This is a genomic window from Paracoccus salipaludis (genome assembly GCF_002287065.1).
Lineage (GTDB): Bacteria > Pseudomonadota > Alphaproteobacteria > Rhodobacterales > Rhodobacteraceae > Paracoccus > Paracoccus salipaludis.
On the sequence record NZ_NSJZ01000004.1, the window covers coordinates 1 to 112,772 of the forward strand.

At 69.1% G+C, this 112,772-nt stretch carries 100 protein-coding genes, 1 tRNA gene and 1 pseudogene (1 of these 102 running past the window's edge); 50 read left to right on the forward strand and 52 right to left on the reverse strand.

Annotated elements, in window-relative coordinates:
- The 3 genes and pseudogenes from CK240_RS06410 to CK240_RS06420 all read left to right on the forward strand — a co-directional run.
- Positions 1-823, forward strand: a pseudogene (locus CK240_RS06410) (chromosome segregation protein SMC); the annotation flags it as partial.
- A gap of 126 nt (positions 824-949) precedes the next feature.
- Positions 950-1,408, forward strand: coding sequence for a RidA family protein (locus tag CK240_RS06415; RefSeq protein WP_095639524.1), 459 nt, complete (start codon positions 950-952; stop codon positions 1,406-1,408).
- Positions 1,409-1,560: 152 nt separating this feature from the next.
- Positions 1,561-2,322, forward strand: a complete 762-nt coding sequence (locus tag CK240_RS06420) for a glycerophosphodiester phosphodiesterase family protein (protein WP_095639525.1) — start codon at positions 1,561-1,563, stop codon at positions 2,320-2,322.
- Between the two features lie 9 nt (positions 2,323-2,331).
- On the opposite strand, the gene CK240_RS06425 is transcribed toward CK240_RS06420, so the two are convergent.
- From CK240_RS06425 to CK240_RS06500, 16 genes are all read right to left on the reverse strand, one after another.
- On the reverse strand, positions 2,332-2,796 hold the full coding sequence (locus CK240_RS06425; RefSeq protein WP_095639526.1) for a PTS sugar transporter subunit IIA: 465 nt from the start codon (positions 2,794-2,796) through the stop codon (positions 2,332-2,334).
- 85 nt (positions 2,797-2,881) lie between these two features.
- Positions 2,882-3,463, reverse strand: coding sequence for a ribosome hibernation-promoting factor, HPF/YfiA family (gene hpf / locus CK240_RS06430; RefSeq protein WP_095639527.1), 582 nt, complete (start codon positions 3,461-3,463; stop codon positions 2,882-2,884).
- Between the two features lie 133 nt (positions 3,464-3,596).
- Entirely contained in the window at positions 3,597-4,364 is a 768-nt protein-coding gene (gene lptB, locus CK240_RS06435) for an LPS export ABC transporter ATP-binding protein (RefSeq protein WP_095639528.1), read from the reverse strand.
- Entirely contained in the window at positions 4,364-4,849 is a 486-nt protein-coding gene (gene lptA, locus CK240_RS06440; protein WP_095639529.1) for a lipopolysaccharide transport periplasmic protein LptA, read from the reverse strand. Before lptA ends, lptB begins: the two co-directional genes overlap by 1 nt.
- 35 nt (positions 4,850-4,884) lie before the next feature.
- Positions 4,885-5,454, reverse strand: a complete 570-nt coding sequence (locus tag CK240_RS06445; RefSeq protein WP_095639530.1) for a hypothetical protein — start codon at positions 5,452-5,454, stop codon at positions 4,885-4,887.
- A 1-nt stretch (position 5,455) separates the two neighbouring features.
- The gene (locus tag CK240_RS06450; protein ID WP_095639531.1) at positions 5,456-6,412 is read right to left on the reverse strand and encodes a KpsF/GutQ family sugar-phosphate isomerase; all 957 of its coding nucleotides are present in this window, start codon (positions 6,410-6,412) and stop codon (positions 5,456-5,458) included.
- Positions 6,413-6,421: 9 nt separating this feature from the next.
- Entirely contained in the window at positions 6,422-7,036 is a 615-nt protein-coding gene (locus CK240_RS06455) for a ribonuclease D (RefSeq protein WP_095639532.1), read from the reverse strand.
- A gap of 103 nt (positions 7,037-7,139) precedes the next feature.
- Positions 7,140-7,871: an aquaporin Z gene (gene aqpZ / locus CK240_RS06460; protein WP_095639533.1), complete on the reverse strand. Its 732-nt coding sequence runs from the start codon at positions 7,869-7,871 to the stop codon at positions 7,140-7,142.
- Between the two features lie 89 nt (positions 7,872-7,960).
- A complete protein-coding gene (locus CK240_RS06465; protein ID WP_095639534.1) occupies positions 7,961-8,884 on the reverse strand; it encodes an SDR family oxidoreductase in 924 nt (307 codons plus the stop codon).
- A gap of 117 nt (positions 8,885-9,001) precedes the next feature.
- Positions 9,002-10,078, reverse strand: a complete 1,077-nt coding sequence (locus tag CK240_RS06470; RefSeq protein WP_095639535.1) for an AI-2E family transporter — start codon at positions 10,076-10,078, stop codon at positions 9,002-9,004.
- 187 nt (positions 10,079-10,265) lie between these two features.
- The gene (gene gltB / locus CK240_RS06475) at positions 10,266-14,804 is read right to left on the reverse strand and encodes a glutamate synthase large subunit (RefSeq protein ID WP_095639536.1); all 4,539 of its coding nucleotides are present in this window, start codon (positions 14,802-14,804) and stop codon (positions 10,266-10,268) included.
- Complete coding sequence (locus CK240_RS06480; protein ID WP_095639537.1) at positions 14,801-15,214, reverse strand: GFA family protein; 414 nt, start codon at positions 15,212-15,214, stop codon at positions 14,801-14,803. The genes gltB and CK240_RS06480 overlap by 4 nt, the downstream gene beginning before the upstream one ends.
- Positions 15,211-15,942: a hypothetical protein gene (locus tag CK240_RS06485; protein ID WP_240517318.1), complete on the reverse strand. Its 732-nt coding sequence runs from the start codon at positions 15,940-15,942 to the stop codon at positions 15,211-15,213. The genes CK240_RS06480 and CK240_RS06485 overlap by 4 nt, the downstream gene beginning before the upstream one ends.
- A gap of 38 nt (positions 15,943-15,980) precedes the next feature.
- Positions 15,981-17,555, reverse strand: coding sequence for an NAD(P)-dependent oxidoreductase (locus CK240_RS06490; RefSeq protein ID WP_095639538.1), 1,575 nt, complete (start codon positions 17,553-17,555; stop codon positions 15,981-15,983).
- A gap of 145 nt (positions 17,556-17,700) precedes the next feature.
- On the reverse strand, positions 17,701-18,504 hold the full coding sequence (locus CK240_RS06495) for an undecaprenyl-diphosphate phosphatase (RefSeq protein WP_095639539.1): 804 nt from the start codon (positions 18,502-18,504) through the stop codon (positions 17,701-17,703).
- On the reverse strand, positions 18,504-19,490 hold the full coding sequence (locus tag CK240_RS06500) for a complex I NDUFA9 subunit family protein (RefSeq protein WP_095639540.1): 987 nt from the start codon (positions 19,488-19,490) through the stop codon (positions 18,504-18,506). Before CK240_RS06500 ends, CK240_RS06495 begins: the two co-directional genes overlap by 1 nt.
- Before the next feature lie 177 nt (positions 19,491-19,667).
- On the opposite strand from CK240_RS06500, the gene CK240_RS06505 reads away from it, so the two are divergent.
- From CK240_RS06505 to CK240_RS06530, 6 genes are all read left to right on the forward strand, one after another.
- Positions 19,668-19,752: transfer RNA gene (locus tag CK240_RS06505), tRNA-Leu, on the forward strand.
- 496 nt (positions 19,753-20,248) lie between these two features.
- On the forward strand, positions 20,249-20,824 hold the full coding sequence (locus tag CK240_RS06510) for a DUF1269 domain-containing protein (protein WP_095639541.1): 576 nt from the start codon (positions 20,249-20,251) through the stop codon (positions 20,822-20,824).
- Positions 20,825-20,857: 33 nt separating this feature from the next.
- Positions 20,858-21,595 (forward strand): monofunctional biosynthetic peptidoglycan transglycosylase, encoded by a 738-nt coding sequence (gene mtgA / locus CK240_RS06515; RefSeq protein WP_420818612.1) that lies wholly within the window; start codon positions 20,858-20,860, stop codon positions 21,593-21,595.
- Between the two features lie 83 nt (positions 21,596-21,678).
- Positions 21,679-22,359, forward strand: a complete 681-nt coding sequence (gene fzlA / locus CK240_RS06520) for an FtsZ-binding protein FzlA (protein ID WP_095639738.1) — start codon at positions 21,679-21,681, stop codon at positions 22,357-22,359.
- A gap of 49 nt (positions 22,360-22,408) precedes the next feature.
- Positions 22,409-23,431 (forward strand): tRNA epoxyqueuosine(34) reductase QueG, encoded by a 1,023-nt coding sequence (gene queG / locus CK240_RS06525; RefSeq protein ID WP_240517331.1) that lies wholly within the window; start codon positions 22,409-22,411, stop codon positions 23,429-23,431.
- Positions 23,428-24,342, forward strand: a complete 915-nt coding sequence (locus CK240_RS06530; protein ID WP_276303977.1) for a DMT family transporter — start codon at positions 23,428-23,430, stop codon at positions 24,340-24,342. Before queG ends, CK240_RS06530 begins: the two co-directional genes overlap by 4 nt.
- On the opposite strand, the gene CK240_RS06535 is transcribed toward CK240_RS06530, so the two are convergent.
- The 8 genes from CK240_RS06535 to cysQ form a co-directional block, all read right to left on the reverse strand.
- On the reverse strand, positions 24,339-25,724 hold the full coding sequence (locus CK240_RS06535; protein WP_095639544.1) for a hypothetical protein: 1,386 nt from the start codon (positions 25,722-25,724) through the stop codon (positions 24,339-24,341). The two genes, CK240_RS06530 and CK240_RS06535, sit on opposite strands and share 4 nt — an antisense overlap.
- A gap of 78 nt (positions 25,725-25,802) precedes the next feature.
- Positions 25,803-27,584, reverse strand: a complete 1,782-nt coding sequence (locus tag CK240_RS06540; protein ID WP_095639545.1) for a DUF5927 domain-containing protein — start codon at positions 27,582-27,584, stop codon at positions 25,803-25,805.
- Positions 27,581-28,576, reverse strand: coding sequence for a glycosyltransferase family 2 protein (locus CK240_RS06545; RefSeq protein WP_095639740.1), 996 nt, complete (start codon positions 28,574-28,576; stop codon positions 27,581-27,583). Before CK240_RS06545 ends, CK240_RS06540 begins: the two co-directional genes overlap by 4 nt.
- A 175-nt stretch (positions 28,577-28,751) precedes the next feature.
- On the reverse strand, positions 28,752-29,789 hold the full coding sequence (locus CK240_RS06550; protein ID WP_240517320.1) for a glycosyltransferase family 2 protein: 1,038 nt from the start codon (positions 29,787-29,789) through the stop codon (positions 28,752-28,754).
- A 2-nt stretch (positions 29,790-29,791) separates the two neighbouring features.
- Positions 29,792-30,793: a UDP-glucose 4-epimerase GalE gene (gene galE, locus CK240_RS06555; RefSeq protein ID WP_095639546.1), complete on the reverse strand. Its 1,002-nt coding sequence runs from the start codon at positions 30,791-30,793 to the stop codon at positions 29,792-29,794.
- Positions 30,794-30,795: 2 nt separating this feature from the next.
- Positions 30,796-31,686, reverse strand: coding sequence for a UTP--glucose-1-phosphate uridylyltransferase (locus CK240_RS06560; protein ID WP_095639547.1), 891 nt, complete (start codon positions 31,684-31,686; stop codon positions 30,796-30,798).
- A 145-nt stretch (positions 31,687-31,831) separates the two neighbouring features.
- Positions 31,832-32,632, reverse strand: coding sequence for a 3-deoxy-manno-octulosonate cytidylyltransferase (locus CK240_RS06565; RefSeq protein WP_095639548.1), 801 nt, complete (start codon positions 32,630-32,632; stop codon positions 31,832-31,834).
- Positions 32,633-32,635: 3 nt separating this feature from the next.
- Positions 32,636-33,436 (reverse strand): 3'(2'),5'-bisphosphate nucleotidase CysQ, encoded by an 801-nt coding sequence (gene cysQ / locus CK240_RS06570; RefSeq protein WP_095639549.1) that lies wholly within the window; start codon positions 33,434-33,436, stop codon positions 32,636-32,638.
- 147 nt (positions 33,437-33,583) lie between these two features.
- Between cysQ and CK240_RS06575 the strand changes: the two genes are divergently transcribed.
- The 5 genes from CK240_RS06575 (at position 33,584) to CK240_RS06595 (ending at position 40,459) form a co-directional block, all read left to right on the forward strand.
- Positions 33,584-34,405 carry an ABC transporter permease gene (locus CK240_RS06575; RefSeq protein WP_095639550.1) on the forward strand — a complete coding sequence of 274 codons (822 nt, stop codon included), beginning with the start codon at positions 33,584-33,586 and terminating at the stop codon, positions 34,403-34,405.
- Positions 34,406-35,190: 785 nt separating this feature from the next.
- Positions 35,191-37,104: a molecular chaperone DnaK gene (gene dnaK, locus CK240_RS06580; RefSeq protein WP_095639551.1), complete on the forward strand. Its 1,914-nt coding sequence runs from the start codon at positions 35,191-35,193 to the stop codon at positions 37,102-37,104.
- A 97-nt stretch (positions 37,105-37,201) separates the two neighbouring features.
- Complete coding sequence (gene dnaJ, locus CK240_RS06585; protein WP_095639552.1) at positions 37,202-38,347, forward strand: molecular chaperone DnaJ; 1,146 nt, start codon at positions 37,202-37,204, stop codon at positions 38,345-38,347.
- Positions 38,348-38,401: 54 nt separating this feature from the next.
- Entirely contained in the window at positions 38,402-39,193 is a 792-nt protein-coding gene (radC, locus tag CK240_RS06590; protein ID WP_095639553.1) for a RadC family protein, read from the forward strand.
- A gap of 252 nt (positions 39,194-39,445) precedes the next feature.
- The gene (locus CK240_RS06595; protein WP_095639554.1) at positions 39,446-40,459 is read left to right on the forward strand and encodes an NAD(P)H-dependent flavin oxidoreductase; all 1,014 of its coding nucleotides are present in this window, start codon (positions 39,446-39,448) and stop codon (positions 40,457-40,459) included.
- Between the two features lie 105 nt (positions 40,460-40,564).
- Here CK240_RS06595 and serB read toward each other — a convergent pair whose 3' ends face one another.
- A complete protein-coding gene (serB, locus tag CK240_RS06600) occupies positions 40,565-41,455 on the reverse strand; it encodes a phosphoserine phosphatase SerB (RefSeq protein WP_095639555.1) in 891 nt (296 codons plus the stop codon).
- Positions 41,456-41,603: 148 nt separating this feature from the next.
- On the opposite strand from serB, the gene CK240_RS06605 reads away from it, so the two are divergent.
- The 5 genes from CK240_RS06605 (at position 41,604) to CK240_RS06625 (ending at position 46,491) form a co-directional block, all read left to right on the forward strand.
- Entirely contained in the window at positions 41,604-42,752 is a 1,149-nt protein-coding gene (locus CK240_RS06605) for a phosphoserine transaminase (protein WP_095639556.1), read from the forward strand.
- 165 nt (positions 42,753-42,917) lie between these two features.
- A complete protein-coding gene (gene serA, locus CK240_RS06610) occupies positions 42,918-44,510 on the forward strand; it encodes a phosphoglycerate dehydrogenase (RefSeq protein WP_095639557.1) in 1,593 nt (530 codons plus the stop codon).
- A gap of 53 nt (positions 44,511-44,563) precedes the next feature.
- Positions 44,564-45,313, forward strand: coding sequence for a metallophosphoesterase family protein (locus CK240_RS06615; protein ID WP_095639558.1), 750 nt, complete (start codon positions 44,564-44,566; stop codon positions 45,311-45,313).
- A 100-nt stretch (positions 45,314-45,413) separates the two neighbouring features.
- The gene (gene hspQ, locus CK240_RS06620; RefSeq protein WP_095639559.1) at positions 45,414-45,734 is read left to right on the forward strand and encodes a heat shock protein HspQ; all 321 of its coding nucleotides are present in this window, start codon (positions 45,414-45,416) and stop codon (positions 45,732-45,734) included.
- A 7-nt stretch (positions 45,735-45,741) separates the two neighbouring features.
- On the forward strand, positions 45,742-46,491 hold the full coding sequence (locus CK240_RS06625) for a TSUP family transporter (protein ID WP_095639560.1): 750 nt from the start codon (positions 45,742-45,744) through the stop codon (positions 46,489-46,491).
- A 12-nt stretch (positions 46,492-46,503) separates the two neighbouring features.
- Here CK240_RS06625 and CK240_RS06630 read toward each other — a convergent pair whose 3' ends face one another.
- The gene (locus CK240_RS06630; RefSeq protein ID WP_167649991.1) at positions 46,504-47,496 is read right to left on the reverse strand and encodes an asparaginase; all 993 of its coding nucleotides are present in this window, start codon (positions 47,494-47,496) and stop codon (positions 46,504-46,506) included.
- A 140-nt stretch (positions 47,497-47,636) separates the two neighbouring features.
- On the opposite strand from CK240_RS06630, the gene CK240_RS06635 reads away from it, so the two are divergent.
- A complete protein-coding gene (locus CK240_RS06635) occupies positions 47,637-48,158 on the forward strand; it encodes an invasion associated locus B family protein (RefSeq protein ID WP_095639561.1) in 522 nt (173 codons plus the stop codon).
- Between the two features lie 94 nt (positions 48,159-48,252).
- Positions 48,253-49,470, forward strand: coding sequence for a dual-specificity RNA methyltransferase RlmN (gene rlmN / locus CK240_RS06640; protein WP_095639562.1), 1,218 nt, complete (start codon positions 48,253-48,255; stop codon positions 49,468-49,470).
- On the opposite strand, the gene CK240_RS06645 is transcribed toward rlmN, so the two are convergent.
- Positions 49,440-50,567: an NAD(P)/FAD-dependent oxidoreductase gene (locus tag CK240_RS06645; RefSeq protein ID WP_095639563.1), complete on the reverse strand. Its 1,128-nt coding sequence runs from the start codon at positions 50,565-50,567 to the stop codon at positions 49,440-49,442. The genes rlmN and CK240_RS06645 overlap by 31 nt on opposite strands.
- Positions 50,568-50,635: 68 nt before the next feature.
- On the reverse strand, positions 50,636-51,211 hold the full coding sequence (gene infC, locus CK240_RS06650) for a translation initiation factor IF-3 (protein ID WP_240517321.1): 576 nt from the start codon (positions 51,209-51,211) through the stop codon (positions 50,636-50,638).
- A gap of 161 nt (positions 51,212-51,372) precedes the next feature.
- Here infC and CK240_RS06655 point away from each other — a divergent pair, with 161 nt between their 5' ends.
- Together CK240_RS06655 and CK240_RS06660 are read left to right on the forward strand one after the other, a co-directional pair.
- On the forward strand, positions 51,373-52,032 hold the full coding sequence (locus CK240_RS06655) for a hypothetical protein (protein ID WP_135058800.1): 660 nt from the start codon (positions 51,373-51,375) through the stop codon (positions 52,030-52,032).
- A 143-nt stretch (positions 52,033-52,175) separates the two neighbouring features.
- On the forward strand, positions 52,176-53,024 hold the full coding sequence (locus tag CK240_RS06660) for a glycosyltransferase family 2 protein (protein ID WP_205957780.1): 849 nt from the start codon (positions 52,176-52,178) through the stop codon (positions 53,022-53,024).
- Positions 53,025-53,115: 91 nt separating this feature from the next.
- Here CK240_RS06660 and gdhA read toward each other — a convergent pair whose 3' ends face one another.
- Positions 53,116-54,471: an NADP-specific glutamate dehydrogenase gene (gene gdhA / locus CK240_RS06665; protein WP_095639565.1), complete on the reverse strand. Its 1,356-nt coding sequence runs from the start codon at positions 54,469-54,471 to the stop codon at positions 53,116-53,118.
- Positions 54,472-54,720: 249 nt separating this feature from the next.
- On the opposite strand from gdhA, the gene fabA reads away from it, so the two are divergent.
- From fabA to CK240_RS06680, 3 genes are read left to right on the forward strand one after another with little or no spacing between them, the layout of a single operon-like run.
- Positions 54,721-55,230, forward strand: a complete 510-nt coding sequence (fabA, locus tag CK240_RS06670) for a bifunctional 3-hydroxydecanoyl-ACP dehydratase/trans-2-decenoyl-ACP isomerase (RefSeq protein ID WP_090751533.1) — start codon at positions 54,721-54,723, stop codon at positions 55,228-55,230.
- 17 nt (positions 55,231-55,247) lie between these two features.
- On the forward strand, positions 55,248-56,477 hold the full coding sequence (gene fabB, locus CK240_RS06675) for a beta-ketoacyl-ACP synthase I (RefSeq protein ID WP_095639566.1): 1,230 nt from the start codon (positions 55,248-55,250) through the stop codon (positions 56,475-56,477).
- A gap of 23 nt (positions 56,478-56,500) precedes the next feature.
- The gene (locus CK240_RS06680) at positions 56,501-57,289 is read left to right on the forward strand and encodes an enoyl-ACP reductase FabI (RefSeq protein ID WP_095639567.1); all 789 of its coding nucleotides are present in this window, start codon (positions 56,501-56,503) and stop codon (positions 57,287-57,289) included.
- A 19-nt stretch (positions 57,290-57,308) separates the two neighbouring features.
- Here CK240_RS06680 and CK240_RS06685 read toward each other — a convergent pair whose 3' ends face one another.
- Complete coding sequence (locus CK240_RS06685; RefSeq protein ID WP_095639568.1) at positions 57,309-58,448, reverse strand: alpha-D-ribose 1-methylphosphonate 5-triphosphate diphosphatase; 1,140 nt, start codon at positions 58,446-58,448, stop codon at positions 57,309-57,311.
- A gap of 77 nt (positions 58,449-58,525) precedes the next feature.
- Here CK240_RS06685 and CK240_RS06690 point away from each other — a divergent pair, with 77 nt between their 5' ends.
- A complete protein-coding gene (locus tag CK240_RS06690) occupies positions 58,526-59,206 on the forward strand; it encodes a DUF1045 domain-containing protein (protein WP_095639569.1) in 681 nt (226 codons plus the stop codon).
- On the opposite strand, the gene phnN is transcribed toward CK240_RS06690, so the two are convergent.
- The gene (phnN, locus tag CK240_RS06695) at positions 59,182-59,709 is read right to left on the reverse strand and encodes a phosphonate metabolism protein/1,5-bisphosphokinase (PRPP-forming) PhnN (protein ID WP_095639570.1); all 528 of its coding nucleotides are present in this window, start codon (positions 59,707-59,709) and stop codon (positions 59,182-59,184) included. The genes CK240_RS06690 and phnN overlap by 25 nt on opposite strands.
- A 156-nt stretch (positions 59,710-59,865) precedes the next feature.
- On the opposite strand from phnN, the gene CK240_RS06700 reads away from it, so the two are divergent.
- The 4 genes from CK240_RS06700 to CK240_RS18920 all read left to right on the forward strand — a co-directional run bounded on the left by CK240_RS06700 (position 59,866) and on the right by CK240_RS18920 (position 61,943).
- Positions 59,866-60,717, forward strand: a complete 852-nt coding sequence (locus CK240_RS06700; protein ID WP_095639571.1) for an alpha/beta fold hydrolase — start codon at positions 59,866-59,868, stop codon at positions 60,715-60,717.
- Between the two features lie 160 nt (positions 60,718-60,877).
- Positions 60,878-61,252 carry a DUF6152 family protein gene (locus tag CK240_RS06705; protein ID WP_095639572.1) on the forward strand — a complete coding sequence of 125 codons (375 nt, stop codon included), beginning with the start codon at positions 60,878-60,880 and terminating at the stop codon, positions 61,250-61,252.
- Positions 61,253-61,255: 3 nt separating this feature from the next.
- Positions 61,256-61,729 carry a DUF2214 domain-containing protein gene (locus CK240_RS06710; protein ID WP_095639573.1) on the forward strand — a complete coding sequence of 158 codons (474 nt, stop codon included), beginning with the start codon at positions 61,256-61,258 and terminating at the stop codon, positions 61,727-61,729.
- 28 nt (positions 61,730-61,757) lie between these two features.
- Positions 61,758-61,943 (forward strand): hypothetical protein, encoded by a 186-nt coding sequence (locus tag CK240_RS18920; protein ID WP_205957774.1) that lies wholly within the window; start codon positions 61,758-61,760, stop codon positions 61,941-61,943.
- Between the two features lie 69 nt (positions 61,944-62,012).
- On the opposite strand, the gene CK240_RS18200 is transcribed toward CK240_RS18920, so the two are convergent.
- From CK240_RS18200 to thyX, 3 genes are read right to left on the reverse strand one after another with little or no spacing between them, the layout of a single operon-like run.
- Positions 62,013-62,219 carry a hypothetical protein gene (locus tag CK240_RS18200; protein ID WP_135058801.1) on the reverse strand — a complete coding sequence of 69 codons (207 nt, stop codon included), beginning with the start codon at positions 62,217-62,219 and terminating at the stop codon, positions 62,013-62,015.
- Positions 62,212-63,483, reverse strand: a complete 1,272-nt coding sequence (locus tag CK240_RS18205) for a hypothetical protein (protein ID WP_135058802.1) — start codon at positions 63,481-63,483, stop codon at positions 62,212-62,214. The genes CK240_RS18200 and CK240_RS18205 overlap by 8 nt, the downstream gene beginning before the upstream one ends.
- Positions 63,480-64,385, reverse strand: a complete 906-nt coding sequence (gene thyX / locus CK240_RS06720; RefSeq protein ID WP_095639575.1) for an FAD-dependent thymidylate synthase — start codon at positions 64,383-64,385, stop codon at positions 63,480-63,482. The genes CK240_RS18205 and thyX overlap by 4 nt, the downstream gene beginning before the upstream one ends.
- A gap of 102 nt (positions 64,386-64,487) precedes the next feature.
- Here thyX and CK240_RS06725 point away from each other — a divergent pair, with 102 nt between their 5' ends.
- Entirely contained in the window at positions 64,488-64,910 is a 423-nt protein-coding gene (locus CK240_RS06725) for a VOC family protein (RefSeq protein ID WP_095639576.1), read from the forward strand.
- Between the two features lie 3 nt (positions 64,911-64,913).
- Here the strand turns inward: CK240_RS06725 and CK240_RS06730 are convergent, their stop codons facing one another.
- On the reverse strand, positions 64,914-65,435 hold the full coding sequence (locus tag CK240_RS06730; RefSeq protein WP_095639745.1) for a MarR family winged helix-turn-helix transcriptional regulator: 522 nt from the start codon (positions 65,433-65,435) through the stop codon (positions 64,914-64,916).
- 57 nt (positions 65,436-65,492) lie between these two features.
- Entirely contained in the window at positions 65,493-65,783 is a 291-nt protein-coding gene (locus tag CK240_RS06735) for an FAD assembly factor SdhE (RefSeq protein ID WP_095639577.1), read from the reverse strand.
- 78 nt (positions 65,784-65,861) lie between these two features.
- Here CK240_RS06735 and CK240_RS06740 point away from each other — a divergent pair, with 78 nt between their 5' ends.
- Genes CK240_RS06740 through CK240_RS06750 form a run of 3 tightly spaced genes read left to right on the forward strand, consistent with a single transcriptional unit; the run spans position 65,862 to position 69,082 of the window.
- The gene (locus tag CK240_RS06740) at positions 65,862-67,064 is read left to right on the forward strand and encodes a pyridoxal phosphate-dependent aminotransferase (protein ID WP_095639578.1); all 1,203 of its coding nucleotides are present in this window, start codon (positions 65,862-65,864) and stop codon (positions 67,062-67,064) included.
- Between the two features lie 56 nt (positions 67,065-67,120).
- Complete coding sequence (locus CK240_RS06745; RefSeq protein ID WP_095639579.1) at positions 67,121-67,504, forward strand: baeRF12 domain-containing protein; 384 nt, start codon at positions 67,121-67,123, stop codon at positions 67,502-67,504.
- 45 nt (positions 67,505-67,549) lie between these two features.
- Complete coding sequence (locus CK240_RS06750; protein WP_095639580.1) at positions 67,550-69,082, forward strand: phospholipase D family protein; 1,533 nt, start codon at positions 67,550-67,552, stop codon at positions 69,080-69,082.
- Here CK240_RS06750 and CK240_RS06755 read toward each other — a convergent pair.
- Positions 69,079-71,205 carry a malate synthase G gene (locus CK240_RS06755; protein WP_095639581.1) on the reverse strand — a complete coding sequence of 709 codons (2,127 nt, stop codon included), beginning with the start codon at positions 71,203-71,205 and terminating at the stop codon, positions 69,079-69,081. The two genes, CK240_RS06750 and CK240_RS06755, sit on opposite strands and share 4 nt — an antisense overlap.
- A 103-nt stretch (positions 71,206-71,308) precedes the next feature.
- Here CK240_RS06755 and CK240_RS06760 point away from each other — a divergent pair, with 103 nt between their 5' ends.
- Positions 71,309-72,088 carry an IclR family transcriptional regulator gene (locus CK240_RS06760; protein ID WP_095639582.1) on the forward strand — a complete coding sequence of 260 codons (780 nt, stop codon included), beginning with the start codon at positions 71,309-71,311 and terminating at the stop codon, positions 72,086-72,088.
- A gap of 13 nt (positions 72,089-72,101) precedes the next feature.
- On the opposite strand, the gene CK240_RS06765 is transcribed toward CK240_RS06760, so the two are convergent.
- The 4 genes from CK240_RS06765 to CK240_RS06780 form a co-directional block, all read right to left on the reverse strand.
- On the reverse strand, positions 72,102-72,914 hold the full coding sequence (locus tag CK240_RS06765) for an NAD-dependent epimerase/dehydratase family protein (protein ID WP_095639583.1): 813 nt from the start codon (positions 72,912-72,914) through the stop codon (positions 72,102-72,104).
- Positions 72,911-73,738, reverse strand: a complete 828-nt coding sequence (locus CK240_RS06770) for a glycosyltransferase (protein ID WP_095639584.1) — start codon at positions 73,736-73,738, stop codon at positions 72,911-72,913. The genes CK240_RS06765 and CK240_RS06770 overlap by 4 nt, the downstream gene beginning before the upstream one ends.
- A 14-nt stretch (positions 73,739-73,752) precedes the next feature.
- Complete coding sequence (locus tag CK240_RS06775; RefSeq protein WP_095639585.1) at positions 73,753-74,967, reverse strand: NAD-dependent epimerase/dehydratase family protein; 1,215 nt, start codon at positions 74,965-74,967, stop codon at positions 73,753-73,755.
- A gap of 123 nt (positions 74,968-75,090) precedes the next feature.
- Positions 75,091-76,050 (reverse strand): GntR family transcriptional regulator, encoded by a 960-nt coding sequence (locus CK240_RS06780; RefSeq protein ID WP_167649982.1) that lies wholly within the window; start codon positions 76,048-76,050, stop codon positions 75,091-75,093.
- A 117-nt stretch (positions 76,051-76,167) separates the two neighbouring features.
- On the opposite strand from CK240_RS06780, the gene CK240_RS06785 reads away from it, so the two are divergent.
- From CK240_RS06785 to CK240_RS06820, 8 genes are all read left to right on the forward strand, one after another.
- On the forward strand, positions 76,168-77,244 hold the full coding sequence (locus CK240_RS06785) for an Ldh family oxidoreductase (RefSeq protein WP_095639587.1): 1,077 nt from the start codon (positions 76,168-76,170) through the stop codon (positions 77,242-77,244).
- Positions 77,245-77,368: 124 nt separating this feature from the next.
- Positions 77,369-78,055 (forward strand): FadR/GntR family transcriptional regulator, encoded by a 687-nt coding sequence (locus CK240_RS06790; RefSeq protein ID WP_095639588.1) that lies wholly within the window; start codon positions 77,369-77,371, stop codon positions 78,053-78,055.
- Between the two features lie 64 nt (positions 78,056-78,119).
- The gene (locus CK240_RS06795; protein WP_095639589.1) at positions 78,120-79,094 is read left to right on the forward strand and encodes a sialic acid TRAP transporter substrate-binding protein SiaP; all 975 of its coding nucleotides are present in this window, start codon (positions 78,120-78,122) and stop codon (positions 79,092-79,094) included.
- 67 nt (positions 79,095-79,161) lie between these two features.
- On the forward strand, positions 79,162-79,737 hold the full coding sequence (locus CK240_RS06800; RefSeq protein WP_095639590.1) for a TRAP transporter small permease: 576 nt from the start codon (positions 79,162-79,164) through the stop codon (positions 79,735-79,737).
- A 3-nt stretch (positions 79,738-79,740) separates the two neighbouring features.
- The gene (locus CK240_RS06805; protein ID WP_095639591.1) at positions 79,741-81,147 is read left to right on the forward strand and encodes a TRAP transporter large permease; all 1,407 of its coding nucleotides are present in this window, start codon (positions 79,741-79,743) and stop codon (positions 81,145-81,147) included.
- The gene (locus CK240_RS06810) at positions 81,144-82,202 is read left to right on the forward strand and encodes an L-idonate 5-dehydrogenase (RefSeq protein ID WP_420818613.1); all 1,059 of its coding nucleotides are present in this window, start codon (positions 81,144-81,146) and stop codon (positions 82,200-82,202) included. The genes CK240_RS06805 and CK240_RS06810 overlap by 4 nt, the downstream gene beginning before the upstream one ends.
- On the forward strand, positions 82,199-83,629 hold the full coding sequence (locus tag CK240_RS06815; RefSeq protein ID WP_095639593.1) for a mannitol dehydrogenase family protein: 1,431 nt from the start codon (positions 82,199-82,201) through the stop codon (positions 83,627-83,629). The genes CK240_RS06810 and CK240_RS06815 overlap by 4 nt, the downstream gene beginning before the upstream one ends.
- The gene (locus tag CK240_RS06820; protein WP_095639594.1) at positions 83,626-84,636 is read left to right on the forward strand and encodes a zinc-binding alcohol dehydrogenase family protein; all 1,011 of its coding nucleotides are present in this window, start codon (positions 83,626-83,628) and stop codon (positions 84,634-84,636) included. The genes CK240_RS06815 and CK240_RS06820 overlap by 4 nt, the downstream gene beginning before the upstream one ends.
- Before the next feature lie 18 nt (positions 84,637-84,654).
- Here the strand turns inward: CK240_RS06820 and CK240_RS06825 are convergent, their stop codons facing one another.
- Complete coding sequence (locus CK240_RS06825) at positions 84,655-86,322, reverse strand: alpha-D-glucose phosphate-specific phosphoglucomutase (protein ID WP_095639595.1); 1,668 nt, start codon at positions 86,320-86,322, stop codon at positions 84,655-84,657.
- Positions 86,323-86,487: 165 nt separating this feature from the next.
- Here CK240_RS06825 and CK240_RS06830 point away from each other — a divergent pair, with 165 nt between their 5' ends.
- Positions 86,488-95,028, forward strand: a complete 8,541-nt coding sequence (locus CK240_RS06830) for a GH36-type glycosyl hydrolase domain-containing protein (RefSeq protein WP_095639596.1) — start codon at positions 86,488-86,490, stop codon at positions 95,026-95,028.
- Positions 95,029-95,613: 585 nt separating this feature from the next.
- Here CK240_RS06830 and CK240_RS06840 read toward each other — a convergent pair.
- From CK240_RS06840 to CK240_RS06865, 6 genes are all read right to left on the reverse strand, one after another.
- On the reverse strand, positions 95,614-96,717 hold the full coding sequence (locus CK240_RS06840; protein ID WP_095639597.1) for a flagellar basal body P-ring protein FlgI: 1,104 nt from the start codon (positions 96,715-96,717) through the stop codon (positions 95,614-95,616).
- On the reverse strand, positions 96,717-97,730 hold the full coding sequence (locus CK240_RS06845; protein WP_095639598.1) for a flagellin: 1,014 nt from the start codon (positions 97,728-97,730) through the stop codon (positions 96,717-96,719). The genes CK240_RS06840 and CK240_RS06845 overlap by 1 nt, the downstream gene beginning before the upstream one ends.
- Positions 97,727-99,178 (reverse strand): flagellar hook-associated protein FlgK, encoded by a 1,452-nt coding sequence (gene flgK / locus CK240_RS06850; protein ID WP_095639599.1) that lies wholly within the window; start codon positions 99,176-99,178, stop codon positions 97,727-97,729. Before flgK ends, CK240_RS06845 begins: the two co-directional genes overlap by 4 nt.
- Positions 99,179-99,209: 31 nt before the next feature.
- Positions 99,210-100,526 carry a flagellar hook protein FlgE gene (locus tag CK240_RS06855; protein WP_095639600.1) on the reverse strand — a complete coding sequence of 439 codons (1,317 nt, stop codon included), beginning with the start codon at positions 100,524-100,526 and terminating at the stop codon, positions 99,210-99,212.
- An 87-nt stretch (positions 100,527-100,613) separates the two neighbouring features.
- A complete protein-coding gene (locus CK240_RS06860) occupies positions 100,614-101,378 on the reverse strand; it encodes a flagellar motor protein MotB (protein WP_095639601.1) in 765 nt (254 codons plus the stop codon).
- 62 nt (positions 101,379-101,440) lie between these two features.
- Entirely contained in the window at positions 101,441-103,030 is a 1,590-nt protein-coding gene (locus CK240_RS06865) for a GMC family oxidoreductase (protein ID WP_095639602.1), read from the reverse strand.
- A gap of 105 nt (positions 103,031-103,135) precedes the next feature.
- Between CK240_RS06865 and CK240_RS06870 the strand changes: the two genes are divergently transcribed.
- Genes CK240_RS06870 through CK240_RS06885 form a run of 4 tightly spaced genes read left to right on the forward strand, consistent with a single transcriptional unit; the run spans position 103,136 to position 107,663 of the window.
- Positions 103,136-103,873 carry a paraquat-inducible protein A gene (locus tag CK240_RS06870; RefSeq protein WP_095639746.1) on the forward strand — a complete coding sequence of 246 codons (738 nt, stop codon included), beginning with the start codon at positions 103,136-103,138 and terminating at the stop codon, positions 103,871-103,873.
- The gene (locus CK240_RS06875) at positions 103,870-104,544 is read left to right on the forward strand and encodes a paraquat-inducible protein A (protein WP_095639603.1); all 675 of its coding nucleotides are present in this window, start codon (positions 103,870-103,872) and stop codon (positions 104,542-104,544) included. Before CK240_RS06870 ends, CK240_RS06875 begins: the two co-directional genes overlap by 4 nt.
- Positions 104,541-106,934, forward strand: a complete 2,394-nt coding sequence (locus tag CK240_RS06880) for a PqiB family protein (RefSeq protein WP_095639604.1) — start codon at positions 104,541-104,543, stop codon at positions 106,932-106,934. Before CK240_RS06875 ends, CK240_RS06880 begins: the two co-directional genes overlap by 4 nt.
- Positions 106,935-106,937: 3 nt before the next feature.
- Positions 106,938-107,663 carry a PqiC family protein gene (locus tag CK240_RS06885; protein ID WP_095639605.1) on the forward strand — a complete coding sequence of 242 codons (726 nt, stop codon included), beginning with the start codon at positions 106,938-106,940 and terminating at the stop codon, positions 107,661-107,663.
- Between the two features lie 3 nt (positions 107,664-107,666).
- Here the strand turns inward: CK240_RS06885 and ferA are convergent, their stop codons facing one another.
- From ferA to CK240_RS06905, 4 genes are all read right to left on the reverse strand, one after another.
- Positions 107,667-108,212 (reverse strand): flavin reductase FerA, encoded by a 546-nt coding sequence (ferA, locus tag CK240_RS06890; protein WP_095639606.1) that lies wholly within the window; start codon positions 108,210-108,212, stop codon positions 107,667-107,669.
- On the reverse strand, positions 108,209-109,030 hold the full coding sequence (locus tag CK240_RS06895) for a 3'(2'),5'-bisphosphate nucleotidase CysQ (protein ID WP_095639607.1): 822 nt from the start codon (positions 109,028-109,030) through the stop codon (positions 108,209-108,211). Before CK240_RS06895 ends, ferA begins: the two co-directional genes overlap by 4 nt.
- The gene (locus tag CK240_RS06900) at positions 109,017-110,375 is read right to left on the reverse strand and encodes a TldD/PmbA family protein (protein WP_095639608.1); all 1,359 of its coding nucleotides are present in this window, start codon (positions 110,373-110,375) and stop codon (positions 109,017-109,019) included. Before CK240_RS06900 ends, CK240_RS06895 begins: the two co-directional genes overlap by 14 nt.
- Positions 110,376-110,451: 76 nt before the next feature.
- Positions 110,452-112,131, reverse strand: coding sequence for a DUF2125 domain-containing protein (locus CK240_RS06905; RefSeq protein WP_095639609.1), 1,680 nt, complete (start codon positions 112,129-112,131; stop codon positions 110,452-110,454).
- 86 nt (positions 112,132-112,217) lie between these two features.
- Here CK240_RS06905 and CK240_RS06910 point away from each other — a divergent pair, with 86 nt between their 5' ends.
- Positions 112,218-112,772, forward strand: the 5' portion of a protein-coding gene (locus tag CK240_RS06910) for an enoyl-CoA hydratase/isomerase family protein (RefSeq protein WP_095639610.1). The gene runs 69 nt beyond the window's last position; the window shows 555 of its 624 coding nt (coding positions 1-555); it begins with the start codon at positions 112,218-112,220; its stop codon lies off the right edge, out of view.

The window sequence follows — 112,772 nt, forward strand, 5'->3', positions numbered from 1 at the left end:
GGGCGCCCGCGAGGCCCGCGCCGTCCGCGAGGCCCGCGCCGACGCCGCGCGGGAGGCCGAGGCGCAGGCCCGCGCACGCATCGCCGAGGACACCGGCGGCGGTCCCGAGGCGCTGGCCGGAACCCTGGGCGACACCGGCGCCCTTCCTTCGGCCGCGCAGCTCGAATCCGGGATCGCGCGGCTGCGCGCCCAGCGCGACGCCCTCGGCCCCGTGAACCTGCGCGCCGAGGAGGACAAGCGCGCGCTGGAGAAGGAGCGCGCCGCGCTTGCCGCCGAAAAGGACGACCTGACCGAGGCCATCCGCAAGCTGCGGGCCGGGATCGGTAGCCTGAACCGCGAAGGGCGCGAGCGGCTGCTGGCCGCCTTTGACACGGTGAACGCCAGCTTCGGGACGCTCTTCGCCCATCTCTTCGGCGGGGGCGAGGCGCGGCTGGTGCTGGTCGAATCCGACGACCCGCTCGAGGCCGGGGTCGAGATCCTCGCCCAGCCGCCGGGCAAGAAGCTGTCCACGCTGAGCCTGCTGTCCGGGGGCGAGCAGACGCTGACGGCGCTGGCGCTGATCTTTGCCGTCTTCCTGGCGACACCCGCGCCCATCTGCGTGCTGGACGAGGTGGACGCGCCCCTGGACGACGCCAATGTCGCCCGCTTCTGCGACTTGCTGGACGAGATGACGCGCCGCACCGACACGCGCTTCCTGATCATCACCCACCACGCGGTGACGATGTCGCGCATGGACCGGCTGTTCGGGGTGACGATGGTGGAACAAGGCGTGAGCCAGCTGGTCAGCGTGGACCTCAAGCGCGCCGAGGCGATGGTGGCGTAAGGGGAAGGGGGCTCCGCCCCCGCCTTCGGCTCCCCCGGGATATTTGGGTCCGGCCCGAGGGGCGCGGGGTAGCCAAGCGGGTGGGCCGCGGCTAGCGTGGCGCGCGATCACATACCGGAGGAAGCCATGTCCCATGCCGCCCGCCTGCGCGAGCTGAACATCACCCTGCCCGACGCGCCGCTTCCGGCCGCGAACTATGTCCCGGTCGTTCAGGCAGGGGACATGCTGTTCGTTTCGGGCCAGATCTCGGCCGGGCCCGAGGGGCTGATCCGGGGCCGGCTGGGCGAGGACATGGACGTGGCCCAGGGCGCGGCCGCCGCGCGCCATTGCGGCCTGGCGCTGATCGCCCAGGCGCAGGCGGCGCTTGGCTCGCTGGACCGCGTGGTTCAGGTCGTCAAGCTGACCGGCTTCGTGAACTCGACCCCCGGCTTCACCGACCAGCCCGAGGTCATCAACGGCTGTTCGGACCTGATGGTCGAGGTCTTCGGCGAGGCCGGCCGCCATGCCCGCGCCGCCGTCAGCGCCCCCGCCCTGCCGCGCGGCGTCGCGGTCGAGATCGAGGCGATCTTCCAGGTGACCGGCTGAGGGCACCTGCCGGTCCTCTTCTTCGCACGAACAGCCCGGGCTGCCGAGCGCTCGGGAAACAGTCCGGTGGGCTGTTTCCGGCGAGGCAGGGGCCGGGAGGCCCGAGCGGGGCAACGCCCCGGTCCAGCGGTTCCACCATCCGGACAACTGTCATGCTGCATCCCGATTTCCTGACCCACCCCCTGGCGCATCGCGGCCTGCATGGGCCGGGGGTCCCCGAGAACTCGATGGCGGCATTCCGCGCCGCCGTCGCGCAGGGCTACGGGATCGAACTGGACGTCCAGCCCGCGGTCGACGGCACGCCGCTAGTATTCCACGACTATGGCCTTGGGCGGCTTGCGGGGCGGGACGGCGTGATCTCGGCCCTGTCGCCTGCCGAAGCGGGCGCAACCCGGCTGTTCGGCACGGATGAAGCGATCCCCACGCTGGAGGCCGTCCTCGACATGGTCGCGGGCCGGGCGCCGGTGCTGGTCGAGATCAAGTATCAGGACGGCAGTCTCGGGCCGCGCATGGGCGCGCTGCCGGGCCGGGTGGCCCAAGTCGTCGCGGCCTGCCACGCACGGGGCGAGCCGGTCGCCGTGATGTCCTTCAACCCCCATGCCGCCGCCGGAGTCCGCGCCGCTGCCCCCGAAGTGCCGGTCGGCCTGACCAGTTGCCGCTTCGACCGCGACGACTGGCCGGGCATTCCCGAAGCGCGCCGGGCCTCCCTGTCGAGGCTGGAGGATTTTCCGAGGGTCGGCGCGAGCTTCATCTCGCACCATCACCAGGATCTCGTGAACCCGGCGGTCGGACGGCTGGCGGCGCAGGGCGTGCCGGTCCTCTGCTGGACGATCCGCTCACCCGCCGAGGAAGCCGCTGCGCGCCGCGTCGCCCGCAACATCACCTTCGAGGGCTACCGACCTCAGGCCGGCTAGGGCCGTGCGTCAGACCGCCGCCGTGTCCTGCGCCGCCGCCAGCACGGCGTGCAGCGCGACGGGATCGTCGTTGGCGCGCAGCTTGGTGCGCATGTCGCCGTCCCGCAGGGTGCGGCTGACAAGGGCCAAGGCCTTCAGGTGCTCGACCCCGGGGCTGTCGGGGGCCAGCAGGGCGAAGACCAGGTCCACCGGCTGGCGGTCCACCGCGTCGAAATCCATCGGCCGTTCCAGCCGCAGGAACAGGCCCGCCACGCGTTCCAGGCCCGGGATGCGGGCATGGGGCAGAGCCACGCCATGGCCCACCCCGGTCGCCCCCAGGCTTTCGCGTTCCTGCAGCGCGTCCAGCGTCGCGGCCGCGTTCAGGCCATAGGCCTGGGCGGCCATCTCGGCCAGGTCGTGGAAAAGCCGCTTCTTGGAACTGACCTGGGCCTGCGAGCGGACCGCCGCAGGGGAAAGGATGTCGCTGATGCGCATGTTCTGCTGTCCTGCCGTCCTTGACACGCGGCGTGAAAACCGGACAGGCCGAAACCTGCCCGGCTATCGTGCTAACGCCGCGGCGTCAGCTCAGGTTGCGGGGGTCGATCCAGCCCACATTGCCGTCCTCGCGGCGGTGAACCACATTGACGCCCCCATGTTTCTCGTTGCGGAACACCAGCATCGGCGCGCCCGCAAGCTCCATCTGCATGACCGCGTCGCCCACCGACAGGGTCGGCACCCGGGTCTCCATCTCGGCGACGATGATCGGCTGCAGCCCGGCATCGTCCTGGGCTTCCCACTCATCCTCGTCGGCGGCCAGCACATAGCTGGCGGCGGCGGCGTATTCAACCGGCTCGCTGCGCTCCTTGTGGTGGTCCTTCAGGCGGCGCTTGTAGCGGCGCAACTGCTTGTCCATCTTCTCGCGGCAGTTCTCGAAGGCCGCGTAGATGTTGTCGGGGTCCCGCCCCTTGGCCTGCACCGTCAGCCCGGTGGACAGGTGCACCACCGCGTCGCAGATCAGGTTGTGGGCGTCACGCGAAAAGATCACCGTGGAGTCGGTCGGTCGCTGGGCGTATTTCTCGAAGGTCGCGTCCAGTTCGGTCTCGACATGCGTCGAGAGGGCCTCGCCCACGTCGATCTGCCTTCCACTGATCTGATAGCGCATGATTCTTTCCTTTCCGAAAGCCGCCCTGACCGCCACGCCCAGCCGGCGCAGGATCGGGCCGGGAAGAGAGCCTGAAGCAGCCCCCTGCCCTTCATTTGGGAACAGCCTGACCCCGGTGTCAATCAGGGGAGGCTCAGCCCATGCTGAAGCCTTCGCCCAGGTAGACCTCGCGCACGCGGGGGTCCCGGACGATCTCGGCGGTGGTGCCCGACATCAGCATGCCGCCGTCGTGCAGGATATAGGCGCGGTCCACGATCCCCAGGGTTTCGCGCACGTTGTGGTCGGTGATCAGCACCCCGATGCCGCGCGTCTTGAGATCATGGACGAGGCCCCGGATCTCGCCCACCGCGATGGGATCGACCCCGGCGAAGGGCTCGTCCAGCAGAAGAAAGGCGGGTTTCGAGGCGAGGCAGCGCGCGATTTCCACCCGCCGCCGCTCGCCCCCCGACAGGGCCAGTGCGGGCGCGTGGCGCAGGTGGCCGATGGAAAAGTCGCCCAGCAGTTCCTCCAGCCGCTCGCGGCTCTGGTGGCGCTCGCGCCCGGCGACCTCGAGGACGGCCATGATGTTCTGTTCCACCGTCAGCCCGCGGAAGATCGACATTTCCTGCGGCAGGTAGCCGATGCCCATCTGGGCGCGGCGGAACATCGGCAGGGCGCTGACGTCCTGCCCGTCGATGACGATGCGCCCCGCGTCGGGCATGACCAGCCCCGCGATGCAGTAGAAGCAGGTGGTCTTGCCCGAGCCGTTCGGCCCCAGCAGCGCCACGACCTCGCCCCGCGCCAGCCGCAGCGAGACGTCGCGGATAACGGGACGGTTGCGATAGGACTTGCGCAGGCCCTCGACCACCAGCCCTTCCCGCGCGGCCGCCCGGGGCCGCGCCGCCTCGCCCGCCTCGGCCATCAGTTGGCGCCCGGCTGCAGGACGGTGCGGACTCCGCCCTGGACCGAGGCGGTGCCGTCCTTCAGGCTGACCTCGATCCGGTCCCCCGCCAGCACGCTTTCGCCCCGCGTCACGATGGCATCGCCTGTCAGGACAACCGTGCCCTTCTCGACGTCATAGGCGGCCTCGGCGGCCTCGGCCGCGTCGGGGCCGCTGACCAGCGTGACGCCCCCGGTCGCGTTCAGGGACCGGATGCGGCTTTGCCCGCCTTCGGCATAGACAACGGTGACGCTCTCGGCCGACAGCCGCATCTCGCCCTGCCCGATCAGGACGTTGCCGGTGAAGACCGCCTCGCCCGTGTCCTGGTTCACCCGCAGCGATTCGGCCGTGACCTCGACCGGCGCCGTCGTGTCGGCCCGGATACCCCCGAAGGCCACGGTGTGGGCCGAGGCGGGCAGCGCCAGGCCCAGCGCGAGAAGGCCGGGCAGGATCGGAAATCGCGGCATGGTCAGGCTCCTCTTCCCTGCGGAAACGGCGGCGCTCAGGGGCGGTATAGCAGCCGCACGCCTCCGTTCAATTCAAGAACCTTCCCCTCGCCCTCGTCCGGCCCCAGGCGCATCGCGCCGGCCTGAAGCTCGCCGAAGGGGGCGGTCACGGCAACCGTGTCGGGCGCCGAGGCGACGCCGGACCTGATCCCGGCCTGCAGTTCGGGGGCGGTCATCTCCCAGCCCGAGGACAGGGTCATGTGCACGCCGCCGTCCAGGGTCAGGCCCTCGCCCTCCAGCTGTGCGCCGGGGGCCGTGACCAGCATCAGCAGGCCGTCGCGGAAGCGCCAGTCCAGCGTCACGTCGCGCGCGGTGCCGCTGTCGCCCTCGCCCGGGACCGCGCGGGCCGCCCGCAGCGTGACCTGCGCGCCGTCCTCGGTGACGGTGGTGAACTCGGGCGTGCCGATGCCGGGGCTGCGCGACAGCTCCTCGATCGCGCCGCGGGCATAGGGGATCGCGGCCTGCGGGTCGGGCTTGCGCGCCAGCAGGAACAGGACCGACAGCAGCGCCAGCGCCGCCAGCGGCAGGATCACCCGCAGCAGGCGGACGATGCTCGTGCGCAGCACCTCACACCATCCCGGCCCGCAGGCAGTCGTGGATATGCAGGATGCCGCGCGGGCGGTCGCCCTGGACCGCGAAAAGGCTGGTGATCTTGCTGTCCTGCATCTGCGCCAGTGCGGCCTCGGCCAGAGCGTCGGGGGCGATGGTGCGGGGGCTCCTCGTCATCACCTCGCCTGCCGTGTGGTCCAGCAGCCCCTGCATGTGACGCCGCAGGTCGCCGTCGGTGATGATGCCGACCAGCCTGCCGTCCCCGTCCGTGACCCCGGTCACGCCGAAGCCCTTGCGGCTGATGGTCAGCAGCGCCTCGGCCATGGGCGCGTCCTGGGCGACCAGCGGCATGTCCTCGTGCATCAGGTCGCCCACCCGGGCCAGCCGCGCGCCCAGCTTGCCGCCGGGGTGGAAGGTGCGGAAATGCTCGGGCGTGAAGCGGCGGTGTTCCATCAGCGCGACCGCCAGCGCGTCGCCCAGCGCCAGCGTCATGGTGGTCGAGGTCGTGGGCACGATTCCCGTCCCGCAGGCTTCCGCCGCCTTCGGCAGCAGCAGCGCCACGTCCGACTGGCGCAGCAGGGTCGAGCCCTCGCGCCCCGCCACCCCGATCAGCGGAATGGAAAAGCGCCGCGTGTGGGCCACGATATCCGCGATCTCGGGCGTCTCGCCGCTGTTGGACAGCACCAGCGCCACGTCGCCTTTCGTCACCATGCCAAGGTCGCCGTGGCTGGCTTCGGCCGGATGGACGAACTGCGCGGGCGTCCCGGTCGAGGCCAGCGTCGCCGCGATCTTGCGCCCTACATGGCCCGACTTGCCCATGCCGGACACGATGACGCGGCCCGTGGCTTCCAGGATCAGCCGCACCGCGGCCTCGAAGGGCCCGGCCAGGGGGCCGTCCAGCGCGGCCTCGATCTCGGACAGCCCCTGCGCCTCGCAGCGGATCACGCGGCGGGCGGTTTCGACATATTCGCTCATCTTCCCGACCTAGTGATGGAAGATGTCGTTGTCATCGCCCCAGCCCATCAGGTCGAGCGTTGCCCTGACCGGCAGGAAGTCGAAGCAGGCCTGCGCCAGCGCGGTCCGTCCTTCGCGCGCAAGCCGCCTTTCCAGTTCCGCCTTCAGCGCGTGCAGGTGCAGCACGTCGGATGCGGCATATTCCAGCTGCGCGGGGGTCAGCTCCTCGGCGCCCCAGTCGCTGGTCTGCTGCTGCTTGGAAATGTCCACGCCCACCAGATCGTTCAGCAGGTATTTCAGCCCGTGCCGGTCGGTGAAGGTCCGCACCATCTTGGACGCGACCTTGGTGCACCACACCGGCCGCGTGACGACGCCGAAGGCGTTTTCCAGCGCCGCGATGTCGAAGCGGCCGAAGTGGAACAGCTTCAGCGTGCCCTCGTCGGCCAGCATCCGGGTCAGGTTCGGGGCCTCGCGCTGGCCGCGGGCGATCTGCACCAGGTGCGCGTCGCCGTCGCCCGCGCTCAGCTGCACCAGGCACAGCCGGTCGCGGCGGGGGTCGAGGCCCATCGTCTCGGTGTCGATGGCCACGACCGGCCCCAGGTCCAGCCCGTCGGGCAGGTCGTGGCGGTGAAGATGGATCGTCATGCGCGGGTCCCCTCGGCTTTGGGGCGGATGTGCCCGCCCCGCAGGATCGCGTCAATGGAAAGGCGCCGTGCCTTGTGGCGGACACCCGCCCGGCCGGCCGCCTTCAGCCGGGACTGCGCACGCCGCCCACCACAGGCGCGTCCGGTTGCGGGCTCAGCCAGCGATAGACGATGCCGCCCAGCGCCCCCCCGATCAGCGGCGCCACCCAGAAGAGCCACAGTTGCCCCAGGGCCCAGCCGCCCACGAACAGCGCCGGCCCCGTCGAGCGCGCCGGATTGACCGAGGTGTTGGTGACGGGGATCGAGATCAGGTGGACCAGCGTCAGCGCCAGCCCGATGGCGATGGGGGCGAAGCCCACCGGCGCCCGCCCGTGCGTGGCCCCCATGATGATGAACAGGAACAGGGCCGTCAGCACCACCTCGGCCAGAAAGCCCGCGCCCATCGAATAGCCCCCCGGCGAATGCGCGCCGTAGCCGTTCGCCGCAAAGCCCGAGGCGGCCGCGTCGAAGCCGGGCGCGCCGCTTGCGATCAGGTAAAGCACCAGCGCTCCCAGGATCGCGCCAAGGACCTGCGCCACGACATAGGGAAGGATCTGCGAGGCCGGAAAGCGTCCGCCCGCCGCAAGGCCCACGGTCACCGCCGGGTTCAGATGGCACCCCGACACATGCCCGATGGCATAGGCCATGGTCAGCACTGTCAGGCCGAAGGCCAGCGACACGCCGAGAAGGCCGATGCCCACCTCGGGAAAGGCTGCGGCCAGCACCGCCGAGCCGCAGCCTCCGAAGGTCAGCCAGAATGTTCCGATTAATTCCGCCGCGTATTTCTGAGAATTCATCCTGTGCATCCTCGAAAGAACCGGCCTTTCGCCGGTGCCTTGAGGGTCTCACACAAGAGTGATCGCACAAAGCGGAATGACGGGGGCGATCAGCCGGTCCCCTGCCCGCCGGTCGCGCCATAAACCTCGCCGGTGATGTAGCTCGCCTCGTCGCTGGCCAGAAGGACGTAGATCGGCGCGATCTCGACGGGCTGGCCCGCGCGACCCAGCACGCTGTCGGCCCCGAACTTGGGCAGGTCTTCCTTGGGCTGGCCGCCCGAAACCTGCAGCGCGGTCCAGAAGGGCCCGGGCGCGACCGCGTTCACGCGGATTCCCTTCGGCGCCAGCTGCTTGGCCAGCACCTGCGCGAAGGTCTTGTCGGCCGCCTTTGTCATCGAATAGTCCAGCAGGTTCTTCGACGGCGAATAAGCGTTGATCGAGGAGGTCACGATGATCGAGGCCCCCTTCTTGAGATGCGGCAGCGCCTGCTGCGCCATCCAGAAGGGCGCGTAGATGTTGGTCTTCATCGTGGCGTCGAACTGTTCGGTCGTGATGTCGGCGATCGAGTCCTGCGACTGCTGCATCCCCGCGTTCAGCACCAGCACCTCGAGGCCCCCAAGCGCCTTGACCGCATCGTCCACGACCTGGCGCGCGGCCTTTTCCTCGCGGATGTCGGCGGGCAGGGCCACGGCCTTGCGGCCCTCGGCCTCGATCAGCCCGATGACGGTCTTTGCGTCGCTTTTCTCGCGCGGGTGATAGCAGATGGCCACGTCCGCGCCCTCGCGCGCATAGGCGATGGCGGTGGCGCGACCGAGGCCGCTGTCGCCGCCCGTGATCAGCGCGCGCTTGCCCGCGAGGCGCCCGTGGCCCTTGTAGCTGGTCTCGCCGTGGTCGGGCTGGGGGTCCATCTTCTCGGCCAGACCCGGCCAGGGCTGCTGGTCGTCGGAATAGGGGTTCAGCGGCAGGTCGGGGTTGTCGATCGAGCCCGCGCGATGGGGCGGGATGACGGGATCGGTTTCTTCCTTCGAGGACATGGGTTCGCCTTTCGCTTGTCGGAAGCTGCCCGGGGCAACGCCGCGCGCCCCTGCCCGTTCCACCGCCTTCCCGCGATATGGGTTAAAAATTGCACGCCAACGGGGGCGCGCCGCCGCTCAGTCCACGCGCGGCCGGTCCACCGCCCGCGTGCGGCGGCGCCGGATGCTGGCGCGGTACTCGGCGTCGAAATAGCGCACGACGACCCCGATCGCCGCCCCCACCGGCACCGCCAGCAGCAGGCCGGCGAAGCCGAACAGCGTGCCGCCCACGGCAAGCGCCAGCAAAAGGAAGACCGGGTGCAGCTTGACCGAATCCCCCACGATCCGGGGCGTGACGAAGTTCCCCTCGGCCACCTGCCCGAAGATGAAGACAAAGGCGACCAGCGCCACCATCCACCAGTCGCCCCAGAACTGGACCAGCGCCACCCCCGTCGCCAGGATGAAGCCCGAGAAGGACCCCAGATAGGGGATGAAGTTCAGCAGCCCCGAGGCGATGCCGATCAGCAGGCCATAGTTCAGCCCCAGGGCCATCAGCACCGTGGAATAGAAGGTCGCCAGCAGCGCCCCCACGATCACCTGGCCGCGCACGAAGCCCGTCATCACGTCGTCGATGTCGCGCGAAAGCCTGCGCACCAGCGGCGCCTGCTCGGGGGGCAGGCGCTTGTTCACGCCATAGACGATCCGGTCCCAGTCATACAGCATGTAGATCGAGACCGTCACCGTGGCGATGAAGATGAAGATCGTGCCCACCGCGCTGATGACGGTGCTGACCGTGCCGCCCAGCAGCAGCAGCAGGGTCAGTCGGATGCGCTCGAACAGGTCGGTGATGAACTGGCGCAGGAAGCCGCCGTCCTCCATCATTTCGGGGAAATGCAGCGTCAGGAAGTCGAAGCCCGAGCGGACCGCCCGCGGCAGCGCCTCGACCGCCTGCCGGACCTGCGCGATCAGCGTGGGCAGCACCCACAGCGCGACCGCGATCACGGCCGACAGGCCCACCAGCGCGATCACCGCCACCGCCCAGGCCCGGCTGATGCCCAGCCGTTCCAGCCGGTCGGCCAGGGGGTCCAGGAAATAGGCCAGCGCGGTTCCCAGCACGAAGGGAACCAGCACATGGCCGACCTCGCGCAGCAGCAGGACGAACAGCACCAGCCCCGCCAGCATCCAGATCGTCCGCGGCCGAAGCATCACCAGCATGTCGTGCTTACCGTCCCTGTTTTGACCGCGACTATTGGCGACAAAGGGCTTTTGCGCAACGGCGGCGTGCCGGCACCCCGCCCCTCCCCATGATGCGGAAAGGGGCGCCCGCGGCGCCCCCCCTGGTGTTTCTTCTTCGCCGAAATATCCCGGGGTCCGGGGCAGCGCCCCGGTCCGGCGGTCCCGCTCACTCGGCGGGAATCGCCGCAAGGTCCCCCGTCTCGGCCAGCGGATGCTTCAGGTGTGGCAGCATCTCGCGCGGGCAGAGCTGCAGGAAGTTCGCCCGCTCGCGGTCCCAGTTCGCCAGGATGTCACGGGCGCGGCGGCTTTCCGTCTCGGCGGCATGGCGCTCGATCAGCCCGCGCAGCTCGGTCTCCCAATGGGCGACCGTGACCGGGCAGGTCACCAGCGTTTCGGGGTTGATGTAGCGGTGCGCCACGCCCTGGGGATCGTACAGATAGGCCATGCCCCCCGTCATCCCGGCGCCGAAGTTCGCGCCGATGCGGCCCAGGATCACCGCGACGCCCCCGGTCATGTATTCGCAACCGTTGGTGCCGCAGCCCTCGATCACCACCCTGGCGCCCGAGTTCCGCACGGCGAAGCGCTCGCCCGCCCGCCCGGCGGCGAACAGATAGCCGTCGGTGGCGCCGTAAAGCACGGTGTTGCCGATGATGACGTTGTCGGCAGCCTCAAGCGGCGAGCCCATGGCAGGCTTGACCACGATGATGCCGCCCGACAGGCCCTTGCCCACATAGTCGTTGGCGTCGCCAGAAACCTCGATCTTCAGCCCCGGCGCGGCGAAGGCCCCCAGCGACTGCCCGGCCGAGCCCGTCAGGCGGATCGTCAGGTGGTCGGGCTGCAGCTTGTTGCGCATCCCGTAGCGCTGCACGATCAGCGACGAGGTGCGCGTGCCGACCGTCCGCTGGGTGTTCCGCACCGCATAGGACAGCTGCATCTTCTCGCCATCCTCGAAGAAGCGCGCCGCGTCGCGGGCGATCTCGGCGTCCAGCGTGTCCATCACCGCGTTGCGGGGCTTCGACCGGTCATAAACGATCTTCTCGGACCCATCGACGGTGATCAGCAGCGGGTTCAGGTCGAGGTCATCCAGGAAGGCCGAGCCGCGCGACACCTGCGTCAGCAGGTCTGCCCGCCCGATCACCTCGTCCAGCGACCGCGCGCCGATGGACGCGAGGATTTCCCGCACCTCCTGCGCGTAGAAGGTGATGAGGTTCACGACCTTGTCGGCGCTGCCGGTGAACATCGCCCGCAGGCGCTCGTCCTGCGTGCAGACGCCCACGGGGCAGGTGTTGGACTGGCACTGGCGCACCATGATGCAGCCCATGGCGATCAGGGCGGCGGTGCCGATGCCGTATTCCTCGGCCCCCATCATCGCCGCCATGACCACGTCGCGGCCCGTCCGCAGGCCCCCGTCGGTCCGCAGCGTCACCCGGTCGCGCAGGCGGTTCATCGCCAGCACCTGATGCGCCTCGGTCAGCCCCATCTCCCACGGCAGGCCCGCGAACTTGATGGACGTGGCCGGGGAAGCCCCCGTGCCGCCGTTGTGGCCCGAGATCAGGATGATGTCGGCTTTCGCCTTCGCCACCCCGGCCGCGATGGTGCCGACGCCACCGCCGGCGACCAGCTTGACCGTGATCTTGGCGCGCGGGTTGATCTGCTTGAGATCATAGATCAGCTGCGCCAGGTCCTCGATCGAGTAGATGTCGTGGTGCGGCGGCGGAGAGATCAGCGTCACGCCGGGGGTCGAGTGCCGCAGCCGCGCGATCAGCGCCGTGACCTTCATCCCCGGAAGCTGCCCGCCCTCGCCGGGCTTGGCGCCCTGGGCGACCTTGATCTCAAGCTCCTCGCAGGCGTTCAGGTATTCGGCGGTGACGCCGAAGCGGCCCGAGGCCACCTGCTTGATCTTGGCGCAGGGGTTGTCGCCGTTCGGCAGCGGATGGCTGTGCGCCGGGTCCTCGCCGCCCTCGCCGGAATCCGACTTGGCCCCGATCCGGTTCATGGCGATGTTCAGCGTCATGTGCGCCTCGGGGGACAGCGCCCCCAGGCTCATGCCCGGCGTCACGAAGCGCTTGCGGATCGAGGTGATCGACTCGACCTCCTCGATCGGCACCGGCTTGCCCAGCGGCCTGATGTCCAGCAGGTCGCGGATGTGGATCGGCGGGTTCGCCCGCATCTGGGCCGAGAACTGCTTCCAGATCTCGTAGGACGCCTTCTCGCAGGCCAGCTGCAGCAGCCGCATGGTGCTGGCTTCCCAGGCGTGCTTCTCGCCCGAGCGCCGCGCCTTGTAGAAGCCGCCGATGGGCAGCAGCTCGGCCGCGGGCGTGTGCCAGCCCTTGTGGTGGATGTCTTCCAGCTTCTGCTGCAACCCGTGCAGGCCGATGCCGGAAATCCGGCTCTGCATGCCGGGGAAGTATTCCGCGACCATGGCGCGCGACAGGCCCACGGCCTCGAAGTTCAGGCCGCCACGATAGGACGACAGGACCGAGATCCCCATCTTCGCCATGATCTTCAGCAGGCCCTGGTCGATAGCGTCGCGGTAGTTGCGCATGACCTGGATCAGGTCGCCCTTCAGCAGCCCGCGCTCGATCCGTTCCGCCATGGTGTCCTGCGCCAGATAGGGGTTCACCGTGGTCGCGCCGCAGCCGACCAGCACCGCGAAGTAATGCGGGTCGATGCATTCGGCCGAACGCACGTTCAGCGAGCAGAAGGTCCGCAGCCCCTTGCGCGTCAGCCAGGAATGCACCGCCGAGGTGGCAAGGATCATCGGCAGGCCGATGCGGTCCGGGCCCTGCTGCTCGTCCGTCAGCACGATCTGGCCCGCGCCGGAACGGACGGCATCCTCGGCCTCGGCGCGGATGCGCGCCAGCGCCTCGCCCATGGCATGGGGCCCCGCGCCATCGGCGAAGGTGCAGTCGATGGTGGTGACCGCGTCGCCGAACATGGCGATCACCTCGGCCAGTTCGCCATTCGCGAGGAAGGGCGTTTCCAGCAGCGTGATCTCGGTGTGCTTCGAGCTTTCGTCCAGCACGTTCTTGAGGTTGCCGAAGCGCGTCTTGAGGCTCATCACCCGCGTTTCGCGCAAGCTGTCGATGGGCGGGTTCGTCACCTGGCTGAAGTTCTGCCGGAAGAAATGCGACAACGGCCGGTATTGCGCCGACAGCACCGCGGGCGGCGTGTCGTCCCCCATGGACGCCAGCGCCTCCTTGCCGTCCTCGGCCATGGGCGCCAGCACCGCCTCGATCTCCTCGACGGTGTAGCCCGCGGCGATCTGGCGGCGGCGCAGTTCCTCGCCGGTGTAGGTCACGGGCTCGGGCAGGTCTTCCAGCATCTTGCCGGGCTGGACGACCTTTTCCACCCAGTCGCCGAAGGGCTGGCTGGCGGCCAGCTTATCCTTCAGTTCGACATCGTGATAAAGCCGCCCCTCGACGATATCGACGGCGATCATCTGCCCCGGCCCCAGCGCGCCCTTTTCGCGCACGCTGGCCTCGTCCACCGGAACCATGCCGACCTCGGAGCCCGCGATCAGCAGGTTGTCGCCGGTCACCACATAGCGCATCGGCCGCAGGCCGTTGCGGTCCAGGCCCCCGCAGACCCAGCGCCCGTCCGTCATGGCCAGCGCCGCCGGGCCGTCCCAGGGCTCCATGATGGAATTGCAATAGGCATACATGTCCGCCCAGGGCTTGGGCAGGTCGGTCGTGGCCTTGGACCAGGCCTCGGGCACCATGATCGTCTTGACCATGGGCGCGGACCGGCCCGAGCGCACCATCACCTCGAAGACGGCGTCCAGCGCGGCCGAGTCCGACGAGCCCCCCGGCACGATCGGCTTGATGTCCTCGGCCATGTCCCCGAAGGTGCCGGATGCCATCCGGATCTCGTGGCTTTTCAGCCAGTTGAGGTTGCCCTTCAGCGTGTTGATCTCGCCGTTGTGCGCGAGCATCCGGAAGGGCTGGGCCAGCCACCACTGCGGGAAGGTGTTGGTGGAATAGCGCTGGTGGTAGATGGCGAAGGCGGATTCGAAGCGCTCGTCCTGAAGGTCCGGGTAGAAGACGGCGACCTGCTCGGCCAGCATCATCCCCTTGTAGATGATCGACCGGCAGCTCAGCGTGCAGATGTACATCCCCGCGACCTGCGCCGCGACGGCCGCGCGCTCGATCCGGCGGCGGATGATGTAAAGCTCGCGCTCGAAGGCCTCCTCGTCGATGTCCTTGTCGCAGCGGATCATGATCTGCTCGATCTCGGGACGGGTCGCGTTGGCCTTGTCGCCCAGCACCGAGGTATCCACGGGCACGTGCCGCCAGCCGTATATGTAGTGGCCCATCCGCAGGACCTCGGTTTCCACGATGGTCCGGCAGCGTTCCTGCGCGCCGAAGTCCGTGCGCGGCAGGAAGACCTGCCCCACGGCGATCATCTTGGAGGCATCCGGCTCGTGCCCGGTGCTGCGCACCTGGTCGTGGAAGAAGGGGACCGGGATCTGGACGTGGATGCCCGCGCCGTCGCCGGTCTTGCCGTCGGCATCCACCGCGCCCCGGTGCCAGACCGCCTTCAGCGCGTCGATGCCGTTTGCCACGACCTTGCGGCTGGGCGTGCCGTCGATGGAAACGACCAGCCCCACCCCGCAGGAGGAATGCTCATCCTCGGCGCGATACAGCGAGTTTTCCGCCATCCACGCGCGGCGGGCTTCTTCCTTGGCTTGCCAAGCGTCGGTCATGCGTCTCCCTCCAGATGGGGGTGGTTCCGTTCATAATCGGCCCGCGTGATGCGCGGGTGGTCGCCCGAAAAGGCGGCGAAGCGGTGCGCCCGGTCGGCATAGACCTCCCGCACCAGCGGAAAATCGGCGGCGGCGTCGAAAAGCCCCGGCGACAGCTCGTAGTCGCGGCCGTGGTCGCGCATCCACAGGTTCGACCCGCAGCGCGGGCAGAAGGCCCGTTCCGAGAAGTCGGACGAGGCGTAGCGCCCCACCTCCCCCGTCACGGTCACGGCCTCGGGCGGCGCGTTGAAGCCCGCCATGATGCCCCCGCCCCAGCGGCGGCACATGGCGCAATGGCAGACGCTGACCTCGCCATCCGACCGGGCGACGGCGATGCGGACCGCGCCGCAGAGGCAGCGTCCCTCGATCATGCGCCGCCCCCGGCGGGCATCCCGACCATCTGCATGTTGCAGTCATAGTCGGGCGTGGTGGACCCGAAGCCCGGCTCGCCCGGCCGGATGAAGCGGACGGGCGAATCGTCGGTTTCCTGCGTCTCGCCCGTCCAGTCGGTCGAGGTCTCGACGCCGCCGAAGAAGCGGCCGAGGTCGCGGCTGACGAATTGCGTGCCGTTGCGCTCGATCAGCAGGTCGCCCGCCTCGCTGAAGGTCCGCAGGCTGAAGCGGGTGGAATCCAGCGGCTCGCCGTCGATCTCGACCGTGCCGGTCAGGTCGTCGCGGCCGATGTGGCGCAACCGCTCGCCCGTGTCGGACTGCGTCCAGAAATCGAAGTCGTCGCTGCCGGTCTTCAGCAGGGTGGACAGGCTTGCATGGTCGCGCGCCTCAAGGTCCAGCCGGTCGGTGATCCCGCTGACAAGGTCGGTGCTTTCCATCCAGCGCGTCTCGGCATCGATGCGCGCCTGGCTGACCAGCCCTTCCTGGGTGAAATAGGCGACCCACTGGTCGCCCGGCGCATCCGCCTGGCAGCGGTAATGCTGGGCCACGGTGCAGGACCGCTGCTGGACCGTCATCTCCAGCCGGCAGCCCTGCGGCGGCTTCCATTCGGCCGCTACGGCGGGCGCGGCGCCCAGCGCCAGAGCAAGGCAGAGCCCCCGACCCATGCGCCGCATGGTGGCATTTCCCGCCGCGCCTGCGCCATGCATTGCCCGTGCATCCTTCATGCATGGCCTGTGCATCGGCTTCACTCCGCCGCGACGCGGGTTTCGGCGCCCAGTTCGGCGGCGATCGAGTCGGCCGCCTCGCGCCCGTCGCGGATCGCCCAGACCACCAGCGAGGCGCCGCGCACGATGTCGCCCACGGCCCAGACGCCGGGCAGCGAGGTCCGGTGCGTCCGGTAATCGGCGCGGATCGTGCCCCAGCGCGTGACCTCCAGCCCCTCGACGCCCCAAAGGCGCGGGATGTCCTCGGGCTCGAAGCCCAGCGCCTTGATGACCAGGTCGGCCGGCTCGTCGTAGTCGGCGCCCTCGATGGCCTCGGGCGACTGGCGGCCGGTGACGTCCGGCGCGCCCAGCCGCATCTTCGTCACGCGCAGGCCGGTGACCCCGACCGGCCCGGTCGAGGTGTCGGTTTCCGTGACCACGTGCCGGGGCGACAGCTTGGGATTGTCGCCGATCCCGTCCCCGTCCACGTCGCCGCCGGCGTTGTCCACCAGCGCCTCGGACGCGGTCGCGGCCTCGCCCACGACATGGCCCGCGAAGGCCGCGGGGGTGGACAGCCAGACGAACTCGACGCCCTCCTCCTCGGCGTTCTGCACCTCGCGCTGCGACCCCGGCATGTTGGCCCGGTCGCGGCGATAAAGGCATTTCACCGAGGTCGCGCCCTGCCGGATCGCGGTGCGCACGCAGTCCATCGCTGTGTCGCCGCCGCCGATCACCACGACACGCTTGCCTTCGGCGTTCAGTTCGCCGTCCGCGAAGTCCGGCACCTCGTCGCCCAGATCGATGCGGTTCGAGGCGGTCAGGAAGTCCAGCGCCGCGACCACGCCGCGTTCGGGCGCGTTGTCGATATCCAGGTCGCGGGTCTTGTAGACGCCCGTGGCGATCAGCACCGCGTCATGCTTGCCCCGGATCGCGTCGAAGCTGATCGAGCGGCCCACGTCGGCGCTCAGCACGAACTCGACGCCTGCCTCCTCCAGCCAGCGGGTGCGGCGCTCGACCACGGGCTTTTCCAGCTTGAAGCCGGGGATGCCGTAGATCATCAGCCCGCCCGCCCGGTCGTGGCGGTCGTAGATCGTGACCTGGAAGCCCTGCCGCCGCAGCCGCTCGGCCGCCGACAGGCCCGCAGGCCCCGCACCGATGATGCCCACGCTTTCGGGGCGTTCGGCAACCGGGCGGATCGGCTCGACCCAGCCCTGCTCCCAGGCGGTGTCGTTGATGTATTTCTCGATGGCGCCGATGGTGACGGTGCCGTGGCCCGACTGCTCGATGACGCAGTTGCCCTCGCACAGGCGGTCCTGCGGGCAGATGCGGCCGCAGATCTCGGGCAGGGCGCTGGTCTCCTGGCTGCGCAGGTAGGCTTCGTGCAAGCGCCCCTCGGCGGTCAGGCGCAACCAGTCGGGAATGTTGTTATGAAGGGGGCAGTGCGACTGGCAATAGGGGACGCCGCACTGCGAACAGCGACTCGCCTGCTCCTTCGCCTTCGCGTCGGCGAACTCGCGGTAGATTTCGTGGAAGTCGGTGTTGCGTTCGTCCGCCGCACGCTTCTCGGGCATCTCCCGACCGACGGTCACGAATTTCAGCATCGTCTGCGTGGCCATGCGCTGCGCCCCTCGAATCAATCGAGAAACGCTGTAAAACACGGGCCGCGATGCGAAAAGTCAGCATAGCTGACCTATCTTTGATTTTGTTACGCAGGGTCTGATAAATCAGAAGATTTTCCGCGAAAATTTAGGTCAGCAAGCGTTACCTAAATATGCTAAGCCCTACTAGCGCCACGATTCCCACGATGATCCGCCACCAGGCAAACAGCCCGTAACCGCGACGCGAGACATAGTTCAGCAGCCACTTCACCACGAAGATCGCAGCCGCGAAGGCGCAGACGAAGCCCACCGCGACATTCGTCCAGGCCGCCGCGTCCAGCGCCGCGCGCGTCTTGTAAAGGTCATAGGCGAAGGCGCCTGCCATGGTCGGCATCGACAGGAAGAAGCTGAACTCGGCCGCCGCCCGCTTGCTGGCGCCCATCAGCAGCGCGCCAACGATGGTCGCCCCCGAACGCGAGACGCCCGGCACCATGGCAAGGCACTGGACCAGCCCGATCCCGGCGGCCACGCGCAGCGGCAGGTCCTCGGCCTCGGCATAGCGCGGAGCGGTTGCCAGCCGGTCCACGAACAGCAGGACGATCCCGCCCAGGATCAGCATGACGGCGATCAGCGCAGGCGTCTCGAACAGCACCGTCTTGATGAGGTCATGCGCCAGCACGCCCACTACCACGGCGGGCAGGAAGGCGAGCGCCACGGCGCCGATGAAGCGCCGGGCCTTCGGGTCATGCGGCGCGCTTAAGAAGATGCGCCACAGCCGCCCCGCATAGACACCCAGAATCGCCAAGATCGCGCCCAGCTGGATCAGCACCTCGAAGGCGCGGCCCGGGCTGTCGAAGCCAAGGAAATGCCCGGCCAGAAGGATGTGCCCGGTCGAGGACACCGGGATGAACTCGGTCAGTCCCTCGAGCAACCCGAGGAACGCGGCGACGAAGGTGTCCTGCTGCATCAGTCTGCGCGCAGGTTCTTGGCCGATTCCTTGATGGCGGTGTATTGCCCCGAGGGCCGGAAGCGCCACAGGTATTCCGGCACGACCGCGGCGGCGGCGGCGGGCTGGATGCCCAGGTCGGCGAAGGTCCTGACCCCCTGCCCCACCCGGTTCGGCCGCCGCAGCAGCCGCGCCTGGTCGCGGGTCATCACCCGGTTGACGACAAGCCCGCCGCTGACCGTCTGCAGCGCGTCGAAGGACACGCCGATCAGGCTGGCCAAGAAGCCGGGCAGCCCCATGATCCAGCGGCGGCGGCTGGTGACCCGGGCCACCAGCTGCGCGATCTCGCGCATGGTCATGACATCGGGGCCGCCGAGTTCGTAGATGCCGGGCTCGGCCGCGCCGGTCGCGCCCATCACGGCGGCGCGGGCCACGTCCTCGACAAAGACGGGCTGCAATTCGGCATTGGCGCCGGGCAGCGGGACGACCGGCCCCAGCCGCATCATGCCGCCGATCTTGTTGAAGAACTTGTCGTCCGGCCCGAAGATCACCGAAGGACGCAGGATCACCGCGTCGGGGCGGTGCTCGAGGATCGCCTGCTCGCCCAGGCCCTTGGTCCTGGCATACTGGCTGTTCGATTCGGGATCGGCCCCGATGGCCGACAGGTGGACCAGCCGCCCGACCCCCAGTTCGGCCGAGATCCGGGCGATGCGGCCCGCGGCCTCGTGGTGGACGGCCTCGAAGGTGTTCTTCTTCTCGCCGACCAGGATGCCGACGCAGTTGATGACCGCATCCGCGTCCATCATCGCCGCATGCACGGACAGGTCGTCGCGCACGTTGCAAAAGACCGGCTGGACCTGCCCCACCTTGCCGTAGATGCGCACCACGCCCGCCAGATGCGGACGGCGCACCGCCACGCGGACGCGCCAGCCCTCGGCCGCCATGATCCGCGCGATCTGCCGACCGACGAATCCCGAGCCGCCATAGATCGTGACCAGCCTTGCCATGCCTCGTCCTTTCCCGCAGCCGGGCGCCGCTTCCGCGCCTTGGCAACCTGATAGCGAAGGCCCCCTGCCGCATCAAGCGCGGGCGGAAAACGGGGATCGCGCGAGCGAGTGATTTTTCTTCGAAAGGGGCGTTGACACTCCCTGCGGCTCCCTCTACATCCCCGCCTCACGACACCGGCCCAGGTGGCGGAATTGGTAGACGCGCACGGTTCAGGTCCGTGTGCCGCAAGGCGTGGAAGTTCGAGTCTTCTCCTGGGCACCAACGTCTGGCTTGAAAGCCCTGGAACCTTCGGGATCCAGGGCTTTCTGCTTTTCCGCCCCTCGCTGTCCCCGGCCGGAAGCCCGACGCGCAGGGCGCGGTTCTGCCGCAGGCCCCTTTGCCATGGCGACCCGACCTGAAGAACAAGGCCATCGTCCCGGCGTCCTGCTGCAGGCCCATTCCACCGTGCAGCCTGTGTTCTACGACGCCGTGGCCTTCCCCGAAGATTACCGCGGCAGCGTCTTTGCCACCCTGCGCGTCCTGGAACCGCGAAAAACCGGACAGGCTGCAAGGCGTCCGTGCCCGGATCGAGGTCGAAGTCTGAGGCCAGCCCACGGGGATCGCCGTGGCGCCCGACGGATCGCTGCGGGTCAGCGAGGGCGCCAAGGGCACGATCTTCAGGGTGAGGGCGACCGCCCGGCAAGGCCTTCGTCCGTCCCGTGAACCCCGGCGCCGGAGACGGCGTTGTCCCGGCATTCCAATCCTCGGAGAAAAGCCCATGTCCCAACTGATCGTGATCGGCTTCGACGCCGAAGCCGATGCCTTCGCACTGCGGCAGGAACTTGGCGCCGCGCAGAAGGAATACCTGCTGAAACTGGAGGACGCGGTGGTCGTCACCCGGCCGACCGAGGGCGAATACCAGTTGCACCAGGCGCTGAACCTGACCGGGGCGGGCGCGCTGACGGGCACGTTCTGGGGCGGGCTGATCGGGCTCTTGTTCCTGAACCCGCTGGCGGGAGCGGCGATCGGCGCGGCCTCGGGGGCACTGGCGGGCAGCGCGACCGACTACGGCATCAACGACGACTTCATCCGCCAGATCGGCAAGACCGTGCCGGTCGGCAGCGGCGCAGTGTTCATCCTGGCGCAGGACTTCAACCTGGACAAGCTGATGCCCCGGCTGGAAAAATACGAGGGGCGCGCGCGCGTGATCCAGACCTCGCTGTCGGACGCCGACGAGGCGCGGCTGCGCGAGGCGCTTGCCGGCACCGGCGGGCGGATGCCGCAGCCTGCCGAGGGCGCGGCCCGCGGAACGTCGTCCGATGGCGCAACGACGGCCGTGTCCGAAGGGTCGTGAGGCCAGCGTTTCCTTGACGCAGGCGCGCCGGGCATGACAGGACGGGCCATGTCGCCCCCGGAAGCCCTTGCCGATCCACTTCCGGCCCTGCCTTCGCGGAAAGGGCCAAGGCGCGCGCGGCTGTGGCGGATGCTCAGGCCCCTGCGCTGGCTGGCCAAGCGCTTTCTGGCGCTGATGCTGGCGGCGGTGATCCTGTTCGGCTGGTTCCTCAATCCGCCCACCACCTGGACCATCGTCTCCGAGGGCGTGAGCACACCCCGCCAATGGACTCGGGCCGCCGACATCGCCCCGGTGATGCTGCGGTCGGTCGTGGCGGCCGAGGACGCCAATTTCTGCCGCCACTGGGGCTTCGACATGGCCGAGATCCGGCGCGTGATCGCGCGGGGCGAAGCTCGGGGCGCCTCGACGCTGACCCAGCAGACGGCCAAGAACGTCTATCTGTGGCAGGGGCGCAGCTGGGCGCGCAAGGCGCTGGAAACGATCTACACCCCGATGATCGAGGCGCTGTGGAGCAAGCGGCGCATCCTCGAGGTCTACCTGAACGTGGCCGAGTTCGGCCCCGGCGTCTTCGGCATCCACGCGGCCGCCGCCCATCACTTCGGCACCACGCCCGACAAGCTGAGCGCCCGGCAGGCGGCGGCGCTGGCGGCGGTCCTGCCCGCGCCCAAGACACGGGCGGCGCAGACCCGCTCGGCCCGCGCCCGCGCCATCGCGGACGGCGCGGCCACGATCCAGCGCGACGGGCGTGCGGCCTGCTTCCAGGACGGGTGACCAAAGGGCCCTGCGGTTGAACAACCGGCCCCGGGGGCGTATCACCCCTTGGTCCCACCCAACGGAACGCCGATATTCCCCCCATGAACACGCATTCGACCCCGCGTCTTTACCACGTCGCCCTTTCGCCCTTCTGCCGCAAGGTGCGGCTGGTGCTGGCCGAGAAACGCATCGACGTGGAACTGGTCGAGGAACGCTGGTGGGAGCCGGGGTCCGAGATCCTGCGCCGCAACCCGGCCGGCAAGATTCCGGTGCTGCGGCTGGACGGGCGGCTCTGGTCGGAAAGCCAAGCCATCGTGGAATACCTGGACGAAGCCTATCCGAACCCGCCGCTGATGCCCCTGATGCCGGCCGAGCGGCACGAGGTGCGCCGCCTTTGCGCGTGGTTCGACGACAAGTTCAACACCGAGGTGACGCGGCCGATCCTGTCGGAACGGGTCTGGAAGAAGGTGATGAACGCGGGCTACCCGGATTCGCGTCTGGTCAAGTCGGGGCTGCGGGCGGTCAAGGACCACATGGACTACCTCGGGCACCTGCTGGAACACCGCAAATGGCTGGGGGGGAACATGCTGACGCTGGCCGATTTCACGGCCGCCGCGCATCTGTCCTGCCTCGATTACATCTCGGACGTGGACTGGGACCGTTCGGCGGCGCTGCGGGACTGGTATGCGACGATCAAGTCGCGCCCCGCCTTCCGCAACCTGCTGGTGGACCAGGTGCCCGGCTTCGCACCGGCGCCGCATTATGCCCAGCTTGATTTCTGAAGAACGGGGGGCGTTGCCCCCCGCCGGCAGTGCCGGCTCCCCCCAGGATATTTGGGCGAAGAAGAAGGAACTGGTCGCGCGCGCGTCGGCCGAGGGGTTCTCGGCGGCACGGGTGACAAGGCCCGACGCGATCCCGCAGGCGGCCGGGCGGCTGGCCGAGTATGTCGCCCAGGGGCGGCACGGGCAGATGGACTGGATGGCCGAGCGCATGAACTGGCGTGGCGCGCCCGACGCGCTGTGGCCCGAGGCGCAATCCGTCATCATGCTGGCCGAGGCCTATACGCCGGGACACGACCCGCGCGAGGATCTGGCGCGGCCGGACCGGGGCGCGGTCAGCGTTTATGCGCAGGGCAAGGATTACCACGACATCGTCAAGGCCCGGCTGAAGCGGCTGGGGCGCTGGATGCTCGAGCGCTGGGGCGGCGAGATCAAGGTCTTCGTGGACACCGCCCCCCTGATGGAAAAACCGCTGGCGCAGGCGGCGGGCCTGGGCTGGCAGGGCAAGCACACCAACCTGCTGAGCCGGGACCTAGGCAACTGGTTCTTCCTGGGCGCGATCTTCACCACCCTGCCCCTGCCCCCCGATCCGCCCGAGGCCGAGCATTGCGGGTCCTGCCGCGCCTGCTTGGACGCCTGCCCCACGGGCGCCTTTCCCGCGCCCTTCCAGCTGGATGCGCGGCGCTGCATTTCCTACCTGACCATCGAGCACAAGGGCCCGGTGGACCCGGAACTGCGTCCGATGCTGGGCAACCGCATCTATGGCTGCGACGACTGCCTGGCCGCCTGTCCCTGGAACAAGTTCGCGGTCCAAGCCCAGGAGATGCGCTATCACGGCCCGCATCGCGCGCCTGCGCTGGACGAACTGGCGCGCCTGGACGACGCGGGCTTCCGGGCGCGGTTCTCGGGCAGCCCGATCAAGCGGATCGGGCGCGACCGGATGGTGCGGAACGCGCTTTACGCCATCGGCAACAGCGGACAGGCCCGGCTGCGCCCCGTGGCGCAGGGACTGGTGGACGACCCCGATCCGGCGGTCGCGGATGCGGCGCGCTGGGCGGCGGGGCGTCTGGCGTGAGAAATCCCACGACCGGCATCCTGCTGAAGCTGGGCAGCGTCTTCCTGTTCACCGTCATGGGCGCGATCCTCAAGGCCACTGCCCCGGTCGTGCCCACGGGCGAGCAGGTGTTCTTCCGCTCGTTCTTCGGCATCCCCGTGATCCTCGCCTGGCTCGCGCTCAAGGGCGAGCTTGCGAGCGGGCTGCGGGCAGCGAACCCGCTGGCCCATGCCTATCGCGGCATCGTCGGCACGATCTCGATGGGCTGCGGCTTCGCGGGGCTGGGTCTTCTGCCCTTCCCCGAGGCGACGGCGCTCAACTATGCCATGCCGCTGATGACGGTGATCTTCGCGGCCATGTTCCTGGACGAGCGCGTGGGACTGTTCCGCCTGAGCATGGTGGCGCTGGGCTTCGCGGGCGTGCTGGTCATCCTGTCGCAGCGGCTGTCTGTCGGCGTGGGCGAGGCCTCGCCCGAGGAAACGCTGGGCGCGATGCTGACCCTGAGCGGGGCGGCCTTCGGCGCGCTGACGCAGATCTTCATCAGCCGGATGGTGCTGACCGAGAAGACCTCGGCCGTGGTCTTCTGGTTCCTTGTCACCGCATCCCTGCTGTCGCTGGTGACGCTGCCCTTCGGCTGGGTCGTGCCGGACGCCGGCACGTCGGGGCTGCTGATCCTCGCGGGGCTGTTCGGGGGGCTGGCGCAGATCATGCTGACCTCGTCCTACCGCTTCGCCGACGCCTCGCTGGTGGCGCCCTTCGACTATGCCTCGATGCTGATGGCGATCGCGGTCGGCTGGTTCGTCTTCAATGAGCCGACCTCGACCCGGATGCTGGCAGGCGCTGCGGTCATCATCGCGGCGGGGGTGGCGATCATCCTGCGCGAGCGGCGGCTGGGCATCCGGCGCGGCCAGCGGGCCGGAACGCCCCGCTAGGGCCGGTCGGGAAAGCCGAAGGCCACATAGTCGCGCAGATAGGCGGCCTTGGCAGCCTTGCGCAGCGCGGGATCGTCCAGGACCTGGGGCAGCGGCTCGGGCACGGGGCCGTCGCAGTCGAGACCGACCGCGCGGGCGAGAAAGCCCAGGTCCCCGGCCATGCGGTCCTCGCGCGCGACAAGGTCGGGGGACGCGATGCGGGCGAATCCCGCCAGCACCTCGACCTGCGAGGCCCAGCCGGGATGCGTGGCAAGCCCGGTCTGGCCGTTGAGGTTGCGGCGCAGGAAGTCGAGGAAACCGGCGAACAGCGGCAGCATGTCCGCCTCGGTCAGCGCGTGCAGGTCCTCGTCGGGCGGCAGGCCGATGCGGTGGACCTCGCGCAGCACGCGCCGCAGGTCGGGGTTGCGGGCGGCCAGCATGACGTGGAAGGCCTCCCATGCGCGGGGCAGCGGGTGGCGCAGCACGGTAAAGGCGCGGTGCCCGGGATGGGCGCGCTTCCATTGGCGCAGGGCGTTCTGGGTCAGTTCGCCCTCGACGGGGCCCAGGGCGGAAAGCCAGGCCTCGATCCGGTCCGAGGGACCGCCGCGCACCGGCATGAAGAGCAGGCCCCGTCCTGCCCCGGCCGTCAGGAACGAGGGCACGGCGGGCCCGCGCTTGGGCTCGAAGCCGGGGATGCGGTGCAGCTGGAAGGGGTCGGTAGCGACCAGTTCGGCCTGCATGGCCTCGAAGTTCGTGACCTTCTCGGCCATCTCGCGCGGGTTCTGGGGCACCTGGTCCTGCGCGGGCTCGACGCGGTCCAGGTCGGTGCGGCCCAGCCAGTGCAGAAGGCCGGTCATCACGTCCGCGTCGCGCAGGTCATCGTAATTCAGCCAGAAGGCCGCCTGCCCCCGCGCCTGCAACCCGTGGTGGATGCGGTCCAGGAAGGCCTGCGTCGCGCCCAGGCTTTCGCGGAAGCTCGCCGCGTCGAACTCGACCGCGGCGGGGATCGCGGTCTCGGTCGCGTTCAGCTTCCACTGGTTGGTGGCATAGGCCAGTTGCGTCGAAACCCAGCTGTCGATCGGGTTCCGCGTCAGCACGATCTTGGCGCAGGACGGATCGTCCATGATCGCGTCGAAGATCCGGGGGTCGTGGTCGTGGAAATAGCGGAAGCCGGCCAGGTGGTCGGGCTTGCCGAACAGCGCGCGCAGCAGGCTGTGGGGGTCGGCCTCGCGCTCGGCCATGGTGATGCCGCGCAACTCGTCCTTGTCGGGCCAGCCCATCATGTAGGGATTGAACGCCTCGCCGAAGCAGGTGACGCGCCTGACCCCATTCAGCGTCGCTTCCAGCAGGTTCGACCCGGTGCGCATCCCGGCGAAGATCACGAAGCTGCGAAAGGCTGTCATCGGAAGTCCTGCATGTCGTAGCCCAAGGCGGCCGGGCGCAACCTTGGCGGTTGCGCGGGCGGCGTCAACCGGCGGCCGTCACCCCGTGCGCTGCCGCGGAGCCGCGATGTCCTTGGTGTCTGCCGGACCGTCCGCCGCTTCCTGGACCAGCGGGGATGCGGCCAGCGCCCGCAGCACGCGCGGATCGCCCATCTTGCGCGGCCTCAGCCCCGCGTTTCGCAGCGCGCGCACCAGCCGCAGGACGCCCGTGATGTCGCGCAGGGGCGGCGCGGGCAGGCTGGCGGCCCCTCCCTCCGGCAGCAGGGTCATGCAGATTTCCGACCAGACCTCGTCGGGCTGGGCCAGCGCCTCGGCCAGTGTCCAGCGGCGCACCCGCGCCTTGACCCAGACCGAATCAAGGATGTCGAGGAACCGGACCTCGGCGCGCTGCAGCTTGGCCGCAATGCGCCGCACGTCGTCGAAGGGCATGTCGGAATGGATCAGCGGCAGGATCCAGGCGCCCGTGACCACCAGAAACTGGGCGTTCGGGTCGGTCGCCATGAACCAGTTCAGGTACTGCCGGTCGCGCGGGGAATAGAGAAACGCCGGCATCGGGTCCGAGGACCGGATCAGCGAGGTCAGGAATCCCTGCGGGTCGAGGTTGCGCAGCCCGACATGGGCCGACAGCGCCCCCGGCCCGATGGAGGCGCCGCCCGCGAACTCGACCTCCTGCCGGCCGAAGACCTGGCCGTGGACCGTCCGTCCCGTTGCCTGGGTCGCAGCCTCGCGCAGGCCCAGGAACAGGTCGCCCGCGCCGTAAAGCACGGCATAGGGCTGGGCGGTCTTGCCGTTCTCGGCGTCCTTCCGGGGAAAGCGGCTTTGCATGTAAAGCCCCGGCCGGCCCAGCCTGCGGCGCGCCGCGGCGCGGTCCAGCAGCGCCTCGATCCGCTCGGTGTCGGGTTCCTCGTCGGCATCCAGAAGATCGGTGCGGCGCGGGAAGGCGTCGTAAAGCCCCGAGGCCCCCGGCCAGATCTTGCGCGCCACGAAGATGCGCGAGTTGCCCAGAAGCGCCAGGTGATCGTCGTAGAAGACGTAAGGCTTGCCCTGGGCGTCGAACTTGGCCAGCGTCAGCGACCGGCTTTCGACATGGACGGAGTGGCGGCGCACCAGGGTCTGGAAGTAGCTTTCATCCGGGATCCAAACGCGGCGGAAATAGCGGTCGAACTCGGCCCGGCGGGGATCGTTCAGGACGCCTTCCAGCGTCGCGCGCGTCAGGCACCACCATTGCGACCCGATATGCGGCTTGACGCCCTGGGGAATGGGGCGCGCCACGCCCAGCCGCCGCTGCAGCCGCACATAGCGGTCGAAGAGCTTGCGGTGGCGGCGGAACGAGAAGGGGAAATGCAGCGTGAAGCGTTCCTCGTTCAGCCCCCCCACGGTCCAGCCCACGTCCCGCACGCTGACGCTTTCGATGAAATCGGCCTCGGGATAGCTGGCGAGGAAGCGCCGCAACTCGTCCACCGGCCGCAGGGGCAGACAGGCGCCGGAGGCCAGAAAGACATGGGTGACGTCGGGATGGGCCTCGAGCAGTTGCGCCGCCGCGTCCAGCGTGGCCGCGACCAGGCTGAAGGTGCCCCAGGTGCAGGACCGGCGCGGGGCGTAAAGCGTGCCCGTCCCGTCCAGCGCCTTCTTCACCCCTTCGACCGCATCGTCGGACGCCTTGGCATCGACATGCATGATGACCTGCGCGCCGCCGTCCGACCAGATGCGGGCCATCCGCGCAGCCAGCCCGAGGTTCTCGTGGCACAGCATGATGACGCCCAGCCGGACTCCGGACTCTTCCTTGCCGCCGCGGGTGAAGGGGATCGGTGCAGGGTTCATGCCCAGTTGCCCCGCGAGATCAGGCCCAGGTCCTCGAGCTGGCGCCAGTCGCGGTAATCCCGGGACTGCTCGCACCAGAAATCGGCCTGGCTCTGCAGCCCCTGCTGATAGGCGTGATATTCGCGGCTGTTGGCGTAATGCTGGCGGCGGTCCAGTTCCTCGGCAGACTTGGCCGCGAAGGTGGACAGGAACTTGGCATGCAGCAGCGCGCCCGAGGCGATCTCTCCCCCGTCCTCGTCATAGACGACGTTCAGCGAGCGCGGCAGCAGCATGTGGGTGGAACTCACATAGGCATAGCCGCGCTTCCAGCGGACCAGCGGGATCTTGTTCAACGCCGGCGCATTCTCGGGATCCTCGGCGAACAGGGTGCGGGCGCGCGGGCCGCCCTGGATCCAGAGGTTGCGGTAAAGCCCATTCTTGCGGATCGCATAATTGGCCGGATCGAACCACGAGGCGATCTCGAAGGGGTCCTGCCCTTCGGCATAGGGCTGCGCCGTGACCGGCCCCTTGGGATACATGTCCAGCAGCATCGCCGAGAAGGACCGCGTGCCCGAGGATGCCAGCCAGTCCGTCAGCGCCCGCAGCGGGCGGGTGTTGGCATGGGGATAGACCAGGAACTCGTCGGGATCGACCGTCAGGCACCAGTGGCCGTCGCCATGCCGGCGCAGCAGCGCGTTGATCCAGTCCATGCCGAAGCGCGAGGCCTTGTAGCTGGCGGTCGTGGTCCACAGCGACACGTCAGGCTGGTCGGTCAGGTATTCGCGGCTGCCGTCGTCGCTGCCGTTGTCCACGATCAGGAAATGGCCGACCCCGATCCGGCGGTAATATTCGAGGAAATAGGGCAGCCGGACACGTTCGTTCCGCAGCGTGACAAAGGCCAGGATGTCGCCCGGCGCGATCTGCTCCGTGCGGTCCCTGACCGGGTCAAGCTGGCGCCCGCGACGGATCGCCCGGGCAAGAAGATACTGGCGACGTGCCCTCAGTCGGAACATCGTCACCAGACGCTGTTTTAACTTGCGCACACCAAACGCTCTTGAAAGTCACGCGAAACACATGGCCGCGACGCGGATCGGCACGAAAAGGGCCAAGGAAACCTGCAGACCAGCTTAAGGCAGGCAGGTGGCCGCGTCACGCGATGCTTTCGTTACATCTTTCAACAAGGAGATGCTAGCGCGGACCATTCCATCCGCCTGCGGACATCAGCCCCGCCTCGGCAAGACTTTGCCAGCCCGCCAGCCGCCGCGCCTGCCGGGCCCACAGATCGGGGTTGTCGATCAGGGCGGCATAATAGTCCTGAAAGGCCGAAGGGTCGTTGAAGTGCTGGCGCCGCTCGCGCTCGATCCGCGACTTCTCGACGATCGAGGGCAGGAACTTGGTGTGCAGCAGCGCGCCTGACAGGCGGAGATCCCCCGGGCCGTCCCAGGCATCGTTCAGCCGCGCCGGCAGCGCCGAATGGGTCGAGTTCACGTAAGCGAAGCCCCGCCGCCAGCGGACCAGCGGCAGCTTGTTCAGCGTGGGTGCACGGCGCGGATTGTCGCGGAAGAAGACGCGGTCGCGCACGCCGCCCTGCACCCAGCGATTCCGCAGCGGCGTCTGGATCGCCGTGCGATAGTTGTCCGCGTCGAACCATTCGAGCCGTGCAAGGGCCGCCTCGTCGTCCAGCGGCTCGGGCGGGCGCAGCGGCCCCCGGGGGTAAAGCTCGACCATCAGCGCGCCCAAGGCCGGGACGCGGCGGCGGTCGAGTTCGGCCACCAGGTCCCGCAGCGTGGCGTGGTCGTCGTGGGGAAAGACGAACAGCTCGTCGGCGTCCAGCGTCAGGCACCAGTGCCCCGCGCCATGGCGGTTCAGCAGCCAGTTCGTCCAGTCGCGGCCGAAGCGCGAGCCACGATAGCTGGCGCGCGTCGTCCACAGCGTCACGTCGGGCTGGTCGGCCAGCATCTCGGCGCTGCCGTCGTCGCTGCCGTTGTCCACCACCAGGAAGCGGGACACGCCAAGGCGGCGGTGGTGGTCCAGCCAGTGCCGCAGACGCTCGGCTTCGTTGCGCAGGACGGCGAAGGCGAGGATCGCGTCGCGCGCGATCCTGCCCCTGCCCGTCACGAAAGTCAGGTCATTGCGGCTGCGAAAGGCGCGCCACAGCAGGCGGCGGCGCTTCCAGTCCAGCGTCAGGCGCTGTCGCAGGGTCGGACCGGGCGGTCTGTCGGCCACCGTCAGCCGGCGTAATGCCCGGTCTGGTGCCAGCGCCAGGCGTCCGAGATCATGGACGGCAGGGTGGACCGGCGCGGTTCCCAGCCCAGCACCCGGCCCGCCTTCTCGCTGCCCGAAACCAGCTTGACCGCGTCTCCCCCGCGCCGCGGCCCCTCGACGACCGGAACGGGGCGATTGGTGACATGGCGGGAATGATCCAGCACCTCGCGGACGGAGAAGCCGTTGCCGGTGCCGAGGCAGAAGACCTCGGTTCCGCCTTCGGGCAGCTCACCTGCGGTCCGCAGCCAGTTCAGCCCCAGCACATGGGCGTCCACCAGGTCCATCACGTGGACATAATCACGGATGCAGGTGCCATCCGCGGTCGGGTAATCGGTGCCGTGGATCGTCAGCGCGTCGCGCTTGCCGTCGATGGCGTCCAGGATCAGCGGGATCAGGTGGGTTTCAGGCTGGTGGAACTCGCCCACCTGCGCCTCGGGGTCCGCGCCCGCGACGTTGAAATAGCGGAAGATGACCGAGCGCAGCCCATGCGCGTCGCCGAAGTCGCGCAGCATGTCCTCGATCGCGCGCTTGGACGCGCCATAGGAGTTCAGAGGGGCCTGCGGGCTGGATTCGTCCAGCACCACGCCGTCCTGGTCGCCATAGGTCGCGCAGGTCGAGCTGAAGACGAAGTCGCGGACGCCCGCGGCCATCGTCGCCTCGATCAGGTTCAGCGAGGCGCAGACATTGCCGCGCCAGTACTTGCCCGGCTCGCGCATCGCCTCGCCCACCTGGCTGAGGGCGGCGAAGTGCATCACGGCGACGGGCCGATGGATGGCGAAGATCTCGTCCAGCCGGGCGCGGTCCATCAGGTCGCCCTGTTCGAAGGGGCCGAACTTCACCGCCTCGCGCCAGCCGGTGCAGAGATTGTCATAGGTCACGGGCACATAGCCCGCAGCCGCCAGCGCCTTGCAGGCGTGCGAGCCGATGTAGCCCGCGCCGCCCGTCACCAGAACCTTGTCGGCCATGCTTATTCCGCGGCTTTCCGCATTGCCATGACGTCGTGCAGGTATTCCGCGAACTCGTCCTTGAGGTCGTCGCGCGCCAGGCCGAAGGCCACCGTCGCCTGCAGGAAGCCCGCCTTGGAGCCGCAGTCGTAGCGCTGCCCGCGGAAGCGCAGGCCGTAAACGTCGCGGCCTTCATGGATCTCGTCGGCGATGGCGTCGGTCAGCTGGATCTCGCCGCCCGCACCCTGCTTGAGCTTGTTGAGGTTCTCCATCACCGTGGGCGCCAGGATGTAGCGGCCGATCACGGCGAGGTTCGAGGGCGGGTTCTCCTTGGGCTTTTCGACCATGCCGCGGGCGCGGACGATGGCGCCCATGTCCTCGGCCACGTCGAGGACGCCGTAGGACTTGGTCTTCTCCATGGGCACTTCCATGGTGGCGACCATGCTGCCGCCGGTCTCGGCATGGGCCTCGATCATCTGCTGCAGGCAGGGCGGCTCGCCCATGACCACGTCGTCGGTCAGCACGACCGCGAAGGGCTCATTGTGGATCAGGCGGCGCGCGCACCAGACGGCATGGCCGAGGCCCATGGCCTTGTGCTGGCGGATATAGGCGATCGCGCCGGATTCCATGTTGGTCTGGCGCACCAGTTCCAGCAGGTCGTCCTTGCCGGCCTTGCGCAGGGTGTTCTCCAGCTCGTGCGCGTGGTCGAAGTAATCCTCGAGCGCGCCCTTGCCGCGCGAGGTCACGAAGATGAATTCCTTGATGCCGGCGGCCCGCGCCTCGTCGATCGCGTACTGGATCAGGGGGCGGTCCACCAGGGTCATGATTTCCTTCGGGATCGACTTGGTGGCCGGAAGGAAGCGCGTGCCCAGGCCCGCGACAGGGAAAATGGCCTTTGTAACCTTGCGATTCATCCTGCGCTCCGTCCTGCGAACCGGTTTGTTCAATTTATCCTACGCCTGCCGCACTGCGGCAAGACACCTTGCGTTCAGAAACTGCCAAACTTGGGCAGATGCTGCGGATTTTTGCCGAAAAAGACAGCATCCAGCCTGAAGACTATCAGGTCATGCCCATTCGCAGCATCATCGCCTCAATGCGCACAACGTCCTCGGGGTTGTTGAGTTCCCAGAACTCGCGCCCCTGCGCCTGAACTTCGACGCAAAGAACCGGGCGGCCGTTCTCGAGAAAGCGCAGCTGCTCCAGTCCCTCCAGCCGCTCCAGCCGGCCTTCGGGCCATCCGGCATAGGCGGCCAGCGCCTCGGGCCGGTAGGCATAGACGCCGACGTGGTGGAACACGGGGCTCGCCGCGTCGGGGGCAACCTCGTGGGGCACGAAGGGGATGACCTCCTTCGAGAAGTAGAGCGCGTGACGGTCCACCCCGAAGACGGCCGTGGTGCCGCCCACCCGCCCGGCCGCGCGGTCGGCCAGCAGGTCGGCGCGCATCGCGCCCGAGCAGTTCAGCACCGGCGTCGCCACCTGCGCCTCGGGCGCGGCGCGCAGGCCCGCGACCAGGTCCTCGACGAACCAGGCCGGCGTCAGCGGCGCGTCGCCCTGAAGGTTCACGACCATCTCGGGGGGCTCGGACAGGCCGGCCAGCACCTCGGCGCAGCGCTCGGTCCCGTTGCGGCAGTCGGCCGACGTCATGGCGACCTCGGCCCCGAAGCCCGCGGCATGGTCGGCGATGCGCGTGTCGTCGGTGGCGACGATCACGCGGGCCGCCCCCCGCACCGCCACCGCGGCTTCCCAGCTGCGGCGAATCAGGGTTTTCGGCTGCCCGTCGGCGCCCCGCAGTTCGACCAGCGGCTTGCCGGGATAGCGGGTCGAGGCGAATCGGGCGGGAATGACGATGACGACGGACAAGGCTCAGCCCCGGGGATGCAGCAGCACGCCCGGCGCGTAGGCGATGAAGAAGGGGTTCTCGAAGCCCGGCTTGCCATAGGTCAGCGGCGTGTGATCGTCGAAGCGCACGACCTCTCCGCCCGCCCCGCGCAGCACCGCGTCGCCCGCCGCCGTGTCCCATTCCATCGTGCGGCCGAGGCGCGGGTAAAGATCGGCCTCGCCCGTCGCCACGAGGCAGAACTTGAGCGAGGAGCCCGCCGAGGTCATGTCCCGCACGCCGTATTGCGCGATGTAGTCGTCGGTCGCCTGGTCGCGGTGGGATTTCGAGGCAACCACCATCAGCGCCCGGTTGTCGGGGGTGGCGTTGACGCCGATGGGGCGCACCGCGCCCGGCTCGGGCCCGAAGGGGCCGGTCTCCTCGACCGAGCCGCCGTCGGCCGCCGTGTAGAACAGCCGCCCCTTGGCCGGGGCATAGACCACGCCGCGCACGGGCACCCCGTCCTGCACATAGGCGATGTTGACGGTGAAGTCGCCGCGGCGCTGCACGAACTCCTTTGTGCCGTCCAGGGGATCGACGATCAGGAAGCTGGTCAGGCTCTGGCCGTGGGTGTCGGCCTGTTCCTCGGTGACCAGCGGGATCTCGGGGAAGGCCGCGCGCAGGCCCTCGGCGATCAGGGCGTCGGCGGCCTCGTCGGCCGCAGTCACGGGCGATGCGTCGGTCTTGGAGCGGACCTCGAAATCGGGGCCCTCGTAGATTTCCATGATCCGGGCGCCGGCCGCCAGCGCAAGGCGGCGCATCTCGAACGTCAATCGGTCGAATTGCATGGATGTTTCCTCGTCGGACGGCCGGGATCGGCGGGCTTGCACATTGAACGATGCCTTTGGGCGACTTATGATCGGCTCTCGGACGATGAGCAAGCGACCCGCGCCCGGGTCCAGCGACGGGCCCGCAGGCCAAGGGGGGGCTTTCCCATGTTCACGCAGCGCAGAACCCGCAGCATGGGCGGGGCCATCTTCACCACGGCCGCGCTGATCTATCACCAGACGGTCCAGAACCTGCGCAAGACCCACCGGAACGCGGTCCTGGGGCTGGTGCTGACGATGCTGCAGGCCTCGATCATGATCGGGGCCTTCTTCCTGATGTATGTCATCCTCGGCGTCCGCGCCGCGCCCCTGCGCGGCGACTTCATGCTGTTCATCATGAGCGGGATCTTCCTGTTCATGGCCTTCAACCAGTGCCTCGGCGCCGTGTCGTCGGCCGGAAAGGCGACCAGCGCCATGCTGAAGCACGGGCCGATGAACACCGCCATCTCGATGTGCGGGGCGGCCCTGGCCGCGCTGTACAACAACATGCTGACGGCCCTGGTGCTGGTCGGGCTTTATCACACGCTGTGGCAGCCCATCCAGATCGAGGACTGGAAGGCCTCGCTGGGGATGCTGGTCTTCGCCTGGTTCGCGGGGGGCACGGTCGGGCTGCTGCTGCTGTCGATCACCAGCTGGCTGCCCGAGATCGGGCCGATGCTGTCGCGCATCATCCGGCGGGTGAACATGATCGCCTCGGGCAAGATGTTCGTGGCCAACATGATGCCGACCTACATGCTGAACCTGTTCGACTGGAACCCGCTGTTCCACCTGATCGACCAGAACCGGGGCTTCGTCTTCATCAACTACACGCCCCACAACTCGAACCTGGCCTATCCATTCTACTTCACGCTGACGATGCTCATGATCGGGCTGATGGCCGAGTTCGTAACTCGCAACGCCCTTTCGCTCAGCTGGAACGCCGCGCGCTGAGGCTGGCCCGGCGACCCGCAGCGTCAGGTTGACGCATCGCGGCCGGCACCAGAGCCGACGCGCCCGGCCGGATGCGGTCGATGCTGTGGTGCGTCAGCCGTGCCGCCCCCCCCCGCCCCGCAGGTCGCCCGAGCCCGGCCACAGGCTTTCGGTCGTTCCGCCGCGCTCGATGCTGCCGATGCGGAACAAGCCCCTCGTTGCCGAGGCCGACCGGGACCGCGGGCCAGCGCAGGCCGGCTTCGTCCCGGTCCTGGTGCAGCCCCCTGCGCGCGCCGTCGCGGCAACGGTTCAACTGTCGCGCAGGACGGGAGCGTAGGTCACCCGACGCCACAGGCCGAGCCGCATCGCCGGGATCGGCGGCCAAGCCGACCGCCGGGCTGCGCGGGCTCATGGCAGCAACCGCGCCGGTCAGCGGTCCGGCCGAGGTCATGGCAAGGGACTGGGCTTGCCCGGCGGGTGACCGGCCGGACCGGCGGGGCGACGTCCCAGGTCCGCCGGACCTCGGCCCGCAGGGGATGCTGGGCCGGGCCGTCCAGAAAGCCCCGGTGGATGGCGAAGGGGCGGATGATCAGGGGCGCGGGCCTCCGCCGCCCCGGGGGCCGCAAACTCCGGTCAATGGTCACAAAATCCTCGGGCAGCGCCGCTTGCACGCCTCCGACGCCGCCTTATATAGCCATCGAACGACCGGGGGCACAGCCTCGGGAAGAATTCCACCACGGGATAGGGACGCGGGGGCCGCGTACGGACCCGCTTCCCGCACCATCGCCGCAAGAAAGGTTTAACGTATGGCCAAAGTCATCGGGATCGACCTCGGGACCACCAACAGCTGCGTCGCCATCATGGACGGCAGCCAGCCGCGCGTGATCGAGAACGCGGAAGGGGCGCGCACGACTCCCTCGATCGTCGCCTTCACCGAAAGCGAACGGCTTGTCGGCCAGCCCGCCAAGCGCCAGGCCGTCACCAACCCCGAAAACACCGTCTTCGCCGTCAAGCGCCTGATCGGCCGCCGCGTCACCGACCCGGAAGTCGAGAAGGACCGCAAGCTCGTCCCCTACAAGATCGTGGACGGCGGCAACGGCGACGCCTGGGTCGAGGTTCGGGGCGAGAAATATTCCCCTTCGCAGATCAGCGCGATGATCCTTCAGAAGATGAAGGAAACCGCCGAATCCTATCTGGGCGAGAAGGTCGAGCAGGCGGTCATCACCGTCCCGGCCTATTTCAACGACGCCCAGCGCCAGGCGACCAAGGACGCGGGCAAGATCGCGGGCCTCGACGTGCTGCGCATCATCAACGAGCCGACCGCGGCCGCGCTGGCCTATGGCCTGGACAAGAAGGACAGCAAGACGATCGCGGTGTATGACCTCGGCGGCGGCACCTTCGACATCACCATCCTGGAAATCGACGACGGGCTGTTCGAGGTGAAATCGACCAACGGGGACACGTTCCTCGGCGGCGAGGACTTCGACATGCGGATCGTCAACTTCCTGGCCGACGAGTTCAAGAAGGAACACGGCGTCGACCTGACCAAGGACAAGATGGCCCTTCAGCGCCTGAAGGAAGCCGCCGAAAAGGCCAAGATCGAGCTGTCGTCGTCCAGCCAGACCGAGATCAACCAGCCGTTCATCTCGATGGACAAGAACTCGGGCACGCCGCTGCACATGGTCGTCAAGCTGACCCGCGCCAAGCTGGAAAGCCTGGTCGGCGACCTGATCAAGGCTACGCTGAAGCCCTGCCAGGCCGCCCTGAAGGACGCGGGCCTGTCCAAGGGCGACATCGACGAGGTCGTCCTGGTCGGCGGCATGACCCGCATGCCCAAGGTCATCGAGGAAGTGACCTCGTTCTTCGGCAAGGAACCCCACAAGGGCGTGAACCCCGACGAGGTGGTGGCGCTGGGCGCGGCCATCCAGGCCGGCGTTCTGCAGGGTGACGTCAAGGATGTCGTGCTGCTGGACGTGACGCCGCTGTCGCTGGGCATCGAGACGCTGGGCGGCGTCTTCACCCGCCTGATCGACCGCAACACCACGATCCCGACCAAGAAGTCGCAGACCTTCTCGACCGCCGAGGACAACCAGAACGCCGTGACGATCCGGGTCTTCCAGGGCGAACGCGAGATGGCCGCGGACAACAAGCTTCTGGGCCAGTTCAACCTCGAGGACATTCCGCCGGCCCCGCGCGGGATGCCGCAGATCGAGGTGACCTTCGACATCGACGCCAACGGCATCGTGTCGGTCAGCGCCAAGGACAAGGGCACCGGCAAGTCGCAGAACATCACGATTCAGGCTTCGGGCGGCCTGTCCGACGCCGACATCGAGAAGATGGTCAAGGACGCCGAGGCCAACGCCGAGGCCGACAAGTCCCGCCGCGAACTGGTCGAGACGAAGAACCAGGCCGAAAGCCTGCTGCACTCGACCCGCAAGTCGCTGGACGAGCATGGCGACAAGGTGGACAGCTCGACCGTCGAGGCGATCGAACTGGCTGTGGGCGCTCTGGAAGACGCGCTCAAGTCCGAGGACGCCGGCAAGATCAAGGGCGGCATCCAGAACCTGATGGACGCCTCGATGAAGCTGGGCGAGGCCATCTACAAGGCCGGCCAGTCCTCGGACGAGGCTCAGGGCCGGGACGCCGACGCGCCGCGCGACATCGACGACGACATTGTTGACGCCGACTTCGAGGATCTCGGCGAAGACAAGCGCAAGTAAGCGCGGTGAAGCAAGCGACCGGCCCGCGCCACCCCGCGGGCCGGTCTTTTCGTGAAGGGCCGGCGCTCGCCACGGCCCAGGGGCGGTACGGACAGGCATGGCAAAGCGCGACTTTTACGAGATTCTGGGCATCACTCGCGGCGCATCCGGCGAGGAGATCAAGCGGGCCTATCGCAACAAGGCCAAGTCGCTGCATCCCGATCTCAATCCCGACTGCAAGGTTTCCGAGGCCGAGTTCAAGGAAGTCAACGAGGCCTACGACTGCCTCAAGGACCCGCAGCGCAAGGCGGCCTATGACCGCTTCGGCCACGCGGCCTTCGAGGGCGGCGGCTTCGGGGGCGGGCGTGCGCCGCAGGGCGATTTCGGCGCGGCCTTCGCCGATGTCTTCGAGGACCTGTTCGGCGAGTTCGTGGGTGCCCGCACAGGCGGCCGGCCCCGCGCCACGCGGGGGCAGGACCTGCGCTATGACCTGCGCGTGACGCTGGAGGAAGCCTATCGCGGCATCGAGAAGACCATCACGGTCCCAGGCGCCGTGGCCTGTTCCTCCTGCAACGGCACGGGCGCCGAGGGCGCGGCCGAGCCGACCCCCTGCCCCACCTGTTCCGGCATGGGCAAGGTCCGCGCGAGCCAGGGCTTCTTCACCGTGGAACGCACCTGCCCGACCTGCAACGGCAACGGCCAGATCGTGAAGAACCCCTGCAAGTCCTGCGCGGGCGCGGGCCGCGTGGCGCAGGACCGCAGCCTGTCGGTCGTGATCCCGGCGGGGGTCGAATCCGGCACCCGCATCCGCCTGGCCGGCGAGGGTGAAGCGGGCGTGCGCGGCGGGCCCGCGGGCGACCTGTACATCTTTGTCGAGGTGCGCGAGCACCCGATCTTCATCCGCGACGGCCGGACGCTGGCCTGCCAGGTGCCGGTGGGCATGGCGACCGCCGCCCTGGGGGGTGAGGTCGAGGTGCCGACGATCGACGGCGGCCGCTCGCGCGTCAAGGTTCCGGCCGGCAGCCAGACGGGCCGGCAGATGCGCCTGCGCGGCAAGGGGATGCCGCCCCTGCGCCACGGCGCGGGGCTGAACGGCGATCCGGGCGACATGGTGATCGAGCTGGTCGTGGAAACGCCGGTGAACCTGACCGTGCGGCAAAAGGAACTGCTGCGCGAGTTCGAGGCCATCGCCGCCGACAACCACCCCCAGACCGCCAGCTTCTTTTCCAAGATCAAGAACTTCTGGGAAGGCCTGGGGGCCTGACGCAGCCCCGACAGCATTAACCCCGTGTTAACCGCGGTGGGGCAGGCTGGGGGCATGACCGCGAATCGTGCCTTTCAGGAAGCCTCGCCCTTGCTGTTCGGGTTCGTCCCGGCCGAGGACGACTGCCTTTCCGCCCCCCCGCAGGCCGCGCCCGACGGCAAGGCCGCGCGCCTGCCCAGCTATATCGCCGACCACCGCGCCCGGCTGCGCGACCGCTTCATGCAGGGCGGCGCGGGCGCGATGCCGGATTACGAGCTGCTGGAACTGATCCTGTTCCGCGCGGTCCCGCGCCAGGACATGAAGCCCGTCGCCCGGCGGCTGCTGGACCGCTTCGGCGACTTCAACCGCGTGCTCTCGGCCGACCCCACGCAGTTGACGCAGATCGAGGGCGTCGGCCCGGCCATCGTGGCCGAACTGAAGATCGTCGAGGCCGCGGCCCAGCGGCTCGCCCGGTCCAGGGTGATCAACCGCCCCGTGCTGACCAGCTGGGACGCGCTGCTGGATTACTGCCACACCACCATGGCCCATGGCGCGATCGAGCAGTTCCGCGTCCTTTATCTCGACCGCAAGAACGTGCTGATCGCCGATGACGAGCAGGCGCGCGGCACGGTGGACCACGTGCCCGTTTATCCCCGAGAGATCGTGCGCCGCGCGCTGGACCTGAACGCCAGCGCCATGATCCTGGTCCACAACCACCCCTCGGGCGACCCGACCCCCAGTGCCGCCGACATCGACATGACGCGCCAGATCGTGGCGGCGGCGGGAACGATGGGGATCACCGTCCACGACCACCTGATCATCGGCAAAAGCCGCGAACTGAGCTTCCGCAGCACCGGGCTGCTTTAGTTTCCGCCGGGCGGGGACGCCCGTGTCACCCCTTGGCGCGCAAGCGAAACGGTGTGGGAAGCCTGCACGACTGCGCCCCGGGATGCAGCGGGTTCCCGGCGGCCGTCGCCCTTCCCGGAAACCGAGGTCCGCAGCTTCAGGCGGCTGGGGTCCGCCGGCATCCGCCACGCGGGCGACTGCACCATCACGCAGGGCTGGACAGCCCCTGTGCCGCCCGCATCATGCGGCGCGACGGGCTTTGCGGGAAAAGACATGGACATCTTGGCACGACTGGGAATGCGGGTGCCGGTGGTGCAGGCACCGATGGCGGGCATCTCGACTCCGGCGCTGGCGGCAGCGGTCAGCAATGCGGGCGGTCTGGGCAGCCTCGGCCTTGCTGCCATGACCGGACCCGAGGCGGCGCAGGCCATTGCCGAAACACACCGGATGACCGGGCGGCCCTTTGGCGTGAACCTGTTCTGTCACCAGCCCCGGCCCCGCGATCCCGCAGCCGAGGCACGGTGGCTTGACCGCCTCGCCTCCCATTTTGCCAGAATGGGGGCAGAGCCGCCCAGGTCCCTGACGCCGGGCTATCCGAGCGTTCTCGAAAGCGACGAGCTTCTGGGCGCCGTCCTTGCCGCGCCTCCGGCGCTTGTCACCTTCCACTTCGGCCTGCCGCGCCCCGACCAGATCGCTGCCCTGCGCGAACGGGGATGCCTGCTGGGCGCGACGGCCACAAGCGAAGCAGAGGCCACCCGCATCCGCGACGCAGGCTTCGACCTGATCGTGGCGCAGGGCTGGCAGGCGGGAGGGCACCGCGGGATCTTCGACCCCGACGGGCCGGACGAGCGGCTGGAAACGCTGCAGCTCGTCCGGCGCCTCACGCCCCTTGGGCTGCCTGTCCTGGCGGCGGGCGAGATCATGGACCGCATCGACAGCCGCCGCGCGCTGGAGGCCGGGGCCGTGGCGGTGCAATGTGGCACGGCCTTCCTGCAGGCGCCCGAGGCCGCGACGTCGCCCGCCCACCGGGAGGCGCTGGGCCGGGGCGAGACGCGGATGACCCGGGCAATCTCGGGCCGCCCGGCGCGCTGCTGCACCAATGACTTCACCGCCATCCCGGATGACGAGGCGCCGGGCTATCCCGTCACCTATGCGGCCGGCAAGGCACTGGACGCCGCCGCGCGGTCGCGGGGCGTCACCGGCTATGGCGCGCAGTGGGCCGGCACCGGCTGCGCCCGCGCCGTCGCGCGACCGGCGGCGGAAACCGTCCGGGCGCTGGCGCCCTGACCGGCCTGCCCTGCCCCGGACGCCCTGCAATCGGCGCCATCCCCGTCTTCGCAGGCAGTTTCGGCGGAAGGCAGGGGTTCAGGCGCGCTGGGGTGCGAAAGCGCCTCAGGCGCCCTGCCCGGCCACGAACTCGTCGCGGCCATAGCCCTGCAGATACAGCAGAGCCGTCAGGTCGCCGTGATTGATGCGGACGGGCGCCTGCGCGGCGACAACCGGCTTTGCGTGCAGCGCCACGCCCGTTCCCGCCAGTTGCAGCATCCCGAGGTCGTTTGCCCCGTCGCCCACCGCGATCGCATCGGCAGGGGTCAGGCCGCGCGCGGCGGTGATCTCGTGCAGGGCCTCGACCTTGGCCTCGCGTCCGAGGATCGGCAGGCCGACCCGGCCGCTGAGCCGGCCCCGCTCGTCCGACAGCAGCACGTTGGCGCGCTGTTCGTCGAAGCCCAGACGGTCGGCGACGGGTCCGGTGAAGTCCGTGAAGCCGCCCGACACCAGCGCCGTCCAGGCGCCGTTGGCCTTCATCGTGGCAACCAGCGTCGGTCCTCCGGCAGCAAGGGTGATGCGGCTGTCCAGCACCTGCGCGATCACCGTCTCGGGCAGGCCTTCCAGCAGGGCGACGCGCGCCACCAGCGCCTCGTGGAAGTCCAGTTCTCCGTTCATGGCGCGGGCCGTGATCGCGGCCACGCGCTGCCCGACGCCCGCCATGTCGGCCAGCTCGTCGATGCATTCCTGCCCGATCATGGTCGAATCCATGTCCGCCAGCAGCACCGCCTTGCGCCGCCCGGCCGTGGGCTGCACGGCAAGGTCGAAGCCCTGTGCGTCCAGCTGCGCCCAGGCCTCATCGAAATCCGTCGGGCGCGCTTCGATGGCAAATTCGGCCGCCGTGCCCCGGTCGAGCCAGATCGCCCGCCCTCCGTCCCACCGGCGTTGCAGCGAGGAGATCGTGTCGTCGTCGAGATCGGCGCGCGCGGGCGAAGCGAGGATGCTGACGGTATACATGGGGGCCTTTCCGTTGTCGGCTTCGCAATAAGCAGTATTTCCGCCGCCTGCCAGCATCTCGGCCCTTGCGCCGGCAGGGGGCAGGGGCGTATGTCCACGAGTGGGACACCCCTCCCCAACGAGGGGCCTTTTAGCTGGAAGGCTAACCATGCTCGATACCACGACCCCGGCTGCGCGGCCGGACAATCCGCGCTTTTCGTCCGGCCCCTGCGCCAAGATCCCCGGCTTTTCCCTGGACCTGCTGAGCGACGCGCCCCTGGGCCGCTCGCACCGCGCCGCCGTGGGCAAGAACAAGCTCGCGCAGGCGATCGACCTGACCCGCGAGGTGCTGGAGGTTCCGGCCGGCTACCGCATCGGCATCGTCCCCGGTTCCGACACCGGCGCAGTCGAGATGGCGATGTGGACCATGCTGGGCGCCCGCCCGGTCGAGATGCTGGCCTGGGAAAGCTTCGGCGAGGGCTGGGTCACGGACGCGGTCAAGCAGCTGAAGCTGGACGCCACGGTCCGCAAGGCCGACTATGGCAAGATCGTCGATTTCACGCAGGTCGATTTCGACAAGGATGTCGTCTTCACGTGGAACGGCACGACCTCGGGCGTGCGCGTGCCGAACGGCGATGCGATCCCCGCCGACCGGCAGGGATTGACCATCTGCGACGCGACCAGCGCGGCCTTTGCGATGGACCTGCCCTGGGACAAGCTGGATGTGGTGACCTTCTCCTGGCAGAAGGTGCTGGGCGGGGAAGGCGCGCATGGCGTCCTGATCCTGTCGCCCCGCGCCGTCGAGCGGCTGGAAAGCTATACCCCCAACCGCCCGCTGCCCAAGATCTTCCGCCTGACCAAGGGCGGCAAGCTGATCGAGGGCATCTTCAAGGGCGAGACGATCAACACGCCGTCCATGCTGTGCGTCGAGGACTACATCGTCGCGCTGAACTGGGCGAAGTCCGTGGGCGGCCTTCGGGGCCTGATCGCGCGGGCGGAGGCCAATGCGCAGGTCGTGGCCGATTTCGTGGCCGCGCGCGACTGGATCGCCAACCTGGCCGAGGACCCGGCGACGGCATCGACCACCTCGGTCTGCCTGCGCTTCACCGATCCGCGCATCAAGGACGCGGCGGCTTTCGCCAAGGCCGTGGCCAAGCGGCTTGAAAAGGAAGGCGTGGGGCTGGACCTCGGCGCCTACCGCGACGCGCCGGCGGGGCTGCGGATCTGGTGCGGCTCGACCGTCGAGACGGCGGATGTTGCCGCGCTGATGCCCTGGATTGAATGGGCGTTCCAGGCGGAGCTGTCCGCACAGGCGTGATCTGTCGGAGCGGGGGCCAGCCCCCGCACGGGCCTGCCGGCCCCTGCCTCGCTGAAAACGGCCCACCGGACCGTTTTCCGGGCGCTCGTCAGCCCCGAGGATATTTCCACGAAGAAGAACAAGGCAGGAGAGCGCCGCTGCGCCCTGCCGTTCAGGAGCAAGCACATGGCACCCAAGGTTCTGGTTTCCGACAAGCTTTCCGAAACCGCCGTTCAGATCTTCCGCGACCGCGGGGTCGAGGTCGACTATCTGCCCGAGGTCGGCAAGGACAAGGAAAAGCTGGCCGAGATCATCGGCAACTATGACGGGCTGGCGATCCGCTCGGCCACAAAGGTTACCGAGAAGCTGCTGGAGAAGGCGACGAAGCTGAAGGTCATCGGCCGCGCCGGCATCGGCGTGGACAACGTGGACATCCCGGCCGCCTCGAAGAAGGGCGTGATCGTGATGAACACGCCCTTCGGCAACAGCGTCACCACCGCCGAGCACGCCATCGCGCTGATGTTCGCGGTCGCGCGGCAACTGCCCGAGGCGAGCGTCTCGACCCACGCCGGCAAGTGGGAAAAGAACCGCTTCATGGGCGTCGAGCTGTTCAACAAGACGCTGGGCGTGATCGGCGCGGGCAACATCGGCGGCATCGTGATCGACCGCGCCCGGGGCCTGCACATGAAGGTGCTGGCCTATGACCCCTTCCTGTCGGAAGAGCGCGCGACCGAGCTTGGGGCGACCAAGGTCGAACTGGATGAGCTGCTGGCCAAGGCCGACTTCATCACCCTGCACGTCCCGCTGACCGAGAAGACCCGCAACATCCTGTCGGCGGAAAACCTTGCGAAGACCAAGAAGGGCGTGCGCATCATCAACGCCGCGCGCGGCGGGCTGATCGACGAGGCGGCGCTGGCCGAGCTGCTGAAGTCGGGCCATGTCGCGGGCGCGGCGCTGGACGTCTTCGCCACCGAGCCCGCCACGGAAAGCCCGCTGTTCGGCTTGCCGAACGTGGTGGTGACGCCGCATCTGGGCGCATCCACCACCGAGGCGCAGGAGAACGTGGCCCTGCAGGTGGCCGAGCAGATGGCCGACTACCTGCTGACCGGCGCCGTGCAGAACGCGCTGAACATGCCCTCGGTCACGGCCGAGGAAGCGGCGGTCATGGGGCCCTGGATCAAGCTGGCCGGGCACCTGGGCGCCTTCGTGGGCCAGATGACGGACGAGCCGATCACGGCGGTCAACATCCTTTACGACGGCGTGGCCTCGGGGATGAACCTGAACGCGCTGAACGCCGCCGTCATCGCCGGCGTCATGAAGGCCGCGAACCCGGACGTGAACATGGTCTCGGCCCCTGTCATGGCCAAGGAACGCGGCATCCACATCGCCACCACGACCCAGGACAAGTCGGGCGTTTATGACGGCTACATCAAGGTCACGATGGTGTCGGGCAACCGCGAGCGGTCCATCGCGGGCACCGTCTTCAGCGATGGCAAGCCGCGCTTCATCCAGATCCGCGGCATCAACGTCGATGCCGAGATCGGCGAGCACATGATGTACACCCGCAACAAGGACGTGCCGGGCGTGATCGGGACGCTGGGGATGACGCTGGGCGGCCTTGGGGTCAACATGGCGAACTTCTCGCTGGGCCGGGCCGCGAACGGCGGCGACGCCATCGCCATCACCTACCTGGACGAGCCGCTGCGCTCCGACGTGCGCGAGGCGCTGATGGCGACCGGCAAGTTCATCCAGGTCCGCCCGCTGCGCTTCGAGGTCTGACGGAACCCCCTCCCCGGCCGGTCCGTTGGCCGGGGAACCTCAAGGGGCGGCTCATGCGCATCTACGCCATCGGCGACATCCACGGCCAGCTCGAGCGGCTGCGCGAGGCGCATGACCGCATCCTCCGCGACGGCGGCGAGGAGGCGAAGATCGTCCATGTCGGCGACCTGATCGACCGCGGGCCGGACTCGCGCGGGGTCGTCGAACTGCTGATGGAAGGGCAGGCGCGCGGCCGGGACTGGATCGTACTCAAGGGCAACCACGACCGCGCGCTGCCGAACTTCCTGCGCGATCCCCGCTGGATCGACCCGCGCGCGGCCGAGCGCAAGGACTGGATCGCCCGCGATGTCGGAGCCGAGGAGGCGCTTGCGTCCTACGGCATCCCCGACGCCGCCCGCCGCCCGCTGGAGGAGGTGCATGCCGAGGCCGTGGCGAAGGTGCCGGCCGATCACGCGCGCTGGCTTTCGGGCCTGCCCGCCTGGCACCTGACCCCGCTTGCCCTGTTCGTCCATGCCGGCATCCGCCCCGGCGTGGACCTTGGCGCGCAGATCGAGGACGACCTGCTGTGGATCCGCAAGCCCTTCCACGAGGACAGCCGCGACCATGGCGCGCTGGTGGTCCACGGCCATACCCCGGTGAGGCATCCGACCCACTACGGCAACCGCGTCAACATCGACAGCGGCGCGGGCCATGGCGGTCCTCTGACCGCGATCCGCCTGGACGCGGAAGGCGTCTGGGTGCTCGGCGAGGGTCCGCCCCGGCCGTTGCGGCCGAAAGCCGCATCCGGGCGGCCTGCTACGTGAGGTTTCCGGGACATTTGATGCATCCGTGACCGGGGGTCGATTTACTCGGGCCGCTCAATGCGTTAAGAGTTGTTCGGGATACCCACAGTCGGAAGACCCGATGCGCACGGCGAAATACAACATCGGCCAGGTGGTCCGCCACCGCGACCACCCGTTCCGCGGGGTGGTGTTCGACGTCGACCCGCAATTCTCGAACACCGAGGAATGGTACCAGTCCATCCCCGAGGATTGCCGTCCGTCCAAGGACCAGCCCTATTACCACCTGTATGCCGAAACCGAGGCGACCTATTACGTCGCCTATGTGTCGGAACAGAACCTCGTGCCCGACGCCTCGGGCGAGCCGCTGGAGCATCCCGACCTGGGCATCCGCTTCGGCGAGTTCCAGAACGGCCGCTATCCGCTGCAATACGGACTGAACTGAGCCGCGGATGGAGCCTTCGCTGATCGCGGCCCTGGTGGCGGCGGCCGCCGCGGCCGGGTTCGTCGATGCCATCGCGGGCGGCGGCGGGCTGATCACCGTGCCGGTGCTGATGCTGGCGGGACTGTCGCCGGAACAGGCGCTGGCCACCAACAAGGTACAGGGCAGCTTCGGCGCGGCCACGGCGGCCTTCAGCTACGGCCGCAGCGGCCTGGTCGATCTGCGCCGGCAGGTGCCGACGGCGGCTTTGGCCTTTGCGGCGGGCGGCGCGGGCGCGGCCCTGGTCACGGCCCTGCCGACCGACCTGCTGCGCGTCGCCCTGCCCGTCCTTCTGATCGGCATCGCGCTGTTCTTCGCGCTCAAGCCCGGGCTGAACGATCTCGACCGCACGGCGCGGCTGCGGCCGGCGCTGTTCGCCCTGACGGCCGTGCCCCTCATCGGCTTCTACGACGGGCTGATCGGGCCGGGCGCGGGGGCCTTCTACATGCTGGCCTTCGTGACGCTGGGGGGCTTCGGCATCCTGAAGGCGACGGCGCACACCAAGCTTCTGAACTTCGCCTCGAACATCGGCGGGCTGACGGTCTTCGCGCTGACCGGGCATCCGCTGTGGATCGCGGGGCTGGCGATGGGCGCGGGCCAGATCCTGGGTGCAGCCTTGGGATCGCGGCTGGCGATGCGGGTCGGCGCGCGGGTCATCAAGCCGCTGCTGGTCGTCACCTCGACGGCGCTGGCGCTGCGCCTCCTGTGGCAGATGCTCTGAAGGCCGGGGCGCTCAGAGCCGCAGGAAGCCTTCTGCAAGCCGCCGCTCGGCCACCTCGATCCCGCGCCAGTTCCGCAGGGGGCCGGTCAGGTACTTGTCCACCACGGGATGGTTCGCCTCAAGAAAGCCGTGATGGACAAGCAGCGCCGTGATCGCGGCCTCTGACGCGCGGGTGGCGCCATCCGCGACCTTCAGCGCGATGCCCATGCCCCGGTCCGGCGCAATGGCGATGAAGACCGCCTCGGCCCCGGTCTTGACGGCGACGCGGCCCTTCATGGCGCGCATGAGGTCCGTGCAGGCGCGCCCCTCGCCCGCGACCAGTTCGGGGTGCAGCGCCATGGCCTGCACCAGCCGCCGCATGGCCTGGCCCCGTGCGTCCTCTCCGCCGCAGGCGAAGGCCGACATCGCGCGGGCAAGACCCGCGACCGAGGTGGCGAAGTTCGGGGCCGAGCAGCCGTCGATTCCCATGCCCGCGATCGGCTCGCCCGTGACGTCCTCGGTCGCGGCGCGGATCGCCTGCTGCAACGGATGGTCGGGCAGGTGATAGTCGGGGCCCGCGCCATGATGCCGGGTCCAGGTCAGGAAGCCCGCGTGCTTGCCGGAACAGTTGTTGTGGATCTGGCAGGGCGCCTCGTCCGAGCAGGTCAGCCGCCGGTTCTCGGCCGGGTCCCAAGGCATGTGCGCGCCGCAGCGCAGATCGGGATCACCCAGGCCCAGAGCGTCCAGCCAGGCGCCGACGCGCTCGACATGAATGCGCGCCCCGCTGTGCGAGGCGCAGGACAGCGCCAGCTGTTCGGTCCCCAGCCGCGCCGCGTCGGCGGCCCCGCTTTCCAGCAGCGGCAGCGCCTGGATCATCTTGCAGGAGGAGCGCGGGAAGATCACCGCATCCGGGTCGCCCCAGGCCTCCACCATGCCGCCCCGGTCCCAGACCACCGCGTGGCCCCGATGGATGCTTTCCGGCAGGCCGCCCCGCCACAATTCGATCAGATCGGCCGCCGCCATCATCCAGCCCTTTGACAAATGCGCGATTTCCTGCCCGCAGGGGTTTTGCGGGCCGATGGTTTGCGGTTATTAGTCGCCATCAGGTCGCCAGACCACCGATTTGTGACAACCCGGCTCAACCGGGGCAGCAAGAGGGCACGAGCATGACGAAATCCATCTTCAACCTCGGCCTTGTGGCCGCGGCGCTGACGGCCCTTGCCGCGCCCGCGTTTGCCGCCGAGCCGAAGGTCCTGGGCAGCCAGGGCGACTGGACCGCCTTTGGGGGCGACGACCCCAAGGAATGCTGGGCCGTGTCCCCGCCCAAGTCCACCCGCAACACCGACGCCGAGGGCAACCCGCGCGAGGTGACGCGCAGCGACATCCGCCTGTACATCGCCTATCGTCCCGGCCAGAACGGCGAAGTGTCGTTCCAGGGCGGCTACCCCTTCGCCCCCGATTCCACCGTGGACGTGACCATCGGCAGCCAGACCTTCAAGCTGTTCACCGAAGGCGAGAACGCCTGGACCGGCTCTCCCGACGAGGATGCCAAGCTGATCAGCGCCCTGCGCGCGGGCTCCGAGGCGGTCGTGAAGGGCCGCTCGACCCGCGGCACCCGGACGACCGACACCTTCTCGCTGTCGGGCATCACCGCCATGACCAACGCGGCGCGCGACACCTGCCGCTGATCGCGGCTGCGGCGTTCCGCCACTTGCGTCCAAGCCGGGGCCGCCCCATCTGGGTGCGGCCCCCTTCCTTTTCCCCGCCGCTGGATTCCCGCCGATGACGACGCATGCCGCCCCGACCCTTGAGACGCAGCCCGCGCCGGCCGCGCCGATCGTGCAGGATGTGCGGACAATCCCGCGCAGGCTGGACGCGGGTGCCCGCACCAACATCGTCGGGCTGACGCGCGAGCAGTTGCGTGACGCCCTGATCGCCGCCGGCACGCCCGAGCGGCAGGCCAGGATGCGCGTGGGCCAGATCTGGCAATGGGTCTATCACTGGGGCCTGCGCGACTTCGCGCAGATGACGAACCTCGCCAAGGATTATCGCGCCTTCCTGGCCGAGCGCTTCGAGATCGCCCTGCCCGAGGTCGTCACGCGCCAGATCAGCGACGACGGCACCCGGAAGTACCTGCTGCGCATCGCGGGCGGGCATGAGGTCGAAACGGTCTATATCCCCGAGGAAGGCCGCGGGACGCTTTGCGTGTCCTCGCAGGTCGGCTGCACCCTGACCTGCACCTTCTGCCACACCGGGACGCAGAAGCTGGTGCGCAACCTGACGGCGGGCGAGATCGTGGGCCAGCTGATGGTCGTGCGCGACGACCTAGGCGAATGGCCCGAGCCGGGCGCGCCCAAGGACGAGACGCGGCTGGTGTCGAACCTCGTGCTGATGGGCATGGGCGAGCCGCTTTACAACTTCGACAACGTGCGCGACGCCATGAAGGTCGTGATGGATGGCGAGGGGCTGAGCCTGTCGCGCCGCCGCATCACGCTGTCCACCTCGGGCGTCGTGCCCGAGATCGCGCGCACCGCCGAGGAGATCGGCTGCCAGCTTGCCGTCAGCTTCCACGCCACCACCAACGAGGTGCGCGACAAGCTGGTGCCCATCAACAAGCGCTGGAACATCGACGAGCTGCTGGGCGCGCTGCGCGAATATCCCCGCCTGTCGAACAGCGAGCGGATCACCTTTGAATACGTGATGCTGGACGGCGTGAACGACACGGATGATGACGCGCGCCGCCTGATCCGGCTGATCCGCGGCATTCCGGCCAAGATCAACCTGATCCCCTTCAACGAATGGCCGGGCGCGCCCTACCGGCGGTCGTCCTGGGACCGGATCGAGGCCTTCGCCGACATCATCTACAAGGCGGGCTACGCCAGCCCCATCCGCACACCGCGCGGCGAGGACATCATGGCCGCCTGCGGGCAGCTGAAGTCGGCCACCGAGCGCGGCCGCAAGTCGGCGGCTCAGGTCGCGGCCGAGGCCGGGATCGCCTGATCCAGCCGGACCGCGACCTCCTCGGCGATCGCCAGGGATGAGGTCAGGCCCGGGCTTTCGATGCCGAACAGGTTGACGAGGCCGGGGATGCCATGCGTTTCCGGCCCGTCGATGCGGAAGTCGGCGGCGGGCTCGCCCGGCCCGCTGATCTTGGGGCGGATGCCGCAATAGGTGGGCGCCAGCGCGCCTTCGGGCAGGCCGGGCCAGTAGCGGCGGATCTCGGCTTCGAAATGCGCCTGCCGGTCGGGGTTCACGCGATAGTCGATGCCGTCGATCCACTCGACATCGGGGCCGAAGCGCATGGAGCCGCCGAGGTCCAGCGTCAGGTGGACGCCGAGGCCGCCCGGCTCGGGCACCGGATAGATCAGGCGCGAAAAGGCAGGCCTGCCGGGCGCGGCATAATAGCTGCCGCGCGCATAGCGGGTGACGGGGACATGCGCCGGGTCGAGCCCCTGCACCGCCTGCGCCACCTGCGAGGCCCAGAGCCCGGCGGCGTTGACCACCATGTCGGCAGCCAGCCGGAAGCGCTCGCCATCCGTTTCGGTGTCCACGATGAAGCCGCCGGAGGCGGGCTCGATGGCGACGACCTGCGTGCCCAAGGCCAGCATGGCCCCTGCATCTTCGGCATCCGCCAGCAGCGCCTCCATCAGCGCATGGCTGTCCACGATGCCCGTTTCCGGCGACAGAAGGGCGCCATGGCAGGACAACGCCGGTTCAAGCTCCATGGCCTGCGCCCCGCTCAGCATGGTCAGCGCGACGCCATTCGCCGCCGCATGGCCCGCGATGCTGTCCAGCACCGCCAGTTGCTCGGGCGCCGTCGCCACGATCAGCTTGCCGCAGCGCCGGTGGGGCACCCCCCGCCCCGCGGCATAGTCGTAGAGCATTCCCCGGCCTGCCGTGCAGAGCCGCGCCTTGAGGCTGCCGGGCGCGTAATAGATGCCCGCGTGGATCACCTCGGAGTTGCGGGAACTCGTCTCGGTTCCGATGGCATCGGCCTTTTCGGCGATGATGACCTCGGTCCCGCGCAGGGCCAGGGCGCGAGCCACGGCCAGTCCCACGACGCCCGCGCCCACGACGATGCAGCCGACCCGATCCATGCCCGAACTCCGCCCAAGAAAAAGGCCCGCCCCGAAGGGCGGGCCGTTCATCCGATATGACCGGCGCCTCAGCGGGGCGCGATCATCATCACCATCTGCCGGCCTTCCAGCTTCGGCATGGACTCGATCTTGCCCGTCTCGCCCACGTCGTCGCGGACGCGATTCAGAAGCTCCATCCCCAGATTCTGGTGGGCCATCTCGCGGCCCCGGAAACGCAGGGTGATCTTGACCTTGTCGCCGTCCTCGAGGAACCGCTTCACCGACCGCATCTTGACGTCGTAGTCGTGGTCATCGGTCCCGGGACGGAACTTGATTTCCTTGATCTCGATCGTCTTCTGCTTCTTGCGGGCCTCGGCCTCGCGCTTCTGCTGTTCGTACTTGAACTTGCCGAGGTCCATGATCTTGCAGACCGGCGGCACGGCGTTGGGCGAGATCTCGACCAGATCCAGTCCGGCTTCCTGGGCCAGCGCGAGTCCGCGCGCGGGGGAAACCACCCCGATGTTTTCCCCGTCGGCGCCGATCAGGCGGATTTCCGGGACCCTGATCCGATCGTTGGTGCGGGGGCCGGTATCGCGGGTGGGCGGAGCGTTGTGCGGTCTGCGGGCTATGGGCGTCGTCCTTGCATGGTTGAAAGAGTCGATCACGAGATAATCAAGCGCGCCCCGCGATTCAACAGGCAAGGCGCGCCCGGCAGGCAAGCGTGCGGGTTTTCCGGGGCGTCGCGCTGTGCGATAGAAGAGCTGTCCTCCTTCTGCCGGGGCGAGTGCGGCGGCGCGGGCGGGCGATGGATCATGGGGTTTCGCTGATGACGCGCCTTGGGGCTGTGATTCTCGTTCTGGTCATCCTTCTGGCCGGTGTCTTTGCCTGGCAGTGGCAGTCGCGCCAACCGGCCGAGCCGGTGGCAACCGCCCCTGCCCCCGTGTCGGCCGATCCGGCCGATCCGGCCGCGCAGGCAAGCGACAGCGCCGCATCGGCCGCAGGCAGCGCCGCCGATGCCGCGGCCGACGCGGCGGACGTGGCCGCCGATGCCGCCGCAAGCGCGACGCAGGCCGCCGAAGGCACCGCCGCAGTGCCGCTGGACGAGGCCGCGCGCGAGGCGCAGGCGGCTGCCGAGGCCGCCATCCAGGCGGCCGCCGAGGCGGCGGATGCGGCGGCGCAGGCCCAGGCCGGGGCACAGGCGGGCGACGCCACGGATGCCGCCGCCGCGACCCAGACGGCAGGCTCTGCCGCGCGCGAGGCGGGGATTGCCGCCGGGACCGCCACCACCGCCGCGCGCACCGCCGCCGAGATCGACCGGCTGCTGACCCCCGAGGGCTTCAACGCCCCGGAAGTCGCCGCCCTGATCGATTCGAGCAACCTCGAGCCCGCGCAGAAGCAGTCGCTGAAGACCATCGTGACGGCTGCCTCGAGCAGCCCGGCGATGCTGCGCTCGGCGCTGGAACAGGTGCGGGCGGTGCTGCGGTGAACGAGGCAAGTCCCCTTGTCCGGCCCGATCCGGCCGACCCGCAGGGCCTGAACGACACCTCGCGCCCCGCGCCCGCCCCGTTGCCCGCGGCGGCCGAGACGCCGCCGGCCGCGCCCTTCCGTCCCGTCCCGCTCGACGCCTTCCTGGCAAGCCCCGGCGACCACCTGCGCCGCGGCCCCATCGCGATCATCCTGGTCGAGGACCACGTCGCGGTTGCGGCGACCCTGGCCCATCACATGGAGGCGGGCTTCAAGAAGATCCTCGCCCTGTCGCCCGAGCCGCTGTCCCCCGCCGACCTGCCTCCCGATCCCAAGGGGCGGGTGCTGAACCTGCTGTTCGACGCGCGCATGGCAGGGGCGCATGTCCGCGCAGTCAACGCCGTGATCGAGGCGGCGCCGGCGGACACCTGGCTTTACTACGGCTACAACGCCGAGTTCCTGTTCTACCCCTTCTCGGAAAGCCGCGGCGTGGGCGAGATGCTGGCCTTTCACGCCGAAGAACGCCGGCGGGGGATGCTGACCTACGTGATCGACCTTTATGCCCCGGACCTGGCGCGTCATCCCGATGCCGTCAGCATGGACGAGGCGATGTTCGACCGGACCGGCTATTACGCCCTTGGCCGTTCCGACCGGAACGGCGGCACCCGCGAGCGGCAGCTGGACTTCTACGGCGGGCTGCGCTGGCGCTTCGAGGAGCACCTGCCCGCCGACCGCCGACGCATCGACCGCATCGCGCTGTTCCGCACCGAAACGGGCCTGCGTCTTCTGCCCGACCACCGGCTGTCCATCCAGGAATACAACACCTATTCCTGTCCCTGGCACAACAACCTGACGGCGGCGGTGGCCTCGTTCCGGGTGGCGAAGGCCCTGGTGCGCAATCCCGGCTCGCGCGAGCAGATCCGGAGTTTCACCTGGCGCAACTCGGAACCCTTCCGCTGGTCCTCGCACCAGCTGATGGAGCGCGGGCTGATGGAGCCGGGGCAGTGGTTCTGACGCCGGGCTGACTGACGGCGCGCAGGAAAAAGGGGGCCTTTCGGCCCCCTTCCGCACGTCCCGAGGGCGCGCGACCGGCGCCCGGCCTGCGTCAGATGACGCCCAGCGCGCGCATCGCCTCGGCCACGCGGACGAAGCCCGCGATGTTGGCGCCCAGGACATAGTCGCCGGGCGCGCCGTATTCCTCGGCCGTCTCGGCGCAGACGTCGTGGATGTCGGTCATGATGCCGTCCAGCCGCTCGACCGTTTCCTCGAAGGTCCAGCTGTCACGCGAAGCGTTCTGCTGCATCTCGAGGGCCGAGGTGGCGACGCCACCCGCGTTCGCGGCCTTGCCGGGGGCGTAAAGCACCTCGCCTTGGCGGAACGCGTCCACCGCGTCCGGGGTGCAGGGCATGTTGGCGCCCTCGGCCACCACGCGCACGCCGTTCTGGATCAGGGTCTTGGCATGGCGGCCGTTCAGTTCGTTCTGCGTCGCGCAGGGCAGAGCGATCTCGCAGGGCACATCCCAGATCGCGCCCTTGCCCGCCTCGACGAAATAGGTGCCGGTGCCCTTGATGCGGGCATATTCCGAAACGCGGCCGCGGCGCCTTTCCTTGATCTCGCGGAGCAGGGTCAGGTCCAGCCCGTTCTCGTCCACGACATACCCGCCCGAATCCGAGCAGGCGACGACCTTGGCGCCGTATTCCTGCAGCTTCTCGATGGCGAACGTGGCCACGTTGCCCGAACCCGAGACGACGGCCGTGCGTCCCTCGAAGTCCTCGCCCACGGCCTTGAGCATCGAGCGCACGAAGAAGACCGCGCCGTATCCGGTGGCCTCGGGACGCGCGCGCGAGCCGCCGTAGGACAGGCCCTTGCCGGTCAGAACGCCCGCCTCGTAGCGGTTCGTCAGGCGCTTGTACTGCCCGAACATGTAGCCGATCTCGCGCCCGCCCACGCCGATGTCGCCCGCCGGCACGTCGGTGTATTCGCCCAGGTGCCGGTGCAGTTCCAGCATGAAGGACTGGCAGAAGCGCATGATCTCGCGGTCGCTGCGCCCCTTGGGGTCGAAGTCCGAGCCGCCCTTGCCGCCGCCGATGGGCATGGTGGTCAGCGCGTTCTTGAAGGTCTGCTCAAAGCCCAGGAACTTGATGATCCCGACATTGACCGAGGGGTGGAAGCGGATGCCCCCCTTGTAGGGGCCAAGCGCCGAGTTGAACTGGACGCGGAAGCCGCGGTTGATCTGGACGCGGTTCTGGTCGTCGATCCACGGCACGCGGAAGATGATCTGGCGCTCGGGCTCGCAGATGCGCTCGATCAGGCCCTCTTCCAGATATTCGGGATGCTTGGCGACGACGCGGCCAAGGCTTTCCATGACCTCGATCACGGCCTGGTGGAACTCGGGCTCGCCTGCGTTGCGCTCCTTCACCGTGGTGAGGATATGTTGAAGCTTGTCGTCGATGCGCGCCATGTCCGTTCCGCCGTTGTTGGTGTCGGCGGGCGGGATAGTCCCAAGCCGCAGCCGTCCACAACCGACTTGCGCAATTTTTGTGCTAAGTTCGGGTCAAAAAATAGGCACTCTGTGAAATGTGGGTGCAGCGCGCGCAAGGTTTCAGTGGCCGGGCAGAGGCTCCCTCGCCTGCTTGCGCGGTTTGCCGCCCGGATGATAGACGCGGGAAAAGCCGGCATGGGCCGGCGTGGACAAACAGGACCGAACCGCATGGCAATGGAACAGACCCGCTTCGACAAGGGCGACCTTCTGGCCTGCGCGCGGGGCGAGTTGTTCGGCCCCGGCAATGCCCAGCTTCCCGAGCCGCCGATGCTGATGATGGACCGCATCACCGACATCAGCGAGGACCGGGGCGCCCATGGCAAGGGCCACGTGGTGGCCGAGTTCGACATCACCCCCGACCTGTGGTTCTTCGCCTGCCACTTCCCCGGGAACCCCATCATGCCGGGCTGCCTCGGGCTTGACGGGCTGTGGCAGCTGACGGGCTTCAACCTGGGCTGGCGCGGCTGGACCGGGCGCGGCTATGCGCTGGGCGTGGGCGAGGTCAAGCTGACCGGCATGGTCCGGCCCGACCGCAAGCTGCTGACCTACAAGGTCGATTTCACAAAAGCCGTGCAGACCCGCCGGCTGACCATGGGCGTGGCCGACGGCATCGTGGAAGCCGATGGCGAGGTCATCTACCAGGTCAAGGACATGAAGGTCGCTCTTTCCGAGAGCTGAACAAGAAAGGCTGCATCATGCGCCGCGTCGTCATCACCGGGCTGGGGATCGTCTCGCCCATCGGCAACAACGCCGCCGAGGTCACCGAAAGCCTGCGCACGGGCCGCTCGGGGATCGTCTTCTCGCCCGAATACGCCGAGCGGGGATTCCGCAGCCAGGTCGAGGGGCGGCCCACCATCGACATCGCCGCCCATGTGGACAAGCGCGACCTGCGCTTCATGGGCGAGGGCGCGGCCTGGAACTTCATCGCCATGCAGCAGGCCATCGCGGATTCGGGGCTTGAGCCGGGCGATGTTTCCAACCCGCGCACGGGCCTCGTGATGGGCTCGGGCGGGCCGTCGACGTCGAACTTCTTCAACGCCCACCAGATCGTCGTGGAAAAGGGCGCGCCCAAGCGCATGGGGCCGTTCATGGTCACGCGCTGCATGTCCTCGACGAACTCGGCCTGCCTTGCCACGCCGTTCTCGATCAAGGGCGTGAACTATTCGATCACCTCGGCCTGCTCGACCAGCGCGCATTGCATCGGCAACGGGACCGAGCTGATCCAGATGGGCAAGCAGGACATCGTCTTCGCCGGCGGCGGCGAGGAACTGGATTGGACGCTGAGCTGCCTGTTCGACGCGATGGGCGCGATGTCGTCCAAGTACAACGACGCGCCGGAAACCGCCTCGCGCCCCTTCGACGTGACCCGCGACGGCTTTGTCATCGGCGGCGGCGGCGGCGTGGTCGTGCTGGAGGAGCTTGAGCACGCGAAGGCCCGCGGCGCGAAGATCTACGCCGAGGTGACGGGCTACGGCGCGACCTCGGACGGCTACGACATGGTCGCGCCCTCGGGCGAGGGCGGCGAGCGGTCCATGCGGCTGGCGCTGGACACCCTGCCGGAAGGCCGCAGCATCAGCTATGTGAACGCGCATGGCACCTCGACCCCCGTGGGGGACGTCACCGAGATCAAGGCCCTGCGCCGGGTCTTCGGCGAGGGCGCGGTGCCCAAGGTTTCCTCGACCAAGTCGCTGACCGGCCACAGCCTGGGCGCCACGGGCGTGCACGAGGCGATCTATTCGCTGCTGATGATGCAGCACGGCTTCATTTCGGCCTCGGCCAACGTCAAGGAACTCGACCCCGAGATCCGGCCCGAGGAGATTGCCACCCAGCGCATCGACAACGTCGATTTCGACAGCGTGCTGTCCAACAGCTTCGGCTTCGGCGGCACCAACGCGACGCTGGTGATGTCCAAGTTCCGCGACTGACATTCAAACAAGGATCTTTGTCCATGCCGGGATTGCTCGAGGGGAAACGCGGCCTTGTGATGGGGGTCGCCAATGACCGCTCGATCGCCTGGGGCATCGCAAGGGCGCTGGCCGCGCAGGGGGCGGAACTGGCCTTCACCTACCAGGGCGAGGCCTTCGGCAAGCGGGTGCAGCCCCTGGCGGAATCGGTCGGGTCGGACATCCTGCTGGACGTGGACGTGACCGACGACGCCTCGCTGGACGCGGCCTTCGCGGCGCTGGGGGAACGCTGGGGACGGCTGGACATCGTGGTCCACGCCATCGCCTTTTCCAACAAGGACGAGCTGACCGGCCGCTTCGTGGACACGAGCCGGGCGAACTTCAAGCAGTCGCTGGACATCTCCTGCTATTCGCTGATCGAGGTCGCGCGCCGCTCGCTGCCGCTGATGACCGAGGGCGGCACGATCCTGACCCTGACCTATGCCGGCTCGAACCGCGTCACGCCCTTCTACAACGTCATGGGCGTGGCCAAGGCGGCGCTGGAATCGGCGGTGCGCTATCTGGCGAACGACCTGGGGCCGCAGGGCATCCGGGTGAACGCGATCAGCCCCGGCCCGATGAAGACGCTGGCCGGCGCGGCCATCGGCGGCGCCCGCAAGACCTATCGCCATACCGAGGCGAACGCCCCCCTGCGCGCCAACGCGACGCTGGAGGCGATCGGCGGCACGGCGGTGTGGCTCGCCTCGGACTGGGGCGCCTGCACCACCGGAGAGGTCGTGACCGTGGACGGCGGCTATCACGTCCTCGGGATGCCGCAATCCGAGAATATCTGACGGGACCGTCCGGCGGGGATCAGACCCGCCGTCCCTCGACCCAGATGCCGCGCACGGCCGCCGCAGTACCGATGCGCGCCACGCGGATCACGTCGGCACGCGCGCCGGGAACAAGGTGCCCCCGGTCGTCCAGTCCCGTCGCCTCGGCGGGCGCGGCCGTCACGCAGGCGATCCCGCGCGCCATGTCGCCCCACAGGTCGCCCAGCATCAGCGCACCCGACAGCAGCGAGGACGGCACGTAGTCCGAGGACAGGATGTCCAGCAGGTCGGCGCGCGCCAGTTCCTCGGCCGCCACGTTGCCGCTGTGCGAGCCGCCCCGGATCAGGTTCGGCGCGCCCATCATCACGCGGATACCGTGGGCATGGCAGGCCCGCGCCGCCTCGACCGTGGTGGGGAACTCGGCGAAATGGACCCCGTGGCCCGCGCTGACGGCCACATGCCCTGCCGTGGTGTCGTCGTGGCTGGCCAGCACCGCGCCATAGCGCCGCGCCTCGGCCACGGCGGTTGCCTCGTGCAGGTCGCCCACGCGGGCGCGCAGGGCGCGCTGCTCGGCCAGGTGCTGCTGGAAGACCTCCTCGGTCAGCCCGTGGCGGCCGATGACATAGTCCCGCAGCTTGCTCACGTCGCGGAACTGCCGTTCGCCCGGGGTGTGGTCCATCAGGCTGACGATCCCGACGCTGTCACGGGGACCGAACTTGGCCATCTCCTCGACCAGCGTTTCGGAACAGATCTCGGCCCGCAGATGCAGGAAATGGCTGATCCGCAGCGCTCCCTGCCCGCGCAGTTCCAGGATCTCGTCGGCCAGCGCGCGGGCGTATTCGCTGTAGTTGGCATCCTCGTTCGACACGACCGAACCCACCCGCAGCGCGTCGAAGACGGTGGTGATCCCGACGCTGGCCAGTTCCGCGTCATGGGCGATGATCGCCGCCCCATGCGGCCAGTCCACGCGGGGACGCGGCTGGATGTGGCGTTCCAGGTTGTCGGTGTGCAGTTCGATCAGCCCCGGCATGACCAGGTCGCCCCCGCAGTCGATGGCGCCTGCGGGAACGCCCGTGCCTTCCGCGATCTCGGCGATCCGGCCCCCCGACAGCCGCACCTGCCCGCGCAGGGTCTCGGTCGGCATGACCAGGGTGGCATTGGCGAGGATCGTGTCGGTCATCGGGCAGTCCTGTCTTGCGGATGCGGAACAGCCCCGGCATGCGGGCCGTTCGGGGGTCAGCATCCCGGGAGGTATGGATGAAACGCTTTGCCGTCTATTACGCGCCGCGCCAAGGAGAGTTTGCCGCCCGCACCGCCGCCTGGCTGGGCTGGGACGCCGCGTCGGGGCGCGAGGTGGCCCGGCCCGACCTGCCCGGCCTGCCCTGCCACGCGGCGGAGATCACGCGCGACCCGCGGAAATACGGCTTCCACGGCACGATCCGCGCGCCCTTCCGCCTGGGCGAGGGCGTCAGCCCGGACGATGCCGTGGCGACGGTCGAGGCGCTGGCCGCGCGGCTTGCCCCTGTGTCCTGCGTTGGGCTGCGGATGGTGGACCTGCACGGCTTTCTCGCGCTGATCCCCGAGGACTGCGACGACGAACTCAAGGCGCTGGCCGCAGCCGTGGTCGAGGGCACGAACCACCTCCGCGCGCCGCTGACCAGGGAAGAGATCGCCAGGCGCAAGCCTGACCGGTTGTCGCCCCGCCAGCGCGAGCTGCTGGACCGCTGGGGCTATCCCTTCGTCATGGAGGAGTTCCAGTTCCACCTGACCCTGACCGACAAGCTGCCCGAGGACCAGCGCCCCCAGGTCATGGCGGCCCTGCAGGAATATCTCTCTTCCGTCCTGCCACGCCCCTTCGTGATCGAGGACCTGTGCCTTCTTGGCGAGGAGATGGACGGCCGCTTTCACCTGCTTCACCGCGCCGCCCTGTCCGGCTGAAGCGCGGCCAGTAGGCGCGCCACGCCGTCTTCCACCGCGCCGTCGTTCGCCACCACGGTCGCGCGGGTGCCGGGCGGCAGGTCGAACGAGGCGCGCCCGAGCCTCTCGCGGATGTCGGCCTCGTTTTCGCGCCCCCGGGCTGCAAGGCGCGCGGCCAGCACCGGGGCCGATGCGGTGACGAGGATCACCCGCAGATCGGGAAAGGCCGCCTGCGCGGCGGGCAGGGCGGCGCGGCTGCCGTTGAAGATCACGTCGCCGCCCTGCAACTGGTCGTGGGGGATGCCGTAGCGCAGCCCGTGGGCTTCCCAGTCCAGCGCGAACGCGCCGCGCGCCTTTCGGGCGGCGAACGCCTCGGGGGTGACGCCCTCGAAATCCTCGCCCCCCGCCTCGGTCGGGCGGGTGATCACGCGGCGCGCGAGCCGCAGGTCGGGCCGCCGTTCCAGGGCGCCCGCGATCAGCGTGTCCTTGCCCGCGCCCGAGGGACCCACGACCGCAAAGATCATGCCGCACCTCTCCTTTGCCAGGCCGCCGCTGCCGCGCCGCTGGTCCCCGTTCCCCGTATCCGCCGGATGTGCCCCCGGCACGCGCGTGGGTCAACCCGCTGTTGCCCCCGCCCTGCCCGCGCGGCAGGATGCCCGCCGAGACAGGGGGGACGGTTCATGGACGTGCAGCATTTCACCGCGGCGGATGGCGCGCGGATCGCCTATCGGGACGAGGGGCGGGGGCTGCCGGTCCTGTGCCTTGCGGGGCTGACGCGCAGCATGGACGATTTCGACTATCTTGCACCGACGCTGGCCGGCTGCCGGATGATCCGCATGGACTATCGCGGGCGCGGGCAGTCCGACTGGACGGGGGCCGCCACCTACACCGTCCCGCAGGAAGGCGCGGATGCGCTGGCGCTGCTGGATCACCTTGGCATTGCAAAGGCGGCGATCGTCGGCACCTCGCGCGGGGGGCTGATCGCGATGTATCTCGCCGCCGTCGCCAAGGACCGCCTGCTGGGCGTCTGCCTGAACGACGTGGGTCCCCAGCTTCGGCGCGAGGGGCTGGAGGCGATCATGGACTATGTCGGCCGCCGCCCGACCGCGCGCACGCTGGCCGAGGTGGCCGAGCGCCTGCCCCGCACCCTGCGCGGCTTCGGCGAGGTCCCCGAGGGCCGCTGGGTCGAGGAAGCCGCCCGCCTTTACCGCCAGGCCGAGGACGGCGTGACCCTGACCTACGACCCGGCCCTGCGCGAGGCCTTCCTTGCCGCCTTCAAGAACCCCGACGCGACTGCCTGGCCCCTGTTCGACGCGCTGGAGGGGCTGCCCGTCGCGCTGATCCACGGCGAGGGCTCGGACCTGCTGGGCGAGGACGCGGTCGCCGAGATGCGGCGGCGGCGGCCCGACATGATCTACGGCAAGGTGCCGGGGCGCGGGCATATCCCCTGGCTGGACGAGGGGGAGAGCGTGCAGGTGGTCAGGGAATGGCTCGCCAGGGTTGCCGCGCAGGTCCAGGCGACGGAGGCCTGAGGCGCGCTTGCGCCCGTCCTTGTCCCGTCGCCGGAGGCTATCCGAGCCGCGCGCCTTTCCCCGTCCTGAAACGGGGATGCGCCCGCCTGCTCTCGCGTCGATGTGACAGCGCGGGGCCTGGGGGCAAGCTAGGCTGGACCCAGCACGCGCGGAGGATCCGATGATTCGCACGACCTGCCTTGCCGCCGTCACCGCTCTCGTGGCGACAGCCGCCCTTGCGCATCACGGCTGGTCCTGGGCCGAGGACCAGCTGTCCCGCCTGGCCGGCACCATCACACAGGTCACCATCGCCCCACCCCATCCCACGCTGCTGGTCGAGGACGCGCAGGGCACCGTCTGGACGGTCGAGCTGGGCAACCCGGGCCGCACCCAGCGGGCGGGCTTCGTGGAAGGCACCGCCGCGCCGAGCGCGCGGGTCGAGGTCCTCGGCAACCGCGACCAGGACGCCTCGCAGGCGCGCATCAAGGCCGTGCGGATCACCATCGAGGGCCGCGACTTCGACTTCTACCCCGAGCGCATCCCGCCCGGCGTCTGACCGGTGCAGGCCCTTGCGGACCTGCTGGCCGGCCTGCCCTTCGCGGGCCCGCTGCGCCGCTCGGTCTGGGCCTATGCGCTGGTGAACGCGGCCCATATCCTCGGCATCGGCCTGCTGCTGGGGGCGATCCTGCCGCTGGACCTGCGCCTGATGGGCTGGCGCCACGGTCCACCCCTGTCCACGCTCGCCCCCTTCCTCAGCCGGATCGCCGCCGCGGGGCTGGCCCTGGCCGTGGCGACCGGAGCGGCGCTGCTGTCGGTCCAGCCGATGGAGTACCTGCCCCTGCCGGTCTTCCGCCTGAAACTGCTGCTGATCGCGCTGGCGCTGGTGAACCTTTTGGCGCTGCACCGGGCGAGATCCTGGCGGGCGGTCGAGGACGGCGGGCCGGTCGCCGCGAGGGTGCGCTGGGCCGCAGGGATCTCGGCGCTGTGCTGGCTGGGGGTGCTGGTCGCGGGGCGGATGATCGGGTTTTTGTGAGGGATGTTTGGAGGGGCTGCTCATTGCGGTGACCTACGGTGAGGGCTCGGACCTGCTGAGCGAAGATGCGGTCGAAGAGACGCGGCAGCAGCGGCCGGACATGATCAACGGCAAGGTGCCGGGGCGCGGGCATATTCCTTGGCTGGACGAGGGGGAGAGTGTAAGGGTGGTCAGGAAGTGGGTGGCCGCGGCGCAGGGGGCGGCAACTGCGTAGGGTACGCGCAAAGCACGCACCTTACGCCTGCTCGAAGCTCTCTGAAAAAGACCGACGTCCTTCTAAAGATTAAAGCTCGCTTTTAGAAGGCGAAGGCAAATCCTCACTGCCATGACGCAAGCGAGATAGGACGTCTCTCATTATTTCCTCACCCGCTTTAGCACCCTCTACCCAACCGCAACGCGCGTCATTAGAAAGAGAAATTCCTTGCAGTCTATTTGTTGCAAAGAATGCAGACAAGCGCAAAGCTTCGATATCTAATCGAACATCACTCATCGTCTGATCCTGCTCGATAGCGCTCCGCTCTTCTATGCATAAAATCGGGATTGATGTCAAGAGAAAAGTAGTGTTTTCTCTTGATCCATACAAACCCATCCGCCTTTGAAACAACCGCTACATCAACCGGCCCGCCGACAGTTTCTAGTCTAGAGTCCATTTTCCGACGAAGTGAGGTGGTTTCCACTAACGCCTCTGCCATCGCCGCCATCTCATCTTTCGGCAAACTTGCAACTACTTCCATAATCGGCTGAGCAAAATTATCGAACCGAAACTTAGCAAATCTTTCCATAAATGATTGCACTATTTCGGAGTTCTGTCTTTTGTTAAGCTCTCGCTCCACAAGCTGATCCGCCCCCGGGACATAATTCTTGATAATATCCTCACTTCGCCCCCGCAAAATTTCTGTTAGCGCACTCCTGACAAAATCAAGGACCTCTTTAGAAGCCCCCTCCATAAATATTTGCGCCAGATCAGACTGAGCAAAGGAAAGGACGTAAGCACTAGACTCGCCCGCTTCGTTCATGTTCTGCACGAGAGAGTCCGTTACCCTTGGAATACCCCCAACTAGTCCATCAAGTCTAACTTGACGGACTGAAGGCAACATCTCACTTCCTCCAAACCCAGCAAAGACTATCGCTGTTACGTAAGGAGAAATTGTTTTCCGAATGGCAATCTCATGAACAAGCGCCAAGGCTGCCCTTCGATTTTCATTCGTAGTTTTAAACTTGAAGGTATGTGTGAGCAGTTCGTCCACAGAAGACTGAAGGAACTGTTTAGTATGCCCAACAGTGATATCTCTGTGAGAAATATCTCTATCTCGAAAATCTTCGGCGAGATCCTCAAGATACGTCTGGAGCAGCAATCTTCGCTGCTTTATTTTTTCATTAGCAGGTATAGTTTCTGAGATTTCGTCAAATATATCTATTGCCATTTTCAATACTGACCGGTGACCTTGATCATCGGCGGCATTGGGCAATCTAGGGGAGAATGTCCTTACGAACTTAACGAAGTCTTGGGAGCAGTCCTCCAGCTTATTATAGCGGTTAGATGCACATGATTTTCTAAATTCTTTTATTAATACTTCAACTGGAATACCGCCGAAATCTCCATTACCATAAATCATCACCGCTATGTCGCAGCCACTGGAAACATGAAAGAGTTTATTTGTGCTTTTCCAAACCCTCTCTTTCCCGATAGTAATAGCGCTGTCAGCAGCAAGCGCCACACCAGAACGGTTAAGTATAACGATCTCAGCGGTCACCCCCACACCCCCTCGAACTCCCGCCACTCCCCCTTGCTCATCCCGCTCGTCTCCTGCGTGACCGTCTCGCCCGCCAGCCGCCGCTTCAGCACCTCCACGGCCTTCCCGGACAAGGACACCCCGCCCAGCCGGTAGTCCTCGAAGGCCGCGTAGGCCAGCGGCACCCAGTCGGCCACGATGCGGCACATCGCCTCGGCATAGACGCGGATCTCGTATTGCGCGTGGGCGTCGGCGCGCAGGCGCAGGAAGTGGAACAGGTTGTGGAGGTCGGTCTTCCAGTACCACTGGGTATAGATGTTCGCCGGCAGGTTCATCCGCGCAAGCTCGCGGGCGAGGCCCTGTTGGCCCTCCTGGCTCAGCATCCCCTCGTAATGGTCATAGGACCGCATCGCATCCTCGCGCAGGATGTCGAGGACGCGCTGCGCCTCCTCGCCCGACAGCACGGCGCCCCGGCCCTGGTTGTTCACGGTGGACTGGGCGGCCAGCTGCTCGGGCGCGGGGATGTAGAACTCGCGGTCGAGGATCGAGTAGCGGGCCGAGTATTCGTTCACGTTGGCCGTGCGGTGACGGATCCACTGGCGGGCGACGAAGACCGGCAATTTGACGTGGAACTTGACCTCGCACATCTCGAAGGGGGTCGAGTGCCAGTGCCGCATCAGGTAGCGGATCAGCCCCTCGTCGTTCGACACCGCCTTGGTGCCGCGGCCATAGCTGACGCGCGCCGCCTGCACGATGGCGGAATCGTCGCCCATGTAGTCGATGACGCGCAGAAGCCCGTGGTCCAGCACCGGGTGGGCCACGTACAGGTGCCGCTCCATCCCCTCGCTGACCGCGCGCAGCGTCTGGCGCGGGGTGGCGCGGGCCTCGTCGATCTCGGCTTGCTGCTCGGGGGTCAGGGGCATCGGGCGTCCTTTCAGGTCTGTCGCCCGCGTGTCTAGCGCGCCTCGTCTGGCGAGTCAGGAGGCAGCGTGGCAGGATCGCCGCGTCAACACGGGAGAAGCACGATGCGTTATCTGCACACCATGGTCCGCGTGAAGGACCTGGACGCCAGCATGGCCTTCTATCGCCTGCTGGGGCTCGAGGAGATCCGGCGGATCGACAACCAGCAGGGCCGCTTCACGCTGGTCTTCATAGCCCCGCCCGGCCAGCCCGAAACCCCTGTCGAGCTGACCTACAACTGGGACGGCGACGAGGGCCTGCCCTCGGACAGCCGCCACTTCGGGCATCTCGCCTATGAGGTCGACGACATCTATGCCACCTGCCGGCACCTGATGGACAACGGCGTGACGATCAACCGCCCGCCCCGCGACGGCCACATGGCCTTTGTCCGCAGCCCCGACAACATCTCGATCGAGCTGCTGCAGAAGGGCGGTTCCCTGCCGCCGCAGGAACCCTGGGCCAGCATGGGAAACACCGGCCACTGGTAGGCGTCAGTAGATGTAGCGGATCTGATCGGCCCAGAAACGCTCGACCCGCCGCCATTGCAGGTTCACCTGCGGCAGCGGCGGGTCATCCAGCACGCCCGAGGCCTGCAATCCCGCCGCGTGGCGCAGGAACATCTGCCCGATGATCTCGCGCACCTCCTCGCCCTGAGGGGTCAGGCGCACGCGGACGGAACGGCGGTCCATTTCCGAACGCTGGTGGTGAACATAGCCCATCTGCACCAGCTTCTTGAGGTTGTAGCTGACGTTCGAGCCCTGATACATCCCGCGCGACCGCAGCTCGCCCGCCGAAACCTCGGCGCCGCCCAGGTTGAACAGCAGCAGCGCCTGCACCGGGGTCAGGTCCTCGTGCCGGAGACGTTCGAATTCGTCCTTGATCAGGTCCAGCATCAATCGATGCAGCCGGTCGAGGATCTGCAGGCTTTCCAGATAAGGCTCCAGCACCTCCGGCAGGTCGTCGGCAGGAGGCACAGGCGTTGCAGAAGGGCGCAGCACGGCAAGTCGGGTCATCGCAGGCATCCGTTTGACGTCTTTCCGCCACCCTGACACCGACGTCCCAAGATTCGGTTAAGCGCCGCGGATTTCCCTCAGCCGGCTTTGCGCATGGGCCGCGATGCGGTCCAGCATCGGCGCGTGGACCTGGGGCCCGGCCGTGCCGCCCTTCAGGCGGGCGGTGATCCAGGAGTAAAGGTCCTGGTCGTTTTCCTCGAGCAGTCGCTCGTAGGCATCGAGGCTTTCGGCATCCATCGCCGCCAGCTCGGCCTCGGCGAAGGGTCCGAGGATCAGGTCCATCTCGCGCGTGCCGCGCCGCCAGCTGCGCATGACGATCCGCTTCAGCCGGGCTTCGTGATCATCCATTCGCATTCCTCCCGCGCTTGCGGCGGTGCCGCCCCGCGCCTATCACCGCCCCGTCCCCCATGGTTCCGGAGCGCGCCGATGAGCTTTCTGTCGCAGACCCTGTCCCGCGTCAAACCCTCGCCCACCATCGCCATGACGAACCTGGCGCGCGAGCTTGCGGCCGAGGGCCGCGACATCATCAGCCTGTCGGCCGGAGAGCCGGACTTCGACACGCCCGCCCATATCCGCGAGGCGGGCAAGGCCGCCATCGACGCGGGCCACACGCGCTATACCGCCGTGGACGGCATCCCCGAACTGAAGCGGGCGGTCGCCGACAAGTTCCGGCGCGAGAACGGGCTGGACTATGCGCCCGGACAGATCACCGTGGGCACCGGCGGCAAGCAGATCCTGTACAACGCGCTGATGGCGACGCTGAACCCCGGCGACGAGGTCATCATCCCCGCGCCCTACTGGGTCAGCTATCCCGACATGGTGGCGCTGGGTGGCGGCACGCCCGTGATCGTCACCGGCAGCCTGGAAAACGGCTATCGCATCACGCCCGAGCAGCTTGAGGCCGCGATCACGCCGAAAACCAAGTGGGTGATCCTGAACTCGCCCTCGAACCCCACGGGCGCGGGCTATGGCGAAAGCCACATGCGCGCCCTGACGGACGTGCTGCTGCGCCATCCCCATGTCTGGGTGCTGGCCGACGACATCTACGAGCATCTGGTTTATGACAACTTCCGCTTCGTCACCCCGGCGCAGGTGGAACCGCGCCTGATGGACCGCACGCTGACCATGAACGGCGTCAGCAAGGCCTATGCGATGACGGGCTGGCGGATCGGCTATGGCGCGGGGCCGGTGGAACTCATCAAGGCCATGGCGAACGTGCAGGGGCAATCGACCTCGAACCCCTGCTCGATCAGCCAGTATGCGGCGCTGGCCGCGCTGACCGGGCCGCAGGACTACATCGCGGAAAGCCGCGCGGCCTTCCAGCGCCGCCGCGACCTGGTCGTCTCCGGGCTGAACCAGTGCGAGGGGATCGACTGCCCCACGCCCGAGGGCGCCTTCTACGTTTATCCCTCGATCGCCCGGCTGATCGGCCGCCGCACGCCCCAAGGCACGGTGATCGCCGACGACCGCACCTTCGCGATGGAACTGCTGAACGCCACCGGCGTCGCCGTGGTCTTCGGCGAGGCCTTCGGCCTGTCGCCGCATTTCCGCATCAGCTATGCCGCCTCGGACGCGCAGCTGGCCGATGCCATCGCCCGCATCCGCGGCTTCTGCGGCAATCTGCGCTAGGAACCGGCGGGGTCAGCGGGCGTTCGGCTCGGGAATAAACCCGAGAGGACAAGAACATGCTGTCTCATGATGCGCTGGTTGTCGTCGCCGATGGCAAGAAGGCCGTCCTGTTCCGCAACGCCGCCAAGCGCGGGATCGAGCTGGAAGAAATCGAGCGGGTCGGCCCGACGAACCTGGAGGACGAAAGCCAGGGTCGGCAGCCCGACGAGACGACGCCCCGCGACGAGGACGAGGCGACCTTCGCCAAGCAGCTGACTGAAAAGCTGAACCTCATGGTGCTGCAGAACAAGGTCCACGAGCTTGCGGTCATCGCCGATCCCAGCACGCTGGGCGTGATGCGGAAGAACTATCACAAGATGCTGGAACAGAAGGTGGTGAAGGAAGTCGCCAAGACGCTGACTGCCGCCACGGCCGACGAGATCGCGCGCGCCCTGGCCTGACCGGGAGGAGCGACCGGAAAGGGGGCCGCGGCGCGGATCATCGACATGGAGCTTGCGGCCCTTCTGGTCCTTGTCCCGGCGCTCGTCCTGGGCGTCCTGCGGCTGTATTACCGCCCGCCCTCGCTGAGGAAACGCACAACCAGCGAGGCGGTGCGGCTGTCCGATGCCACCACCATCGGCCGCGCGGTCCTGGCACACAGGGGCGCGCGGTCCAGCGTCAGCGGCGTGGTGGCGCTGCATGACGGGCTGGACGCCTTCGGCGCGCGCATCTCGCTGATGCGCGAGGCCGAGGTGGCGCTGGACGTGCAGTACTACATCTGGCACCGCGACCTGACCGGCCTCGTGCTGTTGGACGAGCTGCACCAGGCGGCGGAACGCGGCGTCCGCGTCCGGCTGCTTCTGGACGACAACGGCATCGACGGGCTGGACGCCGATCTGGCGGCGCTGAACGCGCACCCGAATGTCGAGGTGCGGCTGTTCAATCCCTTCATCCTGCGGCGGCCCAAGCTGCTGGGCTATCTCTTCGACTTCCGCCGCCTGAACCGGCGGATGCACAATAAGCTGATGGTCGCGGACGGGGCCGCGGCGATCCTGGGCGGGCGCAACATCGGCGACATCTACTTCGCCTATGGCGACGGGCCGCACTACCTGGACACCGACGTGCTGGCGATGGGCCGCGTGGCCGTGGACGCGGGCGAGGACTTCGACCGCTACTGGGCCAGCGGCTCGGCCTATCCGGCCGAGCTGATCCTGCCCGCGCCGGGCGAGGCCAGCGCGCGCAGCGATCTGGACGTGCTGCTGACGGACGACCGGGCGCTGGCCTACCGGCAGACCGTGGTGACGCGGCCCCTGGTGCAGGACATGGTGCAGGGGCGGCTTGCGCTGGACTGGGTGCCGGTCACGCTGATCAGCGACGATCCGTCCAAGGGCCTCGGAAAGCACCGCAACCGCGACCTCATGTTCGCGCGGCTGATGCGGATGATCGCCAGCCCCGAGGATTCGGTGGACATCATCTCGGCCTATTTCGTGCCGGGCCGCCGCTTCACCCAGCGGCTGGTGCGGCTGGTCGCCGAGGGACGGCAGGTGCGCATCCTCACGAACTCGCAGGAAGCGACGGACGTGCTGGTCGTCCATTCGGCCTATGTGAAATACCGCCCCCGGCTGATCGACGGCGGCGTGCGGCTGTATGAGCTGCGCGCCAACCGCGGCATGCCGCCCGAACCGCGCACGCCCGGCACCTCGACCCGCGCGAGCCTGCATTCCAAGACCGTCTGCGTGGACCACGAACGGATCTTCATCGGCTCGTTCAACTTCGACCCCCGCTCGATCATCTTCAACACCGAGATGGGGGTGATGATCGACAGCCCGCGCCTGGCTTCCGAGGTCAGCCGGGGACTGGACGAGGTTCTGCCGCTGGTCAGCTACGGCCCGCGCCGGGACGAGCGCGGGCGGCTGGTCTGGCACGAGCCCGCGGTGGACGACCCCGAGATCGTCCACCGCCGCGAGCCGGGCACCAACTTCGCCCAGCGCGCGCTGTTGTGGCTGATCGGCCGCCTGCCGATCGAGTGGCTGCTTTAGGCCTGGGCCTTGGCGGCGCGACGGGCGGCGTGCAGCAGGGGCTCGGTATAGCCCGAAGGCTGCTCGGCCCCCTTCAAAATCAGGTCGCGCGCCGCGTTGAAGGCGGGACCGTCCAGCGCGGGCGCCATCGGCTGGTACAGCGGATCGCCCGCGTTCTGCCGGTCCACCTTCTCGGCCATGCGCGCCAGCGAATCCTGCACCTGCGCCTCGGAAATGATCCCGTGCTTGAGCCAGTTCGCCAGATGCTGGGCCGAGATGCGCAGCGTCGCCCGGTCCTCCATCAGCGCCACGTCCTCGTAGTCGGGCACCTTCGAACAGCCGATCCCCTGGTCCACCCAGCGCACGACATAGCCCAGGATCGACTGGCACGAGTTGTCGATCTCGTAGGCGACCTCGTCGGGCGACAGGTTCGCGCCCCCCAGCAGCGGCGGCGTCAGCAGCGCATCCAGCGAGGGCTTCTCGCGCGAGCGCAGCTGCTCCTGCACCTCATGCACCGAAACCTGGTGGTAATGCGTCGCGTGCAGCGTGGCGGCCGTAGGCGAGGGCACCCAGGCGGTGTTCGCGCCCGCCTGCGGATGGGCGATCTTGGCCTTCAGCATGTCGGCCATGTCGTCGGGCTTGGCCCACATGCCCTTGCCGATCTGGCCCTTCCCCGCGAGCCCCAGCGCAAGGCCGGTGTCCACGTTCCCCGCTTCGTAGGCGGCCAGCCACGCCTGGTCCTTCATGCGGCCCTTCGGCACCATCGGTCCGGCTTCCATCGAGGTGTGGATCTCGTCGCCCGTGCGGTCGAGGAAGCCCGTGTTGATGAAGACCACGCGGTCCTTCACCTGCGCGAGGCAGGCCGCGAGGTTGGCCGAGGTGCGGCGTTCCTCGTCCATCACGCCCAGCTTCACGGTGTTCGCGGGCAGGCCGAGGATACGCTCGACCCCGGCGTAAAGCCGCTCGGCAAAGGCGACCTCGTCGGGGCCGTGCATCTTGGGCTTCACCACATAGATCGAGCCGGTGCGCGAGTTCCGCCCGGCCGGCAGGTCATGCATCGCGGCGGCCACGGTCATCACGGCGTCCATGATGCCCTCGGGCGTTTCCTGCCCGTCCAGCAGCACGGCATCCGTGGTCATCAGGTGGCCGACGTTGCGGACCAGCAGCACGGCGCGGCCGGGATGGGTGACCTCGTTCCCCTGCGGGTCGGTGTAGGTCACGTCCTCGGCCAGACGGCGCGTCATCTGCCGCCCGCCCTTCTCGAAGGTATCGGCCAGGTCGCCGCGCATCAGCCCCAGCCAGTTGCGGTAGTTGGCGACCTTGTCCTCGGCATCGACGGCGGCGACCGAATCCTCGAAGTCCTGGATCGCCGTCAGGGCGCTTTCCAGGATGACATCGGAAATGCCCGCCTTGTCGTCGCGGCCGATCGCCGTGCTGCGGTCCACCTTCAGCCGGATCAGCAGGCCGTTGACGCGCAGGAACACGTCCTCGCCGCTGGTGCCCGCGAACTGCGCCGGATCGGCAAGGCCGGTCTCGCCCGCACCGGTGGTCAGGACCAGGCGGCCGCCCTCGGCCTTCATCCCGGTCACGTCTGCCCAGGAGGCGCCGTCCAGCGGCGCCACGGAATCGAGGTGCCTGCGCGCCCAGGCGATCACCTGCGCGCCGCGCGCCGCGTCATAGCCGCCCGGGGCAGCCTTTCCCGGCAGCGCGTCGGTGCCGTAAAGCGCGTCATACAGCGAGCCCCAGCGCGCATTCGCCGCGTTCAGCGCAAAGCGGGCGTTGCTGACCGGCACGACAAGCTGCGGGCCCGCGACCTGCGCCAGTTCCGGGTCCACGTTGGACGTGCCGATGGCGAAGGGCGCGGGTTCGTCCACCAGATAGCCGATCTCGCGCAGGAAGGCCCGGTAGGCGGCAGGGTCATGCGGCTGGCCGCGGCGGCTGCGGTGCCAGTCGTCGATCTGCGCCTGCAACTCGTCGCGCTTCTTCAGCAGGGCGCGGTTCTCGGGGGCAAGCTCGCGCAGCAGCGCGGCATAGCCGGACCAGAAGTCGTCCGGGGTGACGCCGCCAGTCAGCAGTTCCGTTTCGACCAGCTCGGCCAGGGGGGCTGCCACCTGCAAGCCTGCGCGCTCAACGTGATCGGTCATCCTGGGCCCTCCTTCTGATGCAGCGGAACAGATAGCAGGGGTCGCGGGGGAAGGTGACAATGCCGCCGGATTTTTCCATGATGCGGCAAACGGAGGAAGACTTATGGCAGAGAACGGGGTCCAGTCGGTCAGCCGCGCGCTGACGCTGCTGCGGTTGCTGGCGCAAGGTGACGGCAGCCGGCTCAGCGACCTGGCGCGGGGGGCGGGGCTGCCGGTGTCCACCGCGCATCGCCTGCTGACGACGCTGGAACAGCAGGGCTTCGCGCAGTTCGAGCCCGCGGCCGCCGCCTGGCACGTCGGGCGCGACGCGTTTTCCGTGGGTATGGCCTACGGGCGCAGGCTCAGCTTCGTGGCCCCTGCCCTGCCGCTCTTGCGCCGGCTGCGGGACGCCACGCGCGAGACGGCGAACCTGGGCATCCTGGACGACGACCATCTGGTGACGGTCAGCCAGGTCGAAAGCCGTGAAATCCGCCGGGCGCTCTCGCCTCCGGGGCGGCGGGTGCCGGTGTTTTCCTCGGCCATGGGCAAGGCGATCCTGGCCACCTGGCGCGACGAGGACGTGCTGGCGCTGGCCGACCGCGCGGGGCTGCCGCCGCTGACATCGAAAAGCCTGCGCAGCCGCGACGCGGCTTTGTCCGATATCGCCCGCACCCGCGCGCGTGGCTGGGCGCTGGACGACGAGGAATTCAACCTCGGGATGCGCTGCCTGGCCGCCGTGGTCTGGTCGCCGCTGGGGGAAGCCGCCTGCGCCATCTCGATCTCGGGCGCGGCCTCGCGGCTGACGGATGACCGGATCGCGCCGCTGGGAACGCTGGTGGCGCAAGCGGCGGAAGAACTGACCGCACTCTTGGGCGGGGTGGCGCCGGACAGCGGCGCGCACTGACCCCCCGCGAAGTTCAGGAAATACCGGCCAGCATGGCGGGAAGGCTGTCCCGCAGCTTTTCCCAGCCGCCGGGACGCCAGCCAAGGGCCGTCAGGCGCTCGCAACTCATCACGGACACCGGGCCGTCGGCACGGGGCGGCAACGGATGCGGGCAGCCGGTCAGCCGCTGCACCTCGGCCAGAAGGTCGTGGCGGTCGAGCAGGAGATCCGAGGCGTTGAAGGCGCCGTGCGCGCCCCGCGCCAGAATCAGCAGGATCGCGGCGGAAAGGTCGTCGCCGTGCAGTTCCGTGGCCTTGCGCGGCGCGACGGGGCGCCCCGCGAGGTAATCTGCGAAAAGCCCTTCCCACTTGTGGCCCGTGCCGGGACCATAGACGCCCGTCGCGCGGATGCTGGCCGTGCGGAAGCCCGCGCCGTCCAGCGCGGCAAGCCCAGCCTCGGCCTCGGCCTTCACCCGGCCATAAAGGCTCTGGGGCGCGACCGGCGTGCCGTCCGGCAGCGGCGTTCCCGCGGGCCGCGCGTCATGGACCGCGCGCGAGGACAGGAAGACCACCTGCCCCACGCCCTGCGCCTTCGCTTCCTCGAACAGCCGCAGCGAGCCGTCGCGGTTCAGCGCCACGAAGCGCTGGGGGTCGTCCCCCTCGCCGCCGCGATACTTGCCGGGCACATGGGCGAAACCTGCGTGGACCAGCGCCTCGCAGCCGTCCAGCGGCGCGGGCTGGCCCAACCGCCAGCCGGGCAGCGTCTCGACCTGATGGCCTTCGGCCCGGAAGGCGCGCAGGAGAAAGCGCCCGACCAGCCCGCTTGCTCCGGTAAGGGCGATCCTCATGCGGGATCGGGCAGGCTGCGCGGATCCGGCACCGGCCCGTCGCCCGCATAGGCGCGCCACAGGTCGATCAGCGGGCGCACGCGGTCGGCCTTGGCGTGGTCCTGCCACGGCTTCTCGTACTGGAAATGCAGGATCTTCACGTCCTGCCAGCGCCACAGTTCGGGCATGGCGAACCAGACGTATTGCAGCATGTTCATGAACACCGGCAGGCCGTGCCAGTCGGGAAAGTAATGTTCCAGGAAGGTCTGGTCCGTCCGCCGCCAGAAGACGCCCGGCACGTCCAGCTTGGCCAGCATGTCCTCGAAGGTCGCCGGATCGGGCCGCGCCGTGAAGACGCCCGAGTTCATGCGGTGGAAGTCCGCGAGGCTTTCATAGACATTCGGCGCGGCGCAGAACTGCGGATAGTCGAACAGCTTGTCCACGTTCTGCAGGACCAGCGCGTCGGCGTCGATGAAGACCACGCGCTTATAATCCAGTTGCCACAGCCGCAGCTTGGCGAAGTTGTCGAGTGGGGTGTGAAACGGCGGCTTCCCGCCCTTGGTGAAGGCCGCGCGCCCGTGCAGCGCGTCCTTGGCATGGGTGGCGTTGAACTCGGGAGAGGTCGGCAGCAGCTCGCAGCGGACCAGCCGGGCGCCCAAGGCCGTCAGCGGCGCAAGCTCGGCCTTATCCACGTCGGTGTGCAGGACGCAGATGTCGGCCTTCGTGCCGGACAGCACGATGGACCGCACCAGCGCCTTCGCGCCCAGCGCATAGTCGGCGTTCGTCACCAGCGTGACAAAGGCGCGGTCGGACCGCGCGGGGCGGTCCGGCGTCAGTCCCTGCATCGGACGGCCCCCTCTCAGACGGCCTTCAGCTTCTTGCCCTCGGGGTCGTGATCGACGCGCTTGGCGATGTCCTTGGTCCAAGCCGACACGGCGGGCACGCGCGAGCGGTCGATGCGGTGGGCGTATTTCTTCGCCACGTCCACGACCTCGGCCAGCAGGCCTTCCTGCAGGGTGATCGGGTTCAGGCCCAGCGACAGGAACTGGTCGTTCTTCACAATCAGGTCGTTCTCGTCCGCTTCCTTGCGCGGGTTCGGCAGCATCCGCACCTCGGCCCCGGTCATGCGCGCGACCAGATGGGCCAGGTCGCGGACGCGGTGCGTTTCGGTCATCTGGTTGAAGATCTTGACCCGCTCGCCCGTCTTGGGCGCATCCGACAGCGCCAGCTCGATGCAGCGGACGCAGTCCTGGATGTGGATAAAGGCGCGGGTCTGGCCGCCGGTGCCGTGGACCGTCAGCGGATAGCCGATCGCCGCCTGGATCAGGAAGCGGTTCAGCACCGTGCCATAGTCGCCGTCATAGTCGAAGCGGTTGATCAGCTGCTCGTGTCGGCGGGTCTGGTCGGTGTGGGTGCCCCAGACGATCCCCTGGTGCAGGTCGGTGATCCTGAGCCCGTCGTTCTGGGCGTAGAACTGGAACAGGATCTGATCGAGGCTCTTGGTCATGTGATAAACCGAGCCGGGCCGCGTCGGATACAGGATCTGCTGCCCCTTCTTCCCCGATGGCGTGTCGATCTCGACGTCCAGGTAGCCTTCCGGGATCGGCGCACCGACCGAGGAATAGCCGTAGACCCCCATCGTCCCTAGGTGGACCAGATGCGCGTCGATGCCGGTTTCCACCAGCGCCGCCAGCAGGTTGTGCGTGGCGTTGACGTTGTTGTCGACGGTATAAACCTTGTGGCGGTCGGTCTTCATCGAATAGGGCGCGGCGCGCTGCTCGGCGAAATGGATCACCGCGTCGGGCTTGTGGTCCAGCAGCCACTGCTTCAGCCGCTCGTATTCCTTGGCAAGGTTCAGCAGGTGGAAGTGAATCGTGTTGCCGCTTTCCTGTTTCCAGATGCGGCAGCGTTCCTGGATCGAATCCATCGGCGTCAGCGACTGCACGCCCAGTTCCGTGTCGATCCAGCGGCGCGACAGGTTGTCCACGATATGGACCTCGTGGCCCAGGTTGGACAGGTGCAGCGAGGTGGGCCAGCCCACGAAACCGTCACCGCCGAGAACCGCGATCCGCATGATCCATTTCCTTCTGTCCATCTGCGTCGCGCGCCGATTACCCCGGCGGCAGGCCGCTGTCGAATGAACATATGGCGACAGATGACGGCTTCGTGAAGCCCCGGCCCTGTCCGCGCGTCCGGCTCAGGCGGGTTCCAGCCGGACGAGATAGGGCAAGGGCTCGGGCTGGATCAGGTCACGGACCGCCTCGACCCGCAGCATGGCCCGCCGGCGCGAGATGCGCAGATGCGCCACAAGCGCGTCCCTGGCCCCCGCGATGTCGCCCGCGTCCAGCCTCGAGACGACCTCGAGATGCTCGGCCAGGAAGGGCTCGGTCCCGAACAGGTCCAGCGTCCAGCGGTAAAGGACGTGATGCGCCACCAGCAGCGACTGCGCGAGGTTCATCGCCTGCATCAGCGCGGCATTGGCGCAATGGGACAGCAGGTCGACATGCAGCTGCTGTTCCAGCCGGTCCAGGACGGCGCTGTCATGCAGCGCGCCTTCGTCCATCGCCGCCTGAAGGTCGGCCCTCAGCCCGGCGAGATAGCCCGGCGGCAGGCGTGGCGCGGCCTTTTCCAGCGCCACCGGCTCAAGCACCCAGCGCAGTTCGTAAAGCTCGTCGGTGTAGTCGGGCGTCAGGGCCGGCGCGACCCAGCGGCCCGAGCCGTCCTTGCGCAGGATGCCGCGCTGGTGCAGCCGCGCCGCCACCTCGCGCGCGACGGTGCGGCTGACGCCATGGTGGCGGGCCAGTTCCGCCTCGTTGACCCGCCACCCGCCCAGGGGCGTGCGGGACATGATCGCAAGCTCGATGACGGGATAAAGCCGCTCCCACCCCGAGGGGACGGTCAGCTGGCGGGGCACAGAGAACCGGGAGCCGGGGGCCTGGCCTGCCACGGGGGCGACCGCCTCGCCGTCCATCAGCCCGGCTTCGCGCAACCGGTCCAGCGCCCTGCGCGCGGGTGTGCGGCTGATGCCGAAGCGCCGGGCGACCTCCGAGGGGCCGAGCCGCGCGCCCGCAGGCAGGGCGCCGCGCGCGATTTCGTCGGCCAGCGCCTCGGCGGCGGCCTGCCACAGATGCGTGGGGCTGGGCGATGGTCCGGGCAAGGCACTCTCCGTCATCCTGCGCCAAAGGGGGCCTTTTGCGCGATAGCACGCCCGGGCCATTGCCAGCGAGCGTGACGTCGTGAACAGTGTATGCAGAGAACCAGCATGGATCCCCTCATGTCCGACGAAACGCCGCGCCCCCTGCTGTCCCTGGCCGAACTGGACCGCTTCTGCCGACAGGCCTTTCTGGCCGTCGGCGCGGATGAACGGACGGCCGACGCGGCGACGCGCGGCATGATGCACGCGACCGAACTGGGCGTGGACAGCCACGGCGTCCGCCTGCTGCCGCATTACCTGCGCGCGCTGGAAGGGGGGCGGCTGAACCGCACCCCGCAGGTGCGCAAGACCGGCGGCTTCGGCGCGGTCGAGGTGATCGACGCGGACCATGCCCAGGGCGCGGTCGGGGCCTTCCACGGCATGGACCGGGCCATCGCGCTGGCGCGGCAGTTCGGCGTGGGCGCGGTCGCGGTCCGCAACAGCTCGCATTTCGGCCCGGCGGGGGCCTATGCGCTGGCGGCGGCGCGGCAGGGGGTCATCGGGATGGCCTTCTGCAACTCGGACAGCCTCGTGCGGCTGCATGACGGGGCCGCGCGCATCCACGGCACGAACCCCATCGCCGTGGGCGTCCCCGTCGCGGGCGAGGACCCGTGGCTTCTGGACATGGCGACCAGCGCCATCCCCTATAACCGCGTGCTGCTGTATCGCAGCCTGGGGATCGAGCTGCCGGGGGGCGTCGCCTCGGACGCGGCCGGTCAGGACACGCGCGACGCCATGCAGGCCGAGATGCTGGCGCCCCTGGGGGGCGAGTTCGGCTTCAAGGGCGCGGCGCTGGCGGGCGTGGCCGAGATCCTGGGCGCGGTGCTGACGGGCATGAAGCTCAGCTTCGACATCGCGTCGATGGACGGGCCGGATTTCAGCACGCCGCGCCAACTGGGCGCCTTCGTGCTGGCGCTGAACCCCGACGCATTCCTGGACCGGGGCACCTTCGACGCGGGAATGCGCCGCTATCTGGACATGCTGCGCAGCTCGCGCGCCCTTGCGGGCAGCCGCGTCATGGCACCGGGAGACCGCGAATGGCAGGTCGCGGCCGAACGGCGGCAGGCCGGCGTGGCGCTGGACCCCGCGACCGAATCCGCCTTTGCCCAGATCGCCGCGCGTTTCGGCCTGCCCATGCCGGCTGCGACCCACGGCTGAGGGGCGAAGAAATCGCTTGACCGATTCGGCCTGACGGCGGCTAATGACTGAAGTGGTCTGACCACTTGCCCCGGCATCCGCGAGAGGAGCGCGGCCCGGGAGCAGAGAAAGGGAGGGGACAGCCTTGCAGGGCGACAAGCCGCGCCGGCCTTACCGCGTGATCGCCGACCAGATCCTGGAGCTGGTGGCCGAAAACGGGCTTGCGCCCGGCGATCGCCTGCCGGCCGAACGCGAGCTGGCGGAACGCTTCGGGGTCTCGCGTCCTTCGCTGCGCGAGGCGCTGATCGCGCTCGAGGTCGAGGGGCGGCTGGACATCCGCATGGGGTCGGGCATCTACGTCGGCGCCCCTGCCCGTGCGGCGGCAATCGAGGGCGAAAGCCCCTTCGAGGTGCTGCAGGCCCGCGCCATCGTGGAAAGCGCCATCGCCGAGGAAGCCGCGCGCCGCTGCGACCCGGCGGCCGTGGCGGCGATGGACCGCATCCTTGCCCGGATGGCCGAGGCGATGGGGGACCCGGCCCGCTCGCTGGACCTGGACGGCGCGTTTCACATCGCGGTGGCGATGGGGACGGGCAACGGCCTGCTGGCCGACATGACGGCCGACATCTACCGGCTGCGCCTGTCGCCCTTCTTCAGCCGCCTGGCCGCCCATTTCGAGGGACCGGGCACCTGGCGGCTGGCGCTGGCGGAACACGGCGCGATCCGGGACGCCATCGCGGCCGGGGACGCAGGCGCCGCGCGCGAGGCGATGCGCCATCACCTGACCGAATCCCAGCGCCGCTTCTGCGGCGCCTTCGCGGCCGACGCCGCATGACCGCCTTGCCCCTGCCGCACGCGGCCGGGGCCAACGACGATGGCATGCAAACGGGAGGAAAAGCATGACGTTCACGATCCGCGGGTGGCTGGGTGCGGCCGCCCTCATCATGGCCGGCACGGTGGCCGCGCACGCCCAGACCACGTTGAAATGGGCCCATGTCTACGAGGCATCCGAGCCGTTCCACACTGAATCCGTCTGGGCCGCCGAGGAGATCGGCAAGCGCACCGAGGGGCGCTACAAGATCGACGTCTTCCCGGCCTCGCAGCTGGGCAAGGAAACCGACCTGAACCAAGGGCTCAAGCTCGGGACCGTGGACATCATCATCTCGGGGGCAAGCTTCGCGGCACGCGACTATTCCCCGATCGGGATCAGCTATTATCCCTACATCTTCCGCGACCCCTCGCACCTGCTGGCCTATGCGAAAAGCGACGTCTTCAAGCGGCTGGCGCAAGGCTACGAGGAAGCCACCGGCAACCACATCACCGCCATGACCTATTACGGCACCCGCCACACGACGGCGAACAAGGATATCAAGGCCTGCGCCGACCTGCAGGGGCTGAAGATGCGCGTGCCGGACGTGCCCGCCTATCTGGCCATGCCGCGGGCCTGCGGCGCCAACACCACGCCCATCGCCTTCGCCGAGGTCTACCTGGCGCTGCAGAACGGCACGGTCGAGGCGCAGGAGAACCCCTTGACCGCCATCGACGCCAAGAAGTTCTACGAGGTGCAGTCTCACATCTCGCTGACGGGCCACATCGTCGATGCACTGAACACCATCGTGTCGAAGAACGTCTGGTCGCAGCTGTCGGACCAGGACAAGCAGATCTTCACCGAGGTCATGCTGGAAGCCGCCGAGCGGGGCACCCGCATCGTCGAGGAACGCGAGGCGGCCCTGGTCGAGGACTTCCGCGGCCGCGGGCTGACCGTGACCGAGCCGGACCGCGCCGATTTCCAGCGCACCGTGCAGGAAAAGGTGGCGCTGTCGGACTTCGGCTACGAACAGGCCGACTACGACGCGATCAAGGCGCTGAAGTAAGCTCCGGCGCCCGGCGCCGCTTCTGCCCGGCGCCGGGTCCCTTCCCCCCTGACCAAGGTTGCGGCCGATGACCCACGACCCCGCCACGCCGATCAGCGTGGAAGAGATGGCGCATGCCTTCGAGGACAGCGAGGTCCATGACGTGGACCTGTCCATCTACGCCGTCGAGGACTGGCTGGTGCTTGCGCTGTTCTGGGGCATGGCGCTCTGCGTCTTCCTGCAGTTCTTCACCCGCTACGCCCTGAACAACAGCCTCGCCTGGACCGAGGAGATCGCGGCGAACCTGCTGGTCGTGATCGTCTTCGTGGGCGCGGCCATGTGCGTGCGGCTGGGACGCCACATCGCGGTGGACCTGCTTTACCGCTTCCTCAGCCGCCGCACGGGCCGCGTGCTGCAGGTGGTCGTGGACCTGATCGCCATCGCCTTCTTCGCCTACATGTCCTGGCTTCTGTGGCGCTATATCGGCGTCGTCGGGTCCGAGCGGATGGTGACGGTGGACCTGCCGCGCGGCGTCGTCTTCTATTCCGTGTTCGCGGGCTTCGTCCTGATGACGCTGCGCGCGCTGCAGAACTTCCTCCGCGATCTTCGCGGCCGCCGCACCGTGCGCGAGCAGGCCGAAGACCTTGGCCCCACCGGAGTCTGACCCATGCTGCTGCTGATCGGTTCCTTTCTGCTGCTGCTGGTGATCGGCGCGCCCGTCGCGGTGGCGATGGCGGTGGCCTCGCTGCTTTACCTCGGCATCTACGACGTGGCCCCCGACATCATCGCGGCCCAGCGGATGATCGCGGGCGTGGAAAGCTTTCCGCTGATCGCCGTGCCCTTCTTCATCCTGGCGGGCAACCTGATGAACATCGCGGGGGTGACGGGGCGCATCTACCACTTCGCCTTGTCGCTTGTCGGCTGGATGAAGGGCGGCCTCGCGCAGGTCAACATCATCGGCTCGGTCATCTTCTCGGGGATGTCGGGGACCGCGCTGGCCGACGCGGCCGGCATCGGCACCATCGAGATCAAGGCGATGAAGGACCACGGCTACCCGGTCGAGGCCGCCGTCGGCGTCACCGCCGCCTCGGCCACGCTGGGGCCGATCTTTCCGCCCTCCCTGCCCTTCGTGATCTACGGGATGATGGCCAACGCCTCGATCGGGGCGCTGTTCATGGCGGGCATCATCCCGGGCATCGTGATGACCTCGCTGATGATGCTGACGGTCTGGATCTTCGCCCGCCGCTACGGCTGGGGCTCGGACACGCCCTTCGACTTTCGGGAACTGGCGGGCGCCTTCCTCGAGGTCATCATCGTCCTCTGCTTTCCCCTGTCGGTCTGGCTGCTGATCCAGGCGGGGCTGTCGGTCAACATCGCCGTGTTCCTGGCGCTGGGCGTGCTGATCGCGCTGGACTGGTATTTCGACTGGCACGCCGTCATGGCGCTGATGGCGCCGGTGCTGCTGATCGGCGGCATGACGATGGGCTGGTTCACGCCGACCGAGGCCGCCGTCGCCGCCGTCCTGTGGTCGCTGTTCCTCGGGCTCGTGCGCTATCGCACCATGACCTTCCGCACGCTGGCCAAGGCGTCCTTCGACACCATCGAGACGACGGCCGCGGTCCTGTTCATCGTCACCGCCGCCTCGATCTTCGCCTGGCTGCTGACGGTCAGCCAGGCGGCGCAGCTGTTTTCCGACTTCATGTTCGGGCTGACGGACAACTGGTGGACCTTCCTGATCGTGGTCAACATCCTGCTGCTGGTCGTGGGGGCCTTCCTCGACACCATCGCCGCGATCTCGATCCTGGTGCCGATCCTGATGCCGGTGGCCGCGCGCTATGGCATCGATCCGGTGCATCTGGGGATTATCCTGACGCTGAACCTGATGATCGGGCTGCTGACGCCGCCGGTGGGGATGGTGCTGTTCGTGCTGTCACGGATCGCGAAGATGTCGGTCGAACGCACGGCGCTGGCGATCCTGCCCTGGATGATCCCGCTGTTCGTGGCGCTGCTGCTGATCACCTTCATCCCGGCGATCACCCTGTGGCTGCCGACCCAGCTTGGCCTGATCCGATGAACGAGTCCCCCATGCGCAGCCGCGTCGCCCGCCTTTACGCCGCCCATGACCTGCGGGTCGAGGAAGACGAGGTTCCCGCCCCCGGTCCCGGCCAGGTCCTGCTGCGCATGGCCGCGGGCGGGATCTGCGGGTCGGACCTGCATTACTACCATGACGGCGGCTTCGGCCCCGTCCGGGTGCGAGAGCCGATCATCTCGGGGCACGAGGCCTCGGGCCGGGTCGCGGCGCTGGGGGACGGCGTGGACGGCCCCGCCCCCGGCACGCTGGTCGCGGTCAGCCCCTCGCAGCCCTGCGGGGACTGCGACTACTGCCGCGCGGGCCAGCCGATCCATTGCCTGTCCATGCGCTTCATGGGCAGCGCCATGCGCCTGCCGCATGAACAGGGGATGTTCCGCGACCTGCTGGTGGTGCCCGCCGCGCAGGTCCACGCCTTTCCCGACACCACCACTCCGGCCGAGGCCGCCTGCGCCGAGCCGCTGGCCGTCTGCCTTCATGCCGTGGCGCAGGCGGGCGACGTGGCGGGCAAGCGCGTCCTGATCACCGGCGCAGGTCCCATCGGGCTTCTGGTGCTGGCCGCCGCGCGCCAGGCGGGCGCCACCGACATCACCGTCACCGACCTGACCGACGCGGCGCTGGAGCGCGCGCGCGCGATGGGCGCCACGCAGGCCATCAACGTCGCAGCCGACCCGGACGCGCTGGCGCCGCTGACCGAGGGCAAGGGGCAGGTGGACGTGGCCTTCGACTGCTCGGCCGCCGGTCCCGCGCTGCGCAACGCCTTTGCCGCGCTTCGTCCGCGCGGCACGCTTGTGCAGGTCGGCGTCACTGGGGACGTCACGATCCCCCTGAACATGCTGGTCGGGAAAGAGATCACCTGGCGCGGATCGCAGCGCTTCCATGCCGAGTTCGCGGACGCGGTGCGCCTGATCGGAAGCCGCGCCATCGACGTGCGCCCGATCATCAGCCACTCCCTGCCGCTGGAACGTGCCGCCGAGGCCTTCGACCTGGCCTCTGACCGCAGCCTCGCCTGCAAGGTCCAACTGAGCTTCGCCCAATGAGACTCGCTGCCGCCACCTCCCTTCCCCAGGATGTCCGGGGTCCCGCCTTCGACCGCGCGGCCCTGCGGCCCGGTATCCTGCACTTCGGCCTCGGCGCCTTTCACCGCGCCCATCAGGCCGTCTACACGCAGGCGGCGCTGGAACAGGACTTCGGCCCTTGGGGCATCGTCGCGGTCAACCTGCGCTCGGCAAGCCCGGTGGACGACCTCGCCGCGCAGGACGGGCTTTACAGCGTCACCACGCGGGGACCGGACGGCGACCGCGTGGACGTGATCGGCGCGACCGTGGACTGGATCTGCGCCGCCCGCGATCCGCAGCGGGTGCTGGACTGCCTGACCGATCCCGCGATCCGCATCGTCACGCTGACGGTGACGGAAAAGGCCTATGGGCTGGACCCCGCGACCGGGGGGCTGGACATGACGCATCCGGCGGTCGCGGCCGACCTGGCGGGGCCGCAGTTCCCCGCAGGCCCGGTCGGCTGGCTGGTCGAGGGGCTGGCCCGCCGCCGCGCAGCCGGAACCGCGCCCTTCACGGTCCTCTGCTGCGACAACCTGGCGGCGAACGGGCAGGTCCTGCGGCGGCTGGTCACCGAGATGGCCCGCCGCCGCGACCCTGCGCTTGCCGACTGGATCGAGGCCAAGGTCGCCTTTCCCAGCAGCATGGTGGACCGTATCGTTCCCGCCGCGACCGACGAGACCCGCGCCCGCGCCGCGGCCGCCCTGGGTGTCCGGGACGCGCTGGCTATCGACACCGAACCCTTCATGCAATGGGTGATCGAGGACAACTTCCCCCTTGGCCGCCCCGCCTGGGACAAGGCGGGCGCCGTCTTCACCCGCGACGTCGCGCCCTATGAGAAGATGAAGCTGCGGATGCTGAACGGCAGCCACACGCTGATCGCCCATCTGGGCATCCTGCACGGGCTGGAATTCGTGCGCGACGTCATGGCCGTGCCCGAGCTTGCCGCGCAGGTCCGTGCGCATATGCAGGCGGCGGCCGCGACGCTGGACCCGGTGCCGGGCATCGACCTTGACGCGTATCGCGACGACCTGCTGGCGCGCTTTGCCAATCCCGCGATCGCGCATCGCACCGTCCAGATCGCGATGGACACCACCCAGAAGCTGCCGCAGCGCATCCTGTCGCCCGCTGCCGACGCCCTGGCCGCAGACGGGGATGCGGCGGCCTTCGCCCGCGCCACCGGCGCCTGGATCGCGGCGCTGGCGCATCGTCGGGACGCCGACGACCCCCGCCGGGACGAACTGATGGCCGCCGTCCGCGCCATGCCCGAGGACCGCCCTTCGGAGCCGTTCTTCCGGCTCGAAGGGCTGTTCCCCGAGGCCCTCGCCGCCAATGCCCCCTGGCGCGCCCAGGTCGATGCCGCGATCCGCGCCGATCTGGCGTCCGCCCGCCCCTCGGGAGCCACGGAATGAAAGCCCTTGTCTGCGACGAACCCGGACGCCTGACCCTGGCCGAACGCCCTGATCCCGAGCGCGGAGAGGGCGAGGTGCTGGTCCGCATCCGCCATGTCGGCATCTGCGGCACCGACTTCCACATCTTCGGCGGCAAGCACCCCTTCCTGGAATACCCGCGCGTCATGGGCCACGAGCTGTCCGGCACGGTCCAGGAGGCCCCGCCCGGCAGCGCGCTGAAGCCGGGCGATCCGGTCTATATCGTGCCCTACCTGTCCTGCGGCACCTGCCAGGCCTGCCGGATCGGCCTGACCAACGCCTGCTGCAACATCCGCGTCCTTGGCGTCCATTGCGACGGCGGCATGGCCGAGCTGGTCCCGGTGCCCGAGGCGAACGTCATCCCCACCGGCGACATCCCGATCGAGGACGCCGCGATGATCGAGTTCCTGGCCATCGGCGCCCACGGCATACGGCGCGGAGGCGTGACCGCACGCGACCGGGTGCTGGTCACCGGCGCCGGCCCCATCGGCATGTCGGCGCTGCTGTTCGCCAAGGCGCGCGGCGCGAACGTCACGGTTATGGACACCCGCGAGGACCGGCTGGCCTTCGCCCGCGACCGGCTGGGCGCGGACGCCGTCCTGCTGGCCGATGCAAATGCCGAGGAGAACGCCCGCCGCCTGACCGGGTCCGACTGGTTCGACGTGGTGGTGGACGCCACCGGCGCCGCCGCCCCGATCGAGCGCGGCTTCGGCTTCCTCGCCCATGGCGCCCGCTATGTCCTGCTGAGCGTCGTGCGCGACAGCCTCACCTTCTCGGACCCCGAGTTCCACAAGCGCGAGGCCACGCTGCTGGCCAGCCGGAACGCCCAACCCGAGGACTTCGCCGAGGTCGTCCGCCAGATGCAGGCGGGCCGCATCCCGACGCGGGCGCTGAACACCCACCGCGGGCAACTGGCCGACGCGGTGGACCTGTTTTCCGAATGGTCGCGCCCCGAGGCGGGAGTGATCAAGGCGATCCTCGACCTCTGAGGATCGCCTCCCCTCGCTTCAGGTCGTGACGTCGGGCCGGTCGCGGCCGGTATGCTCGCGGATCAGCGCCAGTTCCTCGGCCGCCGCGATCACGGGGGCCAGCGCCGTTTCCGGGTCGAGGTCATGCGGCTGGTCCGTCCCGGCATAGCGTTCCAGATAGACCCGCAGCGTCGCGCCCTCGGTTCCCGTGCCCGACAGGCGCAGGACCACGCGGCTTCCGTCCTCGAACATCACGCGGATGCCCTGGCGCGCCGAGGTCGAGCCGTCCACCGGGTCGAGATAGGCGAAATCGTCCGCCGCCTGCACCCGCAGCCCGCCGAAACCCTGCCCCGGCAGGGCCGCCAGCATCCCCCGCAGCCGGTCCACAAGGGCGTTCGCGCGGTCCGAGGCCACCGCCTCATAGTCGTGGCGGCTGTAGTAGTTGCGCCCGTATTCGGCCCAATGCGCGGCCATGATGTCCGCGACCGACTGCCGGCGGACGGCAAGGATGTTCAGCCACAGCAGCACCGCCCAGAGCCCGTCCTTCTCGCGCACGTGGTCCGAGCCGGTGCCCGCGCTTTCCTCGCCGCAGATGGTGACGCGGCCCGCGTCCAGCAGGTTGCCGAAGAACTTCCAGCCGGTCGGCGTCTCGTGCATCTCGATGCCCAGCGCCTCGGCCACCCGGTCGGCGGCGCGGCTGGTCGGCATCGACCTTGCGATGCCGCTGATCCCCTTGGCATAGGCGGGCGCGAGATGCGCGTTCGCCGCCAGCACCGCGAGGCTGTCCGAAGGCGTGACATAGATCCCGCGGCCCAGGATCATGTTGCGGTCCCCGTCCCCGTCCGAGGCGGCGGCGAAGTCCGGGGCATCCGGCCCCATCATCAGGTCGACCAGATCCTTCGCCCAGACCGGGTTCGGATCGGGATGGCCGCCGCCGAAGTCGGGCTGGGGCACGGCGTTGACGACCGTGCCGGGGGCGGCGCCCAGGCGGCGCTCGATGATCTCGCGCGCGTAAGGGCCCGTCACCGCGTGCATGGAGTCGAAGCGCATGGAAAAGCCGGACGCGAACAGGTCGCGGATCGCGCCGAAGTCGAACAACCGCTCCATCAGCGCGGCATAGTCGGCCACGGGGTCGATCACCTCGACCGTCATGCCGCCCAACTGGCGCTCGCCCAAGGCCGAGAGATCGATGTCCGGGGTGTCGAGGGTGCGGTATTCCGTGATCTCGGCGGTCCGCGCGAAGATCGCGTCGGTGACGCTTTCGGGGGCGGGACCGCCGTTCGGTCCGTTGAACTTCATGCCGAAGTCCTCGTCCTCGCCGCCCGGGTTGTGGCTGGCCGACAGGATGATCCCGCCGTCCGCATGGCGGATGCGGATCAGGTTGGACGCGGCGGGCGTGGACAGGATGCCTCCCTGCCCCACGATCACGCGGGCCGCGCCATTTGCCGCCGCCATGCGCATGATGACCTGGATCGCGCGATCGTTGAAGAAGCGCCCGTCGCCCCCCAGCACCAGGGTCTTGCCCCCGATCCCGCCGATCGCGTCGAACAGCGACTGGGTGAAGTTCTCCAGGTAGCCCGGCTGCATGAAGACGCGGGTCTTCTTGCGCAGGCCCGAGGTGCCGGGCTTCTGCCCCTCGACCGGCCGGGTCGGTACGGTGCGGATGTCGAGGGTCACGGGAAAGTCGGTGTCGGAAAGCGCGGTCATCGGGTGCAAATCCTTGCGGCATTCAGGCTCACACAGATGCAATAGCGCAGTTGCGCAGAGCGCGACAGGGGCCGCGGGGCGCGGGCGGGCGGGAACCAGGCCCCGGCGGTTGTGCTTTCCCCGCTGCCGCACCATGCTCGCAGGCATAATCAATCGGGACAGGACATGACGAAGGAAAGCCCCCGGATCGCGCGTGGCCGCCGCCGCAGCGGCGCCACCAGCCTTGAACAGGCCCTGCGCCTGCGGGACCGGGGCGCGCGAGCGAACGGCCGCGGCCTGCCGCGCGCCTGGGGTGACATCCCCCTGCCGATCCGGCTGGACATCTGGACCGGCCGCTCGCTGCAGGACGCGGGGGCGGAACTGGCCTCGATCCTGCGGCCCGAGCTGGCCGACGCGCCGGCGCGCGCCATCGCCCGGCTGATCGACAACCAGGCCGCCATCCGGCGCAACTATCTGGACACGATCGCGGCCGAGGAACGGGGCGACACGATCACGCCCGCCGCCGAATGGCTGATCGACAACCACCACATGGTCGAGGAAAACCTGCGCCAGCTGCGGCAGGCGCTGAACCCCGCCTTCCTGAACCGCCTGCCCCCCACGGCGCTGTCGGGCGGCGGCACGGCCCCGCGCGCGCTGGTGATCGCCTGGTATTTCGTGGCGCTGACCAATTCGGAAATCACCGCCGACGCGCTGAGCCAGTTCCTGCGCGGCTATCAGTCCGTGGCGACACTGGACATTGCCGAACTGTGGGCCGTGCCCACCTTCCTGCGCTATGTGCTGGTCGAAAACCTGCGCCGCCTGTCCGACCGCGTGGTCCTTGCGCGCGAGCGGCGGGCCTTCGCCAACGCCCTGGCCGACGAGCTGACCGAGGCCCAGGGCAGCCGCGCCGCCGCCGCCGTGATCGAGCGCCACGCCGCGCTGGTCACCAACGACACCGTGGCCGCCCAGCTTCTTTACCGCCTGCGCGACGGGGGGCCGGATGCGCAGGCCGCGCTGACGGCGCTGGAACGGCGCCTGGGCAGCGCGCAGGGCGCCGAAAAGGCCGTGCAGGCCGAATACGCGCGCCAGTCCAGCGGCAACGTGACCGTTGGCAACATCATCCGCAGCCTGCGCCGGATGGGCGAGATCGACTGGCTCGACTGGTTCGAGGGCGTCAGCCACGTCGATGCCCTGCTGGCCGGCGCGACCGAGTTCGACCGCCTCGACCAGGCCACGCGCGCGGATTACCGCACCGAGATCGAGCGCATCGCCCGCCGCTCGGACCTGACGGAAACCGAGGTCGCCCAGCGCGCCATCGACCATGCGCGCGCCGAGGCCATCCAGCGCGGCGAGACCCAGCCCGCCCGCATCGCGGTGGGCGACCTGCTGGTGGGCGACGACAGGGCGGCCTTCCGCATCGGGGCGGGCTATCGCCCCCGCCCGTTCGAGCGCCTTGCCCCCCTTTCCCGGACGGCCGGCTGGTGGAACCTGGCCCTGCCGCTCGTGGCCCTTACCGCGATGCTGGTGGCGCTTCTTGGCAATGTCCTGCCCGACCGGATGCAGGGCTGGCAGGCGGTGCTGCTGCTGGCGCTGGCGGTGCTGCCCGCCTCGGACACGGCCATGCAGGCCATCGCCTTTCTGGCCGCCCGCATCGTCCCCCCGCGGCGGCTGCCCGCCTATGACTTCCGCGACGGCGTCCCCACCGAGGCGCGGACGCTGGTCGTCATCCCCGGCATGATCACCTCGGTCGACGCGATCGACGAACTGGCCGACATGCTGGAGTCGCACTATCTGGCGAACCCCCTGGGTGACGTCTTCTTCGCGCTGCTGTCGGACTGGAAGGACGCCCCGACCGAGACCCTGCCCGAGGACCAGCGCCTGCTGGCCCATGCCCGCGCCCGCATCGACGCGCTGGCGGAACGCTATGACCATGGCGGCGTCCGGCGCTTCTTTCTTCTGCACCGCAAGCGCCAGTGGAACCCGTCCGAAGGCGTCTGGATGGGATGGGAGCGCAAGCGCGGCAAGCTGACGGAACTGAACCAGCTTCTGCGCGGGCACGAGGGCACCAGCTTCCTGCCCACCGGCCCGACCCCGCCCGAGGGCATCCGCTATGTCGTGACGCTGGACAGCGACACCCGCCTGCCGCGCGACACGGTCAGCGCGCTGGTGGGCAAGATGCAGCATCCCGTGAACCGCCCCGTCCACCGCGAGGACGGCGTTGTGATCCGCGGCTACGGCATCATGCAGCCGCGTGTCACGCCTTCGCTGACGACGGGGGCCGAGGCCTCGGTCTTCCAGCGCATCTTCTCGGCCAACCGGGGACTTGACCCTTACGTCTTCACTGTCTCGGACCTTTACCAGGACCTCGCGGGCGAGGGCAGCTTCACCGGCAAGGGCATCTATGACGTCGATGCCTTCGAGCGCGCGCTGGAAGGCCGGCTGACGGAAAACACCATCCTGTCGCACGACCTGCTGGAAGGCAGCCTTGCCCGCGCGGCGCTGGTCACGGATGTCGAGGTGGTCGAGGACTTCCCCATCCGCTACGCCACCGAGGCGAGCCGCCAGCACCGCTGGACGCGGGGCGACTGGCAGTTGCTGCCGCTGATCCTCGATCCCCGGAACGGGCTGTCCGGGCTCGCGCGGTTCAAGATGGTGGACAACCTCCGCCGCTCGCTGGTCACGCCCTCCTGGGTCGCGGCCTCGATCCTGGGCTGGCTGACGCTGGACGGCGGCCAGGCCATCCTGTGGCAGGGGGCGCTGATCCTGCTGGTGGCGCTGGTGCCGGTGCTGCAGATCGACATGCGGGTGTTCCGCCCCGGCTACGGGGTCTCCTGGGACTATCACCTGCGCCACATGGGGCGCGACCTGGCGACCTACATCACCCAGCTGGGCCTGCGGCTTGCGACGGCCGCGCACCGGGCGGTGGCCTCGCTGGACGCGGTCGGCCGGTCGCTGTGGCGGATGGCGGTCAGCCGCAGGCACCTGCTGGAATGGACCACCGCCCGCGACGCGGGCCGTTCGGCGGGCGCTGATGTCAGGTCCGAATACCGGCGCATGATCGCCTCGCCCGTGCTGGGAGGGGCAGGCATCCTCGGCACCGCGGCCCTGAACCCGACCGCGCTGCCCGTGGCGCTGATCTTCGGCGGCATCTGGATCGCCGCGCCCTGGATCATGGACCGCGCCTCGCGGCCCCTGGAAACCGAGGACCGGCTGCTCCTGTCGCCCGGGGACGAGGCCGAGCTGCGCCGCATCGCCCGCCGCACCTGGCGCTATTTCGAAACCTTTGTCGGCCCCGAGACGAACCACCTGCCGCCCGACAACTGGCAGGCCGACCCGGAACCGAAGCTGGCCGAGCGCACCTCGCCCACCAACATCGGGCTTTACCTGATGTCGGTGATGTCGGCCCATGACTTCGGCTGGATCGGGCTGGACGGCGCCCTGACGCGGATCGACGCCACGATCTCGTCGATGGAGCGGATGGCCCGATTCCGCGGCCATTTCTTCAACTGGTACGACACCCGCAACCTGGCCGTGCTGCCCGCGCCCTATGTCTCGGCGGTGGACAGCGGCAACCTGGCGGGGCTGCTGATCGCGCTGTCGGCGGGGCTGCGGGCCTGGGCCGAGGACGCGCCCTCGGTCCGCCGCCGCCGCACCGCGGGACTGGGCGACGCGCTGGCCAACCTGCGGCTGGAACTGGACGCCCTGGGCGAGGGCCGGCGCAGCCTGCGCGACCTGCGCCGCGCGCTGTACGGCTCGATCGCGGGAATGCAGGACGTGCTGGACCAGATGGGCGGGCGCCCCGTGTCGGACCCGCTGGCCGCGTCGCAGCTGATCACCCGCGCGGCCGAGATCGTGCGTCTTGCGGCCGAACTGGACGCGGCGACGCAGGGAGAGGCTGCCGAGGCGCTGGCCTGGGCGCGGCTTCTGGAACAGGACACCCGCAGTGTCATGACCCCCGCCCCCGAAGGGCGCGAGGCCATCGAACTGTTCATGCTGCGCACCCGCCTGCTGGCCGAGCGCGCGCGGATGCTGGCCTTCGGCATGGACTTTAGCCTGTTCGTCCAGACCGACAAGATGCTGCTGTCCATCGGCTATCGCCCGCTGGACGACCAGCTTGACGAAAGCTCCTATGACCTGCTGGCCTCCGAAGCGCGGCTGACCAGCTTCCTGGCGATCGCCAAGGGCGACATCCGCAAGGAACACTGGACACGGCTGGGGCGCCCCTTTGCCACCGTCGGCCACCAGGGGGCGCTGCTGTCCTGGTCGGGCTGCATGTTCGAATACCTGATGCCGCCGCTTCTGCTGAAAGAACGGCAGGGTGGCATCCTGAACCATTCCAACATGATGGCAGTGCAGGTGCAGATGGACTGGGGCCGCTCGCACGGCCTGCCCTGGGGCATTTCCGAAAGCGCCTTCAACGCCCGCGACCGGCAGATGAACTACCAGTATTACGCCTTCGGCGTGCCGGTGCTGGCCTTGAAGCGGGCTTACGGCGATTATGTGGTCGCACCCTATGCCTCGATCCTGGCCGCGCAGATCCGGCCGCATGACGCCGCCCTCAACCTCGCGCGGCTGCGGGAACTGGGGGCCGAGGGCGCCTATGGCTTCTATGACGCCGTGGACTTCGCGCCCTCGCGCCTGCGCGAAGGCAAGACGCATTCCGTGGTCAGGAACGTCATGGCCCACCACCACGGCATGTCGATCATGGCCATCGCCAACACGGTGATGGACGGCATCCACCGCGAACGCTTCCACGCGGACCCGGTGGTGCGCGCCTCCGAACTGCTGCTGCAGGAAAAATCGCCGCGCGACATCACGCCCGTGACGCGCCGCCCCCCGGGGAACGTGCTGGGCCGCGGCGCGCTGGCGGGCAACGGCGACACCCTGACCGCCGTGGACGAGCCCGGCCGGGCCGAGCGCGAACTGGCGCTGCTGTCCAACGGCCCCTTCTCGACGATCCTGTCCTCGACCGGGGCGGGGCGGTCGATGCTGGGCGGCAGGGCACTGAACCGCTGGACGCCGGACCCCGCGCTGGACGACGGCGGCATCTTCGTCTTCCTGCGCGACATGCAGTCGGGCGAATGGTGGTCGGCCACCCATTCCCCCTGCTCGGGTCCCGACGAACGCTCAAGCGTCGTCTTCGCCGACCACAAGGCCGAGTTCCTCAAGACCGCCAATGCGATCGAAAGCCGGCTCGAGGTCATTGCCGCGACCGAGGGCCATGCCGACGGCCGCCGGTTGACGCTGCGCAACCGCTCGGGGTCCGACAAGACGATCGAGATCACCTCCTATGGCGAGATCGTGCTGGACAGCCCGGCCTCGGACCGGGCGCATCCGGCATTCTCGAAGATGTTCGTCCAGACCGAGATCCTCGACAACGGCGCCCTGATCGTGGCCGAGCGGCGGCCGCGCGATCCCAGGGGCCGCCCCAGCTACCTGGCCCATCTGGTCGCAGGCCCCGAAAGCGCCATCACGCCGGGCGCCGAGGCCGAGACCGACCGGCGCGCCTTCATCGGGCGGGGCCGCTCCATCCGCAACCCGGCCGCCTTCGAGCGGGGCGCCACGCTGGCGGGGACGCAGGGCCACACGCTGGACCCGATCTTCGCGATCCGCCGCCGCGTGCGGGTGCCGGCGGGCAAGACCGTCTCGCTGACCTTCTGGACGCTGATCGCGGACACGGCCGAGGACCGCGACCGGATGGCCGCGCATTACGCCCGTCCGTCGGTCTTTGAACATGAACTGCGGCTGGCATGGACCTATTCGCAGGTCCAGTTGCGCCACCTGAACGTCACCCTGGATCAGGCCAAGCTGTTCCGCGCCTATGCCGCGCTGCTGGTCTGGCCTGACCTTCGGCTTGCGGCGACCCCCAAGCGGCGGACCGAACTGGGCCCCCAATCCGACCTGTGGCCCATGGGCATCTCGGGCGACGACCCGATCCTTCTGCTGCGCATCGACAACGAGGCAGACCTGCCCATCGTCCGCGAGGCGCTGCGGATGCACGAGTTCCTGCGCCACCGGGGCGTCGCCCATGACGTGGTGATCCTGAACGAACGCGCATCGAGCTATGTGCAGGACCTGCAGCACGCGATCCAGTCCTTGGTGGACACGGCGCGCCAGTCCGCGGGACCCGACACGCCGCGCCACGTCCACGCGGTCCGGCGCGACCAGATCAGCAAGGCCAGCTTCGACACGCTGGTCTCGGCCGCGCGGATCATGCTGCACACCCGGAACGGGCGTCTGGCCGAACAGATCGACCGTCTGCGCGACGTCGCCCCGGCCCCGCCCCGGCGCGAGGCGCGCCGGGCGGTCATCGCGCAGGGCAGTCCACGCCCGGCTGAGCCATCCCGCTCGCCCCTGCTGTTCTGGAACGGCTACGGCGGCTTTGCGCCGGACGGGCGCGAATACGTCCTGCGGATCACCCCCGACCGCCAGACGCCGCATCCCTGGATCAACGTCATCGCGCGCGAGGACTTCGGCTTCCATGTTTCGGCCGAGGGCGCGCCCTATACCTGGGCGGTGAACTCGCGCGACTACCAGATCACGCCCTGGTCGAACGATCCGGTGACGAACCGCCCCGGCGAGGCGCTGCTGATCCACGACCCCGCCACCGGCCGCACCGCGACGCCCTTCCTGGGGCTGTCCGAGGATCCCGACGCGGTTCACGAGATTGCCCACGGGCTGGGCTATTCCCGCTTCACCGCCGACTACGGCTGGGTTCGGCTCGAGGCCGTGATGACGCTGGCCGCCGATGTCCCCGCGCGCCTGACGCGGCTGACGGTCACGAACCGCACCGCGCGGGTGCTGAAGCTGCAGGGCATCGCCTATGCGGAACTGGTGCTGGGCACCGACCGCAGCCGCAGCGCGCCGATGGTCCAGACCCGCTTCGAGCCGGGCCTGAACGCGGCGCTGGCCCGCAACCCGTTTTCCACCGATCACGCCGAGCGCATCACGGCGCTGGCCTGCGACCGTGCCCCGGACGCGCATTGCGGCGACCGTCAGGCTTTCCTTGGCCGCCTCGGATCGCTGTCGCAGCCGGCAGCGCTGGCCTCCTGGCCCCAGGCCGAAGCGGCGGGCGATCCTTGTCTCGCCATCCGCTGGCCGATGGTCCTGCAGCCGGGAGAGGAGACCGCCACCACGCTGGTCCTGGCCAATGCGCCCGAGCCCGAGATCGCGGGCGTGATCGCCGCGGCAACCACTGCGGGCGCGGCCGGCCGCGCGCTGTCCTCGGCCCGGGCCGGCTGGGACGATGTGCTGGGCCGATTGCAGGTGCAGACGCCCGACCCGGCGCTGGACCTGATGGTGAACACCTGGCTTCCCTATCAGGCGCTGGCCTGCCGCATCCGCGCGCGAACGGCCTTCTACCAGGCTTCGGGCGCCTTCGGTTTCCGCGACCAGTTGCAGGATACCAGCGCCCTGATCCTGCAGGACCCGGGCCTCTGCCGCCGCCAGATCCTGAACGCGGCCTCGCGCCAGTTCCCCGAAGGGGACGTCCAGCACTGGTGGTTGCCGCGGACGGGCGCGGGCGTTCGGACGATGATCTCGGACGACGTGGTCTGGCTGGGCCATATCACCTCGCTGTACGTCTCGGCCACGGGCGACACCGCGATACTGGACGAGCCGGTGCCCTTCCTCACCGGCCCCCTGCTGGAACCGGGCGAACACGACAGTTTCTTCCAGCCCCAGACGTCCGAGGAGCAGGCCCCGATCTACGAGCATTGCGCCCGCGCGCTGGATTTGGCCATGGCCCGAACGGGCGAGCGCGGCCTGCCCCTGATCCTCGGCGGCGACTGGAACGACGGCATGAACCGCGTGGGCGAGGAAGGACGCGGCGAAAGCGTGTGGCTGGGCTGGTTCCTTTGCGACACCATCGCCGCCTTCGCTCCGCTGGCCCGCGCCCGTGGCGACCACGCCCGCGCCGACGCATGGGAAGCGCATGCCGACCGCGTGGCGCAGGCGCTGGACATGGCCGGCTGGGACGGTGCCTGGTACCGGCGCGGCTATTTCGACGACGGCACGCCCCTGGGCTCTGCGGGCAGTCCCGAATGCCGCATCGACAGCATCGCCCAAAGCTGGGCCATGATCTCGGGTGCGGGCCGGGCCGACCGGGCGCGCGAAGGCGTGGACGCGGCGCTGGCGCAACTGTTCGACCGCGACGGCCAGCTGCTTCGCCTGTTCACGCCGCCCTTCCAGAACACGCCGGCCGAGCCGGGTTACATCAAGTCCTATCCGCCGGGCGTGCGCGAGAACGGCGGCCAGTACACCCATGCCGCCGCCTGGATGGTTTACGCGCTGGCCCGGAACGGCGATGGCACCCGCGCCCATCGGCTGCTGAGCGCGCTCAATCCCGTCAACCACGCGCTCGACGCCCGTTCGGCCGAGATCTACCGGGTCGAGCCCTATGTGGTCGCCGCAGATGTTTATGCCGCGCGCGACAAGATGGGGCGCGGCGGCTGGACCTGGTACACGGGTTCGGCAGGCTGGATGTACCGCGCCGCGGTCGAGGGGCTTCTGGGCATCCGCCGCCGCCCCGGCGGGATCGAGATCGACCCCAGTCTGCCCGACGACTGGCCCGGCTTCACGGTCCGGTTGTCCCGCAACGGCGTGACGCACGAGATCGTGGTGGGCCGCGAGGACGGTCAGACAAGCGTCACCCTGGATGGACAGCGGATCACGGAAGGAGGCGTCATCGCACTGCCAGACCTCATCGAGGGACCGGCCCGCATCTGATGCCGGCAGGCCCCCGCGGCCTTCTGGGGCGCGGGGGCCAACCGGGGTATGGCAGGCGGCGGAGGGGCCCTTTGGCGGGTGATGTCCTGCCCACAGGACGATCTTCCGACCCGAGGGTGCCGCCGGAGCACAGGTTCGACGGCCGGCCAATCAAGGACCTGCGCCCTCGACTACATGAGGCATCCCCCAAGTCGGAAATCGGCACCACACGGTGCATGGAAATATTCGAAGGTCAAAACTCGGCGCAGTTCACATCCGCGGTTGACCAACAAGCGGGAAGCGGACGCGTTTCACGCGCAGGTCGGCCTTCAGGTCGGAAGCGGGCGCCGTTCACCGCCTCGGTGGGGTTGGGGTCGAAGTCGCCGAAGCCTTGGCCTGCCTGCCTGCCTGCCTGCCTGCCTGCCTGCCTGCCTGCCTGCCTGCCTGCCTGCCTGCCTGCCTGCCTGCCTGCCTGCCTGCCTGCCTGCCTGCCTGCCTGCCTGCCTGCCGGTGATAGTGCGGGCGTGATCCGGGGCTGACAAGGAAACAGCTTGCGCCGCAAGCTCCTCGCTCAAGAGGCTGGGGGAGAGACCGCGGCGGTTGCCCTCAGTTCACGATGAACTCGGCATGCAGCGCGCCTGCGGCATGAACGGCCTTGAGGATGTCGATCAGCTCGCGTGGCCGGACCCCCAGCGCGTTCAGGCCCGCGACCACGTCGGACAGCGAGGACTCGCCGCTGACCTCGGCAAAGCCGATCCCCGGTTCCTGGGTGATCTCGGCATCCGTGCGGGGCACGACAACCGTGTCGCCGGGCGAGAAGGGGTTGGGCTGCGACACCATGGGTGTCTCGCGCACCCGCAGGGTCAGGTTCCCCTGCGAGACCGCGACGCGAGAGATCCGCACCTCCTCGCCCATCACGATGGTGCCCGAACGGTGATCCACGACCACGCGGGCGCGGCTTTCCGGCTCGACGGAGATGTTCTCGATGCGCCCTACCAGCCGCGCGGGGTTCACCGTGCCGAGGCCGGAGGAATCGATTGAGATCGTCGTCGCGTCCAGCAAGGTCGCAACCCCGTCACCCAGTTCGTCGTTGATCGCCTTCTCGATCCGCGCCGCGGTCGTGAAATCGGCCGAGCGCAGTGCCAAGCGGAAGCTGGACATCTGGCTGAAGTCGAAATCGACCTCGCGCTCGACCCGGCCACCGGACGGGATATGTCCCGCGGTCGGCACCCCCTGGACGACCGAAGCCGCCTCGCCCTCGGCCGAGGCCCCGCCCGCGATGATCGAGCCCTGCGCCACCGCATAAACCTCGCCATCCGCGGCATTCAGCGGCGTCATGATCAGCGTGCCCCCCAGAAGGCTTTTCGCATCCCCGATGGCCGAAACCGTGACATCGATCTGGCCACCCGCGCGGGCAAAGGGCGGCAGGGTGCCCGTCACCATGACGGCGGCCACGTTCTTGGGCCGAAAGCTTTCGCCCGTGACGTTGACGCCCAGGCGCTCGAGCAGGCTGCCCAGCATCTCCTCGGTATAGGGGGTGTTGCGCAGGCTGTCGCCCGTTCCGTTCAGGCCGATCACCAGCCCGTAACCCAGGAGGTCGTTGCCCCGGACGCCGTCCACGGTCGCCAGGTCCTTGATCCTGACCGGGGCCGCCCAGGCAAGGCAGGGCAGCAGCAGGAAAAGCGCGAGGAGTCGTGCGAAGACCGCCATCAAAGGTAATCCGTCAGCGAAAGGCGCGACAGCCGCACGGTCAGGGCGTAAAGGTTCTGCAGGCTGGCCTCGGCCTGGGTCAGGGCGGTGGCGGTCTCATAGGGATCGACGGCAAGGATGTCGGACCTTTCCAGCGACATGGCCGTGGTCTCGGCCGCGTTCCTGGCGGCGGCGCGCTCGACTGATGCTTCCAGCAGGCCGATGTCGGCGCGGCGCATCGTCAGCGCGGTCGCCCCGGCGGCAACATGCCTGCCGCCTTCGCCCAGCAGCGCTCCCTTGCCTTCCGGGGTCAGGCCGAGGTCGGGATCGGCGGCCAGAGAGGCCATTGCCAGCCCCTTCAGAAGCTCGCGAAACGAGGGATCCAGCGCGCCGAGATCCTGCCGCACCCTGATGTCCGGCGAGACTGCGAGTTCGCGCGCGGCGGTGTCGCCGTGGAACTGGCTGTCCGCGAAACCGCCCGTTCCGGCCGGAGCGTCGAACCATGCCGCAAGCGTCGACGCGATGTCGGCCGGCGAGGTCAATCCGGCCACCTCGGCCTTTGCGGCGGCAAGGATCGACCCGGGATCGGACAGGGGGGGCCTGTCCACGGCCGTGCCCGACAGCAGGTACCGGCCGCCGACGTCGACGTTGAGCAGGCGGACGGCCGTCTGGAAACCCTGCCGCGCCTCCTCTGCCCGGATCGCGATGCTTGTCTCGTTCCCCATCGCGGCCGCCGTCTGCAGGCCTGGCCCCATGCCGGCGACGATCTCCTCGAGCGTCCCCAGTGCCGCCTGCAGCCCGCCCAGTTCGGCCTGCGCATGCGCTGCGTTCTGCCCATGGGCCGACAGCGCCGTCAGACGCGCCTGCACCTGTGCCAGACGCCCCATCTGGCCGTTCGTCGCGGCGGGAACGTCGGGCTTGAGGCCGGTGGCCGCCTCTTGCGTCAGCGTCGCCAACTGCGACTTGAGCTGCCCGCTTGCCTGGCGAAGAAGCGTGGCGCGCGCCAGGTCGCCCACGGGACCAAGATCGCTCATGTCAGCCTCAGCATTGTCTGTAGCATCTCATCGACGGCCTGCAGCACCTTGGCGTTCGAGGCATAGGCCCGTTCCAGCGTCAGAAGCGTTTCCATCTCGCGGTCGCTGTCCACGCCGTCCTGCTGGCGCATCGCCTCGAAGGTCGAGGATTGCGCTGTCGCGCCGCCCAGCACGCGCTCGGCCTCGATCCGCCCGGATGCAGCCCATGAACCGAGGTCGGCCGCAAGGGTCGCGGCGCTTCGCGGCGCGGGGCTCATGCCGGCAAGCGAGGAGGGGCGCAGGGCGCCCAGCGCCTCCTGCATCCCGATCAGCAGGTCCGCGTTGCCCACCGGGCCGGGCGTGGCTGCCTGAAGGCCGTCGCGCAGGCGCCAGAGCGCGCCGCCCGCGCCCGGATCAGCGGCGGCGTTGATCGCCAGGCGCTGGGCCAGACCGGGAACGGTGGTGGCCGCCCCCCCTCCATCTGTGAACAGGCCCGGCGCGCCAGCGGCAAGCGTAGGGTCGAGTCCGGCGCCGGCAAAGCGGTCGTGCAGATCGCGGGCCGCGGTGTCGAGGCTGGCCTGCGCCCCGGGTCCGTCGAGGTCGCGGATCTGGAAGTTGGCGGCCAGCCGCCCTCCGGTGAACCGGCCCATCTGGGAGGGAGGAACCTCCTCTCCGTTCAGTTTCAGCAAACCCAGAGCGGGCGTCCCCGCCGCCTCGGCGGTCATCACCGGCGCGGGCGAGAAATCGAACCGTGCGGGCGTGGTGCCATCAAGAAGCATGCCGCCGGTTGCCGTGAACAGCGCGATCCTGCCGTTTTCGCGAGGCAGTTCCTTGATGGGCACGATCTCGGACAAACCGTCCACGATCCGCTGCCGCTCGTCCAGAAGGACATTGGCGTCGTCGCCGCTGGCCAGGTGGACAGCGATCTGCCGGTTGAGGTCCGCGACCCGCCCGAGCCCGGTGTTCAGCAGCTCGACATCGGCAGCGATGGCGCGGTCCGCGGCGCCGCGCGCCTCCTGCACCTGGGTACCCAGCGCATTGTACGCCACCGCGAGCGTGCGGCCGGCCGAAAGGATGCCTGCAAGGCCCATCTCGTTTTCCGGGCGCGCTGCGGCGGCCAGCAGCGCGCTGTCGAAATCCGATAGCGCCGTGGACAATGCCCCCGCTTCTCCCGGAACACCCACGGCGTCGGACAGGGTCCTGTGGAACGCCGCCAGCGTTCCGGCCCGCGCCGTTTCGGCTTCGGCCAGGCGGCCCTGTGCCACGACCGAGTTGCGCAGGACTCGGGTCACCCCCTCGACCTGAACTCCGCCCCCACCCGCGATCACGGGGCGCGAGGTCAACTGCAACTCGCGCCGGGCAAACCCCGGCGTCGTCGCATTGGCGAGGTTCGAGGCCACCGCCTCGGTCCCGCGCGAGGCAGCGGCGAGGCCGGACAGGGCATTCGACAGGGCGTTCGACAGGCTCATCTTCGGTCAACCCACTGCATTGCGCGGCCCCTTAACGCTTGATGTTGGTGGTTTCCTGCAGCATCTCGTCCACGGTCTGGATGACCTTGGCGTTCGAGGAATAGGCGCGCTGCGTCTGGATCAGGTCGGTCAGTTCGGCCGCGACATCGGTGGTCGAGCCTTCGCGCGCATAGCCCGCGATCGAGCCCGTGGGTCCGTCGCCCGCATCCCACAGGAAGAACGATCCCGAGGTGGTCGAAACCTGGTAGGTCTGGCTGTTCAGCGCGGTCAGGCCGTTCAGGTTGGGCACATCGACCAGCGGGATCTGGTAAAGCGTGCGGACGAAGCCCGTGTCATAGGTCGCGCGCAGCATCCCCTGCTCGTCGGCCTCGACCGTCGCCAGGTTGCCGACCGGCGAGCCGTTCTTGGTGATGTTGGTGGGCGCGAAATCGGCCGCGAACTGCGTCAGTCCGTTGCGGTCCCCCAGCCGCCCGATGCCGATCGTCATCGGCCCGCCCTGCACCTGCAGCGGAAGCTCGCCCGTGGCGGGGTCGTAGGCCGGGCCCGTCAGGGTCGTGACCGAGGCCAGGGTGCCGCTGCTCGGCGGCTGGTCGCTGAAGACCAGGGCATAGCTGCCGATCAGGTTGGACGCGGGGTCCATGGCGGCATCCCGTATCTCCATCGTCCAGCCGTTGGAGGGCAGCGCGCCCGCCGCGGGCGTGGGCGTGAAGGTGACGAGCAGGTTCTCGGACGTGCCGAGATTGCCGAAATACTCGATCGCGGTCGTCTCGGGCGTGGCGGTCGCCCCCGGCCTTGTGGCCCCGGCCGGCAGGTTGATCCCCAGGGACATGCGCGTGGTCGGGTCCGCCGAGGTCTGGTTCGAATTCAGCACAACCGGCCGCAACCCGCCCACGGCATCACGCATCTGCACCGGGATGGTGCCGTCCGCATTCGCCGGCCAGCCCATCAGCACCAGTCCCGAATCGGTCCTGAGCACGCCTTCGGCATCAGGGCGGAACGACCCCGTCGTGGTCATCATCATCGGCTGGTCGCCCATCCCGCTGTCCAGAAGGACCGAGGGCATCACCGGCAGCATCCCCCGCCCCGTGGTGGCAATGTCCAGCGCATTGGACGAGGTCACCAGCGCGCCCTTTTCGTCGATCAGCCGGGTGCTCATCCCCCGCACGCCGCCCGCCGAGTAGAGCCCGCCGCCGCGCGCCTGGCTGATGACAAGGCTTTCGAACTCGGTGTTCACCCGCTTGTAGCCGTAGGTGCCAGAGTTCGCGATGTTGTCCGAGATGCCGGCCAGCCGCGTCGCATTCGCGGCGAGACCGGCGATTCCGGCATTGAGGGACGAGGAAATCGACATTCGGATCACCTTGGTTGTGAGTCGCCGTTAGGCCGCAGAATGGAGGCAAGGACTTAATTTCCCGCTAACGCGGGCGGCCAGCGCCGGTCATCTGAGCAAAATGACCTCGATCCGGTTGTTGGCCGGGTCCATGGCATTCGAGTTGCGGGGCTTCTTGTCCCCGAAGGCCGTGACGCGCTGGATGCGGTCCTCCTCCAGGCGGCCCCGGACCAGCAGTTCGCGGACTGCATGGGCGCGCTGGTCGGACAGCGGCCAGACCGGATCATGGATCATCATCTCGGGAAAGGCGCGGACATGGCCGGTGATCGCCACCTGGTTCCGGGCCCGGCCCAGCACCGAGGCGAGGATGGCCGTCAGCTCGCGCAGGACGGGCGTGGGCTGTGCCGTTTCGCCGTCGAACAGGGGTTCGTCCACGACGTCGCCCAGTTCGATCACCAGCCCCTCGTCGGTCATGCGCGTGACGACATGGCGCAGCAGGTTCACCCGCTGCATCGATTCCCCGCCGCGCGCCGTCAGCGCATCCTGCAGCGCGCGGGCCAGTTCCTGCATCTCCGCGTCGCCCGCGGCGGCAGGAACGGACCGGTCCGCCGGGGGGTCGAGCGACCTGCCCCCGTCCATCCCCTGCGCCCCGCCCGACCGCGCATGCGCGATGGTGGGGTCGAAGTAATCGGCCAAGCCCTGCCGCTGCTTTTCGGTGGTCGCGTTCAGCAGCCACATGAGCAGGAAGAAGGCCATCATCGCGGTCACGAAATCCGCATAGGCGACCTTCCAGGCGCCGCCGTGGTGGCCGCCCTCGCCCCCGCCCTGCACCCGCTTGATGATGATGGGCGAAGCAGTCCTGTCAGCCGGCATCGGCACCCCCGTTTCCTTGGGGAAAGCCTTAGCAGACCAGGACTTGCCCGGGCGTTAACGGATCAAATGCCGCACATTTCCTCGGCCATCATCACGGCCGCCTTTTCCGCGATCATGATGGTGGGGGCGTTGGTGTTGCCCGATGTGATCACGGGCATCACCGAGGCATCCACGACCCGCAGCCCCTCGACCCCGCGCACGCGCAGGCGGGGGTCCACGACCGCGCCCTCGTCCGCGCCCATGCGCGCGGTGCCCACGGGATGGAAGATGGTCGAGCCGACCAGCCCCGCCGCATGGGCCAGTTCCTCGTCCGTCTGGTAGTCGGGGCCGGGCTTGAACTCCTCGGGGCGGTATTTCGCCAACGGTTGCTGCGCCATGATCCGGCGCGTCAGGCGGATGGCGCGGGCGGCCGTCAGCCGGTCCCCCGGCGTGGACAGGTAATGCGGCGAGATCACCGGCGGCCGCATGGGATCGGGCGAGCCGATCCGCACATGGCCCCGGCTTTCGGGCCGCAGATGGCAGACGCTGGCGGTGATCGCGGCGAAATCATGCAGCGGCTGGCCGAAGGCTTCCAGGCTCAGGGGCTGGACGTGCCATTCCAGATCGGGCGTCGCCACGTCGGGCGACGAGCGGGCAAAGGCGCCCAACTGGCTGGGCGCCATGCTCATCGGGCCGGTGCGGCGCAGGACATATTCCGCGCCGATCATCCCCTTGCCCCACCACCGCCGGGCAAGCTGGTTCAGCGTCCGCGCCTCGGACACCTTCCAGCTGCAGCGCAGTTGCAGGTGGTCCTGCAGGTTCTCGCCGACAGACGCCTCGCGGATCACGGGAATCCCCATCTCCTGCAGCAGCGCGCCGGGGCCGATTCCGGACAGCTGCAGGATCTGGGGCGTATTGATGGCGCCCGCGCTCAGCACGATCCGGCCGCCGCGCACCACCTCGGCGCGGCCGTCGGCGTAAAGCTCGAGCCCCACGGCGCGGTTGCCCTCGAAGACCACGCGGCGGACGTGGCGGCCCGTCAGCACCGTCAGGTTCGGGCGCCGCATGGCGGGACGCAGGAAGGCGCGGGCGGCAGAAACGCGGAAGCCCGACTTCTGGCTGACCTTGAAATAGCCCACGCCCTCGTTGTCGCCGGTGTTGAAGTCGTCGGTCGCGGGGATGCCGACCTCGTTTGCCGCCTTCGCCCAGTCGTCGAGGATGTCCCAGCGCAACCGCTGGCGCTCGATCCGCCACGGGCCGCCTTCGCCATGGTGTTCCGAGGCGCCGGCGAAGTAGTCCTCGGACTTGAGGAACAGGGGCTGGACGTCGTCCCAGCCCCAGCCGGTGCAGCCCATCTGCCGCCAGCCGTCGTAATCGGCGGCCTGCCCCCGCAGATACAGCATCCCGTTGATGGAACTGCACCCGCCCAGCACCCGGCCCCGTGGATAAAGAAGCTGCCGCCCGTGAAGCCCGGGGTCGGGCGCGGTCCTGTACATCCAGTCGGTGCGCGGATTGCCGATGCAGTAAAGATAGCCGATCGGAATATGGATCCAGGGGTAACGGTCGCTTTCGCCGGCCTCGATCAGCAGGACGCGCAGGCGCGGGTCCTCGGACAGCCGTGCGGCCAGCACGCAACCCGCACTGCCCGCCCCTGCAATGACGACATCGTGCATCCCGGCACCCCTCCCCTTGTGGCGGGTGATGCTAGCAGGGCCGCAGGCCGGGGCAAGCGCAGCGGCGCGCTTGCGCGGCGGCGCGCCGGGCTTATCTTGATGCCCATGATCGAGGCGGGACAGTATGACATGCGGACCGGCGCGGGGCTGATCGCCTGTCCGCGCTGCGATGCGCTGCATGTGGAAGCCGAACTCACCGAAGGGGAAACTGCCCGCTGCGTCCGTTGCGGCCATGTGCTGGCCCGCCCGCGCGAGGGCGCCTTCACCCAGATCGTCGCGCTGTCCTTCACCTCGCTGGTGCTGATGGTCGCGGCGGTGTTCTTCCCGTTCCTGGAGGTTTCGCGCATGGGAATCGGCAACGCCACCTCGCTTTTCGGGGTGGCGATGGCCTTTTCGGAAGGCTGGCTGATGCCGCTGACGGTGGCGGTGCTGGCCTTCATCGTGGGCCTGCCCGCCCTGCGCGCGGTGCTGCTGGTCTATGTGCTGCTGCCCATGCGCGGCCAGGGGCGGCCTGCGCGCCATGCGGGCGAAGCCTTCCGGCTGTCGGAACTGCTGCGGCCGTGGTCCATGGCCGAGATCTTCGTGATCGGCACCTCGGTCGCGCTGGTTAAGGTCGCGGGGCTGGCAACGGTCAGCCTCGGGCCGGCCTTCTGGGCCTTCTGCGCCCTGATCATCGTGGGCGCGGCCAGCGACGTCTTCACCTGCGCGGCGACGATCTGGGACACGCTCGAGGACCGCGGCGCCTTCACCGACGGGCGCGAGGTCGTGCCGGACCCGGAAACCGCGGCGCACGACCGGCAGATCGTCGAAGGCACGCCCCCTGCCCCGGACCACGCCGCATGAGCGCTTCCGATGGGCTGTCCGATCACGCCCCGGTCCTGACCGCCCATCGCGCGGGGCTGGTCGGCTGCCGGGGCTGCGGGCGCGTCTGGCCCGAAACCACGGATGTCTGCGGCCGCTGCGGGGCGCCGCTGGTTCCCCCGGACCGGCGCAGCCTGCAGGCGGTCTGGGCCTGGTGGCTGGCGGGGCTGATCTTCTACATCCCCGCGAACCTGTGGCCCATGCTGCGGACGCAGTCCTTTCTGGGGCTTGCTGGGAACACCGAGGCCACCATCCTGGGCGGCGTCATCGACCTGATGCATTACGGCAACTACGGCATCGCGGCGATCGTCTTCGTGGCCTCGATCGTGGTGCCCATCGGCAAGTTCGTCGTCATTGCCTGGCTTGCCCGCGTGGCCGGCAAGCCCGCCAGCGTCGAGGCCGCCCATACGCGCCTGCGCGCCCTTGAAGCGGTCGAGTTCATCGGCCGCTGGTCGATGATCGACGTCTTCGTGGTGGCGATCCTGTCGGCGCTGGTGCAACTGGGCTTCGTGGCCTCGATCCACCCGGGCCCGGCGGCGGTCAGCTTCGCGCTGTCGGTTGCCTTCACCATGCTTTCGGCGCTTAGCTTCGATCCGCGGCTGATCTGGCGCGGATTGCCGCTTCGAACGCGCAGGGACAGAACAGCCGAATGACCGACATGCCCCCGACCAACGACACGTCCCGCGTGGACGCGGCCGATGCGCCGCTGCGCCCTGCCAGCCCCGTCCGCCGCACCGCCGCGCGCGCGGCCCGCGCCGGCGTCTCGGTCATCTGGGCCGTGCCGATCATCGCGCTGCTGGTGACGATGGCCTTGGCGTGGAATGCCTATGCCGGACGCGGGACACTGGTGTCCGTGGCCTTCAACGACGCGACCGGCATCACGCCGGGCGAGACCGAGTTGCGCTTCCGCGAGATCCCCGTGGGTCGGGTCGAGGCCGTGCGCTTCACTCACGACCTGCAGCGGGTGATCGTGGACATGCGCGTGGACAAGGACATCTCGCAGTTCATCGACGACGATGCCGAGTTCTGGATCGTCCGCCCCGAGGTCTCGGCCCAGGGCATCTCGCGGCTCGACACGGTGCTGACCGGCGCCTTCATCGAAGGGTGGTGGGACAACGATCCCGGCGGCGTGGAACTGGCGCTGCACGAAGGGCTGGACCGCCCCCCACTGACGCGCAGCAACGAACGGGGGACTTGGGTCACGCTGACCGCCGCCGACGCCTCGGGGATGACCGAAGGCGCGCCGATCTTCTATCGCGGGCTCACGGTCGGGCGCATGCAGAACCTGCGGCTGGCCGAGGGGGCCGAGTCCGTCATGGCCGATGTCTTCATCGAGGCCCCGCATGATCAGCAGCTGACCACGACCACGGTCTTCTGGGACACCTCGGGCTTTTCGGTCTCGCTGGGGACCAACGGCATCTCGCTGGACGTGGCCTCGGTTTCGTCGCTGCTACAGGGGGGCGCCGAGTTCGCCACCCTGTCCTCGGGCGGCCAGCCCGTGCAGCCGGGCCATGTGTTCCAGCTTCAGCCCGACCGGCAGACGGCGCAGAACAGCCTGTTCGCCGCCTCGCCGCAGGACGAGCTGCGCCTGACGATGCTGATGTCCGAGGCCGTGCGCGGCCTGACCGAGGGCGCCGACGTCCAGTTCCAGGGCCTCACCGTGGGCCGGGTCACGGGCCTGTCGGTGCGGGTCGTGCCGGGTCCCGAGGGCCAGCCGGGGCAGGTGCTGCAGGACATCACGCTGGCGGTCTCGCCCCAGCGCATGGGACTGCCCGAGGACGCCGGGCCCGACGAGGCGCTGGCCTTCCTGTCGGGCAGCGTCGAGGGGGGCCTGCGCGCCCGCATCACCGGCGCGGGCTTCTTCGGCACCTCGCTGATGGTGGAACTGGTGGACCTGCCCGGCGCACCGCCGGCGCAGGTCGTCGCGGATGCCGAGCCCTATCCGGTCATTCCCTCGGCCCCGCCGGACCTGTCCGACATCTCGACCACGGCGCAGGGCTTCATGGCGCGCATCGGCAACCTCAAGCTCGAGGAGCTGCTGAAGTCCGCGACCGACATGATGAACAGCGTCACCGCCATCGCCAGTTCGCAGGACACCCGCGCGATCCCGGAATCGCTGCGCCGCACCATCGACGAGGCGAACGTGACCATGACGGAACTGCGAACCGCCACGCAGGAGCTGCGCGCCTCGGGCGTGGTGGAAAACGTCGCGGGCGCGACCGCAACCGCCAACGAGATCGCGGGCAAGCTGAACGGGGTGGCCGACCGGCTGCCGCGCATCGCCGAGAACGTGGAAACCGCCACGACCTCGATCCGCGACGTGGATTTCAACGGCATCGGCGACCAGATCACCCAGGCGCTGGCCGACATCCGGGGCGTTTTGGGCACCGAGGCCGCGCGCAGCCTGCCCGACCGGCTGGGCAACGCCGTGGACAGCCTCGGCTCGGCCGCGGGCGACGTGGGCGCCATCGCCTCGGACCTGCGCCAGCAGAACCTGGGGCCGCGCGTGGGCCAGTTCGTGGACGAAGCCTCTGCCGCCGCGACCGCCGTGCGCGAGGCCGCCGCCGACGTGCCCGAGATGGTGGACCAAGTGGACGAGGCCGCCGCCTCGATCGACGAGTTCGACTTTGCCGGGGTCAGCGCCTCGGCGCGCGGGCTGATCGAGGACCTGCGCGCCATGCTGGGCACCGAGGATGCCGAGCAGCTGCCGCGCAACCTGTCGGACACGCTGCAGGCGGCCTCGGGGCTGCTGAACGACCTGCGCGAAGGCGGCGCGGCCGGCAACCTGAACGCCGCGCTGCAATCGGCGCGCCGGGCTGCGGACCAGGTGGCGCAGGCGGCAACCACCCTGCCGGGCCTGTCGCAGCGCTTCCAGGCGCTGGCGGGCCGGGCCGAGGCCGTGATCGCCGCTTACGGCGACCGCGGGGCCTTCAACACCGAGACCATCAACACCATGCGCAGCCTGCGCCGCGCGGCCGAAGCCTTCGGCAGCCTCGCCTCCACCATCGAGCGCAACCCCCGCGCCTTCATTCTGGGACGATAGACCATGCGCCTTGCCCTTTCCCTTCTGGTCCTCGCGGCGCTGGCGGGCTGTTCGAACCCCGAAAAGACGGGCCGCTACCTGATCGACCCGCCGACGCCGCAGGTCCGCGTCGCCAACAACCTGGGGACAGCGGAACTGCGGGACGTGTCGCTACCCGAATACGCCCGCTCGGGCGAGGTGGCCTGGCAGACCGCCGACGGGGCGGTGCGGTCGAACCCGCGCAACCTGTGGGCCGACCAGCCCGAACGCGCCTTCACCCTGACGCTGGCGCGGGCGATATCCGACATGTCGGGCGCGACCGTGATCGCCGAGCCATGGCCCCTGGCCGAGCCGCCCAAGCGCCGCGTCGAGGTGCGGGTGGAAAAGGCGCTGGCGCAGCTTGACGGGATCTATCGCCTCAGCGGGCGCTATTACGTTTCGCAGGACAGCGCGGGCGGGACCAACCATGCGCGCAGCTTCGATATCGCGGTGCCGCTGCCGGTAACGCAGGGCTCGGCCAGCAGCCTGGGGGGCGGCGGGGCGCGCAAGGTCGAGGCTTCTCCGCCCGCCATTGCCGCCGCGCAGAACGCAGCCATCGCGCAGCTTGCCGCGCAGATCGCCACGCTGGGCGGGCCGGGCGGCACGATCCGCACCACGGCGCCCCAGCTCGACCCGATCTTCTCGACGCCGCTGGAGCCCCTGCCGCCGCTGGAGCCCCTGCCGGAGGTCGGCATCGAGCCGGTGGGCTGAAGCTCAGCCCTCGCCGGGCTGGAAGGCGCCGAAGCGGCCGGCCGCGAAGACCAGCGGGTGGTCGTCGGGGCCCCCGACCGTGACCTGCGCCACGCGGCCCACGAGGATGCTGTGGTCGCCGCCGTCATGCACCGCATGGGCGTGGCAGTCGAAGCGCGCGGCGACCCCGGGGATCAGAGGCGTGCCCAGCGCCGTCTCGCCCAGCTCCAGCCCCTCGAACTGCGGGCCGCCCCTGGTGAAGCGCAGGCAGATGTCCAGCTGCTCGGCCCCCAGCACATGGATCGACCACGCTCTCGCCTCCGCGAAGATGTCGTGGCGCGACGACGACCGTGCGGGGCACCACAGCACCAGCGCCGGGTCCAGCGACACGCTGGTGAAGCTGTTGACCGTCATCCCGACCGGGCCCTTCGGCCCCGCGACGGTGACGATCGTGACGCCCGTGGCGAAGCGGCCCAGCGCCTGGCGGAACTGGCGGCCGGGCTCGGTGTCGGGGTGAAAGCTGATGGCATCGGCCAGGCGGTCGAGCGTTTCGGGCGGCAAACGGTTCATCCTGCGACCCTTCCCGGTCCGGTCTGCGCGGGCTCCGGCGGCTCAACGTCCAGCGCCGCGATCAGTTCGCGGTGCAGGTCCGGCGGGGCCACGACCAGCCCGTCGCCCAGGGGCGGCATCTGGTTGAAGCGCAGCCCCCGCCCGCGGCGGTCGCTGACGGTGCAGCCCGCCTGCACGGCGATCAGGCTGGCCGCCGCCACGTCCCATTCCCAGACGGGCCGCATCGACAGGGTGGCGTCGAACCGCCCCTCGGCCACGAGGCACAGCCGCCAGGCCAGCGAGGGCCGGAAGCTGCGCCTGATCCGGGGCACCCGCCGCCCGCGCCAGAAGGCGGGGTCCAGCGCGGCCTTGGTCGTCAGCACCTCGGCGCCCTCAAGCCGCGCCTTGCGGGGGCGGATCACCTGGCCGTTGCGCGTGGCGGGCTGACCGGCTGCGGCCGCATAGGTCACGCCCCGTGCGGGCTGGTGGACGACCCCCGCGACGGGCTGGCCGTCTTCCACCACAGCGACGGCCACGGCGAATCCGTCCTCGCCCGCGATGAAGGCGCGGGTGCCGTCGATCGGGTCGATGACGAAGACGCGGGCCGCGGTGGCGCGCCGGGGGTCTTCGGGGCTTTCCTCGCTGAGCCAGCCGTAGTCAGGGCGGGCAGCGCGCAGGGCCTGTTCCAGTGCGTCATTGACGGCCAGGTCGGCCTCGGACACCGGGCCGGCGCCTTCGTCCTTTTCCCAATGGCGGAAGGTGCCGCGCCAGTGGGCCAGTGCGATCCGGCCCGCCTCCTCGGCGGCACGGATGATGAGGTCGAGGTCAGTTTCCGGCAACGATCATTCCTTCGACCAGAAGGCTGGGGACGCGCAGGCTGCGCCAGTCGGGCAGGTCGTTGGCGGCGGTGATCCGCATCAGCATCTCGCGCAGGTTGCCCGCGATGGTGCATTCGTTGACGGGAAAGGCGATCTCTCCGTTCTCGACCCAGAAGCCCGCCGCGCCGCGCGAATAATCCCCCGTCGTCGCGTTGACCGAGGCGCCCAGCATCGAGGTCACGACCAGCCCCCGCCCCATGTCGCGGATCAGGTCCCGGGGCGAAGCCGTGCCCGCCGTCAGCGCGACATTCGTCACCCCCGGCGAGGGCGCGGACGAGGTGCCCCGCACCGCGTTCGCCGTCGATTCCATCCCCAGCTTGCGCGCGGTCGCCAGGTCCAGCGTCCAGCCCTGCAGCACGCCGCCTTCCACGATCATGCGGGGCGCGGTCGCCAGCCCCTCGCCGTCGAAGGGGCGCGAGGCGCCGTGGCGCGGCAGGCGCGGGTTCTCGGCCAGGTCGAAGCCCCCGGGCAGAACCGGGCGGCCCAGGTCGCCCCGCAGCCAGCTCGACCCGCGCGCCACGGCACTGCCGTTCACGGCCGACAGAAGATGCGAGATCAGGGTCGAGGCAACCCGCTCGTCGTAAAGGATCGGGAAGGCGCCGGTCGGAGGCTTTCTCGCGCCCCGCCGCGCCACCGTGCGCTCGCCCGCGCGGCGGCCGATCTCCTCGGGCGAGGGCAGGTCCTCGGCCCAGACGCGGCTTTCCCCGGCCCAGTCGCGCTCCATCCCCAGGCCTTCGCCGGTGATGGCCACCGTCGAGAGGCCGTGGCTGCTGCGGCCGTAGCCGCCCGAAAAGCCGTTCGTGCCCGCAAGCCAGCTGCGCCGGTGCATGACCGAGGCGCTGGCGGATTCGACCATGCTGATGCCCTCGACCGCCAGGGCCTCCGCCTCGGCCCGCAGGGCGAGGTCAAGCAGCGCCTCGGGCTCGGGCGCGGTGGCGCCGTCGTCCAGTTCCAGCGCGGTCCCGTCGGGGTCGCGGGTGATCTGCGCAGGATTGGCCAGGCCCACGTTGTCGTCCACGGGGGCCTCGCGCGCCATGGCGACGGCACGCTCGGCCATCTCGCGGATCGTGCGGTCGGACCGGTCGCTGGCCGAGACGCAGGCCTGCCGCCCGTTCACGATGACGCGCAGTCCGATCTCGATCCCGTCGGCGCGCTCGGCATGTTCAAGCGCGCGGCCCCGCACCTCGACCGACAGGGATTCGCCCGCGACCGCCACCGCGTCGGCCTCGGTCGCACCTGCGGCACGGGCGGCGGCAAGCAGGGCATCGGTCAGGGGCGCGAGATCCTGGGGCGAGGGTCGGGTCATGGGCAAGGGCCTTCCGTGGATGCGCAAAGGGGACCGGACATCGCCCGGCCCCCCGCTTTCGCCGTCAAGGGCGGTGTTACTGCACCTGCTGGCCGTTGGCAAAGATCTGGCCGCCCTCGCGGAATTCATACTGGCCGACCAGGGCATCGCCGCCCTCGGGGGCGGGACGGGCGAACAGCGCCAGCATCATGCGGTAGCCCGCGACCTCGTCCTGCGAGATGACGCCCATCTGCACCAGCCGGTCGATCAGCCCGTTCACGCCCTCGAACCGCGCCTGCACCTGGCCCACCGGCTGCTCGGGATTGCCGCCCTCGGGCACCGACAGTTCGCCCGAGGCGTCAAGGCTGGCGCCCGCCGCCGACAGGGCCAGCTTGTTGATCGCCACCTGGACCGGCTCGAAGGGGCTCGGCATCTCGGGCGGAAGCTCGGCACTGTCCTCGGCGGGTGCCGCGCCCGTCTCGGCCGAAGGCGCGGTGGCAGGGGCCGCCGGGTCGCCCTCGGCAGCCGGCGCGTCACCATGAGCATGTTCCTCGTCACCATGAGCATGTTCCTCGCCCGCGGCCTCGGCCTGTTCGGCGGCCTCCATCAGGGCGGGGTCGAACAGGTCCATGGTCACGCGGACCAGGCCGGTGAGATCGACGTCCAGGCTCGCCGGGTCGCGCGGCAGGACGCGGGCGCTGTCGAACAGGTCCCAGACGCTGTCGGCCAAGGTCAGCCCGCCGATGGAATAGGCGAACTTGAACGGCGCGGGCTCGGCGGCCTTCAGCACCGGGAACTGCATGTCGAAGCTCGCCTCGGTCAGGGTATAGCCGACCGGCGCGGGCAGGTCGCTGACCGTCATCTCGGTCGAGGTCGAGTCGATCCCGCCCTGGTATTTCAGCCCCTGCGGTCCCAGCGCCAGCGTCACGTCCACTCCTTGCAGGGTGGTGTTCGCCTTGGCCGTGTCCTGCTGCCCCTGGTCGTCCGTTCCCGCGAAGTCGAGGTCCAGCCGCCCCTGCCCCGCCGTCAGCGCGGCCGTCACGTCCATGCCCGCGCGCAAGGCGGTGTGCATGGCCTGGCTGATGTCCACGTCCTTGGGCAGGCTGCCCGCGCTGGTCGCCTGCAGGTTTTCCAGCGAGCCGTTCACCTTGATCCGCCCCGGGGCCTCGCTGCCCTCGGGATCGGCATAGTCGGCCGCGATCTCCATCCGGTCGGCGGCCATGGTCGCGTCGAAGCGCATCATCTCGGCATCGGTGATCTGCTGGCGGCTGGTGGCGTTCACCAGCTTGACCGAGGCGGGAACCTCGCGCGTGCCCTCGGCGGTCTGGACGCTCTGCAGCGCCAGCGTCAGTTCGCCCGAGCGGCTTTCGTGGGTCATGTCGGAGGCCGTGCCGCCCGACAGGATCTCGGTGTCGCGCGCCACCAGAGAGCCGTTCAGCGTGACCTGCCCCCCCTCGGAATCGCGGAAGGTCGCCGTCACGGGCGAGGTTTCGGCCAGCGTGGTGCGCACGCGACCGTCGCCGGTGGCGGTCATGGTGATCTCGGGGGTGCGGAACTCGACCCTGGTGCCCTCGTCAGGCTGTTCGTAGCCCACGACCACGTCGCGGAGCGTCAGGGTCTCGCCCGCCTCGTCGCGCGCGCCCTCGGTGACGGTGTAGCCGTTCGCCTTGTAATACTCGACCCAGTTCTGCCAGACTTCCGAGGGCGTCACCTCGGCCAGCGCGGGTGCGGCGAAAGCGACGACGGCAAGGACAGAGGTGGTCGTCCGCAAGAACATGAGTCGATTCCTTTGAAGAATTACGGCGATGCGACGATAGACGGCGCATCGTCGCACATCCACGCGCCGCGTCACAGGAGACAGTCTTGATCGAAACGAATTCTTCCCGCGAGGGGTTCTTCACGATCGCGTTGAACCGGCCCGACAAGGCCAATGCCCTGACCCCCGGGATGATCGCCCAGCTGATCGCGGCGGTGCGCGCGGCGGTGGACGGCGGCGCGCGGGCGATCGTGCTGACCGGCCGGGGCCGCGTCTTCTCCGCCGGCGCCGACCTCGAGGCCGCGCGGGCGGGCCTTGCGACCTCGCCGCTGTGGGAGGAACTGTCGGGCGCGATCGCCTCGGCCCCGGCACTGACCATCGCGGCGCTGAACGGCACGGCGGCGGGGGGCGCGCTGGGCATGGTGCTGGCCTGCGACCTGCGGATCGCGGTGCCCGGGGCCAGGCTTTTCTACCCGGTGATGAAGCTCGGCTTCCTGCCCCAGCCCTCGGACCCTGCCCGGCTGGCGGCGCTGGTGGGCCCCGCGCGCGCGGCGATGATCCTGATGGCGGGACAGAGGATCGAGGCCGAGACGGCGCTGGCCTGGGGCCTTCTGGATCGGATCGTGCCGCCCGAGGCGCTGATGGACACGGCCGAGGCCCTG

Excerpts from the sequence above, each read along its gene's own strand:
- CK240_RS06415 (WP_095639524.1), top strand. The coding sequence starts at position 950 with ATGTCCCATGCCGCCCGCCTGCGCGAGCTGAACATCACCCTGCCCGAC.
- CK240_RS06420 (WP_095639525.1), top strand. The coding sequence starts at position 1,561 with ATGCTGCATCCCGATTTCCTGACCCACCCCCTGGCGCATCGCGGCCTG.
- CK240_RS06425 (WP_095639526.1), bottom strand. The coding sequence starts at position 2,796 with ATGCGCATCAGCGACATCCTTTCCCCTGCGGCGGTCCGCTCGCAGGCC.
- hpf (WP_095639527.1), bottom strand. The coding sequence starts at position 3,463 with ATGCGCTATCAGATCAGTGGAAGGCAGATCGACGTGGGCGAGGCCCTC.
- lptB (WP_095639528.1), bottom strand. The coding sequence starts at position 4,364 with ATGGCCGAGGCGGGCGAGGCGGCGCGGCCCCGGGCGGCCGCGCGGGAA.
- lptA (WP_095639529.1), bottom strand. The coding sequence starts at position 4,849 with ATGCCGCGATTTCCGATCCTGCCCGGCCTTCTCGCGCTGGGCCTGGCG.
- CK240_RS06450 (WP_095639531.1), bottom strand. The coding sequence starts at position 6,412 with ATGAGCGAATATGTCGAAACCGCCCGCCGCGTGATCCGCTGCGAGGCG.
- CK240_RS06455 (WP_095639532.1), bottom strand. The coding sequence starts at position 7,036 with ATGACGATCCATCTTCACCGCCACGACCTGCCCGACGGGCTGGACCTG.
- aqpZ (WP_095639533.1), bottom strand. The coding sequence starts at position 7,871 with ATGAATTCTCAGAAATACGCGGCGGAATTAATCGGAACATTCTGGCTG.
- CK240_RS06465 (WP_095639534.1), bottom strand. The coding sequence starts at position 8,884 with ATGTCCTCGAAGGAAGAAACCGATCCCGTCATCCCGCCCCATCGCGCG.
- CK240_RS06470 (WP_095639535.1), bottom strand. The coding sequence starts at position 10,078 with ATGCTGGTGATGCTTCGGCCGCGGACGATCTGGATGCTGGCGGGGCTG.
- gltB (WP_095639536.1), bottom strand. The coding sequence starts at position 14,804 with ATGACCGACGCTTGGCAAGCCAAGGAAGAAGCCCGCCGCGCGTGGATG.
- CK240_RS06480 (WP_095639537.1), bottom strand. The coding sequence starts at position 15,214 with ATGATCGAGGGACGCTGCCTCTGCGGCGCGGTCCGCATCGCCGTCGCC.
- CK240_RS06485 (WP_240517318.1), bottom strand. The coding sequence starts at position 15,942 with ATGCATGGCGCAGGCGCGGCGGGAAATGCCACCATGCGGCGCATGGGT.
- CK240_RS06490 (WP_095639538.1), bottom strand. The coding sequence starts at position 17,555 with ATGGCCACGCAGACGATGCTGAAATTCGTGACCGTCGGTCGGGAGATG.
- CK240_RS06495 (WP_095639539.1), bottom strand. The coding sequence starts at position 18,504 with ATGCAGCAGGACACCTTCGTCGCCGCGTTCCTCGGGTTGCTCGAGGGA.
- CK240_RS06500 (WP_095639540.1), bottom strand. The coding sequence starts at position 19,490 with ATGGCAAGGCTGGTCACGATCTATGGCGGCTCGGGATTCGTCGGTCGG.
- CK240_RS06510 (WP_095639541.1), top strand. The coding sequence starts at position 20,249 with ATGTCCCAACTGATCGTGATCGGCTTCGACGCCGAAGCCGATGCCTTC.
- mtgA (WP_420818612.1), top strand. The coding sequence starts at position 20,858 with ATGACAGGACGGGCCATGTCGCCCCCGGAAGCCCTTGCCGATCCACTT.
- fzlA (WP_095639738.1), top strand. The coding sequence starts at position 21,679 with ATGAACACGCATTCGACCCCGCGTCTTTACCACGTCGCCCTTTCGCCC.
- CK240_RS06535 (WP_095639544.1), bottom strand. The coding sequence starts at position 25,724 with ATGACAGCCTTTCGCAGCTTCGTGATCTTCGCCGGGATGCGCACCGGG.
- CK240_RS06540 (WP_095639545.1), bottom strand. The coding sequence starts at position 27,584 with ATGAACCCTGCACCGATCCCCTTCACCCGCGGCGGCAAGGAAGAGTCC.
- CK240_RS06545 (WP_095639740.1), bottom strand. The coding sequence starts at position 28,576 with ATGTTCCGACTGAGGGCACGTCGCCAGTATCTTCTTGCCCGGGCGATC.
- galE (WP_095639546.1), bottom strand. The coding sequence starts at position 30,793 with ATGGCCGACAAGGTTCTGGTGACGGGCGGCGCGGGCTACATCGGCTCG.
- CK240_RS06560 (WP_095639547.1), bottom strand. The coding sequence starts at position 31,686 with ATGAATCGCAAGGTTACAAAGGCCATTTTCCCTGTCGCGGGCCTGGGC.
- cysQ (WP_095639549.1), bottom strand. The coding sequence starts at position 33,436 with ATGCAATTCGACCGATTGACGTTCGAGATGCGCCGCCTTGCGCTGGCG.
- CK240_RS06575 (WP_095639550.1), top strand. The coding sequence starts at position 33,584 with ATGTTCACGCAGCGCAGAACCCGCAGCATGGGCGGGGCCATCTTCACC.
- dnaK (WP_095639551.1), top strand. The coding sequence starts at position 35,191 with ATGGCCAAAGTCATCGGGATCGACCTCGGGACCACCAACAGCTGCGTC.
- dnaJ (WP_095639552.1), top strand. The coding sequence starts at position 37,202 with ATGGCAAAGCGCGACTTTTACGAGATTCTGGGCATCACTCGCGGCGCA.
- radC (WP_095639553.1), top strand. The coding sequence starts at position 38,402 with ATGACCGCGAATCGTGCCTTTCAGGAAGCCTCGCCCTTGCTGTTCGGG.
- CK240_RS06595 (WP_095639554.1), top strand. The coding sequence starts at position 39,446 with ATGGACATCTTGGCACGACTGGGAATGCGGGTGCCGGTGGTGCAGGCA.
- serB (WP_095639555.1), bottom strand. The coding sequence starts at position 41,455 with ATGTATACCGTCAGCATCCTCGCTTCGCCCGCGCGCGCCGATCTCGAC.
- CK240_RS06605 (WP_095639556.1), top strand. The coding sequence starts at position 41,604 with ATGCTCGATACCACGACCCCGGCTGCGCGGCCGGACAATCCGCGCTTT.
- serA (WP_095639557.1), top strand. The coding sequence starts at position 42,918 with ATGGCACCCAAGGTTCTGGTTTCCGACAAGCTTTCCGAAACCGCCGTT.
- CK240_RS06615 (WP_095639558.1), top strand. The coding sequence starts at position 44,564 with ATGCGCATCTACGCCATCGGCGACATCCACGGCCAGCTCGAGCGGCTG.
- hspQ (WP_095639559.1), top strand. The coding sequence starts at position 45,414 with ATGCGCACGGCGAAATACAACATCGGCCAGGTGGTCCGCCACCGCGAC.
- CK240_RS06625 (WP_095639560.1), top strand. The coding sequence starts at position 45,742 with ATGGAGCCTTCGCTGATCGCGGCCCTGGTGGCGGCGGCCGCCGCGGCC.
- CK240_RS06630 (WP_167649991.1), bottom strand. The coding sequence starts at position 47,496 with ATGATGGCGGCGGCCGATCTGATCGAATTGTGGCGGGGCGGCCTGCCG.
- CK240_RS06635 (WP_095639561.1), top strand. The coding sequence starts at position 47,637 with ATGACGAAATCCATCTTCAACCTCGGCCTTGTGGCCGCGGCGCTGACG.
- rlmN (WP_095639562.1), top strand. The coding sequence starts at position 48,253 with ATGACGACGCATGCCGCCCCGACCCTTGAGACGCAGCCCGCGCCGGCC.
- CK240_RS06645 (WP_095639563.1), bottom strand. The coding sequence starts at position 50,567 with ATGGATCGGGTCGGCTGCATCGTCGTGGGCGCGGGCGTCGTGGGACTG.
- CK240_RS06655 (WP_135058800.1), top strand. The coding sequence starts at position 51,373 with ATGACGCGCCTTGGGGCTGTGATTCTCGTTCTGGTCATCCTTCTGGCC.
- gdhA (WP_095639565.1), bottom strand. The coding sequence starts at position 54,471 with ATGGCGCGCATCGACGACAAGCTTCAACATATCCTCACCACGGTGAAG.
- fabA (WP_090751533.1), top strand. The coding sequence starts at position 54,721 with ATGGCAATGGAACAGACCCGCTTCGACAAGGGCGACCTTCTGGCCTGC.
- fabB (WP_095639566.1), top strand. The coding sequence starts at position 55,248 with ATGCGCCGCGTCGTCATCACCGGGCTGGGGATCGTCTCGCCCATCGGC.
- CK240_RS06680 (WP_095639567.1), top strand. The coding sequence starts at position 56,501 with ATGCCGGGATTGCTCGAGGGGAAACGCGGCCTTGTGATGGGGGTCGCC.
- CK240_RS06685 (WP_095639568.1), bottom strand. The coding sequence starts at position 58,448 with ATGACCGACACGATCCTCGCCAATGCCACCCTGGTCATGCCGACCGAG.
- CK240_RS06690 (WP_095639569.1), top strand. The coding sequence starts at position 58,526 with ATGAAACGCTTTGCCGTCTATTACGCGCCGCGCCAAGGAGAGTTTGCC.
- phnN (WP_095639570.1), bottom strand. The coding sequence starts at position 59,709 with ATGATCTTTGCGGTCGTGGGTCCCTCGGGCGCGGGCAAGGACACGCTG.
- CK240_RS06700 (WP_095639571.1), top strand. The coding sequence starts at position 59,866 with ATGGACGTGCAGCATTTCACCGCGGCGGATGGCGCGCGGATCGCCTAT.
- CK240_RS06705 (WP_095639572.1), top strand. The coding sequence starts at position 60,878 with ATGATTCGCACGACCTGCCTTGCCGCCGTCACCGCTCTCGTGGCGACA.
- CK240_RS18200 (WP_135058801.1), bottom strand. The coding sequence starts at position 62,219 with ATGAGTGATGTTCGATTAGATATCGAAGCTTTGCGCTTGTCTGCATTC.
- thyX (WP_095639575.1), bottom strand. The coding sequence starts at position 64,385 with ATGCCCCTGACCCCCGAGCAGCAAGCCGAGATCGACGAGGCCCGCGCC.
- CK240_RS06725 (WP_095639576.1), top strand. The coding sequence starts at position 64,488 with ATGCGTTATCTGCACACCATGGTCCGCGTGAAGGACCTGGACGCCAGC.
- CK240_RS06730 (WP_095639745.1), bottom strand. The coding sequence starts at position 65,435 with ATGACCCGACTTGCCGTGCTGCGCCCTTCTGCAACGCCTGTGCCTCCT.
- CK240_RS06735 (WP_095639577.1), bottom strand. The coding sequence starts at position 65,783 with ATGGATGATCACGAAGCCCGGCTGAAGCGGATCGTCATGCGCAGCTGG.
- CK240_RS06740 (WP_095639578.1), top strand. The coding sequence starts at position 65,862 with ATGAGCTTTCTGTCGCAGACCCTGTCCCGCGTCAAACCCTCGCCCACC.
- CK240_RS06745 (WP_095639579.1), top strand. The coding sequence starts at position 67,121 with ATGCTGTCTCATGATGCGCTGGTTGTCGTCGCCGATGGCAAGAAGGCC.
- CK240_RS06750 (WP_095639580.1), top strand. The coding sequence starts at position 67,550 with ATGGAGCTTGCGGCCCTTCTGGTCCTTGTCCCGGCGCTCGTCCTGGGC.
- CK240_RS06755 (WP_095639581.1), bottom strand. The coding sequence starts at position 71,205 with ATGACCGATCACGTTGAGCGCGCAGGCTTGCAGGTGGCAGCCCCCCTG.
- CK240_RS06760 (WP_095639582.1), top strand. The coding sequence starts at position 71,309 with ATGGCAGAGAACGGGGTCCAGTCGGTCAGCCGCGCGCTGACGCTGCTG.
- CK240_RS06765 (WP_095639583.1), bottom strand. The coding sequence starts at position 72,914 with ATGAGGATCGCCCTTACCGGAGCAAGCGGGCTGGTCGGGCGCTTTCTC.
- CK240_RS06770 (WP_095639584.1), bottom strand. The coding sequence starts at position 73,738 with ATGCAGGGACTGACGCCGGACCGCCCCGCGCGGTCCGACCGCGCCTTT.
- CK240_RS06775 (WP_095639585.1), bottom strand. The coding sequence starts at position 74,967 with ATGCGGATCGCGGTTCTCGGCGGTGACGGTTTCGTGGGCTGGCCCACC.
- CK240_RS06785 (WP_095639587.1), top strand. The coding sequence starts at position 76,168 with ATGTCCGACGAAACGCCGCGCCCCCTGCTGTCCCTGGCCGAACTGGAC.
- CK240_RS06795 (WP_095639589.1), top strand. The coding sequence starts at position 78,120 with ATGACGTTCACGATCCGCGGGTGGCTGGGTGCGGCCGCCCTCATCATG.
- CK240_RS06800 (WP_095639590.1), top strand. The coding sequence starts at position 79,162 with ATGACCCACGACCCCGCCACGCCGATCAGCGTGGAAGAGATGGCGCAT.
- CK240_RS06805 (WP_095639591.1), top strand. The coding sequence starts at position 79,741 with ATGCTGCTGCTGATCGGTTCCTTTCTGCTGCTGCTGGTGATCGGCGCG.
- CK240_RS06810 (WP_420818613.1), top strand. The coding sequence starts at position 81,144 with ATGAACGAGTCCCCCATGCGCAGCCGCGTCGCCCGCCTTTACGCCGCC.
- CK240_RS06815 (WP_095639593.1), top strand. The coding sequence starts at position 82,199 with ATGAGACTCGCTGCCGCCACCTCCCTTCCCCAGGATGTCCGGGGTCCC.
- CK240_RS06820 (WP_095639594.1), top strand. The coding sequence starts at position 83,626 with ATGAAAGCCCTTGTCTGCGACGAACCCGGACGCCTGACCCTGGCCGAA.
- CK240_RS06825 (WP_095639595.1), bottom strand. The coding sequence starts at position 86,322 with ATGACCGCGCTTTCCGACACCGACTTTCCCGTGACCCTCGACATCCGC.
- CK240_RS06830 (WP_095639596.1), top strand. The coding sequence starts at position 86,488 with ATGACGAAGGAAAGCCCCCGGATCGCGCGTGGCCGCCGCCGCAGCGGC.
- CK240_RS06840 (WP_095639597.1), bottom strand. The coding sequence starts at position 96,717 with ATGGCGGTCTTCGCACGACTCCTCGCGCTTTTCCTGCTGCTGCCCTGC.
- CK240_RS06845 (WP_095639598.1), bottom strand. The coding sequence starts at position 97,730 with ATGAGCGATCTTGGTCCCGTGGGCGACCTGGCGCGCGCCACGCTTCTT.
- flgK (WP_095639599.1), bottom strand. The coding sequence starts at position 99,178 with ATGAGCCTGTCGAACGCCCTGTCGAATGCCCTGTCCGGCCTCGCCGCT.
- CK240_RS06855 (WP_095639600.1), bottom strand. The coding sequence starts at position 100,526 with ATGTCGATTTCCTCGTCCCTCAATGCCGGAATCGCCGGTCTCGCCGCG.
- CK240_RS06860 (WP_095639601.1), bottom strand. The coding sequence starts at position 101,378 with ATGCCGGCTGACAGGACTGCTTCGCCCATCATCATCAAGCGGGTGCAG.
- CK240_RS06865 (WP_095639602.1), bottom strand. The coding sequence starts at position 103,030 with ATGCACGATGTCGTCATTGCAGGGGCGGGCAGTGCGGGTTGCGTGCTG.
- CK240_RS06870 (WP_095639746.1), top strand. The coding sequence starts at position 103,136 with ATGATCGAGGCGGGACAGTATGACATGCGGACCGGCGCGGGGCTGATC.
- CK240_RS06875 (WP_095639603.1), top strand. The coding sequence starts at position 103,870 with ATGAGCGCTTCCGATGGGCTGTCCGATCACGCCCCGGTCCTGACCGCC.
- CK240_RS06880 (WP_095639604.1), top strand. The coding sequence starts at position 104,541 with ATGACCGACATGCCCCCGACCAACGACACGTCCCGCGTGGACGCGGCC.
- CK240_RS06885 (WP_095639605.1), top strand. The coding sequence starts at position 106,938 with ATGCGCCTTGCCCTTTCCCTTCTGGTCCTCGCGGCGCTGGCGGGCTGT.
- ferA (WP_095639606.1), bottom strand. The coding sequence starts at position 108,212 with ATGAACCGTTTGCCGCCCGAAACGCTCGACCGCCTGGCCGATGCCATC.
- CK240_RS06900 (WP_095639608.1), bottom strand. The coding sequence starts at position 110,375 with ATGACCCGACCCTCGCCCCAGGATCTCGCGCCCCTGACCGATGCCCTG.
- CK240_RS06905 (WP_095639609.1), bottom strand. The coding sequence starts at position 112,131 with ATGTTCTTGCGGACGACCACCTCTGTCCTTGCCGTCGTCGCTTTCGCC.